Origin of the sequence: Sphingobium sp. B2 (genome assembly GCF_007693735.1) — a bacterium.
GTDB classification, from domain to species: domain Bacteria; phylum Pseudomonadota; class Alphaproteobacteria; order Sphingomonadales; family Sphingomonadaceae; genus Sphingobium; species Sphingobium xenophagum.
The window spans coordinates 327,501-439,567 of the sequence record NZ_VDBZ01000003.1 but is presented as its reverse complement, the minus strand read 5'-3'; the positions used below and the strand labels follow the sequence as shown (position 1 = coordinate 439,567).

Annotated in this window: 116 protein-coding genes and 3 pseudogenes (2 of these 119 cut by a window edge); 68 read left to right on the top strand and 51 right to left on the bottom strand. The window is 62.0% G+C overall.

The genetic code is table 11. From position 1 onward, the window contains the following. The 13 genes from FE851_RS20490 to FE851_RS20435 all read right to left on the bottom strand — a co-directional run. On the bottom strand, window positions 1-12 hold the 5' end (the start) of the coding sequence (locus tag FE851_RS20490) for an ABC transporter permease (protein WP_026149741.1). It extends 822 nt beyond the left edge of the window; 12 of the gene's 834 nt are visible here — the first part of the coding sequence; the start codon lies at window positions 10-12; its stop codon lies off the left edge, out of view. Beyond that, complete coding sequence (locus FE851_RS20485; protein ID WP_145206545.1) at window positions 9-989, bottom strand: ABC transporter permease; 981 nt, start codon at window positions 987-989, stop codon at window positions 9-11. The genes FE851_RS20490 and FE851_RS20485 overlap by 4 nt, the downstream gene beginning before the upstream one ends. Then, the gene (locus tag FE851_RS20480; protein ID WP_145206544.1) at window positions 989-2,533 is read right to left on the bottom strand and encodes an ABC transporter substrate-binding protein; all 1,545 of its coding nucleotides are present in this window, start codon (window positions 2,531-2,533) and stop codon (window positions 989-991) included. Before FE851_RS20480 ends, FE851_RS20485 begins: the two co-directional genes overlap by 1 nt. Further along, on the bottom strand, window positions 2,530-3,813 hold the full coding sequence (locus FE851_RS20475; RefSeq protein ID WP_145206543.1) for an NAD(P)/FAD-dependent oxidoreductase: 1,284 nt from the start codon (window positions 3,811-3,813) through the stop codon (window positions 2,530-2,532). Before FE851_RS20475 ends, FE851_RS20480 begins: the two co-directional genes overlap by 4 nt. A gap of 7 nt (window positions 3,814-3,820) precedes the next feature. Then, on the bottom strand, window positions 3,821-4,627 hold the full coding sequence (locus FE851_RS20470) for a haloacid dehalogenase type II (protein WP_145206542.1): 807 nt from the start codon (window positions 4,625-4,627) through the stop codon (window positions 3,821-3,823). A gap of 21 nt (window positions 4,628-4,648) precedes the next feature. Then, window positions 4,649-5,578 carry a 2-hydroxyacid dehydrogenase gene (locus tag FE851_RS20465; RefSeq protein ID WP_145206541.1) on the bottom strand — a complete coding sequence of 310 codons (930 nt, stop codon included), beginning with the start codon at window positions 5,576-5,578 and terminating at the stop codon, window positions 4,649-4,651. After that, the gene (locus tag FE851_RS20460; RefSeq protein WP_145206540.1) at window positions 5,575-6,618 is read right to left on the bottom strand and encodes a PepSY-associated TM helix domain-containing protein; all 1,044 of its coding nucleotides are present in this window, start codon (window positions 6,616-6,618) and stop codon (window positions 5,575-5,577) included. The genes FE851_RS20465 and FE851_RS20460 overlap by 4 nt, the downstream gene beginning before the upstream one ends. A gap of 99 nt (window positions 6,619-6,717) precedes the next feature. After that, window positions 6,718-8,859 (bottom strand): TonB-dependent siderophore receptor, encoded by a 2,142-nt coding sequence (locus tag FE851_RS20455; protein ID WP_145206539.1) that lies wholly within the window; start codon window positions 8,857-8,859, stop codon window positions 6,718-6,720. 322 nt (window positions 8,860-9,181) lie between these two features. Further along, the gene (locus tag FE851_RS20450; RefSeq protein ID WP_145206538.1) at window positions 9,182-10,396 is read right to left on the bottom strand and encodes a DUF1624 domain-containing protein; all 1,215 of its coding nucleotides are present in this window, start codon (window positions 10,394-10,396) and stop codon (window positions 9,182-9,184) included. Window positions 10,397-10,417: 21 nt separating this feature from the next. Continuing rightward, on the bottom strand, window positions 10,418-10,570 hold the full coding sequence (locus FE851_RS26325) for a hypothetical protein (protein WP_186378943.1): 153 nt from the start codon (window positions 10,568-10,570) through the stop codon (window positions 10,418-10,420). A gap of 67 nt (window positions 10,571-10,637) precedes the next feature. Continuing rightward, the gene (locus FE851_RS20445) at window positions 10,638-11,018 is read right to left on the bottom strand and encodes a hypothetical protein (protein ID WP_145206537.1); all 381 of its coding nucleotides are present in this window, start codon (window positions 11,016-11,018) and stop codon (window positions 10,638-10,640) included. A gap of 24 nt (window positions 11,019-11,042) precedes the next feature. Next, window positions 11,043-11,786, bottom strand: coding sequence for a DUF4198 domain-containing protein (locus FE851_RS20440; RefSeq protein ID WP_145206536.1), 744 nt, complete (start codon window positions 11,784-11,786; stop codon window positions 11,043-11,045). Window positions 11,787-11,953: 167 nt separating this feature from the next. Further along, window positions 11,954-13,372: an aldehyde dehydrogenase family protein gene (locus tag FE851_RS20435; protein ID WP_145206535.1), complete on the bottom strand. Its 1,419-nt coding sequence runs from the start codon at window positions 13,370-13,372 to the stop codon at window positions 11,954-11,956. 124 nt (window positions 13,373-13,496) lie between these two features. Between FE851_RS20435 and FE851_RS20430 the strand changes: the two genes are divergently transcribed. After that, window positions 13,497-13,940 carry a MarR family winged helix-turn-helix transcriptional regulator gene (locus FE851_RS20430; RefSeq protein WP_017181851.1) on the top strand — a complete coding sequence of 148 codons (444 nt, stop codon included), beginning with the start codon at window positions 13,497-13,499 and terminating at the stop codon, window positions 13,938-13,940. A 125-nt stretch (window positions 13,941-14,065) separates the two neighbouring features. After that, entirely contained in the window at window positions 14,066-16,195 is a 2,130-nt protein-coding gene (locus tag FE851_RS20425) for an acetate--CoA ligase family protein (protein ID WP_186378948.1), read from the top strand. 95 nt (window positions 16,196-16,290) lie between these two features. On the opposite strand, the gene FE851_RS20420 is transcribed toward FE851_RS20425, so the two are convergent. Genes FE851_RS20420 through FE851_RS20410 form a run of 3 tightly spaced genes read right to left on the bottom strand, consistent with a single transcriptional unit; the run spans window position 16,291 to window position 17,957 of the window. Further along, the gene (locus FE851_RS20420; protein ID WP_145206533.1) at window positions 16,291-16,794 is read right to left on the bottom strand and encodes a DUF3237 domain-containing protein; all 504 of its coding nucleotides are present in this window, start codon (window positions 16,792-16,794) and stop codon (window positions 16,291-16,293) included. Between the two features lie 12 nt (window positions 16,795-16,806). Then, window positions 16,807-17,556 carry an SDR family NAD(P)-dependent oxidoreductase gene (locus tag FE851_RS20415; protein WP_145206532.1) on the bottom strand — a complete coding sequence of 250 codons (750 nt, stop codon included), beginning with the start codon at window positions 17,554-17,556 and terminating at the stop codon, window positions 16,807-16,809. An 11-nt stretch (window positions 17,557-17,567) separates the two neighbouring features. Beyond that, the gene (locus tag FE851_RS20410; RefSeq protein ID WP_145206531.1) at window positions 17,568-17,957 is read right to left on the bottom strand and encodes a nuclear transport factor 2 family protein; all 390 of its coding nucleotides are present in this window, start codon (window positions 17,955-17,957) and stop codon (window positions 17,568-17,570) included. Between the two features lie 122 nt (window positions 17,958-18,079). Here FE851_RS20410 and FE851_RS20405 point away from each other — a divergent pair, with 122 nt between their 5' ends. Continuing rightward, window positions 18,080-18,481, top strand: coding sequence for a nuclear transport factor 2 family protein (locus tag FE851_RS20405; protein WP_145206530.1), 402 nt, complete (start codon window positions 18,080-18,082; stop codon window positions 18,479-18,481). 41 nt (window positions 18,482-18,522) lie between these two features. Continuing rightward, window positions 18,523-19,092, top strand: coding sequence for a MarR family winged helix-turn-helix transcriptional regulator (locus FE851_RS20400; protein ID WP_017181845.1), 570 nt, complete (start codon window positions 18,523-18,525; stop codon window positions 19,090-19,092). Between the two features lie 5 nt (window positions 19,093-19,097). On the opposite strand, the gene FE851_RS20395 is transcribed toward FE851_RS20400, so the two are convergent. After that, window positions 19,098-20,324, bottom strand: coding sequence for a Bcr/CflA family efflux MFS transporter (locus tag FE851_RS20395; protein WP_261371110.1), 1,227 nt, complete (start codon window positions 20,322-20,324; stop codon window positions 19,098-19,100). Between the two features lie 129 nt (window positions 20,325-20,453). On the opposite strand from FE851_RS20395, the gene FE851_RS20390 reads away from it, so the two are divergent. Next, complete coding sequence (locus FE851_RS20390) at window positions 20,454-21,773, top strand: MFS transporter (protein WP_261371109.1); 1,320 nt, start codon at window positions 20,454-20,456, stop codon at window positions 21,771-21,773. Here the strand turns inward: FE851_RS20390 and FE851_RS20385 are convergent. Genes FE851_RS20385 through FE851_RS20370 form a run of 4 tightly spaced genes read right to left on the bottom strand, consistent with a single transcriptional unit; the run spans window position 21,770 to window position 24,738 of the window. Then, window positions 21,770-22,126, bottom strand: coding sequence for a dihydroneopterin aldolase (locus FE851_RS20385; RefSeq protein ID WP_017181842.1), 357 nt, complete (start codon window positions 22,124-22,126; stop codon window positions 21,770-21,772). The genes FE851_RS20390 and FE851_RS20385 overlap by 4 nt on opposite strands. After that, the gene (locus tag FE851_RS20380) at window positions 22,119-22,982 is read right to left on the bottom strand and encodes a bifunctional 5,10-methylenetetrahydrofolate dehydrogenase/5,10-methenyltetrahydrofolate cyclohydrolase (RefSeq protein WP_145206528.1); all 864 of its coding nucleotides are present in this window, start codon (window positions 22,980-22,982) and stop codon (window positions 22,119-22,121) included. The genes FE851_RS20385 and FE851_RS20380 overlap by 8 nt, the downstream gene beginning before the upstream one ends. A 2-nt stretch (window positions 22,983-22,984) precedes the next feature. After that, the gene (gene purU, locus FE851_RS20375) at window positions 22,985-23,839 is read right to left on the bottom strand and encodes a formyltetrahydrofolate deformylase (protein ID WP_017181840.1); all 855 of its coding nucleotides are present in this window, start codon (window positions 23,837-23,839) and stop codon (window positions 22,985-22,987) included. Window positions 23,840-23,868: 29 nt separating this feature from the next. Next, the gene (locus tag FE851_RS20370) at window positions 23,869-24,738 is read right to left on the bottom strand and encodes a methylenetetrahydrofolate reductase (RefSeq protein WP_107125357.1); all 870 of its coding nucleotides are present in this window, start codon (window positions 24,736-24,738) and stop codon (window positions 23,869-23,871) included. 116 nt (window positions 24,739-24,854) lie between these two features. Between FE851_RS20370 and FE851_RS20365 the strand changes: the two genes are divergently transcribed. From FE851_RS20365 to FE851_RS20355, 3 genes and pseudogenes are all read left to right on the top strand, one after another. Further along, on the top strand, window positions 24,855-25,589 hold the full coding sequence (locus FE851_RS20365; RefSeq protein WP_145206527.1) for an alpha/beta fold hydrolase: 735 nt from the start codon (window positions 24,855-24,857) through the stop codon (window positions 25,587-25,589). Between the two features lie 40 nt (window positions 25,590-25,629). After that, a pseudogene (locus FE851_RS20360) lies at window positions 25,630-26,013 on the top strand (aminomethyl transferase family protein); the annotation flags it as partial. Continuing rightward, window positions 26,007-27,167, top strand: coding sequence for a glycine cleavage T C-terminal barrel domain-containing protein (locus FE851_RS20355; protein WP_261371107.1), 1,161 nt, complete (start codon window positions 26,007-26,009; stop codon window positions 27,165-27,167). The pseudogene FE851_RS20360 and the gene FE851_RS20355, both read left to right, overlap by 7 nt. Window positions 27,168-27,320: 153 nt before the next feature. Here the strand turns inward: FE851_RS20355 and FE851_RS20350 are convergent, their stop codons facing one another. Together FE851_RS20350 and htpG are read right to left on the bottom strand one after the other, a co-directional pair. Further along, the gene (locus tag FE851_RS20350; protein WP_145206526.1) at window positions 27,321-28,202 is read right to left on the bottom strand and encodes a Rossmann-like and DUF2520 domain-containing protein; all 882 of its coding nucleotides are present in this window, start codon (window positions 28,200-28,202) and stop codon (window positions 27,321-27,323) included. Window positions 28,203-28,205: 3 nt separating this feature from the next. Next, complete coding sequence (gene htpG / locus FE851_RS20345) at window positions 28,206-30,092, bottom strand: molecular chaperone HtpG (RefSeq protein WP_145206525.1); 1,887 nt, start codon at window positions 30,090-30,092, stop codon at window positions 28,206-28,208. A 357-nt stretch (window positions 30,093-30,449) separates the two neighbouring features. Here htpG and egtD point away from each other — a divergent pair, with 357 nt between their 5' ends. From egtD to FE851_RS20330, 3 genes are read left to right on the top strand one after another with little or no spacing between them, the layout of a single operon-like run. Further along, window positions 30,450-31,448 (top strand): L-histidine N(alpha)-methyltransferase, encoded by a 999-nt coding sequence (egtD, locus tag FE851_RS20340; protein ID WP_145206524.1) that lies wholly within the window; start codon window positions 30,450-30,452, stop codon window positions 31,446-31,448. Continuing rightward, a complete protein-coding gene (egtB, locus tag FE851_RS20335) occupies window positions 31,448-32,689 on the top strand; it encodes an ergothioneine biosynthesis protein EgtB (protein ID WP_145206523.1) in 1,242 nt (413 codons plus the stop codon). Before egtD ends, egtB begins: the two co-directional genes overlap by 1 nt. Window positions 32,690-32,721: 32 nt before the next feature. Next, on the top strand, window positions 32,722-33,966 hold the full coding sequence (locus tag FE851_RS20330) for an MFS transporter (protein ID WP_145206636.1): 1,245 nt from the start codon (window positions 32,722-32,724) through the stop codon (window positions 33,964-33,966). Between the two features lie 49 nt (window positions 33,967-34,015). On the opposite strand, the gene FE851_RS20325 is transcribed toward FE851_RS20330, so the two are convergent. The 3 genes from FE851_RS20325 to istA all read right to left on the bottom strand — a co-directional run bounded on the left by FE851_RS20325 (window position 34,016) and on the right by istA (window position 38,292). Next, the gene (locus FE851_RS20325; protein ID WP_145206522.1) at window positions 34,016-35,740 is read right to left on the bottom strand and encodes a methyl-accepting chemotaxis protein; all 1,725 of its coding nucleotides are present in this window, start codon (window positions 35,738-35,740) and stop codon (window positions 34,016-34,018) included. Between the two features lie 297 nt (window positions 35,741-36,037). Beyond that, the gene (istB, locus tag FE851_RS20320; RefSeq protein WP_137114004.1) at window positions 36,038-36,796 is read right to left on the bottom strand and encodes an IS21-like element helper ATPase IstB; all 759 of its coding nucleotides are present in this window, start codon (window positions 36,794-36,796) and stop codon (window positions 36,038-36,040) included. Next, window positions 36,793-38,292: an IS21 family transposase gene (gene istA, locus FE851_RS20315; protein ID WP_145206521.1), complete on the bottom strand. Its 1,500-nt coding sequence runs from the start codon at window positions 38,290-38,292 to the stop codon at window positions 36,793-36,795. Before istA ends, istB begins: the two co-directional genes overlap by 4 nt. A gap of 273 nt (window positions 38,293-38,565) precedes the next feature. Here istA and FE851_RS20310 point away from each other — a divergent pair, with 273 nt between their 5' ends. The 14 genes from FE851_RS20310 to FE851_RS20245 all read left to right on the top strand — a co-directional run bounded on the left by FE851_RS20310 (window position 38,566) and on the right by FE851_RS20245 (window position 48,509). Then, entirely contained in the window at window positions 38,566-39,108 is a 543-nt protein-coding gene (locus tag FE851_RS20310; protein WP_145206520.1) for a hypothetical protein, read from the top strand. 89 nt (window positions 39,109-39,197) lie between these two features. Continuing rightward, complete coding sequence (gene motA / locus FE851_RS20305) at window positions 39,198-40,082, top strand: flagellar motor stator protein MotA (RefSeq protein ID WP_145206518.1); 885 nt, start codon at window positions 39,198-39,200, stop codon at window positions 40,080-40,082. Then, complete coding sequence (locus tag FE851_RS20300; protein ID WP_261371106.1) at window positions 40,057-40,380, top strand: STAS domain-containing protein; 324 nt, start codon at window positions 40,057-40,059, stop codon at window positions 40,378-40,380. The genes motA and FE851_RS20300 overlap by 26 nt, the downstream gene beginning before the upstream one ends. Before the next feature lie 5 nt (window positions 40,381-40,385). Continuing rightward, window positions 40,386-40,751 carry a response regulator gene (locus FE851_RS20295; protein ID WP_145206516.1) on the top strand — a complete coding sequence of 122 codons (366 nt, stop codon included), beginning with the start codon at window positions 40,386-40,388 and terminating at the stop codon, window positions 40,749-40,751. Next, complete coding sequence (locus FE851_RS20290) at window positions 40,748-42,928, top strand: chemotaxis protein CheA (RefSeq protein ID WP_145206514.1); 2,181 nt, start codon at window positions 40,748-40,750, stop codon at window positions 42,926-42,928. Before FE851_RS20295 ends, FE851_RS20290 begins: the two co-directional genes overlap by 4 nt. Continuing rightward, a complete protein-coding gene (locus FE851_RS20285) occupies window positions 42,925-43,413 on the top strand; it encodes a chemotaxis protein CheW (RefSeq protein ID WP_145206512.1) in 489 nt (162 codons plus the stop codon). The genes FE851_RS20290 and FE851_RS20285 overlap by 4 nt, the downstream gene beginning before the upstream one ends. Next, the gene (locus FE851_RS20280; protein ID WP_261371105.1) at window positions 43,410-44,282 is read left to right on the top strand and encodes a CheR family methyltransferase; all 873 of its coding nucleotides are present in this window, start codon (window positions 43,410-43,412) and stop codon (window positions 44,280-44,282) included. Before FE851_RS20285 ends, FE851_RS20280 begins: the two co-directional genes overlap by 4 nt. Beyond that, the gene (locus FE851_RS20275) at window positions 44,279-45,319 is read left to right on the top strand and encodes a chemotaxis response regulator protein-glutamate methylesterase (RefSeq protein WP_145206510.1); all 1,041 of its coding nucleotides are present in this window, start codon (window positions 44,279-44,281) and stop codon (window positions 45,317-45,319) included. The genes FE851_RS20280 and FE851_RS20275 overlap by 4 nt, the downstream gene beginning before the upstream one ends. A 1-nt stretch (window position 45,320) precedes the next feature. Further along, complete coding sequence (locus FE851_RS20270) at window positions 45,321-45,710, top strand: response regulator (RefSeq protein ID WP_186378942.1); 390 nt, start codon at window positions 45,321-45,323, stop codon at window positions 45,708-45,710. Window positions 45,711-45,714: 4 nt separating this feature from the next. Further along, window positions 45,715-46,233 carry a chemotaxis protein CheD gene (locus tag FE851_RS20265; protein ID WP_145206508.1) on the top strand — a complete coding sequence of 173 codons (519 nt, stop codon included), beginning with the start codon at window positions 45,715-45,717 and terminating at the stop codon, window positions 46,231-46,233. A gap of 19 nt (window positions 46,234-46,252) precedes the next feature. Next, window positions 46,253-46,552, top strand: a complete 300-nt coding sequence (locus FE851_RS20260) for a hypothetical protein (RefSeq protein WP_145206506.1) — start codon at window positions 46,253-46,255, stop codon at window positions 46,550-46,552. Next, window positions 46,549-47,409, top strand: coding sequence for a flagellar motor protein MotB (locus FE851_RS20255; RefSeq protein WP_145206504.1), 861 nt, complete (start codon window positions 46,549-46,551; stop codon window positions 47,407-47,409). The genes FE851_RS20260 and FE851_RS20255 overlap by 4 nt, the downstream gene beginning before the upstream one ends. A 9-nt stretch (window positions 47,410-47,418) precedes the next feature. Next, complete coding sequence (locus FE851_RS20250; RefSeq protein WP_145206502.1) at window positions 47,419-47,865, top strand: hypothetical protein; 447 nt, start codon at window positions 47,419-47,421, stop codon at window positions 47,863-47,865. Window positions 47,866-47,876: 11 nt separating this feature from the next. Then, window positions 47,877-48,509, top strand: a complete 633-nt coding sequence (locus FE851_RS20245) for a PilZ domain-containing protein (RefSeq protein WP_145206500.1) — start codon at window positions 47,877-47,879, stop codon at window positions 48,507-48,509. On the opposite strand, the gene fliP is transcribed toward FE851_RS20245, so the two are convergent. From fliP to FE851_RS20230, 3 genes are all read right to left on the bottom strand, one after another. Beyond that, window positions 48,510-49,184, bottom strand: a complete 675-nt coding sequence (gene fliP, locus FE851_RS20240) for a flagellar type III secretion system pore protein FliP (RefSeq protein ID WP_261371139.1) — start codon at window positions 49,182-49,184, stop codon at window positions 48,510-48,512. 61 nt (window positions 49,185-49,245) lie between these two features. Beyond that, a complete protein-coding gene (locus tag FE851_RS20235; RefSeq protein ID WP_145206496.1) occupies window positions 49,246-49,632 on the bottom strand; it encodes a FliO/MopB family protein in 387 nt (128 codons plus the stop codon). A 15-nt stretch (window positions 49,633-49,647) separates the two neighbouring features. Then, complete coding sequence (locus FE851_RS20230) at window positions 49,648-49,881, bottom strand: FliM/FliN family flagellar motor switch protein (protein ID WP_145206494.1); 234 nt, start codon at window positions 49,879-49,881, stop codon at window positions 49,648-49,650. Window positions 49,882-50,009: 128 nt separating this feature from the next. On the opposite strand from FE851_RS20230, the gene flgC reads away from it, so the two are divergent. From flgC to flhB, 5 genes are read left to right on the top strand one after another with little or no spacing between them, the layout of a single operon-like run. Next, a complete protein-coding gene (gene flgC, locus FE851_RS20225) occupies window positions 50,010-50,417 on the top strand; it encodes a flagellar basal body rod protein FlgC (RefSeq protein WP_145206492.1) in 408 nt (135 codons plus the stop codon). Window positions 50,418-50,430: 13 nt separating this feature from the next. Continuing rightward, window positions 50,431-50,760: a flagellar hook-basal body complex protein FliE gene (locus tag FE851_RS20220; RefSeq protein WP_145206490.1), complete on the top strand. Its 330-nt coding sequence runs from the start codon at window positions 50,431-50,433 to the stop codon at window positions 50,758-50,760. Continuing rightward, on the top strand, window positions 50,757-51,029 hold the full coding sequence (locus FE851_RS20215) for a flagellar biosynthetic protein FliQ (RefSeq protein ID WP_409994516.1): 273 nt from the start codon (window positions 50,757-50,759) through the stop codon (window positions 51,027-51,029). Before FE851_RS20220 ends, FE851_RS20215 begins: the two co-directional genes overlap by 4 nt. Window position 51,030: 1 nt before the next feature. Further along, a complete protein-coding gene (fliR, locus tag FE851_RS20210) occupies window positions 51,031-51,786 on the top strand; it encodes a flagellar biosynthetic protein FliR (RefSeq protein WP_145206488.1) in 756 nt (251 codons plus the stop codon). A 2-nt stretch (window positions 51,787-51,788) separates the two neighbouring features. Then, window positions 51,789-52,844 (top strand): flagellar biosynthesis protein FlhB, encoded by a 1,056-nt coding sequence (gene flhB, locus FE851_RS20205; protein WP_145206486.1) that lies wholly within the window; start codon window positions 51,789-51,791, stop codon window positions 52,842-52,844. A gap of 39 nt (window positions 52,845-52,883) precedes the next feature. Here the strand turns inward: flhB and FE851_RS20200 are convergent, their stop codons facing one another. Further along, window positions 52,884-53,300: a flagellar assembly protein FliX gene (locus FE851_RS20200; RefSeq protein WP_186378941.1), complete on the bottom strand. Its 417-nt coding sequence runs from the start codon at window positions 53,298-53,300 to the stop codon at window positions 52,884-52,886. A 157-nt stretch (window positions 53,301-53,457) separates the two neighbouring features. On the opposite strand from FE851_RS20200, the gene FE851_RS20195 reads away from it, so the two are divergent. From FE851_RS20195 to FE851_RS20180, 4 genes are read left to right on the top strand one after another with little or no spacing between them, the layout of a single operon-like run. Continuing rightward, entirely contained in the window at window positions 53,458-54,498 is a 1,041-nt protein-coding gene (locus FE851_RS20195; protein WP_261371138.1) for a flagellar basal body P-ring protein FlgI, read from the top strand. Then, a complete protein-coding gene (locus FE851_RS20190; protein ID WP_409994515.1) occupies window positions 54,495-54,809 on the top strand; it encodes a rod-binding protein in 315 nt (104 codons plus the stop codon). The genes FE851_RS20195 and FE851_RS20190 overlap by 4 nt, the downstream gene beginning before the upstream one ends. Further along, window positions 54,806-55,240: a flagellar protein FlgN gene (locus FE851_RS20185; protein WP_145206480.1), complete on the top strand. Its 435-nt coding sequence runs from the start codon at window positions 54,806-54,808 to the stop codon at window positions 55,238-55,240. Before FE851_RS20190 ends, FE851_RS20185 begins: the two co-directional genes overlap by 4 nt. Before the next feature lie 41 nt (window positions 55,241-55,281). Beyond that, window positions 55,282-55,545, top strand: a complete 264-nt coding sequence (locus FE851_RS20180; protein ID WP_145206478.1) for a hypothetical protein — start codon at window positions 55,282-55,284, stop codon at window positions 55,543-55,545. 73 nt (window positions 55,546-55,618) lie between these two features. On the opposite strand, the gene FE851_RS20175 is transcribed toward FE851_RS20180, so the two are convergent. Then, on the bottom strand, window positions 55,619-56,038 hold the full coding sequence (locus tag FE851_RS20175) for a flagellar basal body protein (RefSeq protein WP_261371104.1): 420 nt from the start codon (window positions 56,036-56,038) through the stop codon (window positions 55,619-55,621). A gap of 15 nt (window positions 56,039-56,053) precedes the next feature. Further along, window positions 56,054-58,735: a hypothetical protein gene (locus tag FE851_RS20170; protein ID WP_261371103.1), complete on the bottom strand. Its 2,682-nt coding sequence runs from the start codon at window positions 58,733-58,735 to the stop codon at window positions 56,054-56,056. Window positions 58,736-58,908: 173 nt separating this feature from the next. Between FE851_RS20170 and FE851_RS20165 the strand changes: the two genes are divergently transcribed. From FE851_RS20165 to FE851_RS20130, 8 genes are all read left to right on the top strand, one after another. After that, a complete protein-coding gene (locus tag FE851_RS20165) occupies window positions 58,909-59,928 on the top strand; it encodes a flagellar motor switch protein FliG (protein ID WP_261371102.1) in 1,020 nt (339 codons plus the stop codon). 35 nt (window positions 59,929-59,963) lie between these two features. After that, complete coding sequence (locus tag FE851_RS20160) at window positions 59,964-60,731, top strand: FliH/SctL family protein (protein WP_186378940.1); 768 nt, start codon at window positions 59,964-59,966, stop codon at window positions 60,729-60,731. An 82-nt stretch (window positions 60,732-60,813) separates the two neighbouring features. Next, complete coding sequence (gene fliF, locus FE851_RS20155) at window positions 60,814-62,397, top strand: flagellar basal-body MS-ring/collar protein FliF (protein WP_145206474.1); 1,584 nt, start codon at window positions 60,814-60,816, stop codon at window positions 62,395-62,397. Window positions 62,398-62,408: 11 nt separating this feature from the next. Continuing rightward, the gene (gene fliN, locus FE851_RS20150; protein WP_186378939.1) at window positions 62,409-62,762 is read left to right on the top strand and encodes a flagellar motor switch protein FliN; all 354 of its coding nucleotides are present in this window, start codon (window positions 62,409-62,411) and stop codon (window positions 62,760-62,762) included. Then, the gene (locus FE851_RS20145; RefSeq protein ID WP_261371101.1) at window positions 62,762-64,117 is read left to right on the top strand and encodes a sigma-54-dependent transcriptional regulator; all 1,356 of its coding nucleotides are present in this window, start codon (window positions 62,762-62,764) and stop codon (window positions 64,115-64,117) included. The genes fliN and FE851_RS20145 overlap by 1 nt, the downstream gene beginning before the upstream one ends. A 19-nt stretch (window positions 64,118-64,136) precedes the next feature. Beyond that, window positions 64,137-66,218: a flagellar biosynthesis protein FlhA gene (gene flhA, locus FE851_RS20140; protein ID WP_145206472.1), complete on the top strand. Its 2,082-nt coding sequence runs from the start codon at window positions 64,137-64,139 to the stop codon at window positions 66,216-66,218. A 60-nt stretch (window positions 66,219-66,278) separates the two neighbouring features. Next, on the top strand, window positions 66,279-67,481 hold the full coding sequence (locus FE851_RS20135) for a flagellar hook-length control protein FliK (protein ID WP_145206470.1): 1,203 nt from the start codon (window positions 66,279-66,281) through the stop codon (window positions 67,479-67,481). A 12-nt stretch (window positions 67,482-67,493) separates the two neighbouring features. Then, on the top strand, window positions 67,494-68,153 hold the full coding sequence (locus FE851_RS20130) for a flagellar hook assembly protein FlgD (RefSeq protein WP_145206468.1): 660 nt from the start codon (window positions 67,494-67,496) through the stop codon (window positions 68,151-68,153). Between the two features lie 381 nt (window positions 68,154-68,534). Here FE851_RS20130 and FE851_RS20125 read toward each other — a convergent pair whose 3' ends face one another. From FE851_RS20125 to FE851_RS20090, 8 genes are all read right to left on the bottom strand, one after another. Continuing rightward, window positions 68,535-68,867 carry a hypothetical protein gene (locus FE851_RS20125; protein ID WP_145206466.1) on the bottom strand — a complete coding sequence of 111 codons (333 nt, stop codon included), beginning with the start codon at window positions 68,865-68,867 and terminating at the stop codon, window positions 68,535-68,537. Between the two features lie 124 nt (window positions 68,868-68,991). Then, window positions 68,992-69,420 carry a hypothetical protein gene (locus FE851_RS20120; RefSeq protein WP_145206464.1) on the bottom strand — a complete coding sequence of 143 codons (429 nt, stop codon included), beginning with the start codon at window positions 69,418-69,420 and terminating at the stop codon, window positions 68,992-68,994. Between the two features lie 99 nt (window positions 69,421-69,519). Beyond that, a complete protein-coding gene (locus FE851_RS20115) occupies window positions 69,520-70,377 on the bottom strand; it encodes a flagellin (RefSeq protein ID WP_145206462.1) in 858 nt (285 codons plus the stop codon). Window positions 70,378-70,642: 265 nt separating this feature from the next. Beyond that, on the bottom strand, window positions 70,643-71,410 hold the full coding sequence (gene flgH, locus FE851_RS20110) for a flagellar basal body L-ring protein FlgH (protein ID WP_145206460.1): 768 nt from the start codon (window positions 71,408-71,410) through the stop codon (window positions 70,643-70,645). 172 nt (window positions 71,411-71,582) lie between these two features. Continuing rightward, window positions 71,583-72,095 carry a flagellar basal body P-ring formation chaperone FlgA gene (gene flgA / locus FE851_RS20105; RefSeq protein WP_145206458.1) on the bottom strand — a complete coding sequence of 171 codons (513 nt, stop codon included), beginning with the start codon at window positions 72,093-72,095 and terminating at the stop codon, window positions 71,583-71,585. A 5-nt stretch (window positions 72,096-72,100) separates the two neighbouring features. Further along, window positions 72,101-72,886, bottom strand: coding sequence for a flagellar basal-body rod protein FlgG (gene flgG / locus FE851_RS20100; protein WP_145206456.1), 786 nt, complete (start codon window positions 72,884-72,886; stop codon window positions 72,101-72,103). Between the two features lie 22 nt (window positions 72,887-72,908). Next, entirely contained in the window at window positions 72,909-73,052 is a 144-nt protein-coding gene (locus FE851_RS20095) for a flagellar basal body rod C-terminal domain-containing protein (RefSeq protein WP_409994514.1), read from the bottom strand. A gap of 10 nt (window positions 73,053-73,062) precedes the next feature. Continuing rightward, a complete protein-coding gene (locus tag FE851_RS20090; RefSeq protein ID WP_145206451.1) occupies window positions 73,063-73,806 on the bottom strand; it encodes a flagellar hook-basal body protein in 744 nt (247 codons plus the stop codon). A 138-nt stretch (window positions 73,807-73,944) separates the two neighbouring features. On the opposite strand from FE851_RS20090, the gene FE851_RS20085 reads away from it, so the two are divergent. The 4 genes from FE851_RS20085 to FE851_RS20070 are packed head-to-tail and all read left to right on the top strand — an operon-like array spanning window position 73,945 to window position 76,791. Further along, on the top strand, window positions 73,945-74,487 hold the full coding sequence (locus FE851_RS20085; protein ID WP_145206448.1) for a flagellar basal body-associated FliL family protein: 543 nt from the start codon (window positions 73,945-73,947) through the stop codon (window positions 74,485-74,487). Beyond that, window positions 74,484-75,506 carry a flagellar motor switch protein FliM gene (fliM, locus tag FE851_RS20080; RefSeq protein WP_145206445.1) on the top strand — a complete coding sequence of 341 codons (1,023 nt, stop codon included), beginning with the start codon at window positions 74,484-74,486 and terminating at the stop codon, window positions 75,504-75,506. Before FE851_RS20085 ends, fliM begins: the two co-directional genes overlap by 4 nt. Then, window positions 75,503-76,132, top strand: a complete 630-nt coding sequence (locus FE851_RS26320; protein ID WP_186378938.1) for a DUF6468 domain-containing protein — start codon at window positions 75,503-75,505, stop codon at window positions 76,130-76,132. The genes fliM and FE851_RS26320 overlap by 4 nt, the downstream gene beginning before the upstream one ends. Beyond that, window positions 76,132-76,791: a hypothetical protein gene (locus tag FE851_RS20070; RefSeq protein WP_186378937.1), complete on the top strand. Its 660-nt coding sequence runs from the start codon at window positions 76,132-76,134 to the stop codon at window positions 76,789-76,791. Before FE851_RS26320 ends, FE851_RS20070 begins: the two co-directional genes overlap by 1 nt. Before the next feature lie 22 nt (window positions 76,792-76,813). On the opposite strand, the gene FE851_RS20065 is transcribed toward FE851_RS20070, so the two are convergent. Continuing rightward, window positions 76,814-77,215 (bottom strand): hypothetical protein, encoded by a 402-nt coding sequence (locus tag FE851_RS20065; protein WP_261371100.1) that lies wholly within the window; start codon window positions 77,213-77,215, stop codon window positions 76,814-76,816. Window positions 77,216-77,294: 79 nt separating this feature from the next. On the opposite strand from FE851_RS20065, the gene FE851_RS20060 reads away from it, so the two are divergent. After that, the gene (locus FE851_RS20060) at window positions 77,295-77,540 is read left to right on the top strand and encodes a hypothetical protein (RefSeq protein WP_145206439.1); all 246 of its coding nucleotides are present in this window, start codon (window positions 77,295-77,297) and stop codon (window positions 77,538-77,540) included. Beyond that, window positions 77,540-79,357: a hypothetical protein gene (locus FE851_RS20055; RefSeq protein WP_145206436.1), complete on the top strand. Its 1,818-nt coding sequence runs from the start codon at window positions 77,540-77,542 to the stop codon at window positions 79,355-79,357. Before FE851_RS20060 ends, FE851_RS20055 begins: the two co-directional genes overlap by 1 nt. 79 nt (window positions 79,358-79,436) lie before the next feature. On the opposite strand, the gene FE851_RS20050 is transcribed toward FE851_RS20055, so the two are convergent. The 3 genes from FE851_RS20050 to FE851_RS20040 are packed head-to-tail and all read right to left on the bottom strand — an operon-like array spanning window position 79,437 to window position 83,803. Further along, entirely contained in the window at window positions 79,437-80,345 is a 909-nt protein-coding gene (locus tag FE851_RS20050; RefSeq protein ID WP_145206433.1) for a flagellin, read from the bottom strand. A 16-nt stretch (window positions 80,346-80,361) separates the two neighbouring features. Further along, the gene (locus tag FE851_RS20045; protein WP_145206430.1) at window positions 80,362-82,461 is read right to left on the bottom strand and encodes a flagellar hook-associated protein FlgK; all 2,100 of its coding nucleotides are present in this window, start codon (window positions 82,459-82,461) and stop codon (window positions 80,362-80,364) included. A gap of 40 nt (window positions 82,462-82,501) precedes the next feature. Further along, the gene (locus tag FE851_RS20040) at window positions 82,502-83,803 is read right to left on the bottom strand and encodes a flagellar hook protein FlgE (protein WP_186378936.1); all 1,302 of its coding nucleotides are present in this window, start codon (window positions 83,801-83,803) and stop codon (window positions 82,502-82,504) included. Window positions 83,804-83,967: 164 nt separating this feature from the next. On the opposite strand from FE851_RS20040, the gene FE851_RS20035 reads away from it, so the two are divergent. From FE851_RS20035 to FE851_RS20005, 7 genes are all read left to right on the top strand, one after another. Further along, window positions 83,968-84,375 (top strand): flagellar biosynthesis repressor FlbT, encoded by a 408-nt coding sequence (locus tag FE851_RS20035; protein WP_145206427.1) that lies wholly within the window; start codon window positions 83,968-83,970, stop codon window positions 84,373-84,375. A 9-nt stretch (window positions 84,376-84,384) separates the two neighbouring features. Beyond that, complete coding sequence (fliI, locus tag FE851_RS20030; protein WP_145206424.1) at window positions 84,385-85,722, top strand: flagellar protein export ATPase FliI; 1,338 nt, start codon at window positions 84,385-84,387, stop codon at window positions 85,720-85,722. Further along, complete coding sequence (locus FE851_RS20025) at window positions 85,719-86,180, top strand: hypothetical protein (RefSeq protein ID WP_145206422.1); 462 nt, start codon at window positions 85,719-85,721, stop codon at window positions 86,178-86,180. The genes fliI and FE851_RS20025 overlap by 4 nt, the downstream gene beginning before the upstream one ends. Further along, a complete protein-coding gene (locus FE851_RS20020) occupies window positions 86,177-87,115 on the top strand; it encodes a peptidoglycan-binding protein (protein ID WP_261371099.1) in 939 nt (312 codons plus the stop codon). Before FE851_RS20025 ends, FE851_RS20020 begins: the two co-directional genes overlap by 4 nt. Window positions 87,116-87,178: 63 nt before the next feature. Continuing rightward, window positions 87,179-88,519: a globin-coupled sensor protein gene (locus FE851_RS20015; RefSeq protein ID WP_145206419.1), complete on the top strand. Its 1,341-nt coding sequence runs from the start codon at window positions 87,179-87,181 to the stop codon at window positions 88,517-88,519. 110 nt (window positions 88,520-88,629) lie between these two features. Beyond that, window positions 88,630-89,577, top strand: coding sequence for a sigma-70 family RNA polymerase sigma factor (locus tag FE851_RS20010; RefSeq protein WP_145206416.1), 948 nt, complete (start codon window positions 88,630-88,632; stop codon window positions 89,575-89,577). Between the two features lie 55 nt (window positions 89,578-89,632). After that, entirely contained in the window at window positions 89,633-90,118 is a 486-nt protein-coding gene (locus tag FE851_RS20005) for a hypothetical protein (RefSeq protein WP_145206414.1), read from the top strand. A 525-nt stretch (window positions 90,119-90,643) separates the two neighbouring features. Here FE851_RS20005 and FE851_RS20000 read toward each other — a convergent pair. The 6 genes and pseudogenes from FE851_RS20000 to FE851_RS19975 all read right to left on the bottom strand — a co-directional run. Then, window positions 90,644-90,907 carry a hypothetical protein gene (locus FE851_RS20000; RefSeq protein WP_145206411.1) on the bottom strand — a complete coding sequence of 88 codons (264 nt, stop codon included), beginning with the start codon at window positions 90,905-90,907 and terminating at the stop codon, window positions 90,644-90,646. Window positions 90,908-91,366: 459 nt separating this feature from the next. Beyond that, window positions 91,367-92,128 carry an IclR family transcriptional regulator gene (locus FE851_RS19995; protein ID WP_145206408.1) on the bottom strand — a complete coding sequence of 254 codons (762 nt, stop codon included), beginning with the start codon at window positions 92,126-92,128 and terminating at the stop codon, window positions 91,367-91,369. A 6-nt stretch (window positions 92,129-92,134) separates the two neighbouring features. Then, window positions 92,135-92,533, bottom strand: coding sequence for a nuclear transport factor 2 family protein (locus FE851_RS19990; protein WP_261371098.1), 399 nt, complete (start codon window positions 92,531-92,533; stop codon window positions 92,135-92,137). Next, entirely contained in the window at window positions 92,530-93,657 is a 1,128-nt protein-coding gene (locus FE851_RS19985) for a cobalamin-independent methionine synthase II family protein (RefSeq protein ID WP_107125368.1), read from the bottom strand. The genes FE851_RS19990 and FE851_RS19985 overlap by 4 nt, the downstream gene beginning before the upstream one ends. 117 nt (window positions 93,658-93,774) lie before the next feature. Beyond that, window positions 93,775-94,158: pseudogene (locus FE851_RS19980) on the bottom strand (enoyl-CoA hydratase-related protein); the annotation flags it as partial. A 90-nt stretch (window positions 94,159-94,248) separates the two neighbouring features. Continuing rightward, window positions 94,249-94,803: pseudogene (locus FE851_RS19975) on the bottom strand (p-hydroxycinnamoyl CoA hydratase/lyase); the annotation flags it as partial. A 210-nt stretch (window positions 94,804-95,013) separates the two neighbouring features. On the opposite strand from FE851_RS19975, the gene FE851_RS19970 reads away from it, so the two are divergent. The 4 genes from FE851_RS19970 to FE851_RS19955 are packed head-to-tail and all read left to right on the top strand — an operon-like array spanning window position 95,014 to window position 98,271. Next, window positions 95,014-95,781 (top strand): SDR family NAD(P)-dependent oxidoreductase, encoded by a 768-nt coding sequence (locus tag FE851_RS19970; protein ID WP_145206402.1) that lies wholly within the window; start codon window positions 95,014-95,016, stop codon window positions 95,779-95,781. 29 nt (window positions 95,782-95,810) lie between these two features. Beyond that, a complete protein-coding gene (locus FE851_RS19965) occupies window positions 95,811-97,343 on the top strand; it encodes an FAD-binding oxidoreductase (protein WP_145206398.1) in 1,533 nt (510 codons plus the stop codon). Beyond that, window positions 97,340-97,753, top strand: coding sequence for a c-type cytochrome (locus tag FE851_RS19960; RefSeq protein ID WP_145206395.1), 414 nt, complete (start codon window positions 97,340-97,342; stop codon window positions 97,751-97,753). The genes FE851_RS19965 and FE851_RS19960 overlap by 4 nt, the downstream gene beginning before the upstream one ends. Next, window positions 97,750-98,271, top strand: coding sequence for a hypothetical protein (locus FE851_RS19955; RefSeq protein ID WP_145206392.1), 522 nt, complete (start codon window positions 97,750-97,752; stop codon window positions 98,269-98,271). Before FE851_RS19960 ends, FE851_RS19955 begins: the two co-directional genes overlap by 4 nt. Window positions 98,272-98,275: 4 nt before the next feature. Here FE851_RS19955 and FE851_RS19950 read toward each other — a convergent pair whose 3' ends face one another. After that, the gene (locus FE851_RS19950) at window positions 98,276-98,773 is read right to left on the bottom strand and encodes a nuclear transport factor 2 family protein (protein ID WP_145206389.1); all 498 of its coding nucleotides are present in this window, start codon (window positions 98,771-98,773) and stop codon (window positions 98,276-98,278) included. A gap of 95 nt (window positions 98,774-98,868) precedes the next feature. On the opposite strand from FE851_RS19950, the gene FE851_RS19945 reads away from it, so the two are divergent. The 9 genes from FE851_RS19945 to FE851_RS19905 form a co-directional block, all read left to right on the top strand. Next, window positions 98,869-99,783: an NAD(P)H-binding protein gene (locus FE851_RS19945; protein WP_145206386.1), complete on the top strand. Its 915-nt coding sequence runs from the start codon at window positions 98,869-98,871 to the stop codon at window positions 99,781-99,783. Continuing rightward, on the top strand, window positions 99,780-101,954 hold the full coding sequence (locus tag FE851_RS19940) for a PQQ-dependent dehydrogenase, methanol/ethanol family (RefSeq protein ID WP_145206383.1): 2,175 nt from the start codon (window positions 99,780-99,782) through the stop codon (window positions 101,952-101,954). Before FE851_RS19945 ends, FE851_RS19940 begins: the two co-directional genes overlap by 4 nt. 8 nt (window positions 101,955-101,962) lie before the next feature. Then, the gene (locus FE851_RS19935) at window positions 101,963-103,585 is read left to right on the top strand and encodes a GMC family oxidoreductase (protein ID WP_145206380.1); all 1,623 of its coding nucleotides are present in this window, start codon (window positions 101,963-101,965) and stop codon (window positions 103,583-103,585) included. A gap of 86 nt (window positions 103,586-103,671) precedes the next feature. Continuing rightward, window positions 103,672-105,156, top strand: coding sequence for a carotenoid oxygenase family protein (locus FE851_RS19930; protein WP_145206377.1), 1,485 nt, complete (start codon window positions 103,672-103,674; stop codon window positions 105,154-105,156). A 222-nt stretch (window positions 105,157-105,378) separates the two neighbouring features. Beyond that, complete coding sequence (locus FE851_RS19925; protein WP_145206374.1) at window positions 105,379-107,772, top strand: TonB-dependent receptor; 2,394 nt, start codon at window positions 105,379-105,381, stop codon at window positions 107,770-107,772. Between the two features lie 195 nt (window positions 107,773-107,967). After that, window positions 107,968-108,381 carry a hypothetical protein gene (locus FE851_RS19920; RefSeq protein ID WP_145206372.1) on the top strand — a complete coding sequence of 138 codons (414 nt, stop codon included), beginning with the start codon at window positions 107,968-107,970 and terminating at the stop codon, window positions 108,379-108,381. Window positions 108,382-108,438: 57 nt separating this feature from the next. Beyond that, window positions 108,439-109,707, top strand: coding sequence for a TolC family protein (locus tag FE851_RS19915; RefSeq protein ID WP_145206369.1), 1,269 nt, complete (start codon window positions 108,439-108,441; stop codon window positions 109,705-109,707). Continuing rightward, window positions 109,707-110,951, top strand: coding sequence for an efflux RND transporter periplasmic adaptor subunit (locus FE851_RS19910; RefSeq protein WP_145206366.1), 1,245 nt, complete (start codon window positions 109,707-109,709; stop codon window positions 110,949-110,951). The genes FE851_RS19915 and FE851_RS19910 overlap by 1 nt, the downstream gene beginning before the upstream one ends. A 25-nt stretch (window positions 110,952-110,976) precedes the next feature. Further along, window positions 110,977-112,067 carry the 5' end (the start) of a CusA/CzcA family heavy metal efflux RND transporter gene (locus FE851_RS19905; RefSeq protein WP_261371137.1) on the top strand. Its footprint extends 2,032 nt past the window's final position, so only the first 1,091 of its 3,123 coding nucleotides appear in the window; the start codon lies at window positions 110,977-110,979; its stop codon lies beyond the right edge, outside the window.

Sequence of the window (112,067 nt, the reverse complement as noted above, 5' to 3'; positions counted from 1 at the left end):
ATTGCCCATCATTGCGCCCGCAGCCTTGGGTTGGCCAGGATCGCGGTAACGTCCGCGATCAGCATCAGGATGAGATAGGCGGCGCAGAATATCATGGCGCACGCCTGCAATAGCGGCATGTCGCGACTGGTGACCGCATTGACCATCAGGCTGGCAAGCCCCGGATAGTTGAAGATGGTTTCCACGATCACCGCCCCGCCCAGCAGGTAGGACAGGCTCAATGCCATGGCGTTCACGATCGGCGCGATGGCGTTGGGCATGATGTGCCGCAATATGACACGCACCGGCGCAACGCCCTTCAGCACCGCCATTTCGACATAGGGCCGGTCCATCTGGTCGATCACTGCTGCGCGCGTCATCCGCGCCATCTGCGCGATAACGATCACGCATAATGTCAGGACTGGCATGGCAACGCCGCGCAGATACTCGCCCCACTCCATGTCGCTCGACGCCAGCGCGATCGAGGGCAGCCAGCGGAGTTTCACCGAAAAGATCAGCACGGCGATGGTCGCGACCAGAAATTCGGGTACCGCCACCATGGCGAGCGTCACGACGTTGAGCGCCCGGTCTATCCGCCCGCCGCGGTTCATGGCGGATCCGATGCCGATGGAAAGCGCGACAGGGATCGCGACCATGGCGGCCAGAGCGGCGAGCAGCAGGCTGTTGGGCAAGCGCTCCTCAATGACTTCGCCGACCGGCATGTTCGCGACCATCGATTGGCCAGGATCGCCCGTCAGCATGCCGCCAAGCCAGCTCACATAACGCACATGGGCCGGGCGATCGAGACCCATTTCATGGCGCAATGCCGCGACCTGGTCCGGCGTGGCGCTCTGCCCCAGCGCTTCCTGCGCCGCGTCGCCGGGCAATAATTGGGCGATCACGAAGATCGTCATCGACACCAGCAGCAGCGTCAGCAATGACGATGCGAACCGCTTGCCGATCAATGTCAGCGCGGCGCTCATGCCGCTGCGGGAGGATGCGCCCGCCATCAGCCTTCCCACCAGACATGTTCGGCAAATTGGTAACCCATCATGCCGCCAATGGCGATTGGATACATGCCCTTTAACCGCCGGTCATGGGCATCGATCAGGTTGATGAAGACCGGAATGGAAACCCCGCAATAGTCGCGGACCAGCTCTTGCATCTCGCCATAAAGCTGTTTGCGCTTTGCCTGGTCGGCTTCGCCGCGCGCTTCCACCAGCAGGCGGTCGAAGCGCGCATTTTTCCAGCCGCTCTCATTCCAGGCCGCATCCGACTTGTAGAACAGGCTGAACATCAGATCGGCGGTCGGACGCGGGTTGGTGTTGCCAAAGCCCATTGGGTGTTTCATCCAGTGGGTCGACCAATAGCCGTCGGCGGGCACGCGATTGACGGCCAGATTAAGGCCGATGCGCGATCCATATTCCTGTAGGACCGATGCCATATCGACCGATCCTTCCGCCGCGGGTGACGCATAGATCGGCAGCCGCGTTCCCTTCAATCCCGCCCGTTGCAGGTGCCAGCGCGCCTTGTCCAGGTCGAGCACCCGCTGCGGCAGATCAGCGCGATAATAAGGATGGAAAGGCGGGATCGGGTGATCGTTGGCGATCGTCGCATAGCCGCGGAAGAGCGCCCGTTTTATGAGGGGGCGGTCGAACAGATATTTGATCGCTGCAACGAAATGCGGGTTTCCGGTTGGCAGGCGATCCTGGCGCATGATCAGGTTGGTGTGCAGCCCCGATGGTGTCACCATCAGATTGTGGCGGGGCGAGGCATGGATGCGCTTGCTCGATCGCGGGTTGACCGCTAGGATGATGTGGACGTCGCCCGACAGCAGCGCGTTGACCCGACTGGTCTCGTCGGGAATGCTGATGAGTTCGATTTCGTCCAGATAGGGTTTGCCCGGCTTCCAGAAATTGGGATTGCGCCGCGCCAGCGTGCGGACGCCGGGGCGAAATTGTGCGCACAAAAATGGGCCGGTGCCGTTGGCGGTGCGGAAATCGCTCGTCCCTTCGCGCAATATCCCGAAATGCGTTTGTGCAAGAATGGCGGGCAGATCGGCATTGGGGCCGGTCAGGCGAATGAACACATCCTGTTTGCTCGTGGCTCGAATCTGGGCAAACTGCTCGGCAATTTGCGCCATTTTCGATCCGGTCGCCGGATTTTTGTGTCGCATCAGGGTCCAGACGACATCCTGCGCCGTCAGCGTCGCACCATCATGAAATGTGATGCCCTTGCGCAGCCTGATATGCCAGTTGATCTGGTCGCTGCTCTCGATCCGTTCGGCCAGTTCCAACTGGGGGATCAGGTTGCGGTCCAGCTGGGTCAGCAGGCTGTAGAACATGTAGTGACGGATATAATCGCTTGAATTCGCACCTTTGGCGGGGTCAAGCGTATCGGCGGTCGATGCCGTCATCCCGGCGGCGCGGATGCGTCCGCCCCGGCGGGGGCGGCTGGCGGACATCGCGCTATCGGGCAGCAACAGTCCAGCGCCAACGCCAAGGCCAGCGCCGATCAGGCCGCGGCGGGAATAGGGGGACAAGATATCGGTCAATGGATCACGTCCTGCCATTTATACCATAGCCCAACCAGCGGCAGGAACCATGGCTTGCCAAAATGCCCCGGCACGCTCGGCCAGTCCAGTTCGGCCCAAGGGTTGGCGTCGGGCTCGCCGCTCATCACGCGCGCCATCTGCTGCCCCATATGGGTCGCCATCTGCACGCCATGGCCGCTATAGCCCATCGAATAATAAAGGCCGCCCGTCTCGCCCGCGCGGGGCAGGCGGTCGGCGGTCAGGTCCACCATCCCGCCCCACACATGGTCGACGCCGACGCCTCTGAGCGCTGGGAATATTTCCCCCAGCGCCTCCTCCAGAATGCGTCCGCTTTTCAAATCCGATCGGGCATCGCTGATGGCAAAGCGCGCCCGCCCGCCGAAGATCAGGCGATTGTCGGGCGCCAGACGGAAATAATTGCCGATATTCTTGCTGGTCACATAATTGCGGCGTCCTGGCAGCAACTTTTCGATCAGCGCGTCGTCCAGTGGCTCGGTTGCGATTACGAAGCTGCCGACCGACACGATCCGGCGACGGAAGAAGCCGAACGGTGCAGCGGCAGGCGCGCCGCCCGTGGCGACCAGCACCTGCTTTGCATCGACGGACCCGCGCGAGGAGACAACCCGCCAACCGGTCTGTGCCCGGTCAAGCCCTGTGACCTCGGCCCCTTCGAAAATATGTGCGCCGGCCCGCGTTGCTGCTTCAGCAAGACCCACTCCGAAACGGGCAGGGTGGATTTGCGCGCTTGTGGTCTGGATCAGCGCGCCATGAAAGGCGTCGGACCCAACCTCATCACCGATCCGCGCCGGGGGCACCAGCCGCACATGCTCATCGACTTCAGCGGCCAGCAGGTCATGCGCCCGCGCCAGCTTGTCATAATGTTTGGGCTTGGCCGCCAGCTTCACCCGGCCGCAGCGGGTGAAATTGCAGTCAATCCCTTCCTCGCGAGCCAGCCGCTCGACCGTATCGACCGCGTCGCAATGCGCCCTGTACCAGGCTTTGGCGACCGGCTTGCCGAACCTTGCCGACAATGCGCCATAGTCATGCGCGGTACCATTGTTGCACTGGCCGCCATTGCGCCCGGACGCCTCGCCCACGACCTTCCCCGCCTCCAGCAGAACGACGCTTGCGCCGCGCTTCGCCAGCGCTAGGGCCGCCGACAGGCCGGTGAAGCCACCACCGATTATGGCGATGTCAGCCGACCCTTCGACCCCGCCCTTCGCACCGCCCATGAAGGGCGGCGCGCTGGCAAGCCAGTAGGAGAGGGGGGAGGCGTTCATCGAACGATCAGAGGCCCACAACCGCCGGCAGGCAGCCGATATGGGGAATTTCGACGTCGCGGTAGAAGGGGTTGGACGGCTCATGCCCACGACCCACGAACACGCGGCAGCCAAAATGCAGGTCGGTCGCCGTATTCTGATCGTAGCGGAAGCTGGACGATACGTGCATCATATCTTCCGGATTTGCGCCCAGCTGGTCGAACATATATTCGAACGCCTGCATCCGCGGCTTGTAGGCCTGCGCCATCTGCGCGGTATAGACCGCATGGAAAGGCGCGCCCAGCATCCCTACATTATGATGGATCTGGTCGTTCATCGCGTTGGAGAGGATGACGAGCGGAATCTTGTCGCCGATCTTGGACAGGCCGCCAACGACGTCGTCATGCGGACCCCATGTCGGCACCGTGTTGTACACAGCATCGGCATCAGCCTCATTATAGGCCACGCCCCATTTCTTGCACGTCCGGCGCAACGAGTTGCGGATGACCTCCTGATAGGGCTGCCAATCGCCCATCACCTGATCGAACCGATAGGCGCTCCAGTCCTTGCAAAAGGCGGGCAGCTTTTCCGCGTCGATGCGATCGGCCATGAAGGCGGTCGCCATTTCGGTCATGCGAAAACGGGTGAGCGTGCCATAGCAGTCGAAACTGATATATTTGGGCCGGAAATTGGGCATCGGCTGATCATCCTTTGCAGGTTCTTGAAGCGCGGCCTGGCGGCCATGTGACAGGCACATTACGACATGGGCGCGCCGGAACATGAAGCCCATTTCTACGGGCGCGAACGCATATATCGGGCTTTTATCGCGGCCCATTCGGCATAGATTGCTGCGCTCTCAATAGCCCTTGTCGCGTGCGACCTCCCCCTCCATGGTCGCCCCCGACACGTGGCGGCGGATATTGGCGATCAACGCGCGCGCAGCGCTGTCCGCCCGCGTCATGCTGGCGACATGAGGGGTCATGATGATGCGGGGATGCGCCCACAATGCATGGCCCTGAGGCAACGGTTCGGGGTCGAATACATCCAGCACCGCCCCTGAAAGATGACCGTCGTCCAGCAGCGACAGCAGATCCTGCTCCACCAGATGCCCACCCCGCCCGACATTGATCAGGCCCGCCCCGCGCGGCAGTTGCGACAGCGTTTCGCGGCACAAAATGCCGCGGGTCTCGGTGGTGAGTGGGAGCAGGCAGATCAATATGTCGCATCCCGAAAGGAAGGCGGGCAACGCCGCCGCTCCGGCAAAGCAATCGACCCCTTCCACGGCATGGGCCGACCGGCTCCACCCCGACAGTGGAAAGCCGAACGGCCGCAACGCGCCCAGCACCGCCTGACCCAGAATGCCAAGGCCCATCACGCCGATCCGTCGCTGGCTGGCGGGCGTCAGTTTGATAGGTGCCCAACGACCCTCGCGCTGGGCGATACCATGGTCGATCAGGTTGCGATGCAGCGCCAGCACCGCCATTGTCGCATATTCGACCATGCCCTGCGCAATGCCCGGCTCGATCATCCGCACTACGCGGACGTGGGGCGGCAGGCGGCTCATGTCGAACTGGTCGATGCCAGCACCGATGGAAAACAATATCTCCAGTGCGGGCAGTGTCGCGATCAGTTCCACTGACGGGTTCCACGCGGCGAGGTAGCGGATCGTGGCGGGGTCATGCGGGTCTGTCGGATCGACAAAGCCGATATCCGCAGCCTCGGCCGCGAAAACATCGCGCCAGGTGCGGCCGCGTTCAGGATCGGAGGTATAAAGCAGGGTCATCATACAGACTTTCTGGCGGGGGCAGGGCGGCGGGTGCGCCTGGCCTGCCACCACATGACTAATCCGGAAACACACAGCGCAGCCAGCGCCAGTGCGGTGATCAGCAATATGGGCTGGCCGATCGGACCAAAGGCGTCGCCCGCATGCAAGGGCAGCACGGTCATCCACAAGGCGGGATTGTTCTGCGCACGCATGGCGCTAACGATGCGGGGCTGCGCCAGCGTTACGATGACCCTGTGGATCGCGCGCGCATTATGTTCAGGGGCGTTGAAATTGACGATCAGCCGATCGCCATCGATCCGCAGGTCGCGCAGCATGGCATCGGGGAAGGCCGATTGCGCCAGCATCACGCTGCGGTCGATCGTCGCGGCCGATGCGGCGGACGGCGCATTGGCGGCACCCTTGCTCAGCAATTCGGGCACCACCAGCAGCAATCCCGTCGTCGCCATGAACAGCAGAAACGCGCTCAGCAAGACAGCTGCCGTGCGATGGCATTGGCGCAGAACCAGCTTGGGCGACAATGTCCAGCGTATCGCCAGCGCCTTGCCCATCTTGCCGCGCTTGGGCCACCAATAGGCCAGGCCGCTCGCAACCATGGCCAACAGGGCCAGGCCGTTCAGGACGATGACGGCCATGCCGACCTTACCGGCCATCAACCGATAATGGATTTGTAACGCCGCTTCGACCGGAAAGGCCAAGGCATTGCCCGACCGCAGCACCGCGCCGCCGGCGGGATCGACCGAGGCATAGCGCACCGCACCGTCACGATTGCCCATTTGCGCGAAATAGGTGGCCCCATCGGCATCGGGCGCAAACAGCCGCGTTACCGCATAGCCTGCCGTCGCCCGGTTCGCTGTCATGATCACTTCACCCACCGAAACCGCTGGCCCGGCTTTTCCGCTGGTCATCGCCACCGGATCGATCAGCCGCGCCAGCGGCCCGCGATAGACCAGCATCGCGCCGCTCAGCGCCTGCACCAGCAGCAATGCCGCCACGGCCAGGCCGATTGTCCGATGCAGGCGCAACATCAGCGCGCGGTTCATGGGGTAGCCCTCAAAAACGAAAAGGGCCGCCAACGACAGGAGGAGGAGGTGTCGTTGACGGCCCGAAGAGGGAGGCGCGAACGCCTCCCGGCACCTGTTCTAGAAGTTGAACGTACCTCGTATCGTAAAGGAACGGGGCATGCCTGGCTGTATCCACAGGGCTGCGTAAGAGCTGGCATAATATTTCTTGTCGAACAGATTATCGACATTGGCCGACAGCTTGAACTGGTCGTTGATCGTGACCGATCCCATCAGCTTGGCAATGGTGTAGCTGGGCAGGAAGAAGGTGGTTGCCGTCTCGCCCAGACGCTTGCCCACATGGTTTACGCCGCCGCCCAGCATGGCTTGATGATCGCCGATCGAGAAATTCTTGAACAGCAGGATATTGCCCTGATGCTTGGGAATGTTGATCAGCGGATCGCCCTTCAGGATCGGCAGACCGAAATTGGGGTCGAACACATTGGTGGCCCAGCCCGCATCGGTATAGGCATAGGTCAGGAACAGTTCAAACCCGGCTGGCAGCTTGGCATTGACGTCAAACTCCACGCCCTTGCTGTCGGCGGAACCGACCGGCTTGGAAAAGCCGGGGTTGGCCGGGTCGGTGGACAGCACATTGCTCTTCTTCATCTTGTAGAGCGAAATCGTGCTGGTCAGGCGACCATCTGGGGTGATGAACTTTGCACCGACTTCATAGGATGTGCTGATTTCAGGCTCAAATGGCAGCCCGTCGAAACCAACGCCGCTATTGGGGCGGAAGCCTTTGCCATAGCTGGCATAGAGCGACACGCTGCTGGTCGGTTCGAACACCAGGCCTGCCATCGGGCTGAACTTGCTGTAGCTTTTCTTGGGGTTGGTATTGTTCAGGCGCAGGTCGATATTCTGACTGAAATGGTCGTAGCGGCCACCAAAGCGAACCTTGAACTGTTCGGTGATCTCGATCTGGTCCTGCGCATACACACCCCAGGCCTTTTGAACCTCGTTGCCATTCTGGATCACGACGTTGGGAACGGGGGCCGGGATGGTGTAATCGGGATTGAAGATGTCGATCGAATAGGACTGGTCCGCCGCCACGGGGCGATAACGGGTCTGGAACGTGTCGATCTCGAACTTGTCCCAGTCCGCCCCGACGCGGATATTGTGAACGATCGATCCGGTCTGCGCCTTGCCGCTGATTTCGCCGCGGAAAACCATATGGGTCGTGCTATAATCGCGGTAGCGACGCTGGCGGGTAAGGGTACGGCCGTCATTGTCGATCCGCTGCCGACCAAGGACCAGTTCAGGATCGCTCGAAAAGCCCTTGAACGATGTGTCCTTGTAACCAGCACCCAGCATGACGACCCAATCGTCGCTCAAGTCATGCTGCAACTGCGCCTGGTGGCCCAGCACTTCGACCTTGGTCGGGCCATCATTTGGGTTACCTAGGAAACGGGTATTGGGAATAGCGCCCAGATCATAGGTGATGCCATTGGCCGTTACGGTCGGGATCGCCACCACGCCACGCTCAAACGGCACTTCCTGGTTCACATATTCCAGTTCGTAGGTGAAGATCGTCTTGTCAGACAGTTTCGCCAGGAAGGACGGGTTCAGCACATATTTGCGCGTTTTCACGGTGTCACGGAAGCTTTCTGCATCTTCCACCGCGCCAGTCAGGCGGACCGCGACCATGTCGGTGATGGGCAGGTTATAGTCGCCCTCGACGCGGTAGGTATTCCATTTGCCACCGGCGACGGAAAAGCTGCCGCCCTCCTTGAAGGTCGGCTTTTTGCTGACGATGTTGATCGTGCCGCCCGGCTCACCGCGTCCGAACAGCGCGGAATTGGGGCCTTTGAGCACTTCGATGCGCTCGACATTCGATGCGTCGCGCGGGCCACCATAACCGCGGCCACCATTAAAGCCGTTGACCAGAAAGCCGCTCGGGAAATTTTCGTCGCCCGCAAAGCCGCGGATCGCAAAACTATCCCACAGACCGCCAAAATTATTCTGCTTCGACACACCGCTCGCCAGTTCCAGCGCGGTGTCCAGCCGGGTGATATTCAAATCATCCAGCAACTTGCCTTCCAGAAATTGAACAGCCTGCGGGATTTCCTTGACCGGCGTGTCACCGAAATATTGGCGCTTCAGACCGGTGACGACGATGTCGCTGGACTCGGCGGCTGGTGCCTGTGCAATCGCCACAGACGGCAGCGCGATAGTGGCGGTGCTGGCGATCAGTGCCAGCCGGAGGGTGGAGAATGGTCGCATGATGAAATCCCCTTTTAAAAATCGCTGTTCTGAACGTCCTGCGAACGGGGCCGACGGGTTTTCATTTCCGACGCGAACTGTTGCTCCTGTCGTCGGACGCCGGCCATTGGGTGTTTATTCCACCTCTTCTTGAGTTCGAGGCTAGGATGAGTTCCAGAAATAATCCGTCAAACTTGGCGCATCGGACGGCGCAAAATTGTGAATCGGCGGTTGTTACGGCATGAAAATGCTGCGCCCGATCCTTGCAGTAAAGAGGCCAAAATGCCCCGGAAATAGCCGCCTCCAAGGGGGAGGCGACCAGTTGTTCCCAGGGTGGGCGCCTTTACAGATATTTCAGCCACCATATGTCCTTGCGCCGCTGCTTGAGCTGCGCGAACCAGCGGGTGGGAAAGTAAAGCGGCAGGACCAATAGAGCGACCCAAATCCACACCGTGGAAAGATTGTCGACCCCGAACACCGTTCCTTTGGTCGGCCCGTAAAGGGCGAGCGCCACATTGTAGATCAGCTTCAGCACATAGAGATGCAAGATATAGAAGAACATCGGCGCCCCGCCCAGCAGGGCCAGATGCGGCATGACCGCGCTGTCCTCATATTTCTCGAACAGGGCGAGCAACAGGCAACCGGTGCCCACGGTCGGCATCAGGAACAGCAGGGATGGCGGATATTTGGTCAGTGCCAGGAAACTCATGACCGTACGCAGAGGCGTTTCCCCGACAAACCAGGGCTTGTCGCCGTAAATGTTGAGATAGCGGATCGCAACAAAGCCCAGGATCAGCCCAAGGCCGGTCATCAGCAGGCGGCGCATACGCCGCTGCGGATCGCTGCCCTTGGCAAACCAGGGTCCACAGGCATAGCCCAGCAGGATAACGCCGATCCATGGCAGCACCGGATAGGTGGTTTTGATCGCCGCCCCGCCAAATTCGATGAGCGACCGCTGATGCAAAATCGCCCAGGCGACATAGCCTGGCTGGTCTGCTGTCAGCCGAATGGGATCGAGCAGATTGTGCAGGCACACGATCGCCAGTCCCACGCCAAATTGTGCGGCCCTTGGCAAATGCAGCAGGGCGGCCAGCGCGACCATCGAAATGCCGATCGCCCAGATCACCTGCAACCAGATCGCCGTCGGGGGGAAAGCGGGAGCCTGGGTCGGCCAGGCAAAGCCGACCACGGTCACTTCCAGAAAGATCAGGAAAAGCCCCCGCTTGAGCAGAAATTCCGAAACCTGCCCCTTGCTGTGCGACTGGCCATAGAGCCAGGCCGACAGGCCGGTCAGCGCAACGAAGGTCGGCGCACAGAAGGTGGATAGCAGCCGGGTGAAGAACAGGCCGGGATCGGTCGTGTTGGCATCGACCGGATCGGTCACCGGCACGTAGAGGAAAAAAGTCTCGCGCACATGATCGACCAGCATGAACAGCATCACGAGGCCGCGCAGCGCGTCGATCGCTATCAATCGCGTGCGCGCTTTGGCGGCTGCGACCGGCGGTGGCGCGCTTGTAGTAAATTGGGTCGGGGGCGCGTGGCCTGCAATGCTGCTCATAATCTGTCCCTTTTTTCCGCTTCACGCGCCCTTTGGCTGGAAGAGATACTTGTTCAAGCCGATAGCTTTTACCGTCACGCTCACAGGCGAGTCACCCTTTTTGCGCCGGTACCAACCATGCATGTCGACCTCTCCAGGCCCAGCGTTACCTAACTCCATCAGGATCGAGGCCATGTTGCGATCCGCCGCACGTCTGAGGAGCAAGACAGGCGGCGGATCGCGCTGCGCATTTTCCGGCTCCTTACTTCGCCTGGAAGGTGGCGAAAGTCTTGGCGCCGCTTTTGTCGATCAGAGCGACGACAAGCTTCGCGTCTTTGGCGGCCTTGAAACCCGGTGCGGATAGTCTGTTGCCACCCGCCGGCGTCAAGACGGCCTCGGTCTTGGTCCCCGCGGCGGTCTGGATCAGCTTTGCGGTATAGCCCACTGCTGCCAGCGGTTCATCCTCTTCGCTCAGATAGACGTCCACGCCCTTCGGCCCCGCGACCAGTTCGAACATCGTCTCGCCGGTCATCTGGACCATGCCGCCATGCTGCGGTTTCATGCTGCCATGGGCTTGCAGCATCGCAGGTGCAGCAATCAGGGCGAGTGCGGCGATGCCGCTGCGGATATACTGGATATTCACGGCAAATCTCCGAACAGAATGATGTTATTCCGGCACGTGCGGCAGAACGAAACTCAGCGAAGCGCTATGCTCTATATGGTCCGCCTTCTTGTCATCGGATTTTGCGACATAGATCGCCATCAGCACGTTATTGCCCTGGTTTCGGACCTTGATCGTCGCGGTCCCGTCGGCAGCGGTCTTGGCGGGATTAACCTCGTCAGGATCGTTGACATAATCCTGCATCACGGTCGCACCGGCAATCGGCTGGCCCTTGTAATAGACCCGTACCTTCATCGGTTCGCCCATCTTCTGCGGAATGGCGGTGCCGACTGGCACGACCTGCAAGGTGTGGCCTTCGTACAGCGGGATCTGCTTGGTCGGCATCTGCGTTAGATAGACGGCATATTTGAAATTATGTTCGGCCAATGTCGCATTGGGCACTTCGTCACGGCCCTTATTGTGCCATTCGCCATCTGGCGTGCGGCTCCAATAGCCATAATCCACAACAGCGGCGACGACCGCGATCGGTTCGTCGCTGTCGACCACCGGAATTGCCCCAGCCGCACGCAGCGACGTATTGACTGGCGCACCGTCGGAGTCATAGCCGGTCACTGACTTGACCAGCGGCAGGCGCTTGACCATGTCCAGATCGTCTGCGCCAACGCCGTAGATCAGCGCGGTCTGCTTGGCGCGCTGCGCGAACCAGATGGCGTGCGCGCCAGCGGGGGCCGTGGCGATGATCAGGGTAGATGCCGCAACAGCGGTGGTAACCATATGGGAAAAACGCATCGGGCAGGTTCCTCGACAAAGGGGGCCAATTCCTGGATCGAGGCTATGCTGACGACACGAACGAAAATTCTGAAAACGTCATTGATGCGACGTAAAAATGTCAAAAAGTTAGGGCCGGAGGAGCGATGTGCTTCTCCGGCCCTTTTTGCGACCCGTCGGGATAATGATCAGGCTTCGGCAAATTCCACTGAATTGACGATATGCGCCTGGGTATATTCCAGCAGCCCCGCCTCGCCCAGTTCCGCGCCCAGCCCGGACTGTTTCACGCCCCGGAACGGAATATTGGCATCGATCGCCAGATGCTGGTTCACCCAGACTGTGCCCGTGTCGATCTTCATCGCGACATCCGTGGCGCGGGCCAGATCCTTGCCCCACACCGTGCCGCCCAGCCCATATTCGCTGTCATTGGCGCGGGCGATCACATCCTCGATATCGTCATATTTCAGCACCGGCAGCACTGGACCGAACTGTTCTTCGCGCACCAGGGGCGCATCATCGTCCAGATCGCGAACGATCGTGGGGGGAATGAAATAGCCTGCCCGGTCGAGCGGCGCGCCGCCGGTCATCACCGTGCCACGCGAACGCGCATCCTCGATCAAGGCATTGACCTTGTCGAACTGCATCTTGTTCTGCACCGGACCGATCGTCGTGCCCTGCTTGGCCCCATCATCTACGATCGCTTCATTGGCGAGCCGGGCGAGCTCATCGCAAAATTCGTCATACATCGGGGTGGGGACATAGGCGCGCTTGATGGCGACGCAGATCTGGCCGGCATTGGTCATCGCGCCCTGATAGACTTTCTTCGCCGCCTGCTTGGCGTCGACATCGTCCATGACGATCGCGGCATCATTGCCGCCCAGTTCAAGCGTAACCCGCTTCACCGTGCTGGCCGAGGACGCCATCACCTTCTTGCCGGTCGCGGTCGATCCGGTGAAAGCGACCTTGGCAATGTCGGGATGCCCGGTGATCAGCGCGCCCAGCTCATTCTGGTCGCACACGATGTTGAACACGCCGGGCGGCAGGATGGCCTGCGCCAGTTCGCCGAACAGCAAGGTGGTGAGCGGCGTCGTCGGCGCAGGCTTGGCGATCATCGTGTTGCCGGTCATCAATGCCGGCCCCAGCTTGTTCATCAGCAGGATTACCGGGAAATTCCATGGGGTGATCGACGCAACGACGCCCAGCGGCGTGCGATGTTCGACAACGCGGTTGCCACCTTCGTCCTTCAGCACCTTGGGTTCGATCCGCATCGCGGCAAATCCGCGCAGCGTGAACACGCTGCCCATGATCTCATAGCCAGCCTGATCGAGTGGCTTGCCCTGTTCAGCGGTCAGCAGGCTTGCAAACTCACCGATTCGCGCTTCCAGCGTGTCGGCCAGCTTGTTGACCAGCGCGGCGCGTTCCTCGACTGGCAGGGCCGACCATGCAGGCTGGGCGCGTTTCGCGGCGGCGACGGCGCGCTCCAGCATCGCCTCGTCGGCCTTGGGCGCGGAAGCAAAGGCCGCGCCGGTCGCCGGGTTCACCACGTCGAAGGCGCTGACGCCCGGCACAAGTTCACCATCGATCAACAGGCGATATTCATGATCCATTGTCGCTCTCCTTGAATGCAAGTCCTGATTTCGATCGGCTTTGCCTATCGCTTTGTGCGATGCGAGCCTGTAGCATGTATTTGTGCGCCTGTGATACAATTTTGGCAAGAGGGTAAAGGCAACGATGAAACAGGGGGCGGATCTTCGTGGACTGGTCGGTTATCAGGTCCAGCGTGCGCATCTCTTGATTGATACGGACGCGCGCGCCGCCATGGCGGCGCACGACCTCTCGCCCGCCAAGCTGACGGCGCTCATCCTGATCCGCGACAATCCCGGCTGCGACCAGACTGCCCTGGGCCGGGCACTCAGCATCAACCGGTCGAGCGCGATGAAGCTGGTCAACATATTGGCGGAACGCGGGCTTGTCGAACGTCGGCCGGGTCGCGACTTGCGTACCAACGCGCTGTGGTTGACAGCCGAAGGGGAAGCGAAAGTGCCGGTCATGGTCGATGCGTTGCGCGTATCCGACGCGCGAATGACGGCCCGGCTGAGCGCCGAGGAAGTCCGCACGCTTAGCGCCTTGCTGCGCAAGCTTGGTCCAGTGCCGCGCGCCGCCAGCGCTGACTGATTGGCAGGGTGACGCAAAAGCGGTTGCGTAAATTGTATCACAGGCGCACAATGTTGGCGCGAAACAGCGGTTGATTCGAGCCGCTTCTACTGAAGAATTTCTGGGGAGAGACACGCTTGACCGACATGATCGACCTCGACCGGCCGGCAGTATCCATGGCAGCCCCCTCGCTCGACCGGTTGCTGCGGCCCCGATCCGTCGCGATCGTGGGTGCGTCGGACAAGCCGGGCGCTCTGGGTGCGTCGGTGCTGGCCAATCTGGTGCGGCAGGGCTTTGCTGGCGACATCCATCTGGTCAATCCCAAGCGTGCGGAAATCGGCGGTCGCCCCTGCGTCGCATCGGTCGATGATTTGCCCGAAGGTGTCGATGCCGCTGTTCTTGCCATCCCGCGCGCGGGCGTCCTCGACACGATGCGGGGCCTGGCCCGTCGCCATGTCGGCGCGGCCGTGATCTTTTCCGCTGGCTTTGCCGAGGACGGCCCGCAAGGTCGGGCCGACCAGCAGGAAATCGCGCGCATCGCCCGCGAGGCCGGGATGGTGGTCGAAGGCCCCAATTGCCTCGGCCTCGTCAACTTCCGTGACAATGTTTCGCTGACCTTCATCGAAATGCCGGAGGCGACGGCCCAGGGTGACCGCCGGGTGGGCATCGTTTCGCAATCGGGCGCCATGGCCGCTGTGCTGGCGACGACGATGATCCATCGCGACGTGCCGCTTAGCTGCTACATCTCCACCGGCAATGAAGCGGCCAGCGGGATCGAGGATTATCTTGCCCATCTGGTAGACGAGCCCGGAACCGCGGTGATCGCAATGATCGCCGAACATGTCCGCGATCCAGCCCGTTTCCTTGCCGCCGCCCGTGCGGCACGGCTGGCCGGCAAGCAGGTGGTGCTGCTCCATCCCGGCCGCAGCGCGGCGGGTGCGGCCAGCGCTGCCACGCATACGGGCGCGATGGCGGGCGATCATGCGGTCATGGCGGTCCATGTCGAACGGGCGGGCGTCATCCTGGTCGACTCGCTGGAAGAATTGGGCGACGTGGCTGAAATGCTGGCGCGCAACGCGGCAATCGGCGCGGGCGGCACCGGCATCATCGCTGAATCGGGCGCATTCAAGGCGATGATGCTGGACCTCTCCGAAGCGGTCGCGCTTGACCTGCCGACGCTGACCGACGCCGACAGCCCGGCGCTGCGTGCGGCGCTGCCCGATTTCGTTCCCGTCACCAATCCGCTCGATGTCACGGCGCAGGGGCTGGTCGATCCGGGCCTTTACGGTCGCACGCTTGCCGCTCTGGTCGAAGATCCGCGTATCGCCACAATCCTTTTGACCCTGATCCAGACCGATACCGGCACATCCCATGTCAAATTCACCGCCGTGCTGAATGCGCTCGCCACCCTCCGGCCAGACAAGCCCATCATAGTCGGCGGTGTTGATGAAGGCGGCGCGGTGTTTGCGGACGATCTTTCCGCGCTCCGTCAGGCAGGCGTCACCTATCTGCCCACAGCCGAACGCGCCGTGCGCGCGCTCGCCCGGATCAGCGCGGCTGCTGCGCGCGATTTCACGGCGGTCCCGCTGGATGCAGCCCCGGTCGCCGATCTGGCGCAGGTCGGCCATTCTATCCCGGAATATCGATCCAAGGCGATCATGGCGGAACATGGCATCGCCTTCCCTCGCTTCGCCATGGCGCAGAGCGTGGAAGAGGCGATCGCTGCTGCCGAGACGCTGGGCTATCCTGTCGTTCTAAAGGCGCAGTCGCCAGACCTGCCGCACAAGAGCGACGCGGGCGGCGTTATCGTCAACCTTAAAAATCGCGACGAACTGGCCGAAGGCTGGGACAGGCTAGCCGCCAATATTGCAGCGTCCCGGCCCGATCTCGTGCTCGACGGCGTGCTGGTGGAGGGGATGGCCGACAAGGGTGTCGAACTCATTGTCGGTGCGCGGAACGATCCGCACTGGGGCGCGACCGTCCTGGTCGGCTTTGGCGGCGTCGCGGCGGAATTGCTGCATGACGTCTGCCTGCTTCCGCCTGACCTGCCGCGCGACGCCATCATCGCCCGCATCCGCACGCTACGCATGGCGCCCTTGCTCGATGGCTTTCGCGGTGCGCCGGTCATGGACATCGGCGCTGTCGCCGACGTCGTCCAGCGCTTGGGCCGCATGGTCGCCGCCACGCCTGCCATTCGCGAGGTCGATCTCAACCCCGTCATTGTCTATCCCGAAGGACAGGGCGCGTTGGCGCTGGACGCTCTGATCTCGCTCTGACCCTGCCTCCGTTCGCCCCGAGCGAAGTCGAAAAACGCCAGGCAATGCCCTGAACGCCTTTCGACTTCGCTCGCAGCGGATGGCTGACGCTGCATTTATGTCAGCGCATAATAGCGCAACACATTGCCATCGGCCCGCCGTTCACCAACGCCTATGAACACATGTTTGGTCAGCCAGTCATGCTTGCCGACGGGACATTCGAAAGTCGGATTGCCGCGCAGATAATAGTCCTGCTGCTCGACAGGTTGCCCCTCGCCAAAGGCCCAGTCCCGCAACTTCGTCATCGTATCGGGCTGGCGCCCCCACAGGAAGCCGCGATTGTTGAGCAGGATCAGCGTACCGTCCTCCTCCTCCAGCATATAGCGTGCATCGAACACCGCGACATCGTCGGGCCGGAAATAGGCATAATCGCCGCCTGATCCCGGAACGGCCTTGCCCTTGATCCTCGGCCCCTCGAACGTGCCGCCATCGACATAGACGGCGCTGCGATTGCCGCCCATCGGCGTATTCACGATGGTCTGCACCCGCGGAAATTGCAGCCGTACCTCCATCGCAAATTCCAGTCGCGGATTATCCAGCGTCGAAAACATATCTGTCATCCCAATTCTCCATCATCCCAGTTCAAGTGTACCGCCATCGACGAAAAGGTTAGCCGCGGTGATAAAGCTCGCCTCGTCGGACGCCAGGAACAGCACCGCGCGGGCGACTTCCTCTGGTCGGCCCATCCGCTTCATTGGCACGGCGTTGATCATGGCCTCGCGCATCGCTGCCACATCGGCCTCGCTCATCCCCGGATTGCGGTGGAGCAGCGGCGTTTCGATGGGACCGGGACTGACCAGATTGACGCGGATACCCTCGCTTACCAACTCGCCGGCAATCACCTTCATCGCGGCATAAAGTCCGCCCTTGGCCGCAGCATAGGCCGTATTGCCCGGTACGAACGCATGGCCCCCGATGGATCCGGTCGCGACGATCGATCCGCCCCGGCGCATCAGTCGCGACGCCTTCTGGATGGCGAACACGCATCCGCGCAGATTGACTCCATGGATATGATCCCAGTCTGCTGGTGCCATATCGCGCAAGCGGGCAAAGCCGCCGACGCCTGCATTCACGAACAATGTATCGATCCGCCCGTCCTGTGCCGCGATGTCGGCCATCATCGCGTCCATCGCGTCCGAATCGGCAATGTCCGCGCGATAGCCTTTTGCGCCGGGGATGGTGGCCACCGCCGCGTCGATCGTCGCCTGATCGCGTCCGCTTATCCGCACGATCGCGCCCTCGGCGGCAAAGGCCTGGGCGCTTGCCAGACCGATGCCGCTATTGCCGCCGACAACCAATATGATCTTATCGCTGAACCGCATCTCGCGCTCCGTCAAAAGGGGGAATTGGGGTTGGGGCTGTCGGTCGGCACATCCTGCACCACATCCCAATGCTCGGCGATCAGCCCGTTTTCGACGCGGAAAATGTCGATTACGGCAAAACCAGGATCATCCGGCCGTCGCCGGACATGATAATGGACGATCACATGATCGTCCTCGACAAAGCATCGCTTGATGTCGTGGACCGCGTCGGGATTTTCCCCGCGCACCTGCCGCAAAAACGCTTTGAGCGGCTCAGTTCCGGTATCGACCCATTGGTTGTGCTGGATATAATCAGGGGTCAGATAGCGGTCGACCGCGTCGGCATCCATGGGTTTGAGCACATGGTCGAACATCGCCATGACGAGTTTGAGATTGCGCTCTTCCTGCTCTGTGCGGGCCATATCATCCTCATCCCATCTTTTCGCTGGCGTTTGATCGCCCATTGCCATTACGATAACGATCGTTATTAATATGGCAAGCGGGCAGGCGAAAAATCGCGGTCCCGAAAAATGGAGAGGCCGATATGAACCGCGCCGATTATGAGCGTTACGCGCATGCCTTCAACCATCGCGACTATGACACGGTGTTCGATTTTTACGCACCCGGCGCGAAAATCCAGTTCTTCGGCGTAGACTTGGGCACGCGCGAAGCATTCAAGCGCTTCTACAGCTTCCTCCACGCCCATGTGATCGAAACGCTGACGATCGAACGCTTCGCTGCCAGCGAAAATCTGGTCGCGCTGGAAGGGATCATCCGGGTTGAGGGGATCCGTGACCTGACGGCTGAGGCTTTGCGCGAACAGGGGTTGGATCAATTTACTCCGATCCGCAAAGGCGAGGTGCAGGAGATGCGCCAATATATCCATTATCATGTCGCCAACGGCCACTTCACCAGCGTTGGCTGCGCGATTGTTCCTGCCGCCTGAGCCCGCTTCTCCCATGCCCGGCTTGACTTGAGGCCCGGCAAATGTCCTATCGGAAAGTCATGTCGAACAGTCCTGCGCCCAAAAGCCCGACCGCATCGCGCAAGTCGCCCCGGTCACGAGCTGACGAAGTCAGCCAATCCGATACGTTGCATCGGATATTGCGGCTGGCCAACAAATTGATGGCGCCCTTCTCCACATATCTGGAGCATCGCTACAAGATCAGCCTCAATGAATTTCGGCTGCTGATGCTGATCGGCCGCTTCCCTGATTCGGCCAGCCATGAACTGGCCGAAATGACCGGGGTGAACCCGATGAGCGTCTCGCGCGCGGTCGCCGCCCTGCAAAAGCATGGCCGTATCACCGTGGAGCGTGACGCCAGCAACAAACGGCGCAAGACGCTGGTGCTGACCGAAGAAGGCCAGCGCCTCTATGGTCTGATGCGCCCGCAGACCGACAAGGTTGCAGACTATCTGGTGTCCGGCTTGGAAGCGGCGCAGGTCGATACGCTCAACCATTTCCTCGACACGCTGGTCGAAACACTCGAAGCGAAAGACGAGGCTGGCAATAGCCGGTTCCTTGAATCCACCCGCCCGGATGAGGCGGACCTTTAGATTGATCAGGCCCGCGCCTGTCGCGGACCGATCAACCCGGCCGTCACCCACATGACGGCGAAGGCGCCGCCCAGCACGCTGACGAGCGGCAAAATGGAAAGGGATGGCAGCAGCGACACGACCCCACTGGCCAACGCGGTGATCGCTAGTTGCAGCGTGCCTAGCAGTCCTGCCGCTGCGCCCGCGCCACCCGCTGCCGCATCCAGCGCCGAAATCGCAGCTGGCGTAAGGATCAGGCCCGCTATCGCAAATAGCAACATGGAATAGAGCTGGAAAAGCGGCAGCGCGACGGGCTGTTTCATCGCCGCCAGCGCAATCGCCGCCGTGGCGACAAGGGCAATCGTCGCTATGGTCAGCACAAGTCGTCTTGCGCCCAACCGCTTCATCAGGCCCGGCGCGAATTGCGTCGCGATGATCGATGTGCCGGCGTTGAGGGCCAGCAACAGGCTATATTCATGCGCGCTCAGGGCAAAGCCAAGGCTGAATATGAAAGGGGCGGCCGTTACGAAGGCGAAGGGGATGGTCGTCGCCAGCCCGGCGACCAGGGTCCAGCCAACAAAGGCCGGCGTCGCCAGCAAATCCCCATAGGATCGGAGCATCGACTGGCGCGCCTGCCGCCGCTCCGGTGGCAGCGTTTCACGCAGGAACAGCAGCACCGCCAATATGGCAATCAAGCCGCCGCCCGCCAGCAGGCCGAACAATCCGCGCCAGCTGGTGAGCTGCAACAAATAGCTCCCCGCAAGCGGAGCCAGTACCGGGGATATGCCAATCACCAGGAATGTGAATGCCATCAGCTGCGCAGCGCGATGCCCGCTGTGCCGGTCGCGGATCATGGCCCGCACGCTCGACGTCCCCGCGCACGCGCCCATCCCCTGCAAGAAGCGAAAGACGATCAACTGCTCCAGACTTGTGGCCAGCGCGCAGGCCGTTGACGCGAGGATGAACAATATAAGTCCGCCGATCAGCGGCCATCGTCGTCCGAAACGGTCCCCCAACGTGCCCAGGGGAATTTGCGCTAGCGCCAGTCCCAGGAAAAAGGCAGACAAGGTCCGCTGTACCGCACCGCTATCCGCCGCCATTTCGCGCGCCATGCCGGGCATGGCGGGCAGATAGAGATCGATCGCCAGGGGGCCAAGCGATGACAAAAGGCCAAAGCCGATCCCCAGCAACAGGCTTGGCTGTGCGCTTTCTCCGGCCGTGGTCCGGCTCGCCTCGCCCATAAATATCTGCACCCTCTTCCCATTTAATAACGATCGTTACATTCATCATGGGGCTGGTGCAAGCGTGCAGGATCGCCTAATTGTGTCATCAGCATACAAATTCGTCATACGGGCCGCATGGCGCGACAGGAGAGAATGAATATGGCCATCGCCACCCTGCCAGCGGACGATCCGCGCAGCATCATGGCCGACAGCCCGATGCGCCTGCGGCAGATTGTCGCAGTCACTGTCTGCTTTCTCCTGAACGCGCTCGACGGCTTCGACGTGCTGGCCGTTACCTTCGCTGCGCCGGGCATTGCGAAGGACTGGGCGGTCGGGCCGGGGGCGATCGGCATCATCGTGTCGACCGGACTTGTCGGCATGGTCATCGGATCGCTGACGCTGGGCCAACTGGCCGATCGCATCGGTCGCCGCCGCCAGATATTGCTCTGCCTTGGCATCATGACGATCGGCATGTTCGCCTCCGCCTTTGCCATGGGCGTGGTGTCGCTTGGCCTGCTGCGCGTGCTCACCGGCCTGGGGTTGGGCGCGATGCTGGCGGCGATCAATGCCATGTCGGCGGAATTTGCCAATCGCCGCCGCCGCGACCTCGCCGTCAGCATCATGGCGGCAGGCTATCCGGTTGGCGGCATCATCGGCGGCTGGGGCGCAGCGCAATTGTTGCGGACGCACGGATGGGAAGCGATCTTCCTGTTCGGCGGCGTGGCGACGCTGGCCATGGTGCCGCTCGTGCTGGCCTTTCTCCCCGAATCGATCGGCTGGCTGGCGACGCGCGGTGGTCCGAATGCACTGGCGCGGATCAACGCTATCCTGCGACGCCTGGGCCAGCCGCAGGCCGCGCAATTGATCGCGCTTGAGGAACCCAAAGCCTCCATGCGGTCCCTGTTTGCAGATCGCTATCGCGTCGTCACGATCGCTTTGATCGTCATGTATGGCCTGCACATGATGACTTTCTATTATGCGCTTGGCTGGGCGCCCTCGCTGGTGGTGGCGCTGGGTTTCGATCCGTCGCGTGCGACAATCGTGTCGGTATTCATGAATTCGGGCGGCGCGATCGGCGGGCTGGTCCTGGGCCTGCTGTCACCCCGCCTCGGCCTGCGCCCGCTCGTCATCTTTGGTCTTGCGGGCGCAGCAGTGGCGGTCGCCGCCTTCGGCGCCGTGCCGCCTGAACTTGTCCTGCTTCAGGGCGCGGCTTTCGTCCTTGGCTTTCTGTCCAACGGGTCGGTGGTTGGCCTCTACGCGCTCATCGCCAATGTCTATCCGACCACCCTGCGCGCGACAGGGACCGGCGCAGTCATAGGCTTCGGGCGCTTTGGCGCTGCCTTTGGCCCCTTCGCAGCGGGTCAGTTGCTCGCGGCCGGGGCAGGGCGGGGGACGACTTCCCTGCTGCTGGCGCTGGGATCGGGCATCGCCGCTTTGGTCCTGCTAGCCTCGCGGATTCGCCCTGCCGACGAAAATTAGGCGCGTTGCACCGTCACCTCGACGCCTGCCAGCCCCCGCGTCAGCGCAAAGGGTTTGTCGACCCTGATCTGCGCCTCGACCACGCAGGCAAATTCCAGGCAGCGCTCGCCCAGCTTCTGCGCGAATGTCTCGATCAGCGGAATGTGGACCAGGGCCAGATCCTCGGCCGCTTGCGCGACCTTGCGATAATCGACCGTGTCGCCGATCCCGTCCACCCGATCGGCGGACAGCAGCAGGTCGACCGAGATTACCAGCGGCTGGCGACGGCCGATCTCGTCAGGGTTGATGCCGATATCGGCCAGCAAGGGCAGGTCGCGCACCTTGACGCGGGTGGTGCAGATTGGCTCAGGCATCTTCGCTCTTTTCGGCTGCGAGCACGGTGTTGCTGAGCAGGCAGGCGATAGTCATGGGTCCGACGCCGCCCGGTACCGGGGTCACGGCCTTGGCATGGTCGAGTTCATGGGTGGCACAATCGCCCACGATTTGCGTGCTGCCGTCATCTCTGGTGATGCGGTTGATCCCCACGTCGATCACGATCGCGCCGGGGCGGACCCAATAGCCGCGCACCAGGTTGGGCGCACCAGCGGCGGCAACGATGATATCGGCCTTGCGTGCAATGTCGGGCAGGTTCAACGTTTCTATATGGGTGACGGTGACTGTCGCCTCCCGTTCCAGCAACAGCATGGCGACAGGCTTGCCGACAATATTGGACTTGCCGATGACCACCGCGTTCAAACCGCGATAATCGTCGATCACGCTGTCGAGCAGCTTCATGATCCCCAGCGGCGTGCAAGGCACCAGCCCCCCTGTCCCGGTGGACAGGCGTCCGACATTGACCGGGTGAAATCCGTCGACATCCTTGGCCGGGTCGATCCGGTCCAGCACCAGCGCCGCATCGATACCGGCTGGCAAGGGCAGCTGTATCAATATGCCATGGACGCCGGCATCTGCGTTCAGCGCGTCGATCAGCGCCAGCAACTCTGTTTGCGGGCAATCGACCGGCAATCGGTGTTCGATCGATGTAATGCCCACGCGGCGACATTCGCTGATCTTGCGGCTCACATAGACATGGCTCGCCGGATCGTCGCCAACCAGCACAACCGCCAGCGCGGGTGGCTGGCCGGTCCGGTCGACCAGCGCCGCCACCCGTGCGGCGCTTTCGTCCGAGAGGGCGCGCGCCATCGCGCGCCCGTCAATGACCTGCGCCATGGTCATGCCTTGAATACGACGGTGCGGGCGCCGTTCAGGAACACCCGACCTTGCAGATGATGCTGCACTGCGCTTGCCAGCACACGCCGTTCAATGTCGCGGCCCTTGCGCACCAGATCGTCGGGCGTATCGGCATGGCCGATCGCCTCGACATCCTGATGGATGATCGGACCTTCATCCAGGTCCGCGGTCACATAATGCGCCGTCGCGCCAATCATCTTGACCCCACGCTCATGCGCCTGATGATAGGGCTTGGCGCCCTTGAAACCGGGTAGGAAGCTGTGATGGATGTTGATGCATCGGCCGGATACGAATCCCGCCAGATCATCGCTCAATATCTGCATGTAGCGTGCCAGCACGATCAGGTCCGCGCCGGTTTCCTCGACGATCGCCTTGATCTGCGCTTCCTGCTCCGCCTTTGTGTCCTTTGTCACCGGCAGATGATGGAACGGGATATTCCCGATCAGCGATATGGTCAGCGCTTCGCGCGGATGGTTGCAGATGATGCCCACGACATCCATGTCCAGTTCGCCAATGCGCCAGCGATACAGAAGATCGCCCAGGCAATGGTCGAACTTGCTGACCAGCAGGAGAACCTTCTGTCGTTCGCTGCGGCGACGCAGGCTCCATTCCATGCCGCGCTTCTGCGCCACATTGGTGAAGGCCGTACGCAGCCCGTCCACGCTGTCGTCGGCCGCTTCAAACTCCACCCGCATGAAAAAGCGGTCGGTCAGCTTGTCGTTAAACTGCTGGGCGTCGGTAATATTGCCGCCCTGCTGCGCCAGAAAGCCGGCAACATCGGCCACCAGGCCTGGCCGGTCGTCGCATTGCAGGGTCAGGGTGCAAATCTCGGTCACATCGCTTCTCCGCTCAAGTATTGCCGCCCTTAGCGGCTTTTTGTGTAATTATTAATCCATTCGACCGTCCGGGCGAGGCCGCCGAACGGATAGAAATGCAGCCGAACCTTGCCATGCTGGCTTCCCAGCCCTTTGCCAAGGGCGTCGACCAGCTTGTCTGGGCCCGCGGTGCCGATCAGCTTGGTGATCGAAATGCCATATTTGGTCAGCACCGAAGCCGAAGCCCCCACGCCGCACCGTGCGGCAAAGCGCATCAACGTCTTGATGCCGGCAGGCCCAGGAATACCTATGCGTACCGGCGCATCTATGCCCCGCCCGCGCAACTCTTCCAGCCAGGACAGCACTGGCGCTGCGTCGAAACTGAACTGGGTGACGATCAGTGGGGCCATGCCGCGCGCTTCGATTTCCGCGCATTTGGCGATCAATATGTCGAAACATTGGTCAGGCGTCATATTGGGATGGCCTTCAGGATGACCCCCGACGCCGATCGCCTTGATCCCGGCGCGCTCGAACGCACCGGTACGGATCAGCGACATGCTGTCTGAATAGGGACCGGCGGCTTCAGGCGGATCGCCAGCGATGATGAAGCAGCGGGTTACGCCTGCTTCGCGCACGACTGCCGCCAGATAGGCCTCGAAATCGTCGCCCGACTCCAGCCTGCGCGCGGAAAAATGTGGCATCGGTTCAAAGCCCAGAGCCCGCACCGTCCGTGCGGCCTCGATTCGCGCCTCCAGCGATTCGCCCGGCAGAAAGGTCACGGCGACCGGGGTTTCAGGGGCCATGGCAGGCGCTGCTTCGCGCAGAGCGTCAATGTCTTTCGCCGTGATTTCCAGCGAATAGCCATCGGTCATGCCCTTTGGCGGCAAATCCCAGTTTGGATGGATCGACGGCAGGCTCATGTCTCTCTCCCGGTAGCGTTCGATCAGGGGCGGCCCGCAAAACGGATGCGGCGTGCCTCTCCCCGGCGCATTTTTCCCCTAGCCTATCCGTAAACATTCGTATAGATGAAAACTTCATGGATACGAAATCATCCGATCAGGGCAGCAAAGCCGCACCCCTCATCATCCTTCCGGGGCTGATGTGCGATTCGCGCATGTTTGCTGAACTGCTGGCGGCTTTCCCTGACGCCCAGGTGATTGACGGTTTTTATGCCGGTTGCGACCGGATCGAGGCGATGGCAAATTATGTGCTTGCTCGTATGCCAGCGCGCGTCTCGCTACTTGGCCATTCCATGGGCGCGCGCATCGCATTGGAAGTCATGCGCAAGGCGCCTGACCGGGTCGAGCGATTGGCGCTGGTCGATACGGGCGTTCATGGCCCCAAGCCGGGCGAACGCGAAGCGCGCTATGCGCTGCGCGATCTTGGCCGAGAACAGGGCATGGCCGCGCTGGTCGCGAACTGGCTGCCGCCGATGATGGGCTTCGCTGGCCTTCGCAATGAACCCCTTATGGACAGCCTCTACGCCATGGCGGTCTCAGCTGGCCTTGCAACGTTCGAGGCGCAGATCGAGGCGTTGCTCAATCGTCCGTCAGTCGATGCGCTGTTGCCGACCATTGCGTGTCCGACTGTCGCCATGGTCGGTCGCCAGGACCAGTGGTCCCCGGTCGCCCAGCATGAAGCGATCGTGGCTGCCATCCCCGGCGCGCAACTGCGCATCGTCGAAGGTGCAGGCCATATGATGCCCGCCGAAGCGCCGCAGGTTTTCAACCAATTGGTCGGGGAGTGGCTCGCCATCGCCCCGACCCCATGATTTCCGTCACATTGCACATCATCCCAAAGGAGAGGTTTGAATGACCGACAAGTCCCTGCAACAACTGCTCGACGAAAAGGGCGACATCGTTGAATTCCTGCGCAACCAGCAGGTCGGCCCGAACGCCTATCCGGGCGTTCCGGGCGAATATAGCAACTGGCGCGATGAACAGCGCAGCTGGGCGGAAAGCTCGGTCCTGTTTAACCAGAGCTTCCACATGGTCGACCTGCTCGTCACCGGTCCCGGCGCGTTCGACATGCTGGCCTATCTCGCCCCCAACAGCTTCAAGGGCTTCGTGCCGAACCGCGCCAAGCAGTTCGCTCCCGTCACGCCCGAAGGCTATGTCATCGGCGACGTCATTCTCTTCTATCTCGAAGAAGAAAAGTTCGAGCTGGTCGGCCGCGCTCCCTCGATCGAATGGGTCGAATATCTGTCTCTTATACACATCTAGATGTGTATAAGAGACAGCCCGAAGGCTATGTCATCGGCGACGTCATTCTCTTCTATCTCGAAGAAGAAAAGGTCGAGCTGGTCGGCCGCGCTCCCTCGATCGAATGGGGCGAATATTGGGCCTCGACCGGCAAGTGGGGCGTAAAGGTCGAACGCGACGAGCGTACTGCTGCCCGCCCGCTCGACCAGCAGGGCTACCGTCGCAACTATCGCTTCCAGCTGCAGGGGCCAAACGCCATGCCCGTGCTGGAAAAGGCGATGGGCGAAACCCCGCCGGATCTCAAATTCTTCCACATGGCGCCGATCATGATCGCGGGCGTCGAAGTGCGCGCGCTGCGCCACGGCATGGCCGGTCAGCCAGGTTACGAGCTGTTTGGTCCCTGGAAGGATTATGACACCGTCCGCAATGCGCTGATCGAAGCAGGCAAGGATTACGGCCTCACCCTTTGCGGCGGCCGCACCTATTCCTCGAACACGCTGGAATCGGGCTGGATCCCGTCTCCGCTGCCCGCCACCTATACCGGTGAAGGCTCCAAGGCGTTCCGCGAATGGCTGCCCGCCAAATCCTATGAAGGCATGTGTTCGCTCGGCGGCAGCTTCGTGTCGGACAATATCGAGGATTATTATCTCAACCCGTGGGAGCTGGGCTATGGCATCATGGTCAAGTTCGACCATGACTTCGTCGGCCGCGAAGCGCTGGAAAAGATCAAGGACAAGCCCCATCGCCAGAAGGTGACGCTGGCGCTGGACAATGAAGATATTGTCCGCGTCATGAGCTCGATGCTCCAGACCGGCGACAAGGCCAAGTTCCTTGAATTCCCCAGCGCGGTCTACTGCATGCATCCCTATGACGCAGTGCTGAAGGACGGCAAGACCATCGGTCTGTCCACCTGGATCGGTTATACCATCAACGCAGGCCGCTTCCTGGCATTGGCGATGGTCGATGCCGAGTTCGCCGAACCGGGCACCGAAGTGACCCTGCTCTGGGGCGAACCCAATGGCGGCACCTCCAAGCCGACGGTCGAACCCCACGTCCAGACCGAAATCAAGGCGATCGTTTCCTCGGTCCCCTATTCGGAAGCAGCCCGCGACAATTATGCCGACGGCTGGCGCACCAAGAAGGCCTGATCACTCCTTGTGAGCGGGAGGAGCGGGGGATGCCGAAAGGCGTCCCCCGTTTCCATTTGGGGCAGATGTAGGTTGCGGCCAGAAGCGGCATTGCCGGTGATTTCCGCCAATTACCACTCGCTCAATAAGGTGGCGTATCCATCATCTGCGCTATCATTCATCCGCTTCCAGAAGCGAGCGACAGGCATCAGACCCGCTTGATCCCTCCGCCCTTTCCAGCGCGTCAAGCGTGGCGGAGGCCATGGCACGATATGGCGACAGGAGAGGGGGGCAGGCCTGTCGCAAGGCGACCAGATGCCCGCCGATCGTTGCTGCGTCGCCGCGCAGCAGCGGACCCGACAGGCCAGCCATGCCCTTTCCGAGCCCATTCGCCAGCGCGGCGCGGGCAAGCGGCGCCAGCAGCGCTGCGGGATCGTCAACGCCTGCCGCCGCCAAGGCTTCTGTGGCGCCGGCAATCAGAGTAACCAGATGGTTGGCGCCATGGCATAGCGCGGCATGGTAGAGCGGGCGGTGCGCTTCGCTGATTTCGACTGGCACGCCGCCCAGCAGCGCGACTATGGCCCGCGCCTTCGCGACAGACTGCGCCGTGCTGGCCGTCACGGCGAAACGCGCGCCGATCATCTGCTGCGCTTCGGCGATCGGATCGCCAGTGAAGGTCATGGCCGGATGGACAGCCGCAGTACCCAAGCCCTTGGCATCGAGCGGGGCCAGTATCCCTGCGCCACTGCGTCCGCTGACATGGAAGGCAAAGGCCGGTGCCGATCCGGCGACCGCTGCAAGTTGATGGATGCAAGGTTCTAGCGCATCGTCCGAAACAGCCAGAATGATCAGATCGCACCCATCACCTATATCGGCCAACTGCGTCACGGCACTGGCCCGGCCGATTGATGCGGCAAGAGCAGCCGAATTTGCCGGATTATGGCCCCAGATATGGAGTGGATCGCCAGACTGGCGGGCAAGCACCAGCCCGATTGCCGCAGCAACCCGGCCAGTGCCTATGATCCCGATCCGTCGATAAGGTGCCCGCGCGGCCATGGCCTAATCGACGGCGCGGCGCATGAGCCTGTCGAGCCGCTCAGCAAACGCCCGGACATCGCTCGGCTGCTCACCATCGGCGATCCGCGCCTGATCCAGCAGTAGATGGGCCAAATCGGCCTTCATCGCATTCGCATCATCGGTCGTCGCGAGCTTCTGGATCAACAGGTGGCCGGGATTGACTTCCAGCACAGGCAGGCTTGCCTGTGGCAGCTGCCCGGCATTGGCGAGCAGCTTCTCCAATTGTCGATCCATGCCGCTTTCCGACGCGACCAGGCAGACCGCGCTGCTTGTCAGCCGCTCCGACACGCGCACGTCGGATACGGATCCGGCGAGCGCCTCTTTGGCAAAGGCAATGAAGCTATCCAGCGCGCCCGCCTCTGCCTGAGGGGACGATGGGGCATCGTCGCTCAGGGGGATGAGGGTAAGATCGGCCCCGCCCTGGGTCACCGACTTGAACGGTTTGCCTTCAAAGTCGACACCAATCGAGGTCCAGAAATTGTCGACCTGATCAGGAAGCAGCAACACCTCTATGCCGCGGGCGCGGAAGCCTTCCAGCTGCGGGGATGTTGAGAGCCGATCCAGATCGCTGCCGGTGGCATAATAGATGGCCGTCTGGTTTTCCCGCAGATCCGCGACATAATCTTTGAGCGAACGCCAGTCATCACCAGACGTCGTGGTCTTGAAGCGGGCGAGACCAAGCAGCGTGTCGCGCCGCTCGAAATCCTCATAAAGGCCCTCCTTGAGAACCGGCCCGAAATTCTCCCATATACGCAGATATGCTTCGCTGTCGCTATCGGCCAGTTTCTGCAGCTCGTTCAACACGCGGCCCGTCACGCCCTTTTGAATGGCTGCCAAGACCGGGCTGTCCTGGATCATCTCGCGCGACATGTTGAGCGGCAGATCGGTTGAATCCACAAGCCCGCGTACGAAGCGAAGGTAGCGGGGCAATACAGGTGCTTCGTCCGTGATGAAGACCCGGCGCACATAGAGCTTGATATGCCCTTTGCGGTCGGGATCGAACAGGTCGAACGGCTTGGTCTGCGGAATGAACGTCAGGACCGAATATTCAAACCGTCCTTCGGCCCTATAGTGAATGGTATGTGCAGGTGAATCATATTGCCCGGCAACGCTGCGGTAGAAGTCGGCATAGTCGGCTTCGCTGATCTCCGAACGGGGCTTCAGCCACAATGCAGCGCCATCGGCGACAAGCGCGCCTTCGCTATCGGCCTTTTCGAACAGGGTGATAGGCACGGGCACATGGCCAGACTGCGCCTTGACGATCCGCTCTACGGTTGATCGCTCCGCATAAGATTTGGCATCATCGAGCAGATGGAGGACGACGCGGGTGCCGCGTTGCGGCGCATCGTCCAGGTCCACGGGGGCGATCGTATAGGTTCCCAGCCCGTCGGAACGCCAGCATGCCGCATCGTTGGCGCCTGCCCGGCGGGAAAAGACCTCCACCTCGCGTGCCACCATGAATGCTGAATAGAAACCAACGCCAAACTGGCCGATCAATTGCGAATCCGCCTTGCCTGCGTCCGCTGCCAGCCTGTCCATGAACGCTTTTGTTCCGGACCGCGCGATCGTCCCCAACGTCTCGCCCATGTCCGCTGCGGTCATGCCGATGCCATTATCCTCGATCGTCAACCGCCCCTGGTCAGCATCCAGCGTCAGGCTGATGCGCGGTTGCGGATCGTCCCCCAGCAGCGAAGGCGTGGCAATGGCTTCATAACGCAGCTTCTCACAGGCGTCGGCTGCGTTTGAAATCAATTCGCGCAAAAAGACGTCGCGGTCGGAATAGACCGAATGCACCATCATGTGCAGCAACTTTGACACGTCCGCCTCAAAGGCGTGGGTCTCAGGCCGCGATGCAGTCTCGGTGGTCACGATGTTACTCCCCTTATGTCACGATGCAGCGGGGAGATGGCGGTGACATGGGATTTTTGCAAGATTGGGGCCATCGTTCCGGCATCGTTGCTGCATTGTCCACGACATGGAAAGCGCGATGTCGCCATTGCAGCAACCGACAAATGGTCTGGAACAACTGGCCTGTCACATACCGGGGAACGCTATCGCGTGGCGATCGTTTTGCTATTTCGACTTCCCCGCGGGTCTTTGTAATCGAACCACAACAGGACAATGAGACTTCTCTGTTGCCAACGGCTTTCCTCGCTCGGTCCTTCCTGTTGGCTCAGATATGAATCACGCTTTATCCCCGGCCATTGAAGCTAACAGGAACTCTGCATGTACAATATGGCGCGCAATGCGATCGAAAATGATGAAACGCTGATCGATCTGGTCACCCCCGCGCCCGTCTCTGATACAGCCGAATTTCGACAGGCAGTGGTGGAGGGATTGTCCAGACCGGACCGGGCGATCCCGTGCAGGTTCCTCTATGACGCAGAGGGATCGGCAATTTTCGACCGTATTTGCGAACTGCCGGAATATTATCCGACGCGAACCGAGCGGCGGATATTGGAGACGCATGCAAAAGCGATCGCTGAAACGATCCGCGGTACCATACGCTTTATAGAATTGGGTGCAGGATCGGGCGGCAAGGCCGAAATCCTGCTTGATGCGATGGAGCAGGTGCGCGCCTATATCTGTATCGACATATCGCCTGTCCCGCTTGCGTCGGCGGCTGCCGCCGTGCGGACGCGCTATCCCGCTATCGAAGTCGACTCGGTTTGCGGCAATTATCTTGGAGAGCTTGATCTGCCGACGCGCGGGAATTTGCGCGACGTCTGCTTCTTCCCCGGATCGACCATCGGCAATTTCGACCGGGGTGATGCGCGCGCATTCCTGCGCCGATGGAGCCAGCGCCTGGGCCAGGATGGCCTGATGCTGATTGGCGTCGATCTGAAGAAGGACATCGCCCTGCTGGAGGATGCATATGACGATGCACAAGGGGTAACGGCGCAGTTCAGTCTCAACCTTCTGCATCGCGCCAATCGGGAATTGGCCGCCGATTTCGACACTGGCGCCTTTGTGCATCGCGCTCGTTATGTCAGCCAGCCTGGCCATATCGAAATTTCGCTGGTCAGTCGTCGCGATCAGACGGTCAGGCTTGATGGCCGGTCGTTCGATTTCGCGCGGGACGAGGCGATCCATGTCGAAAATTCGCACAAATATACAATCGGCGAATTTGCTTCTCTTGCCAAAGAAGCCGGGTTCGATAGCGTCGACGTATGGACGGACGAGGACGCCTTGTTCAGCGTTCACCTGCTGCGCGTGGCGGGCTGATGGGCGCTGCGCAGGATCGCTTCCATTCTGTCCGCAAACTGACCGGAGACCTGGCAAACACGCTTTCGGACGCGGATGCGACGATACAATCCATGCCCGATGCGTCGCCGGCCAAATGGCATCTGGCGCATACGACGTGGTTTTTCGAAACCTTCATCCTGCGCGACCATGTACCGGGCTATCGCCATTATCGTGCGGACTGGCCGTTTCTGTTCAACAGCTATTATGAAGCCGAAGGCGCGCGACTGGCGCGCGCGGCGCGTGGCATGTTGTCGCGCCCTTCGCTTGCCGACATTCTTGACTATCGCGCCGCGGTGGACGCGGCGATGGATCGTGCAATAGGGCAACTTTCGCCGCAAGTGCTGGCGCTGGTGGACCTGGGGTGTCAGCATGAACAGCAGCATCAGGAATTGTTGCTGACGGATATCCTTCACGCCTTCTCCCTCAACCCGCTGGAAGATGCGCTCTGGCCGCGCGAAAGTGGCGCGCCTCACGGGCATCCCGGCCCGCTCAATTGGTTGGACGGTAAAGAGGGGTTGGTCGAAATCGGCGCTGGCACGACCGGGGACCGGGAATTCGCGTTCGATTGTGAAGGACCGCGCCACACCGCGTTGTTGCATCCGCATCAGATTGCCGATCGACAGGTCACCAACGCGGACTGGCTCGCCTTCATGGCAGACGGGGGATATGATGATCCGCGTCTGTGGCTGTCCGATGGCTGGGCCTGGCGTCAGGCTAACGATATTCACGCCCCTCTCTATTGGGCGGAGGGTGAAAATGGCTGGACCAGTTTCACATTATCGGGCCGCAATCCCGTCGATCTGGCCGCTCCTGTCTGTCATGTCAGCTTTTATGAAGCGGATGCCTTTGCCACCTGGGCTGGAGCGAGGCTGCCGACCGAAGCCGAATGGGAAGCGGCGGCTGCGCAGCATGATCCAGATCGCGGCAATTTGCTGGATAGGGCCGGGGACATCCGCCCGCGTCCGGCGCAAGATGGCCCCTCTTTCTTCGGCGATGTTTGGGAATGGACCGGCAGTGCCTTTCGTCCCTATCCCGGATTTCGCGCTGCCGATGGCGCGATTGGCGAATATAATGGCAAGTTCATGAGCGGACAGTGCGTGTTGCGTGGCGGCAGTTGCGCGACACCCCGCGGCCATATGCGCGCAAGCTATCGCAACTTCTTCTATCCCCATCACCGTTGGCAATTCATGGGACTGCGGCTCGCCAGAGACATGGCGTGACTGCCGCCACCGAACCCAGTCCCCGCCGTTCCATGATAGCGGTTGCTCTGTCCACGGTGGTGGAATGGTATGATTTCACACTCTGTCTCTATTTTGCGCCGACCCTGGCGCGAGTGTTTTTCGGGGCTGGCGGCGAAAATCTGGGCAAAACGCTCGCGGGATTTGCGATCGCCTATCTGATGCGCCCGCTTGGAGCGATTGTCTTCGGTCAGTTCGGTGACAGACGGGGCCGTAAGCCTACCCTGCTTCTATCGATGACGCTGATGACGGTTTCCATGCTGGTATTGGCGCTGCTTCCGACCCACGCCCAGATCGGCGCCAGTGCGGGCTGGTTGCTGATCGTGATGCGCTGCCTCATGGGCTTTAGCGTGGGCGGCGAGTATCCAGCGGTCGTGACCTATTTGTTCGAGACAGCGCCCAAACACCGGCGCGGTCTTGTGACGTCCAGCGCGGCGGCGGCAAGCGAGATTGGCGGGCTGCTGTCTGTCGGGCTCTGCGCTTGGCTCACCAACGCGCTACCGCAGGAAAGCCTTGATAGCTGGGGCTGGCGCATACCATTCCTGTTCGGTGCCGCTCTGGCCGCCGGGATTTGGCTGGTCCGACAGATGATCCCCGAACCGCCTGCCTTCATATCGGATAGAGGTTTGAATGCCTCAAGCCGTTCGCCGATGGGCGACGCCTTGCTGAACCAGCGCCGGGGCATCGGTATCGGCTTTGCGATATCGGCGATCGGTTCGATCTCCTATTATGTCGGTATCACCTATGTTCCTTCCTTCGTCAGTCTGGTCCAATCGGCGGACGAAGCGGCGGCGCTGGAGCTATCGACCGTTGCGGCGCTCGTTGTCATCCTGGTCACGCCCTGTATCGGATGGTTGTCCGACAGCATCGGCCGCAGGCCAGTTCTGCTGGCTCTGTGCCTATCATGCGCCATACTGCCGGTGCCGATGTTTTCGCTCATTGCCCATGGTGACAGGACGCTTGCTCTGCTCGCCGTCATGCTGCTGGCCGCGCTAGCAGGCGGGGTGAGCGCCGTGGGCGCGGTCGCAACGGCCGAGCAATTTCCCGCGCGCGTCCGCCTCAGCGGTTTGGCGCTGGGTGCAACCACCGCGACGGCTGTGTTCGGCGGTGCCGCCCCCTATGCGGCATATCTGCTTCAGAACTGGTCAAATTCGCCTGCAACACCGGGCGTGATGATCGGCGCGGTCGCCGTCGTATCCGGGCTGATATTGGCCAGAACAATGCAGCACGCCGGACAAGCTGCGGCGGTGGCCAGATAGGTGCCGCGTCACGCGCAAGGAGCCTTTCGCTTCGTACGGAATGACCCCGTTATCGACTGGCCGATGTCTCGAATTCGCGGACGAGATTTCGCAGTCGTCCCGCTTCCAACTGCAACATGCGGGCGGCGGCATTACACTGTTCCCCCATCGCTGCATTTTGTTGCGTAGCCTGATCCAGGCCACCCATGGCGTGGGTGACCTGCCCTAGCCCGGCTGCTTGTTCCTGGGCCGAACTGGCGATCTTGTCGACAAAGCCGGTAATGGCTTTGACATGATGTTCTATCACGCCCATCGCTTCGCCGGTCGACCGGACTAGGTCGGCGCCTTGCTTTACTTCATTAGCGCTCTTGTCGATCAGCGTCCGAATATCGTTTGCAGCCACAGCCGATTGCTGCGCGAGTTGTCTGACTTCGTCTGCCACGACGGCAAAGCTGTGCCCTGCCTCGCCCGCGCGCGCCGCCTCGACGCTGGCATTCAGCGCCAGCAGGCTGGTCTTGAAGCTCAGATCATCAATGACATTGGTGATGTTGGCTATATCGCTCGCACTCGTTTCAATTCTGCCCATCGCGGTGATGGCCTCATCGACAACGACCGTGCCTTCACGCGCGCGATTTTCCACATCACGGACCGACGTGGCCGCTGCGGTGGCGGCAGCCGACGTTTCGCGAACCTGCCGATTGAGGTCATGGATCGCGGCAGTCGTCTCCTCAAGCTGAGAGGCTTGTATTTCCGTTCGGGAGGAGAGATCCTGGGTCGCGGCGGTAATTTCGTCTGACCCTGAATATAGGCTTTCCACAGCCGCGTCGACCTGATGGATCGCTCGTTCCATGGATTGCGCAGCCTGGTTGAAATCGTCGCGCAAAGCGACAAATCCCTGAGGACAATCGTCGTCGATGCGATGGTCGAGCTTGCGTTCGCGCAGACGCGATAGTCCTTGCCCCAAAACCGCTACCAAAGACCGCTGGACCGCGATTTCCTTTTCAGCCTGGGCATGCGCCCGCTGATCGACAAACCTGACAATTCCATCGAGGGCGCGGCTAAGCGATCCCAGTTCATCCTTGCGCGCGATAAAACCGGCTTCGTTCATCCGCTGGCCAACGGCCATGGCTTCCATCCGGTTAGTCACTTCGCCAAGGGGTTTCAGGATACGGATGCGGACCGTAAGTGCAAAGAGCACCACCAGGATAATCGTGATCACAGCAAGCGATGCCAGAATTGTCTGGCCAAGCGCAATGCGCTCGCTCGCGCGAGCCTCCAGCGCCAAACGCTGGTCCATCGCGAGCTTGACGGCTTGGTCGACAGCATCGCGATGGGCCAGATAGGCGGATGTCAGCCGGGCATAGCTCCGGTTCATCGACGCCTGGTCGGCCTGCCGAACTGCGGGCAGGAAATGCGTGTATAATTCCTGCCAGAAGCGGACGGCAGGCCGATGCGTGCCTTCAACGATCGCCTGCTTGAGCGGTGCGTACATCTCCTGCGATCGCCAATAGTCATGCCGTGCGTCATATTCCGACTTTAGCTTGGCGATCCTGCGAGCGTGAACAGCGTAGCCGGTGGGATCATTCTTTAGAATATTGGCTTCAAGATAAGGTTCGATAATATATTCGGGAGGCGGCAGAATATCGGCGACGAGATCGGAGGATTGCTGCAATTCCAACTGGATGGGGCCACCCACCTTGATTTCGGCGATGCGCGAATATCCTTGCAGACATGCTACCAGAAGGAAGCCCAGAATGAGGATAGTTACCAGGGCTACTGTCTGTCGGATGGTCATGTCGCACGTTCCAGGGAATTAAAGGCCTTTCCCTATTGTACGTTAACAATCGCCTGTCGGGCGCTAAGTGTCATATTTTTTCGCACAGGCCGGTTTGTCATCGCATCGACGCGCAAATGAAGAGGGGCGCAAAACTGTCTGTTCGCTGGCTGGCGACCAAGCTGTCAACGGCGGAGCAAAATCCGGCCACACGGCGGCGTAAAAGTAGGCCACTTGGCGGCGCAAGCGGGGAACGTCGGGAGGGCGTAGCCCGACCAGAGTTTCCCGCTTGCGGCGTCGGCGATTTTGGTGAGGGTTTCAGCCTGCCTTTCGGGCGCGGCTTTGGGCGAGACGGTAGCTTTCGCCGTTCATCTCGAGGATGTTGACATGGTGGGTGATACGGTCGAGCAGCGCGCCGGTCAGGCGCTCGGACCCGAGTGTTTCCGTCCACTCGTCAAAGGGCAGATTGCTGGTGATCAGGGTCGCGCCGCGCTCGTAGCGTTGCGAGATCAGCTCGAACAGCAGTTCCGCGCCGGTCTTCGAGAGCGGCACGAAGCCCAACTCGTCGATGATGAGGAGCTTGTAGGCGGCCATCTGCTTCTGGAAGCGTAACAGCCGCCGCTCGTCGCGCGCCTCCATCATCTCGCTGACCAGTGCGGCGGCGGTCGTGAAGCCGACGGCCAGGCCCCTCTGGCAGGCGGCCAGGCCGAGCCCGAGGGCGACATGAGTCTTGCCCGTGCCGCTGGGACCGAGCGCGATGACATTCTCGCGCCGCTCGATCCATTCGCAACGCGCCAGTTCCAGCACCTGCATCTTGTTGAGCTTCGGGATGGCGGCAAAGTCGAAGCTGTCGAGACTTTTGACGACCGGGAACTTCGCCGCCTTGATGCGGCGTTCGACCTTGCGGCGGTCGCGCTCGATCATCTCCCGTTCGGCAAGCCGGGTCAGATAGCCGATATGATCGACGCCCTCGGCGGCGCATTGCCGGGCCAGCTTCTGGTACTCGCGCTGGAAGGTCGGCAGCTTCAAGGTTTTGAGATAGTGGGCAAGCAGGATCTCGGGGGCCTCGGTGCTCATGCCGCTTCCTCCCCCTCAACGTTACCGAGCAGGCGCATGTAGGCCTTGACCGAGGTCGTCTCGACATTCGCCCTCGGCAGGTATGGGTAGATCGACAGGTCCAGTCGCGGCGGCCGGCGCTCCACCTGGCACAGGACCAGATGCTTGACCGCATCGAAGCCGATCGCACCGAGATGCAGGGCCTGCTTCACCGCCGCATGCAGATCGGCGAGGTCGAAGCTTTCCAGCAGCCGCAGAACCTGCACGTACTCGCGCCGGCCGTGCTTGTTCATCCTCGCCTCCATCAGGCGGCGCAGCGTGGCGAACTCGCCGGACAAGTCCCAGCCCTGGAGAGGAGCAGCCTGATCCAGCGCGTTGATCTTCTGCTCGATCAGCGGCAGGTAATGCAGCGGATCGAAGACGACGTCTTCGCGTTCCCAGCACCGCGGATGGCGGGCGATGATCTCGCCGCGGCAGCCGATCACCACCGCGTCGACGTAGCCGCGAACCCAGACATCCTGATGCCCGTAGGCGACCGGGACCGAATAGTCGTTGGTCTTGTAGCGCACCAGCGACTGCGCCGTCACTTTGGCGCTGGCCTGGTCGCAGGCATCGAAGGGTGCCGCCGGCAATGGACGCATGGCGGCAAGATCCCGCTGCAGCCGTTCCCCGATCGTCTCGCTCTCGCCGCGCAGCCTGTCATGCTGACGCTTGCGGCATTGCTCTTCCAGCCAGGCGTTGAACGCATCCCATGTCGCAAACCGCGGGATCGGCACCATGAAGTTGCGCCGGGCATAACCGACCAGCCCCTCGACGTTCCCCTTGTCGTTGCCCTTTCCCGGACGGCCATAGCGATCCCGGATCAGGTAGTGGGACAGGAAGCCACTGAACAGTGCCGCACGCTTGCGTGTCCCGTCGGGCAGGATCTTCGCCACAAGGCAGCGGTCATTGTCGTAGACGATCGATTGCGGCACCGCGCCGAAGAAGGCGAACGCATGGATGTGGCCATCCACCCAGGCCTCGGCCACCGCCGCCGGATAGGCTCGCACATAGCAGCCGTCGCTGTGCGGCAGGTCGAGCACGAAGAAGCGGGCCTTCTGCTCCACGCCGCCGATCACCACCATCGCCTCGCCAAAGTCGGCCTGCGCATGGCCCGGCGGGTGCGACAGCGGCACGAACACTTCCTGTCGGCGCTGCTCGCGCTCGCGCATGTAATCCTTGATGATCGTGTAGCCGCCGGTGAACCCGCATTCGTCGCGAAGCCGGTCGAACACCCGCTTGGCCGTGTGCCGCTGCTTGCGCGGTACCTTCACGTCCTCATCAAGCCAGTGATCGATCGTTGAAACAAACGCATCCAGCTTCGGCCGGCGCACCGGAGCCTGCCGCCGGTAGCCGGGTGGGGTCGAATACGACAGCATCTTGCGAACACTGTCGCGCGATATGTTGAAATGCCTCGCCGCCTCGCGCTGGGTCATGCCGTTCCCACAGGCGACGCGGACCTCCCGATAAAGTTCCACGGTATAGATCTCCCGGCCCTCCCTGCACGCTGCAGACAGGACATAGGTGGACGACTTTTACGCCGCCCGAAGCGGGACTATCCCGCCGCTACCGTGGTAGGTTTTTGCACCGCCGCTCTCACCTTGACGGACATTGGCACTCAATCCTTTCTGCTTCCCGCATCATCAGCGAACGCCGACGACGCTATTGCTCTATAATAGGATGAAAGCAGGTCTGACGGGCGCCGTGGCGCAGCAGATGTCGGACCGCCTTCTTACAGAAGAGCCTGATCCATGACCGACATCATCAGCCTGCCCACATTGCATAGTCGTCTTCTGGCGGATTGCCTTGCTGATGTCGCGACCGGGGAGCTGGTGCGGATCGGTCCGGCGATGCCCGGCGCCGATAATCGTGCAAGACTGCCTTATTGGCGGCGTCGCGGATGTCTCACCTGGGTCGATGCGGCCCATGCGCCGCGGCTCATCAGTCTGCAACGGCCGACACATGGCTGGATCGTGGAACCGGGATTGCACGCCAAGGTACGGGTCGACATCGGGACTGCCATATTGGATCATTGTGCGCGGCACGCCATTCCCGCACTTATCTGTATGCCACGGCTGTTCCATGATCCATCGGACGCAGAAGGCGTGGCGTTTCTGGCCGCCATGAGCCGCGCGGCTGACCAATATGGCTGGCAGATCGCCAGCGCGCAGATTGTCGACAGTGCCGGTTTTGCGCTTTGCTATGCCACCCATGCCGTCTGGAGCGGCGCACTGCGCGCGCGCCTCCTGCGCTGGCAGCGCCTGGACCGCAGCGAAGCGCCCGTCCTCATCTAACCGCCGATTATGTGGGTGTCGCACCATATGCGGCAAAATATTCCTATAATCAAAATAACGAACACAACAGGGATTGTCAGGACCCATCCATGATTAACGGTGTCGGCTTCCTCATCATCTTGGGCTGCGTTTTTGGCAGCTACATCATGGCGGGTGGCAAGATGGAGGTCATCTTGCACGCCCTGCCGCACGAATTGATGGCCATTGGTGGGGCATCCATCGGTGCCTTCATCGTCGGCAATTCCATGCACACGGTGAAGATGGCCGGCAAGGGGCTGGGGCGGGCGTTCAAGGGCGGGCGCTGGAAAAAGGATGACTATAGCGATCTGCTGACCCTGCTCTTCCATGTCCTCACGACCTTCAAGAAGGGCGGCGCCACGGCGATCGAACCCCATCTCGACAGGCCGGAGGAAAGCAACATCTTCTCCCGCTTTCCCCGCATTCTGGCGGACCATCACCTGATCGAGTTCATCTGCGACTATCTGCGCATGATGACGGTCAATTTCGAAGACCCGCACCAGATGGCCGAAGCGCTGGAAAATGACATCGAACGCCATCACCATGAAGAACTGGAACCACAACATGCCTTGCAGGCCATGGCGGACGGCCTTCCGGCCATCGGCATCGTCGCGGCGGTTCTGGGTGTCATCAAGACGATGGGATCGATCGACCAGCCGGTGGAGATACTTGGCGGGATGATCGGCGGCGCGCTGGTCGGCACGTTCCTGGGCGTTCTGTTATCCTATTGCGTGGTCGGCCCGCTGGCAGCGAAATTGCTCGGCACGATCGACGGGGACTCCAAGCCCTTCACCATCGCCAAGACCGCCATCATCGCCTTCGCCCAGGGTCAGCCGACCCAGGTCGCTGTCGAAATCGCCCGGCGCATGACGCCGTCGGAAAGTCAGCCGACATTCCAGCAACTTGAATCTGCCCTTGAGGAGGCGAAAAATGCTCTCACCGCCCAGCCTGCCTGACATCGCCCCCGGTAGCGGCATGGTCATATTGCCTGCCAGCGCCATGACATTGTCCGCCGAAGACCTGCGCGTCCGCCTGGTCATGGCGGTGGACAGTGACGAAGATGTCGTGATCGACGCCAGGGAGACCGGCCTTGTCGGCCAGGCCGTCCTGCAGTTGCTGGTCGCCGCCAGTCGCGCTGCCCACGAAGCGGGCAAGGCATTTTCTATCATTCATTCCGACGCAGAGCTGTCTGGCCGCCTTGTTGCGCTGGGCCTTGCCGATGCGATCGAAATTCATGCCGAAGAAGAGGGTTGAAGACAGTGAGCAAGCTGATCCTTACCGTGGATGACTCTGCGAGCATGCGCATGCTGCTCAAGGCTACGTTGACCGCACAGGGCTTTCGCATCGAGGCTGCCAATGATGGCAACCACGGTCTGGAACGGATGCTGGAAGTCCAGCCCGACCTGCTGATTACCGACATCAACATGCCGGGCATGGACGGCTTCGGCCTGATCGAGGAGGTCCGCAAGCTGCCCCAGTTCCGCGGCACGCCCATCCTCGTCCTCTCGACCGAATTTGCCGAGGACAAGAAGACCCGTGCGCGTTCGGCCGGCGCGACCGGTTGGATCACCAAGCCGTTCGATGCCGAACGTCTCGCCAGCGCAATCCGCCGGGTGTGCCCATGAGCGACTTTGACGACATCCAGGCGATCTTCTTTGAAGAATGCGCTGAAGGGCTGGCAGTCGCCGAACAGGGACTGAGCGCCATGGTCGCGGGCGATTGTTCGCCCGATGTGGTAGCGGGCGTTTTCCGCGCGGTCCATTCCATCAAGGGCGGATCGGGTGCGTTCGGGCATGGCGCGTTGCTGGCCTTCTCGCACTGCTTTGAAAATGCGCTTGATGAAGTCCGTGCGGGGACTATCCCGGCCAACCGCCATGTCGCGCAGATCATGCTGTCGGCGCTGGACGTGCTGGCCGATCACGTTGCGGCGGCGCAGGGGCCGGCGCCCCAGCCCGACGATGCGGCCATGCTGCTGGCGCTGGAGGAACTGCTGCGCACGAAGGGTGCTGTGGAAACGCCGTCCGCGTCTCCACCGCCCCCCGCGCTTGACGACCCTGCCACGCCGGACGAAATTGCGGAGGAAGAGGCCGACGAACTGGGCTTTGTCCCGATCGGTGTCGATCTGGCGATGTTCGATGATTTTGAGAGCGAACAGCAGGAAGAACTGGAGCCGATAGCAGCGGCACCACATTGGAATGTGCGGTTCGCGCCGTCGCGTGAGGCCATGGCACATGGCGCTGAACCGATGCTGGTGGTCCGCGAGCTGGAACGCATGGGTGCGCATCTCAGCTTTGCCGAGGTCGACGCTCTGCCGCCGCTGCGCGAACTTGATCCAGAAAGCGCCTATGTCGTCTGGCATCTGACGCTTCCGGGCGACACGGAAGAATCGAGCATCCAGGAGTGTTTCGACTTTGTTCCGCCCGATTCGCTCGTCGATATCAGTCGTGCGCAGGGCGATCCGGAGGCGGCACACGCCCCAGATGGTCTGATCGAGCCGGTCAGCGCGCCGATTGCGGCAGACAGGACGGAGCAGAAGAGCGCCGACATCCTGTCGCTACCGGTGGCGGACACGGCGCGCGCGCCGGTCGTGGCTGGTCCCAACGACGGCGCGGGTCAGACGATCCGCATCGACGTGGCAAAGCTCGATATGCTGCTCAATCTGGTTGGCGAACTGGTGATCCGCAATTCGATCCTGTCGGACCGTCTGGCGCCGATCGATCAGCAGCGGGTCGAACTGCCACAGCTTGGCCGCCTGACCCGCGAAATCCAGGACAATGTGATGTCGCTGCGCGCGCAGCCGATCCGCCAGGCCTTTTCGCGCGTACCGCGAATGTTGCGCGAACTGTGCGCTGAAACGGGCAAGCAGGTCGCGCTGGAGATCGTCGGCGAGACGGTCGAGGTCGACAAGAGCGTGATCGAAAAGATCGGCGATCCGCTCACGCACATGATCCGCAACGCCATCGACCATGGCATAGAAACACCCTCGGAACGCCTGGCGCTTGGCAAAAGTGGCGAAGGCAGTCTGCGTGTTTCGGCCGAACAGAAGGGCGCGCGCATCTTCATCCAGGTGCGTGACGATGGGCGCGGCATTGATCGCGACCGGGTGCGGGCCAAGGCGATCGAGCGCGGCCTGATCGCCCCGGACGCGCAACTGACGGATGAGGAAGTCGATAACCTGATCTGTGCGCCCGGCTTTTCGACGGCGGAAACCATTTCCAACATTTCCGGTCGCGGTGTCGGCATGGACGTTGTCCGCAGCAATGTGGAAGCGCTGGGCGGAAGGATAGAGATCAGTTCGGAAAAGGGACACGGTACCAGCTTTACGATGGTGTTGCCGCTGACGCTGGCCATTTTGGACGGCATGATCATTCGCCTGGCCGGACAACGCTATGTCCTGCCCCTGTCGAGCGTCGTGGAATCCGTCCAGCCTGAACCGGGCCAGGTGCGTTCGGTCACGCCGACCCGCGAAGTCATCGAATTGCGGGGCGATTATGTGCCGATCAAGCGCCTGTCCGATCTGTTCGCCGTCGATCCGGCGATCTGCAAGGCGCCAGAAGACTCGCTGGTCATCATCGTCGAAAGCGACAGCGCCGGGCTGGTAGGCCTGATGGTCGACACGATCGAGGATCGACGGGAAGTCGTGATCAAGAGTCTGGACCAGCATCTCTACCCGATCCGGGGTCTGGGTGGCGCGACCATCCTGGGTGACGGTTCGATCGCCCTGATCATGGACGTCGATGCGCTGGTGGCACCGTCTGCCGGCACTAACTCCAAATTCGCCGTGAAAGGAATGGCAGCATGAGCATCGTTGAAAGCAACTCGGAATATAAGATCGTGACTTTCACGCTGGGCAAGCAATTGTTCGGTATCGACATGACGTCGCTGATCGAAATTCGCGAATGGGAACAGCCCACGCCGTTGCCGGGCGTCCCATCCTATATCAAGGGCGTGACCAACCTGCGCGGTAACGTGGTGCCGGTCGTCGGCCTGGCCGAAAGGCTGGGGTGGGAGGCGAGCATATTACACGCCCGATCCTGCATTCTTGTTGTGAACATTGCAGGCAAGCAGGCCGGTTTCCTTGTCGACGAGGTGAACGACATTGTCTCGATTGCCCATGACGCCGTGCAGACGCCGCCGGAAATGGAGGGTGGCGAACAGAATATGCTGATCGGCCTGGTCCAGATCGATGTCCGCGGGACCGACAGCGAAGCAGGCCGGCAGGTCATGGTCTCGCTGCTCGATCTCGACGCCCTCAGCCTCACTCGCCATCTGGATATTGCTGCGTGAGCTTTCATTCGCCCATAACATCGGCACCCGGCCTGGGGATGGCGCCCGCGCTTACCCCCGCTGAATTCGCCGCGATTGCGGCGATCATGCAGGAACAGGCGCGGATTCACCTGTCCGAAACGAAAATGACCCTGGTCTATTCGCGCCTTGGTCGGCGACTGCGTGTGCGTGGGCTGCGGGATTTCACCGACTATATCAAGCTGGTCGGCTCCGATCCTGTCGAAATGAACACCATGGTCGAAGCCCTGACGACAAATCACACCCATTTCTTCCGAGAACCGCATCATTTTACGCATCTGGAAAAGGATGTTCTGCCGATCCTGAAGGACAAGGCCCGACAGGATGGGGTGCGGATCTGGTCGGCGGGATGTTCGACGGGCGAAGAAGTCCATACCATCGCCATGGTGCTGCTCGGTCTGGACCGAAATGCGGCGCGCTGGGCTTTGGGTGGCGACGTCAAGCTGCTGGCGACCGACATTTCCAGTGAGGTCGTCGCTGGTGCCGCATCGGGCCACTATGCGGCCAATCTGTTGGAACAGATTCCCGCAGCCTATGCCAAATTGTGGACGCAACCCGCAGCCGAGGGATTTGAAATCATTCCTGAAGTGCGTGCGATGGTGACCGCGCGTATTCTCAACCTGTTCGATCGCTGGCCGATGCGGCGTCGCTTTGACGTCATATTCTGCCGCAACGTCATGATTTATTTCGATAATGAGGCGAAGGCGGAGCTGGAACGGCGGCTGGTCGACCAGCTTGAGCCAGGCGGCTTTCTCTACATCGGTCACAGCGAAAGACTGACGGACCGGATGCGTAGCCAGATGCAGCCCTGTGGCCAGACCATCTACAGAAAGACGGGAGGTGCCGTATGAGAAGCAGACCCGTTCGCGTGCTGATAGTCGATGACAGTGCGTCGATGCGCGGCATCGTCCGTTCCCTGCTGTCGGCTGATCCAGACATAGAAGTGGTCGGGTGCGCGCCTGAACCGATGACGGCGCGGGCCATGATCAAGGATCTTGATCCTGATGTGCTGACCCTGGACGTCGAAATGCCGGGCATGGACGGCCTGTCCTTCCTGGAACGGATCATGCGGCTGCGGCCCATGCCGGTCGTGATGTTGTCGACGCTGACGGCGCGCGGAACCGACGTGACGATCGAAGCGCTGCGACTGGGCGCCGTCGATTGCATCGCCAAACCCCAGGGCGGGCCGACCGACATGGAGCGCGAAGCCGATGCGTTGCGTCGCACCGTCAAGGTGGCTGGCCGGTCCTCGCGCCCACGCAGGCCAGAAATATCGCGCCCGGCCCATATCGACCAGCCGCTGCGCGACGACATCGCCATCGCGATCGGATCGTCGACTGGGGGCGTGGAGGCGTTATTCTCGCTCTTGTCGTCCCTGCCCGCCAATTGCCCCCCGATCCTGGTCGTCCAGCATATGCCGGCCGCCTTCACTGCCGGTTTTGCGGATCGGCTGGATCGGCTCTGTCCGATGCGGGTGTGTGAGGCGGTCGAGGCCATGCCGGTCGAACCCGGAACGGTCTATATCGCACCGGGCGGACGCCATATGGAAATGGCCGGCAATAATGGCCGCGCGCGTATTCGCTTGCATGATGCCGACCCCGTGTCGGGTCATCGCCCGTCGGTGGACACGCTGTTCCGGTCGATGCGGCCGATGGCATCGAAAGCCGTGGGCGTCATCCTGACCGGCATGGGCAGCGATGGAGCACAAGGGCTTCTTGCGATGCGCCAGAATGGCGCGCGCACCCTGGGCCAGGATGAAGCGAGTTGCGTCGTCTATGGCATGCCGCGAGCGGCCTTTGAAATCGGCGCGGTCCAGCAGCAATTTTCGTTGAACGCCTTGCCCGGAGCGATCCTCAAGGCGTGCCAGTCTATCGTTCGGGAGCATTGACATGCCTGCGGCATCCGCAATCAAGGTGATGGTGGTCGATGACCAGACAAGCATGCGCGCAATGATCCGGCGTACGCTGCAGGACATCGGCTTTCGCGACATTCGCGACAAGGCGAGCGCGGTCGAAGCATTCGATTCCGTGCGGCAGGATCGCGTCCACCTGATCATTTCCGATTATAACATGCCCGACATGGATGGATTGCAATTCCTCCAGGCCGTGCGGGGCGACGCGGTAATCGGCAAGACCGTGTTCATCATGCTGACGGGCTCGTCCGAAAAGGCGGTCGTTCAGCGTGCGGCTGAACTGGGGGTCAACAACTATGTCGTCAAACCCTTTGCGCCGGCTGCGCTCAAGGAAAAGATCGAACGCGTGTTCGGGGAGTTGAACTGAACCCATGCGTATCATATCCATCGTCCAGGGCGAACAGAGCGTCGTCACCGAACCGGATGTCATGATTTCCACCCTGCTGGGATCGTGCATTGCGGTGTGCCTGCACGATGGCATTGCGCGCATCGGTGGCATGAACCATTTCCTGCTGGGCGAGCCGGGCGCTGACCAGCAGGTTTCGCCGCAAGACATGCAACGCTACGGCATCCATTCCATGGAACTGCTGATCAACGGCATGATGCGCGCAGGCGCATCGCGCAGCCGTTTGCGGGCGCATATTTACGGTGGGGCGACGATCATCGCCGGTCTTGGCGATATCGGCGCGAAAAATGCGGCCTTTGCCGATCGCTTCATGGCGACGGAAGGGATCGCGATCGGCCACCGCGATGTTTGCGGCACGCAGCCACTCAAGGTCGAATTCATTCCTTGGGACGGCAAGGTGCGCGCCAAAAGGGTCAAGGATGTGCCCCAGGCGCCCGCCCGTCCCGTTCTGCCCCCCCGCACCGGGGAAGTCGAACTCTTCTGAATCGAAGGATTCCGTCGCCATGATGACCAACGAAAATTATCGCCAGCAACTCTTCATCACAATGGCGCAGGAGATTGCGGATATTCGTCAACTGCTCCAGAATCTGGAAGAATTGCTCATGACCGACGAAGATGTCATCATGAAGCATTACAAGGATCTTCAGCAGTTCGACCTCATCATCCAGCATGTCGATGAAAGCGCCAAGCTGCTTGAACGGCTGGCCGACGGTACCTGCTCTGACGAAGCCATTGCAAGCGTTCGCCTGGGCCGGTTGCGCGGGCGTCTGCAATCCGCGGTCAGCGCGGCGATCCGGCCGTGAGCCAGAGTAACGACAAGCGCCCGATCGTCATCCGCAAGGTCAAGAAGATCGCGGGCGGCCACCATGGCGGCGCGTGGAAGGTCGCCTATGCCGACTTCGTGACCGCGATGATGGCGTTCTTCATGTTGCTGTGGCTGATTTCCAGCCCGGACAAGGAAAAGCTCAAAGGCCTGGCTGAATATTTTTCGCCTTCGCCGCCCAATGCGCCCCAGGCGATGGGCCAGACCAGCGGCGCCAGCCAGACCCCCGGCGCTGGCGGGCACACGCAGGCCATGAACGGTGATGGTCGCTCCGGTCAGGGCGTCCGCGCCATACAGTCAGCCAGCGCTGGTGTAGCGCGCGGTGGCAGCGCCGATATCCCCGATTCCTCGCTGCGCGTGCTGGCGCAGGAACTCAAACTCGTGTTTGATTCTGCCGCCGATCCCAGTGACGCAGCGCAGAATGTGCAGGTCGAGCAGAGCCGTGACGGGCTGCGCATCAATATTATGGATAATGACAAGCACAATATGTTCGTTGGCGGCGGCGCAACGCTCAATGCCTATGGGCGCGGTCTGTTGACCCAGGTCGCCGGAAAAATCATGACATCGCGTGCGCAGATCGCCATCGAGGGCCATACCGATTCCGTCGGCGGGAGCGGCGACGCCAACTGGCGCCTGTCGGGCGAGCGTGCGCTGGCGGCGCGATCCGCGCTGATCGGAGCGGGCTTGCCAAAGGACCGGATGGGGGAGGTCGTCGCCATGGCCGACACGCGGCCGGTCTATCCGGACCAGCCCGAAAGACCGGAAAACCGGCGTATCACGATTGTTCTGCTGGCAGATGCCTCGGCCATGCCGGGGGACGTCAGCTTCAACTATTAAAGGGTGGCCATGGGCAAGCTGAGCGCGCTTCTTCCAGTTTTCCTGCTCGTGGGTGGCGGTGCTGCCGGTGCGGCGGGCGGCTATGGTGCGCTGACCCTGTTGGGCCAGCCATCGGCCAAGGTCGAGCATGAGAAGCCTGCGGAGGCGACCCTGTTCGTTCCCGCTGGCTCCATCCTGGCACCGATCGTGGCGACGGACGGGCGCCTGTCGGGCTATGCCCGATTTGAGGTCCAGCTGGAGGTCACGCAAAGCGGCGAAGCCGATGTGACCGCCAAACTGCCCTTGTTCCTGCACGCCGTCAACATGCGGACCTACCGTTCGCCCATGGCCAGCGGGCCGGACAATCTGTTGCCCGATCTCAAGATTTTTCGCGCGATCCTGATGGAAGCGGCGGCTGAATCGCTTGGGAAGGATATAGTCCGCAATGCTGCGGTCACCGCCGCGTCACCGGCCTGACGGATAAACGTATGATGAATATGCTCCCTTCATCTTTTGAACGGCCATCGTCCCGACATGTGCGGGAACGGGCGCATCGCACCGTGTCGCTCTATCTGTTGGCGCGCCTTTGCGCCACCGGGACCAAGGACGGCCTTTGCCGCGTGCGCAACATGTCGGCGGCTGGTTTGATGCTGGAAAGCGAGCAGGCGCTTGCGCCGGAGCAGGTGGTGACGGTCGAATTTCGCAACGGAACGCGCGTGACCGGCCGGGTCGCCTGGACGCAGGGCAACAGGGCAGGGCTGCATTCCCACGAATGGATCGACGTCGCTGAGTTGCTGACGCAACTGTCGGACCATGCCGGGCGCAATGTCCTGGTCCAGCGCGCGCCACGCTTTGGCTGCGGGTGCAAGGCGCGCGTCAGGATGCAGGGGCGCAGCCGGACGGTCCCGGTCGGCAATATCTCCATCAATGGCTTGCAGATGGAAATTCCAGCGCAGCTTGGCGATATCGTCAACATCGATCTGCCCGGCCTGCCGGAACGAGCTGGCCGGATCCGCTGGTGCCATGACGGCCAATGCGGGGTGATGCTGATGGAGCCCTATTCCTTTATCGCGATGGCGCGCTGGCTGGCCAGCCAGGACCGCAGCATCCCTGGACAATGATCAACTCGCGCCGAAACTCTTGACGAGCGACCCGGCAACCAGCGCCCATCCATCGACCAGAACGAAGAAGATGATCTTCATCGGCAGCGATATGCTGGGCGGTGGCAGCATCATCATGCCCATCGCCATCAATACGGCGGCAACTGCCAGGTCGATGACCAGAAATGGCAGCAACAGCAGAAAGCCGATTTCAAAAGCGCGGCGCAGTTCCGAAATCATGAAGGCAGGGATCAGGACCGAGAGGGACGTCTGCGCGCGCGGCTCAGGCGGCCGTCGCGACAGATCGACAAACAGCTTCAGATCCTCATTGCGGACCTGACCCAGCATGAAGCGGCGGAGCGGCACGGCGGTCCGCTCGAACGCGACTTCCTCGGTGATCTTTCCCTCGGTATAGGGTTTTACCCCGTTGACCCAGGCCTGTTCAAACGTCGGCGCCATGACGAAGAAGGACAGGAACATGGCAAGGGACAGGATCACCGGATTGGGCGGTACGCCCTGCGCGCCCATGCCTGTACGCATCAGCGATAGCGCAACGACAATGCGGGTGAAGGACGTGACCGTCATCAGCAGGCCCGGTGCCAGGCTCAGCACCGTCATCATCAGGACCAGCTGAACGATCTTGCCGCTCATATTGCCCTCCTGCCCAAGGTCGATCGTCACGCCGGCCTTGGCCATTGCGACGCTGGGCGTCAGGAGGAGGAGCAGGAAGATGGCGCCTTTGAATAAATGATGAGGCTTAAGCACTGGCGACCTCCAGCGTCGGCGTGCGGCGGGCATTGTCCTCACCCACGCGCTGCCACAGGCGCTCGATCGCCTGCGCCATCAGCATGGCATAGGGCGGAACCGGGCCGTCCGCTCCATCCGCCGCCGCCCGATCCACCACGACATGCCCTTCCGGGCTGAGCAGCAGCAAATGTTCCTGCCCATCGCGCCGGATCAGCAGCAGCGAGCGGCGCTGGTCGATCGTGATCCGCTCGACGATCTCCAGCCTTTGTTCACGCGCGGCGCCGACGCGGCCGGGCAGGCGGATGTCATAGCGGCGCACCAGCCACAAGGCGCCTGCCAGCATCCCCAGAACGAAAGCGAGTGCCCCGAACATGCGCAGAAGGGAAAAAAAGTCCATCTGACCGGCCTCCCTTTAACGCGCAGCGCGCAATATTTCGGTGACTTCTATCGACATGCGATCGCCCTCGACCTGGATCAGGCCCTTGGCCACCGGCTGCTGATTGACCAGTAAAAGCGTCGGGTCATCCTGCCGGCAGTCGAGCGGGATCATTGCGCCACGGCTCATTTTCACAATCTCGCGGATCGGCAGCATGGTTGATCCCAGCACAGCGGCCACTTCGATATCGATCCCTTGCAGGAACGCCATTGCATCATCCTTCACAGCGTTGGTCTGCTCGTTATAGGAAAAAAACTCCTCCTTGATCGCGCAGGTGGGAAAATCTTGCCTATAAAGGATGTCAGGGGGCTGGCCCCCGGAACTGACGAGGTAATCCTATGGGTATGGACCCCACCATTGCCGTCTCCGCATCCGGCCTTCGGGCGCAGTCGCTGCGCATGAAGGTGATTGCGGAAAATCTGGCCAATGCCGATTCCGTCGCAACGACGCCGGGTGGCGACCCCTATCGTCGCAAGGTCGCCACCTTCAAATCCGTTGTGGATGGCAAGGCGGGAGCGGGTGGCGTGAAGGTCAGCGGCGTTGTTGGCGACCGGACCGATTTTCCGCGTGTCTATCAGCCGGGCAACCCGGCGGCCGACGCGGCCGGCTATGTCCGCACCCCCAATGTCAACATGCTGCTGGAAACCGCCGATATGAAGGCGGCGCAGCGTGCCTATGAAGCCAATCTCAACGCGATCGAATCCGCGCGCAACATGACGATGCGCACGCTCGACCTGCTCAAGTAAAAGGAGGTTCATGATGTCAATCGGTTCGCTTGACGCGATCAGCGCCTATGGCCGCAATCCCCTGTCCGCACTGTCGCCGCTTGCGCGCGACAGTGGAGCGAAGAATGTCGGCGCAGGGACTGGCGCGGCCAGTTTTGGCGCGATGATCGGCAATATGGTCACTGAAACGGCGGGCAATCTGCATGCCGCCGAAAAGGCCAGCGCCCAGCAGGTGGCGGGCAAGGGCAATCTTATCGATGTGGTCACCGCGATTGGTGCGGCTGAGACTGCTCTCGACACGATGGTCGCGGTGCGCGACCGCGTGGTCAGCGCCTATGGCGAGATCATGCGGATGCAGATATGAGCGGCCTGTCGCCCGAAGATGTCATGGCTATTGCACGCGCTGCGATCATGCTGGTGCTGACGATAGCCGGGCCGATGCTGCTGACATCGCTCATTCTGGGCGTCGCGATCGGCCTGTTTCAATCGCTGACGCAGGTGCAGGAAATGACGCTGACATTCGTGCCCAAATTGCTGGGCATCAGCGTCGTGATGCTGATGTGCCTGCCGATGATCGGCCGGGCCATGGGCAGTTTCATGACGGAAATCTCCACCCGGATCATCAGCGGCTGACATGATCGAGGTGCTGCCTGGCGATGCGAGCGCATTCGTGTTGCTGTTTGCGCGTCTGGGCGCCCTGTTGATGAGTGTCCCGCTATTTTCCGAAGACGCCGTGCCGGGTCGCGTCCGGCTGCTCATGACGCTGGGCATGACGGCGGGCCTGTGGGGACTGCTTGGTCCCATGATGCCGCGCCTGTCGGGCGACGAGCCGCGCCTTGCCGCCATGCTGGTGACGGAATTGCTGATCGGGCTGGCCATCGGCATGCTGATCCGCATGATGTTCATGGCCATCACCATTGCAGGTGGGGTCATCAGCCTGCAGATTGGCCTTACCTCAGCATTGGTCGTCGACGCTTCTGCGGGCGGGCAGGTGCCCGTGCTCGCCAAGTTGATGAGCGTTGCCGCCGTGCTGATCTGCATGGGGCTGGGCGTCCATCATTTATGGATCGCGACGCTGGTTCACAGCTATACTCTTTTTCCCGTGGGCGCATTGCCACCCTCGCAAGATTTTCTCGATCTGGCCGTCATGACGGCGGGCCGGGCGATGGCGCTGGGCCTGGGCTTGTCAGCTCCTCTGGTCATTTACGGCCTGGTGTTCAACATGGCGCTGGGCCTTGCGTCGCGCCTGGCGCCAGCCGTCCAGATATTCTTCATCGCCCAGCCGCTCAATCTGCTTGGCGGCATTGCATTGTTCATGCTGCTCATCGGGTCCATGCTGGCGGCCTTCGCCAATAGCCTGGCGGACTGGACCATGGCGATCTGGGGCTGATCATGGCGGAACAGGACCAGAAAACCCACGCCCCGACCGATCAGAAGCTGGAGGATGCGCGCAAGAAGGGCGACGTACCCAGCGCCGCAGAAGTGCGTCATGCCGTCATGTTCGTCGCGATGCTTGCGCTGATGCTGGGCATGGGAAGCTGGACGGTGACGCGCATGTCCGTGCTTCTGACGGGCCTGTGGAGCCAGGCTGGCACGATGCGGATCGGGGCAGGGGGCAACAGCGATTTCGCCGCTGGCCTTATGTCTGCCCTCGCCGGGATCATGCTGCCGCCCCTGCTCATGCTGCTCGGCTTCGCCCTGCTGACCATGTTCGCACAGGGCCGCCCGAATTTCTCCACGACAAGGCTGAAGATCAAATGGGATCGCCTGTCACCCGCAGCCGGGCTCAAGCGCCTGTTCGGCGTCCGCGCCCTGGTGGAATTTGCCAAGACGCTGGCGAAGCTGCTGCTGGTGCTCATCGTTGTGGCCATCACCCTCTATCCGCATCGCGGCGCGTTCGACACGCTGATCGGCGCGTCGCCCCAGACCATCGGCGCGACAGCCGTGGCTCTGATCGTCGACATGCTCAAGGCGGCGGCCATGCTGGTCATCATCATTGCCGGGGCCGACTTTGTCTATCAGCGGCGCAGCTACATGAAGCGCATGATGATGTCGTTCCAGGAGATCAAGGACGAGCATAAGAAGAATGAGGGCGATCCCAAGATCAAGGCGAAGATCCGCGCAATCGCCATGCAGCGCGCCCAGCGCCGCATGATGGCGGCCGTGCCGACCGCGAGCGTCATCATCACCAACCCCACCCATTATGCTGTCGCGCTGCGTTACGACCATGGCGGCATGGTCGCCCCGGTCGTCGTGGCAAAGGGCGTGGACGCGGTTGCGATGAAGATCCGCGAAGTCGCCAATGGCGCAAACGTCCCCATCGTCGAAAGCCCGCCCTTGGCCCGTGCGCTCTTTGCATCGGTGGAGATCGATCATCCGATCAAGACCGAACATTATGCCGCCGTTGCGGAGATCATCAGCTATGTGCTGCGCCTGACGAAGCGATAGGGTTCCAGCCGCTTCAACTGCCTCGATACAGGTCGCTGGTCAGATGGAGCGGTCGAGCTTGGCGATTTCGACGCGGACACGCAGGTCGATCTGGTCGATCAGCGCCTCCAGTTCGGGGTCTCCGCTCGGTTCACGCTGTTCGGCCCACAGCCGCAACGCCTCGATCGGCAAGGCTTCCGTCCGCCCGATGGCAAGCGCCCGCTGCAATTTGTCGAGGGCGTCCAGCCCCTTTGCCGCGGCTCTGGCAGCTTTCTGTTTGCGCTCGGCAGCGGGCGTGGTCGCGCTCATTGCGACCAGCATCTGCACGGAACCGATAGTCGGATTGGCGATGTCGCCATGCGGCGGGACGGACTGCTGCGCGCCCATGTCGGTCACGCCGGCACCCGTCGCGGCAACCTTCTGCACGGCTGAAACCAGCAATCGCGGCAGCAATGCGCCCAGTCCGTCAATTCGCACAACTTTGCTCCCATGCGGCAATTTTTGCCCGCTTACTATCCTATAAGAAAATTGAAGACTGTTCGGACCGACATGAAGGACGCAAATGGGAATATTGTCGAAATCGCTGAAGGTCGCAGGCTTGGTCGCCGCCCTTTCGTGCGGCGCACCGTCCGCCATGGCCGGGTCGCGGATCAAGGATATTGTCGATGTTGAAAATGTCCGCTCGAACCAGCTGATCGGCTATGGCCTGGTTGTGGGTCTTGCGGGCACTGGCGACCGGATGCGCAATGCGCCCTTCACGCAGGAATCGATGCAGGCCATGCTGGAGCGGATGGGCGTCAACGTGCGCGATTCACAGATGCGGACCCAGAATGTGGCCGCCGTATCCGTCACTGCCCTTATGCCGCCCTTTGCGCGCGCGGGATCGACCATCGATGTCCAGGTCGCAGCGTTGGGCGATGCGACCAGCCTGCAGGGCGGAACGCTCATCGCCACATCGTTGCGCGCCATGGATGGTAACACCTATGCCGTCGCGCAGGGCAATGTCGCCGTGTCCGGCTTCAAGGCGCAGGGGGCCGCCGCCAATATCAGCCGTGGCGTATCCACCTCCGCCCGCGTGGCGGGTGGAGCCATTATCGAACGCGAAGTCCCTTTTACGTTCGGTTCGGCCAGCACGCTCAAGCTTGCGCTCAAAAATCCCGACTTTACGACCGCGCGGCGGATCACTGATGTCATCAATGGCAATTTCCGCGGCGCTGCACGAATGCTGGACCCCGCCACGGTAGAAATTGCCCCGGTCAGCACCGCGCAGGGCAGCGTCATGGATCTTGTCACGCGGATCGAAAATCTGTCGGTCGAAGTCGATCAGCCTGCCCGCGTCGTCGTCAACGAAGCATCGGGCACTGTCGTCATGAACAGTGAAGTCAAGATCAGCCCCGTTGCCATCGCTCAGGGCGGTCTGACCATCAGTGTGGCGGAAAATCCGGTCGCATCGCAACCAGCGCCCCTTTCGGGAGGCACGACGCAGTTGCTGCCCAGAACCCAGATCAGTGTCGATGACGGCGCAGGCAAGTCGCTCGCCATGCTGGAGGGCGCATCGCTGCGGTCGCTGGTGGGCGGCCTCAATGCGCTTGGCGTGTCGCCCCGTGATCTCATCACCATTCTTCAGGCTCTGCGCAGCGCTGGCGCGCTGCAAGCCGACATAGAGGTGCAATGATGGACATCATGCAATCCTTGCCGATCACGCCAGCATCGGCTCCGTCTGCTGCTGCAACCCGAACCAGGGCCGCCGCCGGGCCTGAGGCTATCGCGCGGGATTTCGAGGCCGTGTTCCTGGGCCAGATGGCGCAGATGATGCTGGAAAGCGTCGAGGTCGACCAGACGTTTGGCGGCGGCCATGGCGAGGAGATGTTCCGGGGTATCCTGGCGGAAAAGCTCGGCAGGGAATTTGCAGCTCGCGGGGGGATCGGCCTGTCCGACGCGGTACGCGCGCAGATCATTAGATTGCAGGAAGGAACACAGCCATGATCACGGCCATGATCGACGATCTGTTCGGGCTGGTGCATTCGCTCATCCAGGTAATGGAGGAGGAAAGCGAGACGCTGGCGCTGATGGGTCGCTGTCCGGGTCTTTCGGATCTGGCCGAGGCGAAGGGACAATTGGTCAATCGCCTCGAATCCAGCCTTGCCGCACTGAACCGGCGTTACGCCGACTGGCCACACGACATGGGTGATGAAAAGCGCGCGGAGATGGACCGGATACTGCACGACCTTAGAAATGCAGCCAAGGTCAATGCCGACATTCTGCAACGCCAGATCGACTTGTCCGGCGACATGCTGTCCGCTGTCGGCCAGGAAATGCAAAGGCTGACTGGCCGTCGATCGGAATCCTATTGTCCCGCCGGGCGCGTGTCGTTGCGGGAGGGCAATGCACCGCTGTCGATCAACTATCGCCTTTGAGCGCCCTTGCCTGCGGCCCCGCAAATTGCGACAGGGGCGGCATGGACCTGGACGGCTTGCTGCATCACTATTTCGGGACGGACGATCCCGATGCCCTGGACGCCCAAGCGATCGAGCGTGGACGCGAACGGCTGTCGATCGACCTTGGCGTTGAACAGGATGGCCAGCGGCGGTTCGCGCTCTGGGCCTTGATGGAAGCGCTTGGCTTTGCGCCGGACCCGACCGAAGCATTCAAGGATGATCCGGATCTTCAGGCGGCGGCGCATAATCTGCGCAAGGCCGCGTGGCGGATCGAGCGGGACTGATCGCCTCTCCCACGAGCCTGCGTCCCGTCGCCATGGTCCGCCCGGCCGCCCTTCGGCGCACCGGGCGGTTTCGTTACGCGCTGCCGTTGCGGCCGAGCGCGGTTTTCAGAAGGTCCATCTGCTTGCGATAAAGGTTGGACATGGCGGCAAAATCCGCCTGCACATTGCCCAGTTTCAGCAATTGTTCTTCCAGCGTGACATTGTTGCCGTCCGGCTTCGTTTCGGTAACGTCATGGTCCAGCACGATGGCGCCAGACCGTGGTGCCTTAGCGCCCAGGCGGGCCATGCCTTCGCTCAGTTCCACCGTCGGCCTGCCGACCTTGCCCCCGCCACTTTGCACCATGCCAGCGAAACTGGGGGCGGCCATCTCCCGCGCCTTGTAGCCGGGCGTATCGGCATTCGCGACATTCTGGCTGATGACCTGTTGTTGCCTGTAAAGCTGGCGCATGGCCTGGCCCAGGCCGGAAATCAGCGATCCTTGGGAATTGGACATAGCGCTTCTACCTCCTCAAACGGCCAGAATATTGTTGATGCGCGACAGGGCGTCCTGATACCGCTCCAGTTGCGCCGACTGATATGCCGATACGGTGCCCGACTTGCCCAGCGCCAGATTGTTGACGGTCGCGGCCTTGCCATCGTCCCAGTAGAGGGAGCGATAGGCGGTCTGGGTCATCGAAATGGCGCTCTTGATTTGGCCCAGTGCTGCCTTTGCGGAATCTGCGCTGTCTAGCGCCAGCGATTCCGAAAGGCCCAGGCCATAGGCGCCACCTGGCATGACCTTCGGATCCTTCGGGCCACTCAGATTTGCGATCGAAAGCCGCCTTGGCGAGAGGCCAAGCTTGTCAAGCGCATCCTTGCCCTGTGCGCCCGCCATCAGTTCCACCGCAAAGCCCGTTTTGGCCTCGATCCGCAGGACAGATCCGGCGTCCGTCTTGGCTGTCGTCACCGCAATTTTCTTGCCAGTCGCGGACATCATGCGGGCGGCTAGCGTCGCCAGCGTATCATCGGCCTGAATGACGATCTTCTTCGTCGCGCCGCCCTCTACCTTGATGGCAAATTCGTCGCCTGCGCGCAGGCTGGTGTTGGCTGTCAGCCGGGCCGAAGCGCCCGAAAGCTGGCTACCGCTATGTAGGCCCAGCGCGTCGAGACTATTGTTGCCGCCGGTCATCGCCGACAGGCGAACCGCGCCGGTTTCCTTGCCGGCCAGACCGAACTGGCGGATCGAGCTGACGGTCGCGCTGGACGGATCGATCGCCGCGACGAAGCCGTCCTGCGTACCTGTCCGCGCCGCGCCCATGACGCCCCTGGTTCGGCCGCCCGCATATAATGTGCCGTTCATGAAGGAGAGGCTGTCGATCTGGTCGTCCGATCCGGTGCCCAGATAGCGCGTCGTCGCGGTCCCCAGCCCGCTGTCGATCATGGTGACGAAGCCGTCGCGGTCGCCGCTCAGGCTGTTGGCCTGCGTGCCTGACATGGCAGTGCGCGTCGCCCCGCCCACCGCTATTTCGCCATTGTCGCCGACCGCCAGAAAGCGGGCATCGCCGTCGCCAATGTCCAGCCGGCCGATTTCCGTGGCCAGCGATCCGGCGGCCAGGCGCATGACGCTGTTCGTTCCGCCGGTCCGCGCAAGGGACAGGAGGTTGCCATCCGCGTCTATCGCCAGCGCCTGGATGCTGTCCCCCGCGCCGCCGTCGATCAGCCGACGTTCCCGCACCACGCCGCCGCTGTCGATACGGGCCAGAAAGGCATCTCCAGCGCCGCTCGCCGCCTGTCCGCCGACATAGACCGTGCCATCGTCCGCCGCTACGATCGCCTTCGCGCTGTCGGCGCCAGTGGCCCGGACCAGTGTGGTCCATTCATTCTCGCCGGTTGCGCTGTAACGCGCAACCATCATGTCACCGTCGCTGTTCTGGCCATCGAACTGGCCTTGTACCGTCCCGGCGATGACGATGTCGCCATCATGGGTCAGGCTCAGCGCTGCACCTTCCGACCCGCCGGCCGCGCCCAGCATCTTTTGCCAGACGATATTGCCCTGACTGTCGAATTTGCTGAGGAACAGGTCCTTTTCGCCCGTCACCCGGTTCGATCCCATGTCGCCGGCCGATGTGCCCAGAACATAGGTCATGCCGCTCGCATCTGTCGCACTGGCCTGCACGGAAATGGCCGCATGGATCACCGGCTCACTGGGGGTCGTGCCTTTGACGGGCTTGGCGGCGGAAGCCAGCATCTTGGCCCGCGCCGTTGCCGCCGTGTCGAGCGCGGTGATGGAATTCAGGCTGTTCATTACATTGTCGCCGCCCGGATCGTCCAGCCGCATCAGCCCGACACGCGGCGCTCCGCTTGCGTCCTGACCATCCGCCGCAATCATCAACGCGTCGCCCGCATTGTCCTGCGTGATGGAAACATCTTCCAGGCGCGGCGACTTTATCTTGAATCCCCAGCTGTCGGTCATCTTGTCCGGGACGAAACGCACCAGCCATTTGGGCGTCGGATTGCCATTTGCGTCCAGCACCACGCTTCCGTCCGGGTTGCGCAGTGGCACTGCCGCGATCGCGCCGTTTATGGCGTCGGCGACGCTGTCGAGGGTAGGGGGCTGCGGCGTTCCGGCCAGATCGACCGTCACGCTGCCATCGCCATTGTAGGATTGGATCGCGAGGGTGAAGCGCTCCGTCCCGGTCAGGCCTGGAATGGGAGTCGAGCGGGTCGCTACCAGGCCCTTGCCGCTAACATCGCCCGTCACATTGACGGCCGGAATGGCCACACTATCGGCGCGACGCGCCGTCTGGGCAAAGGCCAGATCTAGCTTGTCAGAGGGCGCTTGCCCCAGGAAATTTTGCAGGTCGGAGAGGCCCTTGAGGAATGTCTTGTTGAGCGCCTGCCGCTGACTGTCGGTGATTGTCTTGGCACTGGCCGCTTCGGACAACAGACGCAGGCTGTCCAGCGCCTTGTAGGCGACGAAGCTGGTCCTGACATCGTCGGGCAGGCTGCTGTCCTTGGCTACCTTGGTGTCGATGATGGACGACAGTTTCTTGATCGCGCTGATCCGACTGCTGTCGGACTGGCTGGTTTTGCTGCTCTCCTTCCAGGGCGGGGTTGTGGCGGACAGGGTGAAATTCGCCTTCGCCTTGCGTACGGCAACGGAATCGGCGGTGATGCTGGTGTCGTTCGAATAGTAGGTGCTGAACAGCATATTGTCTCCCGACAACAGGCTGAGCCCCGCCAAACTGCTTGAGATACCTCCGCTCACTTTTTCCCCCATCATCACCAAAACAATCTCCACCTTCCTATAATAGGAGGGAAATGGCCCGCATTGCGGGTGGGGATTCATTTTTTGGGGTTAATCCGATGTCAGCCATGCTACCCATGACGACCGAGCCACCGGAGCTGAAACGCTATTCAGGACCGCAGCGTGCAGCCGCGCTATTGCTGGCGCTTGGGGCGGACAATGGATCGACGCTGTGGGAACAGATGTCGGTCGAGGAAATCAAGGAACTCTCGACCATCATGGCGCAGCTTGGCAGCGTGCCAGCGGCCGTCGTCGAACATCTGCTGCTGCAATTTTCGACCGAAGTGTCGACCATCTCCTCCCTGCACGGCTCCTACGAAACCACCGAGCGACTGTTGCAGGACGTGCTGGCGCCGGACCGTGCGAAACAGATTATGGAGGATATTCGCGGACCTTCCGGTCGGACGATGTGGGACAAGCTCTCCAACGTCAGTGAAGCCGTGCTCGCTTCCTATCTGCGCGGCGAATATCCGCAGACCGTTGCGGTCATCATGACCAAGCTGAAGTCCGAACATGCCGCGCGTGTCATGGCCGCATTGCCGCGCGATTTTGCGATCGACGTTATCCAGCGCATGCTGCGGATGGAGCCAGTGCAAAAGGAAATTGTCGGTGAGATAGAGGAAACGCTGCGCAACGAATTCATGTCGAACCTGTCCCGCTCGCAGCGGCGCGATCCGCACGAATTGATGGCGGAACTGTTCAATGCGCTGGACCGCAGCACCGAAGAAGCCATGTTGACTGCGCTCGACAACCGCGCGCCGGACTCGGCTGAACGGATCAGGGCGCTCATGTTCACGTTCGAGGATTTGGGCAATCTCCTGCCCCCGGCGATCGCAACCGTAGTGAAGAATGCCGACAAGCGGATGATGGCGCTCGCGCTCAAGGGTGCGCCCGAAGCCATGCGCACGCTGTTCCTGGGCGCGATGACCGAACGTGCGGCCAAGATGATGCGCGAAGACATGGCCTCGATGGGCCCGGTCCGCGCTCGCGAATGCGAAGAAGCCCAGTCGCAGCTCGTCCGGCTCGCCAAATCGCTGGCCGACCGCGGCGAAATCGTTCTGGTCGATCCCAAAAATGATGAAGCGATGATCTATTGATCCTGCCCGTCGACTAATCAGAGGATTTTGCAACGGTGGACGCCAGCTTTCATACCCGTCCCTTCACTTTCGACCGGGTCTTTCCCATCGCCGAAGCGGACGTGCCGGAAACGGCGCTCGACATGGCGCTGCGCATTGCCGCGCTCCATGCCGAACTGGAGGCTGTTAGGGCTGGCAATGCCGCCGCTGTGTCGATTGCGCGGGCGGAGGGGTTTGAGGCGGGCCTAAGCAGCGCTCGCGCTGACCGTGATACAGCCCTTTTGTCGGCGATCGACGCGCTTCAGGCCAGTCTGGAAGATATAGACGCGGTTCAGGCAGACGCACTGGCGCGGCTGGGGCGCGAAGCAGCGCTGACGGCCGTCGCGGCGGCGGACATCATGGCGGCACGCGCACTCGAACTCGCCCCCGCTGAAGCGATTGACGATGCGATCGGCCGGGTTTTGCTCCAGATCGCGCGAGGTCAGGAGGTCGTCATCAGCGTTCACCCTGACCTGGTGGAGGATGTTGAGGGCCGTATCACGCAACGTCAGGGCAAGGACCGTCGCAAGCTCAATCTGATCGTAGCCGCCGATCCTGCCCTTGCCATGGGCGACGCGCGCCTTCTCTGGGATACGGGCGGTCTTGAACTGGATGCTGACGCACGTCGATCGGCGGTTCTGGCCGAAATCGCGCCGCTGATCGCTGCGTCTGCGCCGGTGGTCCGGCCGGTCGCGGATGCATTTCAGGATGACGAAGCGACAAGGTGCATTGCCGATGATGGCGATGCCACGCCTGATGAGGACGACGCGGAAAAAATTGCCTAGGCACAAAACGTCGCCCGGCAATTTCTTCCTATAATGCTGACATGGGCGACATTCCCGTCCCCGCCGGGTTACCGAGGTCAGCTTGAACGCCATCCAGAATTTCCTGAGCCAGATCGGCACCCGCCGAATGTATCTTATGGGCGGGGTTGCCGTTCTTTTGCTGGCTACACTTGGCTTCCTGGCGGTGCGCGGCACCGGCAGCGACATGGATTTCCTTTATACGGACCTTGATCCATCGGCCGCGCAGACGATCGCGACGAAATTGTCCGCCCAGGGCGTGCAGTTCCAGCTGTCTGGTGATGGCACCGCGATCATGGCGCCAAGGGAGCAATTGCCCCAGTTGCGCATGAGCATGGCGGGCGACCAGATCGGCGGCAAGATCGGTTATGAAGTGCTGGACAGCGCCACGCCTTTCGGCCTTTCGGCGGCGCGCGAAAAGATCGACGAGACCCGCGCGATCGAAGGCGAGCTGGCACGGTCCATTTCCACTCTGGAATCGGTATCCAACGCCCGTGTCCATATTGTCATGCCCGAACGCGCGCTGTTCGCTACGGAAGGACGAAAGGCGACGGCGGGCGTGACGCTCCGTACCCGCGGCCCGCTGGCGGCTGAAAATATCCAGGCCATCCGCTATCTCGTGTCAGCGTCCGTGCCCGAACTGTCGCCTGAATCGGTGTCGATCATCGACCAGACCGGCCGCCTGCTGGCGCGGGCTGGCGAAGCCGGCACAGGCCAGACCGACGAACTTCAGGCCGCGACAGAAGCGCGCCTGCGCGAACAGATTGAAAGCCTGATCGAACCAATCGTGGGCATGGGCAAGGTCCGTGCGGAAGTTTCCGCCGAGATCGACCGCGACCAGCGCCGCGAGGAATCCCAGGTCTTTGACCCTGACAAACAGGTCATTTCCCATCAGGTGACGGTGGAAAGCGGCGACCAGAGCCAGGAAAATGACTCAGGGTCCGATGGCGCCACGGTGTCCAACCAGCTGCCCGACGCAACCGGCGCCTTTGGCGGGGGCAATTCGGGTCGCAAATCCAACAGCAACGAAACGTCGGAAGACACCAGCTATGACAATAGCCGTACCAATATCGTATCGGTACGCCAGCCTGGCGCGATCAAGCGCCTGACCGTTGCGGTGATGGTGGACGGTGGCGCCAAGGGGCTACCCACCCAGCAATTGCAGCGCATCACCCGGCTGGTGGAAAATGCTGTCGGCTACAAGGCTGATCGGGGTGACAGCGTGGCTGTGGAAAGCATGGCCTTTACGCAGCCCGATGAAATGACCGACATGGGCAGCATCCTGTCCAGCCTGCCGATGGATCATATCTTCACGGTGCTCAAACTGCTCGTGATCGGCGGGATTGGCCTGTTCGCTCTCAAAATGCTGCGGACGCGCGGTGCGGCCGATGTGAGTGCACCCACGCAGACTGCCAATCCCATTCAACTGGCGACGGAGGCCGGTGCCGCTACCCAGCTGCCCGGCGCTGGCCCGGTGGGTGCGCTGACCAGCGATGGCCCGTCGCACATGGCCCAGATCGATCATGAAATCGCGCTCGCCCAGGTGGAAGGGGGCATCAAGGCCTCCTCGCTGCGGCGCATCGGCGAAACAATTACCGCCAACCCTGCTGAATCGGTTTCCGTCATTCGCCAGTGGATGAATAGCTGATGGAGAAAAATATGGATAATGCCACCGGCTCCGGCAGCATGGCCAGCGACGCGGCCAGTGCGCTGACGTCGCCCGCCTCTGCCTTCGACATGCCCCAATCGTCGGCCTGCGACGATAAAATGGCGCAGGGCCTGGATGCGGTCTTCGACGTCCCCGTCCGTGTACAGGCGATATTGGGGCGCGCCAGGATGCCGATCGTTGATCTCATGGCCATGAAACCGGGGACGGTCGTCGAACTCGACCGTCGGATCGGCGAGTCCGTGGATATTCTGGTCAACAACCGTCTGATCGCACGCGGCGAAGTCGTGATGATCGACAATATGCTCGGCGTGACGCTGACGGAAATCGTGCGGCAGGACAATTGATGGTGAACAAGGAACAGACGCCCGTTCGCATGCTGCTGCTGGGCAAGGCTGGCAGCGCGTTTCGGCTGGCGGCCGACATGGCGATAGAGGCCGGGGCGGAAGTCACCCCGTTCGACGATGCACAGGCCGCGATTGATCATCTGCGCGTCACAGGCAGCGATATGGTGATGGCGGACGTGGATCTGGATGTGCCTGCTTTCATTGGGCAGTTGCGCGCAGAGCGGTTTGCCGTGCCGGTGCTGGCCTGCGGCATTGCAGCGCCGGCGGAACGGGCCGTGGCGGCGATCCGCGCCGGGGCGAAAGATTATGTCCCGCTGCCCCCCGACCGGGAACTGATCGCGGCAGCGATCGCATCGGTCGCACGTCGTGGCCGTACGGAGATTATCGGGCAATGCCCGGCGCTGGTTCAGGCGATGCATTTCGGCCTGGCCATGGCGCCCGCATCGGCGGCGATCCTGGTCCGGGGTGACGCCGGTACTGGCAAGGAAATGATGGCGCGGGCCATCCATGATGCATCGCGTCGCGATGGCCCGTTCGTGACGGTCGAATGCGGCGGCGTCAGCGAAGACATGCTGCATGCCGAATTATTCGGCTATGAGAAAGGCGCATTTGACGGCGCGGTGTCGCGCCGGACGGGCCGGATAGAGCAAGCCCGGCTGGGTACGCTTTTCATCCGCGAAATCGGCGGCATGGCGCCTTCAGTTCAGGCCCGCTTGATGGATCTGCTGCGTGAAGGACGGTCGGGCATGCTCTCGACCGCCCGGACCGGCGGCGCTGCGCGTCTGATCGCGAGTAGCAGCGTGGAATTGCGGCAATTGGTGGCGGATGGCCATTTCCGTGCCGACCTGCTCAATCATCTGGGGATGATCGAAGTCACGCTGCCGCCCTTGCGCAGCCGGGGGTCGGACATCGGCCTGCTTGCAGCGGCCTTTGCCAGTGAGGCAGCGCAGCGTGACGGGCTGCCGGTGCCGTCAATCTCGCCTGATGCCCTGCATCTTCTGCAAGCGCATGACTGGCCCGGCAATGTCCGCGAACTGGAGGCTGTGATGGTCCGGGCAGTCCTGCTGGCGCGGGGCGGCACGATCACTGCACAGGCTATCGTCTTGCAGGATGGTCGCCAGTTCGGCGCGTCTGCCATGCCGACCGCTGCGCAGTTCGACGCGAACGGATTACCGGTCGATGGTCTGGTTGGCCGCTCGATGGCGGACGTCGAACGCGCGCTGATCCTCCAGACGCTGGAACATTGCAGCGGCAATCGTACCACCGCGTCGACCATATTGGGCATCTCGGTGCGCACCATGCGCAACAAGCTGCGCAGCTTCATCGATGCTGGCTACTCCGTCGCGCCATTTTGATTGAGGGACTGAGGGGATCATGAAGGGTTCGTTCGACCATTGGATGCAGCGCATGGGCGCCGGGCGCGATCTGACGCTGGCGGCTACGGTCGTCGCCATCATCGCGATGCTTATCCTGCCCATGCCCGGCTGGCTGCTGGACTTTGGCCTTGCCATCTCCATCACCATATCGGTCATGATCTTGATGACGGCGCTTTTCATCGAAAAGCCGTTGCAGCTGTCCGCCTTCCCCACGATCCTCTTGATCGCCACCATGTTGCGGCTGGGGCTCAATCTTGCCTCGACCCGGCTCATCCTGTCGCACGGTCATGAAGGATCGCACGCCGCTGGCGGTGTTATCGCGGCCTTTGGCGAATTTCTGATGGGCGGTCAGACGCTGATTGGCATCACCATCTTCTTCATCCTGATCGTCATCAATTTCGTTGTCATTACCAAGGGCGCGGGCCGGATCGCCGAAGTCGCGGCGCGCTTCAGTCTGGATGCCATGCCTGGCAAGCAGATGGCGATCGACGCCGATCTCAACGCGGGCATGATTGATGAAACCACCGCCCGCGAGCGTCGGGCCGAGCTGGAATCGGAAAGTGCCTTTTTTGGCGCCATGGACGGCGCCAGCAAATTCGTGAAGGGCGATGCCGTCGCTGGTTTGCTGATTACGGGCATCAATGTCGTTGTCGGCATCATCATTGGCGTCATCATCCATGGCGTCGATATCGGCACGGCCTTCAACAGCTATACCATCCTGACAGTGGGCGACGGCCTGGTCAGCCAGATCCCGGCCCTGATCGTCTCGACTGCGGCTGGCCTGCTGGTGTCGAAGGGCGGGATGAATGGCCGCGCGGGCGAAGCGCTCGGTGAACAGCTTGGCCGTTTCCCCAAGGCGTTCGGCATGTCGGCAGTGCTGCTGATCGGTCTGGCGCTCCTTCCCGGCCTGCCTTTCATTCCCTTCGCGGTGCTGGGCAGTTCATGTGCCTGGGCAGCCTGGTCGCTTTCCAAAACGCGGGCGCTCAAGGCGATCCAGGAACAGACGGCAGCGACGACGCAGGACAGCGGCGCAGGCGTGGCTGATGAGCCGATCGCCCAAACGCTGTCGATCGACCCCGTCCGGATTGAGATCGGCTATGGCCTGCTGCCTATCGCCAACGGCGCCAATGCCGAACCGCGGCTTGACGATCAGATCCGCGCGCTGCGGCGGCAGATGGCGACCGACTTCGGCTTTGTCCTGCCTTCTGTCCGTATCCTCGACAACATGGCGCTGACCGCCAATGAATATGTCGTCTATATCCGCGAAGTCGAAGTCGGCCGGGGTGAGGTGCAACTCAACAAGTTGATGGTCATCAATCCGGGCGGCGGGCCAATCGGCCTGTCGGGCGAGGAAACGCGCGAGCCGGTATTCAATCTGCCTGCGCTCTGGATCAATCGCGACCTGCGCGAAGAGGCCAGCTTCCGTGGCCTGACCGTCGTTGATTGCGGCACGATCGTCACCACGCATCTTACCGAACTGGTGAAGGACAATATCGCCGATCTCCTGTCCTATGCCGAGACGCAGAAGCTGCTGAGTGACATGCACAAGGACAGCGAAAAGCTCGTCGCCGAACTCATCCCGACCAAGATTTCGGTGTCGGGGGTTCAGCGCATCCTGCAAAACCTGCTGTCCGAAGGCGTGTCGGTGCGCGACATGCCCACCATATTGGAAGGGATTGCCGAAGCAGCGCCGCTCACCCACAATATCACGCAGATGACGGAATATGTGCGCGCGCGTCTGGCACGTCAGATTTCGTCACAACAGGTGCGCAACGGCGCGATCCCGATCGTCACGCTCTCGGCCGAATGGGACCGGGAATTTAGCGAAAGCGTGGTCGGGGACGGGGATGAACGCCATCTGGCGATGGCGCCATCCAGCCTTCAGGGCTTCATCGCGCATGTCCGTGAAATTTACGATCGGCTGGCGGGCGATGGCGAAATCCCCTGCATATTGACCAATCCTTCGATCCGCCCCTTCGTGCGTTCCATCATAGAACGGGTCCGCCCGGCGACGGTGGTCCTGTCCCAGAATGAAATCCATCCGCGCGTACGGGTGCGTTCGCTTGGGGCGATCGGCTGACATGCCGAAGCGTCGCGTCATCGCCTATAATAGAGGAACAAGTCGGTGCCCGGAGTAGCCATGCACGCAAGCCAAGCGCCTCGTCCCCAGATGACGGCCCCGGCCAAGCCCGGTTCGAACAGTGTCGATCGCCCTATGGATCGCGCCCGGGAGGGACGCGATTTCGACGCGTTGGTTCGCGGGGATGACGGCTCCGGCGGGGCGGAAGGGCAACCCCAATCGACGGCCGATACCTCTCTGGCGAAAGCCAACCCGCAGGCGATCCGCCTGCATGACATGCTCGATGCCGGAAATGCCGCTACCAGCCCCTTAGTGGCGGAAACCGCGGGGGACATGGCGGTCGCTGCGCCGTTGGACGCGCCTGTCCCGCCATCGTCCCAGGCCAGCGATGACCCGATCATTCTGTTGCCGCCAGCCGACCTGCCACCGAGCGAAGAGGCAAGCACAACGGCCAAGGCAGGAGCGGATGACCCAGTGCCCGGCAATCCGGCGCCTGTTCCCGTCGCTGCCGATAGCGGACCAATGCTGGCGAACCTTGATCCACTGCCCCCGAAGGACCGGGATGCTGGAGACGATGCGATCGATGGCGCAGCCCCCGGCGGACCCAAAAAGACCGATAAGCCGGTCGATGCGGCGCCGGCTATATCGCGCCCCCATCCGACAATCCCATCGGCGGCGACTACACCCCATGTCGACACAAGCGCGCCTGTTGTGGCGCCCTCGCAGCCTGCGCCGCACGTAGCATGGACGGGCGCGGGCGCGCCATTGTCAGCTACAGGCGATATGGCGTCGGCGGCGGCATCGCCGTCACCCCCACCACCAGTCGCGCCGTCGGGCAGGGCTTCGGTCGACACATTGATACCCGACATGGCCGTTGAAATCGCGCGCAATGCCGCGATCGGTCGTGAGGAATTTTTGCTGCGTTTGCGCCCGGCCGACCATGGGACAATTGTGGTGCGGTTGCAGTTCCTGGGCGAAGGGCCACTGCGCGCGACGATTTCCGCCGACAATATGGCTGTTCTCGACATGCTGAGACGCGATAGCGATGCGCTGGCCAGCAACCTGAGCGATGCAGGCGTGCAGACGGATGCGCGCAGTTTCCGCTTCTCTGGCGGAGAAGGCGGACAGAAAGACGGGCAGGGCCCTCGCGTCGCGTGGGGCGCCAGCCGCGCCGACAGGTCGGCTGATGACGGCGTGGATGAAGCGACAACACTCTATCGACCATTGCGGGCGCGGGCCGGCCTGGTCAACCGATTGGCATGAAAGGATAATCTGATGACCATTGCCGCAATGCAGACGGCAGGCGTCGCCAGTAGCGCAACAACGGGCGCTACGAGCCAGCTGACGGCCGACTTTTCGATGTTCCTCAAGATGTTGACGACGCAGATGCAGAATCAGGACCCGCTCAACCCGATGGACACAGCGCAATATACCCAGCAGCTCGTCCAATATTCGCAGGTCGAACAATCGATCAAGCAGAACACTACGCTGACCGATATTCTGGCGCGGCTGTCCAGCCAGGATCTGACCCAGTCCTCCTCCCTCATCGGGCGGGAGGCGCGGTTCGACAGTGCGGTATCGCCACTGGGCGACGATGGCGCGCGCTGGGGCTGGACGTCGGATCGCACCCTTGCCTCGCTGGAGGCGACGATCACCGATGCGTCGGGCACGGTCGTGGCGACCCAGGCGATCGACCCTGCCAAGACCGGTACTTTCCGCTGGGACGGTGCGCTCGCAGGCGGCGGCACGGCGCCGATGGGCAGCTATACACTGGGCCTCAAAGGCACGGACGGCAGCGGCAACGCCGCCACGCTCTCCATTCAGGGTATGGCGGTGGTAGACGGCGTGACGGTCGAAAACGGCGTCACGACGCTGACGGCCAACGGCGTGAACTATCCAGCCAGCGCCGTCGCAGGTCTCTACAACGCCAACTAAAATATGCTGACAAACACCGCTAAAGCCAAATTCATCCTATAATGAAATCAGAGGCGAGCGACCATCGTTAAGGTCCCCACCGCTCGGTCGCTCGCTTCGCAGGCCTTTCAGGCCATCTGTCGTCCATGACAATCGATTACGGTGGCGCGCATCCCCCCATGGCGCGTCGCCGTTTTCCTTTGGGGACGGATGAACCAGCTCAGCCGTCCCTGGCACAAGGAAAGGCCCGGCCTTGCACAACGCAAGACCGGGCCTTTTTATGAAAGAAGCGGGTAGGGGGGACAGCGACTGGGCTGTCCCCCGCAGTCCATCTGACATGCCCTGGAAGGACTATGTCAGATGGCAGGAAGCAGGGATATATGGCGACCGATCAGGCCGCTCTCATTCAACGATGGAATAGCCGACCTGAGGCTGTGCTTGCGCCCAATCGGTGACCACACACACCGCCTGGGCGGGCATGATGGCAAAATCGATGGCCTGACACCCTGCAATTGCCGAAGGGGCCATCAGCATGCTGAGGCACGCGGCAATGTCGGGGTCTTGTCGTGGCCCGATGACATCCTCAATATCTTCATCGTCCATGCCGCCGAAACTGCTGCACCGCGCTGCTGCGCTGATCCACAATTGTTCGGCGTCCTGTACAACTATATCCAATGTATATTGAAAGCGGCGATCATGAATATGATCTGTCTTTATAAACGGAAATTCTTTCATAGCCCTGCCAGCTTCTTTTAAAGTGACGATTTGCGACCGTCCAGCTCCTGTTCGCAATCCTTTGCCATGGACCGACGCGTCGCGCTATTCGCAACATCCCGCTAAGGAGTCATACGTAGGTAGTTCAATGGACCGACCCGCCTTGTCGCGCCATCTCGCGCGCATGCGCGCAGGCCAGCGTGAGTTCCAGATAGAGGCGATCCCACAGATGTACGGGCAGCCGCAACAGAGCGCCGTCCCGGTCCAGAACCGTGACATGCGGAGCGGGGTCCACGACCAGAGCGATATGCAACGGAAAACGGCCGCCCAGATGTTCGTCGGGGACCGGATCTGGACTGTTCATCCTGGCCAATAGCAGCATGGCCGCCAATATCTCGGCACCATAGGCGTCCATCATGATGCTTTGTTGCGTATCGCATCTTTCGATCAGGATCGTGGCACCGCCGGGATAGGGTTCCACTGACAATGTCAGCGTCATGCCAAAGGCATCTTCCATTTCCCTCACGCGTCGTGTCGCAACGCTGTCCATCCCCTCATCAAAGCCCAATCCCATGTCGCTCGTCCGTCAAAGGGAGAAAAAAATGGGGGCCGGACTTAGGCCCGGCCCCCTCCTGGCCCCCTCCAAAGCGGGAAGGTGCCCGCATATCGCCCCTTAACGGAACAGCGACATGATGGTCTGCGGCGCCTGGTTGGCGATCGACAGAGCCTGGACGCCCAGCTGCTGCTTGACCTGAAGGGCCTGCAGCTTCGCCGATTCCTTGGCCAGGTCGGCGTCGACCAGATTGCCGATGCCCGCTTCGATGACGTCGGACAGCTTGCCAGTGAAGCTCATCTGTGCGTCGATCTTGCGCGAACCAGCGCCCAAGTCGCTGAGCGACGTGGCAAGGTTCTGCTGGGTCGTGGTCAGGGTATCGACCATCGCCTGGGCATCAGCCTGGGTGGCGATTTCGTCGGTATCCGCGACCGTGACGACCGAACCACCCAGGTCAAGACCCTGGTTGGCAACGGTCAGCGAGTCAGGGTCCCAGGTCGTCGCGGAGGTCGTGTCACCGTCCTTGAGCGACTGGAGAGCCGTGATGGTGCCACCGCCGGTCTTCAGCAGGTTGGTCCCGTTGAACTCGGACGAATTGACGATCGTGGTGATCTGGTCGCGCAGGGCAACGAAATCCTTGTTGATCGCATCCCGGCTCGCGGTGTCGATGCCGTCGTCGGCGGCCTGGGTCGCCTTCGCCTTCATCTGGTTCACGAGGTCGGAAATCTGCTCCGTGCCGGCGACAGCCACGTCGGTCACGCTCTTGGCGCGGCTCAGCGAGGCGGACACCGACTGCAAACCGCCCAGATCGCCGCGAAGCGACTGTGCGATTGTGTACGAAGCCGAGTCATCCTTGGTCGACGCAACTTTCAGGCCGGTGTTGATGCGGCTCTGAACTTGCGACATGCCTTTGTTGGTTTCATTCAGGCTCTGGAGAGCCGCCATGGCGCCGACATTGGTGTTAACGGAAAAGCCCATATTCATATCCTTTTCTAGGATGAAGGACCGCTTCTGCGGTCCTGGGACGGAAACGCCGCCCCGCGATGGACCTGATTTCAGAGCCCACACTATATTGTGGGAAAATATATTGGATAACCAAAATCATCCTGCAATTTTTGATGGTTAACACGCGTTTAGCCACGCATGGCAGCCCCAGGACAAAAGCGCACGGCGATGGCCGGGGGCAGCCATCGCCGTGCGGTCGGGGCGACAAGGGCCGGGGAGGAAGCCCCGTCGCAAAGGGTTAGAAGGGTGAAAGAATATCCAGCAATTGCTGGCCCCAGCGCGCCTGTTGTGCATCGGTCAACTGGCCCTTGCCGCCATAGCTGATCCGCGCTTCTGCGATCTGGCTGTGCTGGACGCTGTTATCGCGGGCAATGTCCTGCGGACGAACGATGCCCGTGACGATCAGTTCGCGCAGTTCGAAATTGACGCGCGTTTCCTGTCGTCCACGGATGACCAGATTGCCGTTCGGCAAAACCCCGGTAACGACCGCTGCGATCGTCATATTGACCGTTTCGCTGCGACTGGTCGTGCCCGCACCGCTATTTTTGGATTTGGATGTGCTGTCGACCAGACTGGCCGTGTCGACGCCAACCGCTTTCTTGATCACCTTTTCCAGCCCGAACAGCGACCCCGCGCCGGCGCTCTCGCTGCCATCGCGTGATCGGCTCGTGCTGTTGCCCATGTCGGCCTTGTCGGCGATGTTGACCTTGATGGTCAGAATGTCGCCGATCTGGCTTGCCCGCTGATCCTGAAACAATGCGCCCGCGCCAGTGCGGAACAGCGATGCGCTGGGCGCGGATGTCGTCGGACCGACCGCCGTGCTGACAATGGCGTGGGGCGGGGTGCGCGCGGCGATCGACTGTTCGATGGTCGGACTTTCGACCGCGCCCATGTCGCTCATCGTCGGTGGCCGCCCGACATGGGACAACCGCCCCATCGTGCCGCATCCGGGCAAGACCAATATGGGTAGCAGGCAGGGAAGGAGATGACGTGCAATGCCCTTCATCGGGGAAACTCCGTTGTAAAAATCATGGCAGCCTCACCAGGACCTTGCCTGGACCGCCAACGACCGCGTCGATCGTGCGCCCGGTGCGCGTGTTCAGCACCAGCACCTGTCTCTTATACACATCTAGATGTGTATAAGAGACAGCCAGATAACCCTGTGCAAGCGCTGTCTCTTATACACATCTAGATGTGTATAAGAGACAGATAGAGATGCGAAGCGGCGCGCTGATGATCACGGCGGCCGGACGGGCTCTCGGCAATGGCCGGCAGGGCGACCCGGTGCTGGTGCTGCACACGCGCACCGGGTCGCCCTGCCGGCCATTGCCGAGAGCCCGTCCGGCCGCCGCGATCATCAGCGCGCCGCTTCGCATCTCTATGGATACCGGTTCACCCCGTCGCACCAGCTGGACCGGCTGGATGTCGCTCGCCCGCACCACCCGTCCGGCGGTCAATGGACGAAGCGCCTCAACCTCCGTGACATCTGCGGCCCGCAGCGCGCCGCGTGCTTCCGCCTGCGGCAACGCGGCGGGCATGAAATCGACCGGCGAAATCCGTTCGCCGCGGGCAATCGGTCGTACCAGCACGTCGACGTCAATGGCCGGTGATGCGACGGAGCCTGTCGCCTGGATGGCTTCTGCCGGAAGCACCAGCAACGCGGCAAATAGTCCAAGATAGCGCGCTTTCATGATGCTCACCTCAGCTGGCTGGTGGTCGCCAGCATTTCGTCGGCGGTCTTGACGATGCGGCTGTTCATTTCATAGGCGCGCTGCGCACTGATGAGCGCGGTGATCTCGCTCACCGGATTGACGTTCGACGCTTCCAGATAACCCTGTGCAAGCGTACCCAGTCCCGGCTCTCCCGGTGCAGCGACCGTCGGCTGACCCGATGCGTCGGTTTCGGTGAACAGATTGTCGCCCTGCGCTTCCAGCCCCGCTTCATTGACGAAGCTGGCGAGTTCGAGTTGACCGACGGTCTGCATTTGCGGGCTGTCCGCTGTCTTGACCTGCACCTGCCCGGTGCGGGATATCACCACATCGACCACGCCCTGCGGCACGGTAATGCCCGGTTGCACGCGCAATCCCTGCGATGTCACCAGTTCGCCCTGGTCGGACAACTGGAATGATCCATCACGGGTATAGCCGGTTTCGCCCGATGCCAGCGTGATCTGGAAATAGCCCTGGCCCTGGATCGCCACGTCGAACCGGTTGCTGGTCTGGGTCAAGGCGCCCTGTTCGGCGATGCGATAGACGCCGCCGGTACGCACGCCAGCGCCGATCTGGATGCCGGCCGGGATCTTGGCCTCGTTCCCGCCCGATGCAGCGCCCGGCCGCGCGACCTGCTGGTAAAGCAAGTCCTGAAATTCGGCCCGTTGCAGTTTGAAGGCGGTGGTGTTCATATTGGCGATATTGTTGGAAATCACGTCGACATTGGTCTGCTGCGCCAGCATGCCGGTCGCGGCGATGGACAGGGATCGCATGGGGTTCTCCTTTTTTCGGGGATCAGTTGATGCGGCTCAGGCGACTGATCGCCTGCTTGCGCATGTCGTTCAGGCTGTCGGCCATGTGGATACTGCTCTGATAGGATCGCAAAATGTCGATCATGGCTGTCGTTTCGGCGATGGGCTGGACATTGGAGCCTTCCACACCCTGTCTCTTATACACATCTAGATGTGTATAAGAGACAGTGCTTGCGCATGTCGTTCAGGCTGTCGGCCATGTGGATACAGCTCTGATAGGATCGCAAAATGTCGATCATGGCTGTCGTTTCGGCGATGGGCTGGACATCGGAGCCTTCCACACCGCCGGTCCATAACCTGGTCTGTTCAGCTGGCAGTACCCGCCCGCCGGTTCCGTTCATCATGCCGTCGCCACGCGGTGCCACCCCGGTTTCATCGTCGAAAACCGTGATGGCGATCCGTCCGATCGTTCCCGTGCGGGTGGAGACCGTTCCATCGCGGCCGATGGCCAGGGTAGCGACCTCTTCGGTCGGGACGCTGATCGCGCTGCCGCCTTCATCTAATATCGGCTGCCCGCCTGCGGTGACCAGCTGGCCGCCATCATCCACCTTTACGAAGCCCGCGCGCGTATAGGCGCTCGTCCCGTCGCCCATCTGCACCGCCAGATAGCCCGGCCCCTCGATCATCATGTCCAGCGGATTGCCGGTCGGCTGAAAGGCGCCCGCGCTCGTGTCGTGGATGGCGCGGAAATCCAGCACGAAGGATGTTGGCTTGGCGTCGCTCACCATCGCTTCGCGGGCGCGCTCGACCTGTTCGTGGAACACGGGCTGCTCGCGGCGGAAACCCACCGTGCTGCTGTTGGCCATATTGTTGGCCACTATGTCCATCCGTCGCTTGAGCGCCTGTTCCTGGCTCAGCAGCACATAACCGGGAATATCCATCCTGCGTCCCTCGGCAAATTTCAAATTTTGTTGAGGCAGGCAAAAATTGCCGACCTTCGATCCTATAATAGGAAAGAAATGTCCGTTCGTTTCGATCACGTCGGATTTTGCGCAGTTGGAAAAAGGGACCCAGGGCAGATGGCCGCAAGCAAGGACAAGAAGGAAGGCACCGAGGATGCATCTGCGCCCAAGCCCGCACGCTTCGGCAAAAAGCAGAAGATGATCGCTGCTGCCGCTGCGGTGTTGCTGCTTGGCGGCGGCGGCGCAGCTTTCGCCCTGATGGGCGGGAAAGCCCCCGAAGGAGAGGAAGCAGCGGCGGAAGCCGAACATGCCCCGCCCGCCCAAGAGGAGGGCGAAGGCAAGGATGCCGATCCTTCCGCTTCGCTGGTCGACGTGCCTGCCATGGTGCTCAACCTGCGCACGGCAGGCGGCGATCAACGCTATCTCAAGCTCCGCTTCATGCTGGTCGCCAAGGATGCTGCCGGCGCGGAAGAGCTCAAGGCGCGCCTGCCTGCGATCATAGATGCCTACCAGCCCTTCCTGCGCGAATTGCGCCCGGAAGATCTTGCCGGGTCGGCTGCGGTGTTTCGCATCAAGGAAGAGATGCTGCTGCGCGCTGCCGATGTCGTCGGCAAGGACGCGGTCAAGGACATATTGATCCAGGATCTGGTGCAACAATGAGCGACGAGCCGTTCGACGACATAGAGTTGCCCGATCCGCCCGCTGCCGGGATGGATGGCATCGACCATTTTGACCAGGCCGGGATCGACGCGCTGTTTGGCGACGTGCCGGCCGAACCGATGGAGCGGCGGAGCGGCCTGCGCGCCGTGCTGGAATCGCGGATCGTCAGTCACGAACGATTGCCGATGCTGGAAGTGGTCTGCGAACGCATGGTCCGCTCCTTTGCCACCAGCATGCGCAATCTGACATCCGATGCCATCGACGTCAGCCTGGAAGACATTACCTCGGTCCGCTTCGGCGACTTCATGGGGCATGTCCAGTTGCCCGCGATGCTGGCAGTCGTGCGGATCGAGGAATGGGCCAATTATGGGATCATGACGGTTGAATCCAGCCTCATCTACGCCGTCGTCGACGCTTTGCTCGGCGGGCGTCGCGGCCTTGGCAACATGATGATCGACGGCCGCGATTTCACCACCATCGAATCCAATCTGGTATCCAAGATGATCACGCTGGCGCTCGCCGAATTCGGCCAGGCGTTCGAGCCGATCGAACCGATCACGCTGCAACTTGAGCGGATTGAGACCAATCCCCGCTTTGCCGCGATCGCCCGGCCCAGCAATGTTGCGGCAGTCGCCACCTTCCGTGTCGATATTGACGGGCGGGGCGGGCGCTTCAGCCTGCTCTTTCCCTACGCGACACTGGAGCCGGTGCGCACCAAGCTGATCCAGCGCTTCATGGGCGAACAGCTTGGCCGCGAGAATATCTGGCAGGCGCATATGGAGGACGAACTGCGCAAGGCTGACGTCACTCTGGACGTCGTGCTGGGTGAGCGCAGCCTGCGCCTGGACGAAGTGCGCTCGCTCACCGTCGGCCAGACAATCAGTTTCAACAATGTGCCCGACCAACCTCTGTCGATCGAATGTGCGGGGGTTCCTCTTGCGATGGGGCAGGTCGGCCAGCGTCGCAACCATATTGCCGTCAGTCTGATGACCGGCATCGCTGCAAGGAAAAAGTCATGATGACCAGTTTCATTCTTCCAAGCCCCGGCCTGATCGCCAACGCCTTGACCATCATCCTGTGTCTGGCGGTGCTGATCCAGAGCGCGCGTATGATGCGCAATCTCAAGGCGGTAAACATCAGCCAGATGGGCACGGTCGTGCTCGGACTGGATCACGCGACCGGCCAGGCGCGCAAGGTGCTTGGCGAGCTCAAGCTCATCCTTGCCGAGGAGGGGGCGCAGAATGCACGGGTTCTGGCCGAGGGTGAGGCGCTTCGCGACGAACTGCGCATGATGATCGAAATTGCCGACAATATGGCGTCGCGTCTGGCCGAAGCGCCAAAGCCGCAATCCGTCCCATCGGCTTCTGCCGCCCCAGCCCAGCCTGTTGCGCCCCAGCCAGTTGCGGCCCATCCCGCCCCGGCTGAGGACATGCCGGCCCCGGCCCCGGCCCCGGCCCCGGCCCCGGCCGCAAGCCCGCCTGCCATGGACGGTCCCGATCGCGAACTGGCCTCGCTGCGCGCGCTGGTCGCCGATTATGGTCGCACCCGCATTGCGATCGAAGGGCGCGTCCATGACGTGCCGGCCGATCTCGACGCCGCTCAGGACGATGACCTCGACGATGCCCAGGTACAGGAAGCCGCGTGATGCATAACCGCTCCTGGCTCCTCCTTCTCACTGGCGGCGCGGCGACCCTGTCGATCGTCACCAGTGCGATGAGCGCGGCCGCCGATCCGCAGGCCAATGCCGTCGCCACGCGACTGGGCGCAACCATCGCGCGAGAGATGCAGGCACGCGAAGCCCAGGCGGCCGAGCGGGCACGGGCGCTCAAACTGCGCGAGCAGATGGTCAAGGCGACCGAAAATCGCCTGAAGGCGGACATGACTGCGCGCTCCGCCAAGGAACAGGCCGCCGCCGATCAGGCGGGGAAGCCTGACGGGCCGCCGCAGCCCAACCAGTTCGATGCGCTTGCCCGCGTCTATCAGGCGATGAAGCCAGCGAAGGCCGCGATCGTGTTCGAACAACTCGATCTGGATGTTCAGGTCGCTGTCGCCAAACGCATGCGTGAACGTTCCACGGCGATGATCATGGCGGCGATGGCTCCTGGCGCAGCGGCGCGTCTCAGCATGGCGCTGGCGGGGAAACGGCCGACGGTGACGGCCTTGCGTCAGCCTTTGCCCGCTATGCCCGGTGTCGGCGCGGCGGCCATAGGGAAGGTGCCGGTCGCGGGACCAGCCCCGGCTTTGACGCCTGGCGCTTCTCCCGCCGCTTCAACGCCGCCAGCGGCGACGACCGCCCGCAAATAATCGCAGAAAGTGGCGGCTATCCTTATCGGGTGGCCGCCACTTCCACGATCAGGACTTTCTGCACGCCGTCATCGACCCCGTGCAGCGCCGTTTCCAATATGTGGACAAGGGCCTCTACATCCACCGGTTCCGAAGGCGTGACCTGAAGCCGGGCGAATTCATTGCCCGCACTCATGGCCGCCATGCGCAACCGTGCTGCCTGACCAGCCAGTCGCGTGGCAGCGGCCGGGTCATGTGGCTCCAGCACAAGTTTGAAGCGCAGCTTGCCGATCAGTCGGTCGGAATCAATGATTGGCACGGTGATCATGTCCATGGGGATGAGGCCGCCTGTCCCGCCGCCTTCGCCGCCGCCGCTTGACGCAAGGACGGGAGATTGTGCCAGCAAGATCGGCAGGGCGAGAGAGAAAGCCAGTCGGCGCATCATGGGTTCCATCATTCGCGGCCAGCAGGCCGCACCAACATCATTCTTCCTATAATAGCATCAGAAGACAGGAGATTGACGAATGAGCCGCGATCAAAAGCCGGGCAAGGTGCGGATGGTGGCTGGCACGCCCGAGCGCCGACGGCCCGACGATGGTGCGCAGGCGTCGCAAGGGGCGCCCGATCAGGCAGGCGCCACGCCCGTCGAAGGGACAGAGCAGCAACAGGCGCGGGGGATTTCGCTGATTGTGATCGCGCTTTGCCTTGGGTGCGGTTTTGTGGGCGGCGCAGCGATTGTGGCGCTGGCGCCTATGCTGGGCCTGGTCTGATGCGCGCTGGTCGCCTCGCCTGGTTGATGGCCGCCACGATATTGGCGGGCGGCAACGCCCCGCCCGTTGATCATGGCATGCCCGAGACGCATGATGCTGCGACCGTGCACCCGGCCAAGCCAGCAGGAGCGATGGCTCATCGCGCCGCATTGCCAGGCTTCGCCGCCGAACTAGCCGAAACGCCGATCATTGCCGCGCCCAATGGCTGGCAGGTGCGCGCGGCGGATCTGACAGCGCGCGCCCTCGTCACCGCGGGACTGGACGGTCGACAGGCATGGCGCTGGGGCGTTGCGCGTCATTATATCGGCACTGTCCACGGCGCCGAAGCCATCGGCCTGCTGGCGCTCATGGCGCAGGATGATCCAGACCTGCCTCTCGTCCCGGCCTATCGGCTGGCGCTGGGGGCAGCGAACGCACTCGCTGCGCGCGACATCGATGCGCTGACCGCGCTCAATCATCCGATGCTGGTGGACAATGCCGAAGCCTGCGCCTGGCGCATGCTGCTTCTCTCGCGGCAGGGCGAGGCTGAAGGCGCGCTGGCGCAGATGCCCTGCGCACGGCCAGCACTCACCGGACGTGAACGATGGGCGCTTCGCCCCTTCCTGCTGGCGGCGATCCGCGCAGCCCTTGCGACCGGCGATAACGCCCGTGCGCTACAATGGCTGGGTCAGCTGGGCGACGGCGACGTGGAAGCCAATCTGTTGCGCGGACAGGCGATGTTGAACAGCGGGCGGGCGCAGGAGGGCAATCTGCGTCTGGCGCGTGTCACGCACAGCGGCAACTATCGCCAGCGGATCGATGCCGAACTCACGACGCTGGAACAGGCCGTGGCCCATGGCGGACCTGCGCCTGCCGACCTGATGAAGCGGCTCGATCATATCGCCTTCGTCTGGCGCGGCGACAATATCGAACTGCGCGCGCAGCGGCTGCGCTATCGCCTTGCCGAGACGCGACACGACATGCGCAGCCAGCTTTCGGCCGGGGCAGCCCTATTGCGCTATCATCCGATGGGCAAGGAAACCGGCCCGATGATGGCAGCGCTTCAGGCGCAGTTGCAAAAACTGCTCGATCCGGCCAGCACCATACCGATCGCGCAGGCGGCGGGCCTTTTCTGGGACTATCGGGATCTTGCGCCCAACGGGGCGGAAGGGGACGCGATGGTCAACCGCCTGGCCAGCGGATTGCAGGAAGCCGGCCTTTATGAACGCGCGGCGGAACTGCTGGGCTATCAGCTCAAGACGCGCGCGCAGGATATCGAAAAGGGGCCGCTCTCCGAAAGGATAGCAAAGCTCCAGATATTGGCGCGCCGTCCCGATCTGGCCATGCGGACGCTCCGGGAAACGGACGATATCGCCTATCCCGACGCGATGCGTTGGTCACGCCAGCGCATTCAGGCCGTCATTCTGCATCTGATGGGCAAGGATGACGCGGCACGCTCCATTTTGGCGGACATGCCCGGCAGCGGGGGATTGATGGCCGAAATCGACTGGCAGGCGCGCGACTGGAAACGGCTGGCGGAGGCCGCCCCTCCCCAGCCGGGCAAAGGCCCCATGGCGGAGGTGGATCAAGCACTGATCCTGCGCCGCGCCGTTGCGCTCGCCATGCTCGGCCGCGAAGCCGACCTTGGCCGGTTGCGCGCGCGCTATGCCGTAGCGTTTCGCGGAGCGGCTGCCGCCGGTGCATTCGATCTTGTGACACGCCCAGTCGGCAGCCTGACACCGGACGCTGTGGCGCGCGCGATGGCGGCCCTTCCATCGGTCAGCCCCGCCGGTGAACTTGCCGATCTGTTTGAATTAGGGCGAGCCCAGGGCGGCTGAAACATCGGGCAAATGCACAAAAAGGGGCAGGGACGCGAAAGTCCCTGCCCCTTTTCTTGTGCGACCGGCCGGCTGCGGGTCAGTTGAGATAGTTGATCAGCCCCAGCTTGGAGAGCTGCGAAAAGACCGAATAGGACGCTTCCAATATTGTCTTGCGCTGGGAAATGTCGATCGCGACCTGGCTAAGGTCCGCCTCTTCATGATGGCCGATAATGTCCTGCATCAAGACAGTGCGAGCGCCCGCACGCGCATCCAATTCTTCCAGCTGCGCCATCTTGCGGCCATTTTCCGCATTAATGCCTTGCAAGCGGTCCAGTCCTTTGTCGATCTGGGTGATGGCGCTCTCGATTGCGCTTTTCTGCTCTTCCGTTGGCGTGCGACCGATCGAGCCGGCTTGTGCCAAGGTTTTGAAGGCCTTGAAAATATCCGTGCCGATGTCGGATGCCAGCACGCCAAAGCGCATGTCTACGCCATCAGCCACATGGCCGCTCACCTTGACCTGATCGTTGCGAAAGGCGTCTGCCTCGTCCGTTGTCGCCAGCGCGTCGAAGGTCTGCGGCGCAAAGGGGTCGCTATCCGTCTGGCTGCCCCCGAACAGCGCTTCCCCGCCGTCATTCATGTTGATCGCCCAGCGGAACTGCTGGAACGCGCCCTCAATCGTGGCTTGCAGCCCGTCGCTCTGGCCAGTGCCGATCACCGTCAACAACTGGTTCTTGAGGTCGGTCGCGGTAGCGGTGATGTCGTTCATCGCAGAATCCTGGATCGACATCTTGGTATTGATCTGGCTGCGAACTGTCGCCTGGGCCTCCTGCCGCGCCAGCAGACTATGGGCCGCCAGGGACGGGATGGCGCCCGCGCCCAGCGAGGCGAAGTCGGGCGCCTTCTTGCCGGTGGCCAGCTGGTTCTGAGATACGGCCAGCTTTTGCTGGGACTGCTGCATCGACGATACGACGATATTTTGCAGCGAAAATGTAGCGACACGGCTCATGGCTGTCTTTCTTCCGTCAAATCATGTTGAGCAGGGTTTCGTACATCTGGCTCGCGACGGAAACGACGCGGGCCGATGCCGAATAGCTGTTTTGCAGGATCACCATCTGGGACAATTCCTCGTCCAGATTGACGCCCGAAAAATTATCGCGCCGATTGACGGCGTCGGTCATCCGCGCGCTGGCGTCGGTCAGGCGGGTCGCGGCATGGGCTGCCTCCAGTCCTGTCTTGCTGACCAGCGTGGCGGCGAAGCCGTTGAGCGTCGCCATGCCCGCAGCCCCGAAATCGGCTGACTTTGACAGGATGGTGACAAGCTGCGTCGCACCGCTGACGTCGCCTGCTCCCAACGCTTTCTGCCCGACGCTCGCGCCGGACTGGAAGGTCGCGACAGGAAAGCGGGCGGGATCATTCGCCATGTCGGGGCGTAGCGACGCCGTCTGCAACAGCGATGTTGCGCTCGACAGGCCGGACAAGGCGCTGAAGGATATGCCGGTGCCTGCCCGGTTGGTGGAATCCGATGTGATCGCCACCTGCGCGCCACTTGACGCGGCCTTCGCGGTAAACTGGAAGCGGCCCTTGTCATCCAGCGCGAAGGATCCGAAATTGCCAAGATCGCTCCCATTCAGCTCTGCGACAAGGTCGCCCATCGTCGCGCCGGTCGCGCCCGTCAGGACATGCGAAGCGACGACTTTGCCGGTGGCGTTGCGCAGTTCGATGTTGGCGCTTTCGCCAGTTCCGAAACCATGGAGATCGCTGGTCGTAAAGCCGCTGGGCACCAGAGGGCCGGCATCGCTGCGGATCAGGTCGTTCAGGCCGAAATAATGGGAAAAACCCGCTCCCGTGCGTTCGCCGGGCGGTGTGCCCTGCGCAACGACGACGCCATTCTTCCTGTCCGTCGCCGACAGGGTCAATGTGCCGCTGGCGTCCAGACTGGCGGTTGCCGCGCCGCCAAGGCCCGCATTGATGGCGGACAGCATGTCGCCCACGGTTGCATCTGCGCCCAGCGCATCGAAATTGACGGTGCTGCTTGCCACCAGCACGCCCGTTGCATCAGTGACCGCAAAAATGGTCGATCCGGTAAAGCCCATGCGATCGCTGCTCGTCAGCCCGCTTGGCCTTCCGGTCATGCTCTGGGGTGCAGGGACGGTGGTGCTGGCGTTGGTCGCGCGATTGACGGTTTCCGCAAAGCCACGAAACAGGGTTGCCAGTTTTTCAGAAAAAGCGGGCAGTTGTTCGTCGCGCAGGGCGATCAGCCCGCCCAGCTTGCCGCCTGTCGCTGCCGTGTCGATCCGCTGGCCTGTGGCGGCGCCCGATACTGCGTCACTGCCCGCAAAATGCACCATGATCGGGGACGCGGTGGGTTGGGATATGCCGTCATTGCCGCCCGGCGTGTAGGATAGCTGGCGCAACCGGTTGTCGAGCAGCGATATGCCGGTTGCCGTCTCTATCTGGACGCGTCCATCCGGCTGGCTGCGGACATTGACCTTGATAAGGCCGCCCAGCTCCTCGATCGCCTTGTTGCGTTCGTCGGCCACACCTGCCGAACTGCGCCCCAGCCCCTGAAGCCGCGCCACGGTGCCGTTCAGATCGTCGATCTGCGTCAGCAGGCTGTTGACGCGATCGACGCTTTCACCGATCTCTACCGACACGTCGCTGGTGATGCCCTGGGCATCGCTGTCGAGTTGACGCAATGTGTCGATCATCGACTGCACTTCGCCGGTAAAGACAGCCACCGTCTGATGCCCGTTGCGCACGCCGGTCATTTCGGTCGCGGCCGCCATGACTGCATCCAGCCGCGCGCTCATGCCGGTTGACGCGCCTGGCTGACCAAGCAGGCTCTGCAGGCGCGACAAATAGCTTTCCTCGACGGCGGCCTGTCCTTGGTCGCCCGCCCGGCGAAAAACGGTTTCTTCCAGGAAACGGTCGGCGATCCGCGTGGGCTCACCGACGCTGACGCCGGTAACGCGCCCCTGCACCACGCTGGCCGACAGGTTGACCCGCTCGCGCGCATAACCGGCCGTGCCGACATTGGCGATATTGTTGGACACCGTCCGCAACCCCGCCTGGGCTGCTGCAAGGCCGGACGTAGCGGTGCCTAATATATCGTTCAGGGACATGATGCTTGGACTTCCATCCAGAAGAATAGGGCCGGATCGATCAACGCTTCAGGTTGCTGACTTCCTGAAGCATGTCGTCGACGGTCGTGATGATCTTGGACGATGCGCTGTAGGCGCGCTGGAACCGGATCATGTTCGAAAATTCCGACCCCAGATCGGCGTTCGACGCTTCCAGCATGTTGCTGGCGATCATTCCCGCGCTGAGCGATCCGGGGGGATTGAGCGTAGCGCCGCCGGATTCGCTGGAGACGGCGAAACCATTGCCGGGCAGGCGTTCGAGGGCGTCGGGATCGGCGAAGGTCGCCAGCGGCAGCTGGAACACCTTGCGGGTCGTACCATCATCGAAGATCGCGCTGACCACGCCGGATTTGGAGACGTCGATCGAGGAGATGTTGCCGAGCTGGCCCCCGTCCACGGTCGAAGCGATCAGCGCCGACGCGCTGCCGAACTGGGTCAGGCCGTCAATCTTGCCGTCGCTGCCGAGGCCGAGCGAAATGGCCTGCGCACCCGCGCCGTTGGTCCATGCCGGGGTGAGGGATCCGAACAGGGCAGGGGAGGAATTGGCGACGTCCAGGCTGCCGTCGGCGTTGAAGGCGATTGTGCCGCTGGCCATCAGGCCGTCTGCCGCGGCGACGTCCGTTGCCGGGACGGCGTAAATCTCTGCGGCCCACTGGTTCGCCGCGGCCTTGACCATCGCCAGGTTCAGCGTATGGGAACCGCCTTGCGCGTCATAGACTTCGATCGCGCGGGAAAAATCGGGTGTCGCTGTTCCGCTGGCCATTGCCCCGGCGGCATAGGCGCCCGAAAATACCGGGGTGGTCGATTGCAGGTTGGCGCGCAGCGTGATCTTGCTGGTGGGAAGCGCGGTGCCGGTCAGGTCGCTGACACGCACGGGCTCCAGCGCCGACATGCTGCCATTATTGGCATAGTTGCCCGCCCCGTCCATCGGCCAGCCCATCAGATAATAGCCGCCGCTGTTACGCAGATAGCCATTCTGGTCGGGGCTGAACGCGCCGGCGCGGGTGAAGGCGATTTCTTCGCTGGTCGGGCTATTGGCCCGCGTCACGAAAAATCCGTTGCCGTCGATGCCAAGGTCGGTTGAACTGGCAGCCGCCTGAAGCACGCCCTGCTTGGAAATCAATGCCCGCGTCACGGCGTTGGTGCCGCCCGCTGAATAGGCGGACGCTGCGCCGCCGTCATTGATCAATGTGCTGAATTGCGTGTCCGTTCCCTTGTAACCGACCGTGTTGATATTCGTGATATTGTCGGCGACCGTCGCCATGGCGGCGGACTGGGCGTTCAGGCCGGACACACCGGCATAAAGAGCGGAATAAAGGCTCACCGTCTCGAAACTCCTGCACAAGGGCTGCCGCGCTGGGTGCGCGTCTCGATTAATCATAGGAAGATTGTCGACTGCGCCAAAATCGGCAAAATTTTCCGCCTCGTCGGCATCTCTTGCCGATCTCATCCTATAATTCTGAAAAGCCATGAAGAGGCGGATGGACCATGTTGAAGATCAGTTTGAAGAAGGGCGAAAAGCTGGTGCTGAATGGCGCTGTCCTGCGGGCGGCGGCACGGACCGAGCTATATCTGGAAAATGATGCGGCGGTTCTGCGCGGGCGCGACGTAATGGCGGCTGACGAGGCGGACACCCCCGCGCGCCGTCTCTATTTCGCCTGCATGATGGCCTATCTCGATCCAAAGCGCCGAGCCAATTATCAGGATGACATACTGACATTGCTGGCAGATTTGCTGGCGGCGCTGGAATCGCCCGAAGCCAAGGGCTGGTGCATGACCTTTGCCCGCCATGTCGGCGCACAGGATTTCTATCGCGCTCTGGCGATATGCCGGTCGCTGATGGACTATGAAGCCGCCATCCTTGCGGCATCTGACGTGCAAACGGTCGCTGCCTGAAGCCCCCCAATGTACAGCCTGTCCTCCGCTGCGCGCGCCATCGCCGCCATTCCCGTCGATCATCATCATGGTCGCGTCGTCGCGGTCCGCGGCAGCCTGATCGAGGTTGAGGGGTTTCTGGGGGCGGCCAATATCGGTGCGCGGGTTGCCGTCCGCACCGCTGAAGGCATGGTGGAAGCGGAAGTCACTGGCCTCGATCGCAATGTCGCCCACTGCCTGCCATTCAGCGATCCACACGGCCTGTCAGCCGGGGCGCGGGTCGATCTGCTGTCGGATCAGGTTTCGATCCGGCCCAGTCAGGCATGGCTCGGTCGCATGATCGATGGTCTGGGTCGCCCGGTCGACGGCCTGGGCCCCATGATGCCGGGTGCGGAGCCGCGATTGTTGAAAGCCGATCCGCCCGCAGCCAGTGAGCGGGGACGCGTCGGCGCACGGATCGACACTGGCGTGCGCGCGCTCGATATGTTCGTGCCGCTGTGCCAGGGACAGCGCCTTGGTCTCTTCGCCGGGTCGGGCGTGGGCAAATCGGTATTGCTCTCGATGCTCGCGCGGTGGACTGCGTGCGATGTCGCAGTCATCGGCCTGATCGGCGAACGTGGCCGCGAAGTGCAGGAATTTGTCGAAGATGATCTTGGCGCCGCCGGACTCGCGCGCAGCGTCGTCGTCGTCGCCACCTCCGATGCGCCAGCGCTCATGCGACGGCAGGCGGCCTGGACGACCATGGCGGTGGCCGAATATTTTCGGGACATGGGCCTGAATGTCCTTTGCCTGATGGATTCCGTCACCCGCTTCGCCATGGCGCAGCGCGAAATCGGCCTCGCGAACGGCGAACCGCCCGCAACCAAAGGCTATACGCCCACGGTATTTGCTGAACTGCCGCGCCTGCTGGAACGCGCCGGGCCAGGCGCTCAGGGGGTTGGGTCGATCACCGGCCTGTTCACCGTTCTGGTCGATGGCGACGATCATAACGAGCCGGTCGCCGACGCGGTGCGTGGCATATTGGACGGCCATGTCGTCATCACCCGCCGTATCGCCGAGCGCGGCCGCTATCCGGCGATCGATATCCTCAAATCCGTGTCGCGCACTTTGCCCGCCGCCCAGACCGCGCGCGAAAACGCCCTGCGGCTGAAGGCTCGTGCGATCCTGTCGACCTATGGCGATATGGAGGAGATGGCCCGGTTGGGGGCGTACAAGGCTGGCGCCAACGCAGAGGTCGACGAAGCCATGCGCCTTGCTCCCCAGATTGAAGAGCTTCTCAAGCAAGGCAAGCAGGATCAGGGCGGTGGTCATTACGACTTTGCCGCTCTGGCCGCGATTCTGGGCGTGACAGATGAGGAAGCGGCATGAAAACGCCCGTCGATCCTGTCGTGCGCATCCAGAAGCGCGAAGTAGACGATCTGAAGCGCCGGATTGCCGATCATGCCAGCCAGCAGTCGCACTTGATGGTGCAGGAATCGCGCATCGACGATGAAATCGCCGATCAATACCGCTTCGCTGCCACCGAATGGGCGCTCAGCGTCCATGCCTTTGCCCGGCGCAAGCTGGCCGAACGTGCCCGATTGAGCCACCAGCGACGGTTGGTCGAAACCGCGCTTGGCGAACTGCGTGACAATGCGGCCCAGGCCTATGGCCGCTTGCGCGCAGCGGAGCAGGTGGCCGAGGGGTATCGCGACGAGATGCGCGGCGTCATTTCGCGCGCGGAGCAGGCGGGCGCAGATGATTTCGCCATCAGCCGGTATCGCGCCCGAAACGGGCAGCTGCAGGATCGGCGTGACGAGCGAAGGATTGATGATCGATGGGCATGAACAGCGCCGTGCAAATGCCTTCGTTGATCGGCCTGACCAATCAGGCGAAGGCGCGTGTCATCTGGACTAATGCACAGGCCGACATGAGCAATCGCCTCTGGCAGGCCGCGATCGGCGAAGCGCCGACGACCGACAAGGCTGCCCGGTCGCCGCAGGCGTCAACAGGCTTGCAGGAACTGATCGCCACTCTCGTTCAGGAAACGGGCGCAGCGGACCGCGCAGCCAGCACTGCTTTAGCCAGCCCTGTAGTCCCTGCGTCGACGCCGGATACTGCCACCTTGCCCAATCTGGGGCCAAATGAGCGTCATCGTGCCGCCATAACGCAGGCAGCGGAGCGGACATCGCTGCCTGCCACGGCGCTGGCGTCGATCATCAATGCCGAAGCGGGAAAGTTGAAGGGTGGAGCGTGGAACAGCTTTTCGCGCAATCCGCGATCCAGCGCCGCCGGGCTTGGTCAGTTTCTTAGCGGGACATGGGTGGATATGGCGGAAAAGCGCGGCACCTGGCTCAATATGCAGGCGCGCAAGCAAGGCTATCTTGCTGCGAGTGGCAAGGTGCGCCCTGCCTCCCGCGCTGCGGTTCTGGCCATGCGTTATGATGCGGAGGCGTCGATCCAGACGATCGCGGACTATTCGCGCAGCAATATCGATCGGATGAAGGCGGCTGGTGTCCGCGCAGGCAGTTCGGCCAAGGACATCGGCCGCATCGCCTATATGGCCCATTATATGGGACCGGGCGATGCCATCCGCTTCATGAAGGGACAGTTGAGCGAAGGGCGTTCCCGTCTGCTGCTCAATGCCCAGGTCGGCATGGCAGAAGCGGGCCGCAGGATCGCGCAAAGCGGCGATGCAACTGCGGCCCATGCGCGATGGCTGCAAACGCATATCGACCGCAATCTGCGCCTTGCCACCGGGCGTGACAAGCAAAGTGCATGATCGATCAGTATGGCAAAAACCATCCTATAATATGATTGAGCCTCATCACCCAAGGATCAGGATATGACGACAAGTGCGAATTTGATGGAGCGCGTGGCTTTCATCAATTTAGACGAGACCGACCGCCGCCTGATGCGGGAATTCATACCCGCATTGGAAAAGGAATTGCCGACGATCCTCGAAAAATTCTACGCGCAAGTGGCAAATTTTCCCGAAACGGCCGCTCTTTTTTCCGGCAGTGCGCAAATCAGCCGGGCGTCCGGCGCACAATCGCGGCACTGGCTGCGACTGTTTTCGGGTCGCTTCGACGATGATTATTTCGCGTCGGTCAAGGCGATTGGCTTGATGCATAGCCGGATCGGACTGGACCCGCGCTGGTATATGGGTGGCTATTCCTTCATCCTGGGCCATCTGTGTGCCTTGGCCGGCCATCATGTCGGTCGTGGCTTTTCGAGCGGCACCCGCGCCGCGCGCCTGATCTCTGCGGTGACAAAGGCAGTGATGCTTGATTCCGAACTGGCCGTCTCGGTCTATATCGAGGAGAATAAGCGTAGCTATGACCTGAAGATCGAGGGGCTGGTCGCACGGTTCGAGGAAAGGGTCGCCGCCCTGGTCAGCGATCTTTCAGGCGCGTCCCAGGCGCTTGAGCAAGCCGCACATTCCATGAGCGATACCGCCGGAGACACCAACCAACGGGCCATGGCTGTTGCTGCGGCATCGGAACAGGCGAGCGCCAGCATCCAGACCGTATCCTCCTCGGCTGAGCAACTGCGGGCCTCCATCGGGCAGATCCGCAGCCAAGTCGAAGAATCGGCCCAGAATTCCCAGGATGCGGTTAATACCGCTCGCCGGACGGACGACATCGTCCGCACGCTGGCCCAGGGGGCGGAAGAAATCGGCACGGTCATCGGACTGATCAGCCAGATCGCCAACAAGACCAACATGCTCGCCCTCAACGCATCGGTCGAAGCCGCACGTGCAGGGGCCGCCGGCAAGGCGTTCGAGGTCGTGGCCAAAGAGGTTAAGGAACTCGCCAACCAGACCGGACGCGCAACCGACCAGATCGGCCAGCAGATCAGTCAGGTGCAGCGCGCCAGCCGCGAAGCGGTCGATGCCATTGGCCGCATTACAACGACGATCGACGAACTTTCACGCATTAGCGGAAATCTCTCCAATGCGGTGCGCGAACAGGACATCGCCACGAGCGACATCAGCCAGAATGTGCAGCAGACCGCCATTGCCGCAAATGAGGTGTCAACCAACATCGTCACGGTGTCGAGCATTGCCGATCTCGCGGGCGCCGCTGCCAGCAGCGTACTGGAATCGGCGCAGGGCGTCTCGCACCAGGCAAACTCCCTGTCGGAAGAGATGGACAATTTCCTGCGCGATCTTCGCGCCGCATAATATAGGATAGTATTTATACGTAAAGGATGATCAATCATCCTTTAACATCTTCTCCCCTAAGATGGCTCCACCGAAGCGAAGGACGCCTCGGCCATTTTTGGGGACAAGTGATGAGCAAGACCACCGATCAGTTGGAAGCGGCCGTTGCCACGGTCATCGAAAACAGGCCCGCCGACGGCGTCCGTGCAACGGCGCGTCAGCGGGCTTCGGTGGATCGGGCCTTCGCCCGCATCCTGACGCTCATCGCACCGCGGATACGGCATTTCATTCGGCAATATGGCCTTGCCGCCCATTGGGACGACGCAGAACAGGTGTGCGCGATCGCCGTGCACCGCGCGATTGAAATGTATGAGCCGGAAAAGGCCCGCTTCACCACCTTCGTCAACTGGCAGATCCGCGGCGAGTTGCAGGCGCTCCGCTTTCGTCTGATGACCGACCAGCGGCCATCGGCAAAGAAGGTTGCAGCTACCACCGTTTCGCTACAGGCACTGGAACATCGCATCGACAGCGACGATGCGCCGGTCGAATTCACGATTTTGGACGAAGATGCGCTGCCGTCGACCGAATCCGGTGCGGCCAGCTACATGGCACAGGAAACGGCGCGCGCTCTGCTCGATGCCTATGTCGACCATTTGCGTTCGGTCGGTGTGGCGCAACTCAAGCGCACCCGCCAGCGTGCTGGCATTGGGCGCGGCGTCAGTGTCGACCCCGTCGAACTTGAACGCCTTGAACAGCGCATTGTGCGCGATCGCGACATCATCGCCTGCCACCTGCTTGGTTCAGATGAGCAGATGGATGCATTGTCACAGGATCTGACGCGTGAGCGCGTTCGCCAGATTACGCGCCGCGCGGCGCGCGTCCTGGCTGACATCGCAGTAAAGGGCGAACATCAGGTCGGATCGGACAAGTCAGTACGCCGCTCCATCCTGCCCTCGGCCGCCGATCGCCATAACCACATGGTGCGGGTCAAGGCATCCGTCCTCTCCGCCGATCTGCCGGATGCTGTCCGACCCGCAGCGTTCGCGGCCGTCGAAAACAGGGGTATGAAGGCGCATTGATCCACCTCTCTCCAAATCATCCTATAATATGGGGATGACAGGAGTTTTGACGTTGATGTCTCATCTCGACCGGATCGTCATCACCCCCCGCCAGGCTGGACTAGGCCCGGCAATTCGCCCCGCCGCGGAGCGCCTGATGGTGGCGTCAGCGCTTCTCCTGCAACAGGAGCAGAAAGCCATGCTGCTGCTGGAGCGTGACGAGGTTGGGCAAATATGCGACCTGATCTGCCACCATGGCCGACAGTCTGAACTCGACAGTTCGAATAAAGGTCTGCAACCGGTGATCCAGATGGTTCATCGCTACGGCGCGGAACTGCTCGACACGTTGGGACAAGTCTGGCCGAACTACGCCGCGCCCGAAAGCCTGGGTGTCTTGACCGACGGTCAGGATATTTATTTCAGTCCGGACAGCCCATCAGTGATGGACAAGGACTGGTTCCTATATGCGGCCCGGGGCGAAATCCGCGTCTGTTCGCTGCTCGGACGCAACACGCCGCTTTCCCGATTGCTTGCACCGGAAAAGACAGCAATCTTTCATTAATCATATCCACTACATCTCCTGCGCATTGAGATCGCCTCGCAATGGCGGTATCAGGGCGCGAACAGGAGGCCAGACGTGACGGACGGAAAAACGGCAACGCCGGTAAAGCGACGTAAGGGCGGTGCGAAATCGTCATTGCGGCTGGTGACCGACGTCGACATGTCCGTGCCGGTCGATCCCTATCGGACTATTCTGTTTCCAAACAATCTTCGCGATATGCGGCGGCAGGCGGGCTATGAGTCGCTGCTGTTGCTGGCCGAACATATTCCCGAAATCCCCTATATCCGCCTGTCGAAGATCGAACGGGGGGAAGTTTTCGCCAAAGCCGACGAATTGCGCCTTATCAGCCAGCGCCTGAATGCCGATCCGCTGGCTTTGTTGATCGACGTTCGCGATCCCGGTTTCGATATCGCCTCATGGTCAGAGCGCCGCGGTCCCGCGACCCGGACTGACTGGCGGGAAGAAGAACAGGCTATTCTGCTCGCCGCACTGTTCCGTCGCACACGGCAAATGGATCGCCCCCTGTCACTGCATCAGTTGGAGGAAGATTTTGGCCTTCCTCCGGTCATGGTCTCCCGCATCGAAAATGCCATCAAACCGATCGCGCGCTGGAACGCTGCAACGCTCGACGGGATTTGTCGCGTCATCGGCGTCGCTGATGTGATGGCCCTTGGCAAGCATCTGGTGACGGTCCATGGGCAGGGCTTGCTGTCCGACTGGGTGGCGCGCGTGCCAGGCCGCGCTGATCGTGAGCAAAAGACGATCTCCCGGATCGATGAATTGCGGCACGCGCTGATCGCGCCTGCGCCGCGATCGACAGTCCAGCCGCAGTCGCAGCCGACGGGCGGAGAAGTGCCTGCGCCTCGGCCCCGGTTGCCAGTCATGGGCTCGCCTTTGCCGGACGGACTTCTGGCGCCCGTCCTGACCAATCATGAGGTCGAAGCACCCGCGGGCGCAGGGCCGCGCGCATTTGGATTGCGCCTGTGCCGTCCAACGCTGGGGCCAGGAATGCCTGCCAACGCCGTGCTTATAGTTGATCCAGACATATTGCCGTCCGCCGGGGGACTTGCCGTCATAAGCGAGGGCGATGCCTATCGCGCCGTTACGCTCGCCACAGATCGACAGGGCGTGCTCTATGGTTACAGCGTCATTCCCGACCGCGAAATTGCCATTGATGCGCTCGCGGCAACGGATGTGTTCGCCGTATTGGCGGTATATTTCATCTACAGCCGGGCGGCGACTTTTCCCTCACTGCGCTGGCGTCTCCGCGGCCGCGAAAAGCCTGACCGTCTGTTCCAGTTTTTGGACCGCACGCGCTTCGAGCTCTGCGGTAAAACGAGGCAGGGGGATGGCGACCGCAAAGGCGCCGACCGCCATGCCATCGACCAATGCCGCCATGCCAAGGCCGCAAATGCCCGGCGTATATTCCTCCCGCGTACGGCCAATGCCCGTCATGCGGATCGCGGCCAATTCTGTCCGCAAGGCCTTCTCATCGGTTACGCTGTGGGGCGTGAACGGCTCCAGCTGTACTTGCGTGAAATAGGCGTCGATTTCATCGTCCGACAGCATGGCCAGCAATGCCTTGCCCGCCGCCAGGCTGTGCATGGGAATCCGCGTCCCCACGCTGATCGAATAGCGCAGCGACTGTTCCGCCGTTTCCGTGACGATGGCTTCCAACTGCCAGCCGTCCCGCACAAAGAAAGACGCGGTCTCGTTGGTCTGTGACCGTAGCGATTTGACCAGCGGGCGTACCCTGTCAGCCAGTGACAGGGCCATGCGCGGTGACGCCAGCCGGGCCAATGCCGGGCCGGGCAGGTAGCGCCGCCCGACCCGCGCCAGATACTGTCGCTCTACCAGCGTTGCGAGCAGATAGGACAGGCTGCTGACTGGAATGGTAAGGCCCGCCGCAATCTCCTGCGCCACCACGCCTGCCGGCCGCGCGACGACATATTCTATGATGTCGATCGTCCGCATCGCCGATTTGACAGTAGATGGCGTGGTGCCATTCATGGGCAGTTAGCTCCCCTGGAAAGTCAGGCTACCCTGCCGCTCGGCAAAGCGCCATCCCGCTGCGTCCAGGACGAAGCGGTCGTGAAACGACCCGACCTTAGGCGCGCTATCGCCCGTGAACAACAGCATCGCGCTTTCCCCCACTGCCTCGGTTGCGCTCAGCACGTCGATCACGACATTGGAACAAATGTGCCGCGTCACTCGCGCCGGGCGGGCAAGGAACGCTGCCAGAATGGCGTCGCGCCCCTCCACCCAGTCGTCAGGTGCCGTTGGCCGCGCCATCCGTCCGTCCGGCGCGTAAAGGTCCACCACGCCCTGCCAATCGGCGGCATCGTTCAAATTGGCATAGAGGGCGATCAGCCGCGCGCAATCCGCCTCGATGCCGCGTCGTTCATCCGCCGTCACAGCCGTGCGTCCGCCAGATCCGCGCCCGCGCGCAGCGACCGCAATTTCTTCCATGTCACCGCCGGGTCGATCTTGCCATAGCCTGCAAATGTTCCGAACCCGCAATCGGTGCTGCCGATCACCCGATCCTTGCCGACAATCCGCGCAAAGCGCTCGATCCGCTGGGCGATCAGTTCGGGATGCTCGACATAATTGGAACAGGTGTCGATCAGGCCCGGCGCCAATATCTTGTGATCGGGAATGGTCGCATCGCGCCACACCGTCCATTCATGTTCGTGGCAGGGATTAGCGCCTTCGAACAGGATGGTCGCCGGGCGGGCGGCAAGGATGATGTCGATCACCTTCTCCAGCGCAATGTCGTGGTCATGCGGTCCTTCATAATTGCCCCAGCAAATATGCATCCGCATCCGTTCCGGCGGAATATTTGCGGTGGCGGCGTTGAGCGCCTCGACATTGGCCGCTGCAATTTTCAGAAATTCCTCTTCACTGGCGTCCTGATAGCCAGTGTGCCGCGACATCGCCAGGTCGGGGCAATCGAGTTGCAGGTCGAAGCCTGCCGCGACGATCGTCTCATATTCCTCCCGCATCGCGTCGGCCAGATCAGCCAGATAGGCTTCGTGGCTTGGATAATGGCGATTGACCTGGAAGGCAGTGATCAGTCCCGGCGAGGCTGCGTTCATGAACGCCCGCACGCCATCCCCATGGGGCGCCAGCGCGGCCTTGAACCGGCGAATATCGTCATGCAGCGGTTCCAGCGTCACCTTGCGCACCGGCCCGATGCAGGACGCGCGGGTAAAATCCTGACTGCCCATGATTGCGGCCAGCTTCTGCCGCAGTTCCGGCAAGGGCGCGAGGTCGGCGGCAGGCCTGCGGTCGGTATGACCGCCAAAACCCGACAATCGCTCGATCATGTAGGTGGAATAGCCAACCTTGCCCAATTCGCCATCGCTCACGATCGATACTCCCGCCTCGATCTGGGCGGTCACGGCTTCGCAAACGGCGGCTTGCACCAATGTGTCGAACGCTGCAGCGTCATAGGGCTCCCCCTTGTCGCGGGCCAGCAGCAGCGGGGTCAGTGCGTCACCACGCGGCAGGCTGCCCACATGGGTGGTGGCAATGGGCATAAAGATCCTCCTCCTGTTTGGAGCACCCTGCCACAGTTTCGCGGATATGGATATATCGCGGATATGAAAAAATAGGCGCCGAACATTGTCCGGCGCCCGTCAGGAGGGTTAGGGGAATCAGGCTGCGCTGTCAGCGTTCGCCTTGGCCTTGGACAGGTCATAGGCGCCCAGGCCCGGCTTGTAGCTTTTTTCGTCGATGAACTGGCGGATGCCTTCCTTGCGACCTTCCGTCTTGTCGTGGAAATTGGCCGCTTCCTGCATGCGCACCAGATAATCCTCGGCCTCGTCATAGGTCATGGTGTTGACGCGACGGACTGCATCCTTGGCGAATTTGAGAGCGACCGGATTCTTCGACAGCAGCTTGTCGGCAACCGCGCGGGCGCGGTCCTTGAGCTGGTCGAGCGGCACGCTTTCATTGACCAGTCGCATGGCCGACGCCTGCTTGCCGTCGATCAGGTCGCCGGTCAGCGTCAGCCACATGGCGTCGCGCATCGACAGCAAGATGTGTATAAGAGACAGCTTTCGCGCTGCGACTTGCGCACACCGCGCAGGCCTGTCTCTTATACACATCTAGATGTGTATAAGAGACAGGACCAGTCGCATGGCCGGCGCCTGCTTGCCGTCGATCCGGTCGCCGGTCAGCGTCAGCGACATGGCGTCGCGCATCGACAGCAGGTCGACCACCACCTTGGTCACGCCACCGCCGGGCAATATGCCCCAGTTGATTTCGGACAGGCCGAACTGCGCTTCATCCGCGCAGATGGCGAGGTCGCAGGCGAACAGCGGGCCAAAGCCACCGCCAAAGCACCAACCATTGACCATCGCGATGGTCGGCTTCTGGAACCAGCGCAGGCGGCGGAACCAGCCATAGCTTTCGCGCTGCGACTTGCGCACACCGCGCAGGCCATCGGCCTCGGTCTCGCGGAAATATTCCTTCAGGTCCATGCCCGCTGACCAGGCCGTGCCTTCGCCGCTCAGCACCAGTACGCCGACATCGTCGCGGAATTCCAGTTCGTCCAGCACTTCCATCATGCGCCGGTTGAGCGTCGGGCTCATCGCGTTGCGCTTGGCGGGGCGGGCGAAATTCACCCAGGCGATCCGGTCCTCAACATGCACCGATACGACGTCTTTTTCGTTTTCCATCATCCTGCTCCCTGGCTGGTCCTGTGAAAGGCGGGCCGGGGGCGGCCTCACCGAATATGTATGCTAGGGATACAATATCGCAGGGAGAATTGGCAAGCGAATTTTATGATCCTGCCTATCGGCCCGCCCGGCGCTGGCTTGACAACGCCGTCGACCCGCTAGATGATAACGATCGTTATTAAATCGCCGGCATGATCGGCGGAGCGAGGCGGGATGAACGTGAACGGCAAATTGGCGCTCGTGACCGGGGGCGCATCGGGCCTGGGCGAAGCCTTGGCGCATGCGCTGCGCGACGCAGGAGCGCGGGTCGTCGTGCTCGATCGACATCCGGCTACCCTGACCGGGATCGAATCGATCCCTTGCGACATCACGGACGAAGCGGCGGTAGCGGCTGTCATCTCGGCCATTGTCGATCACCATGGCCCGATCGCGATATTGGCCAATGTGGCTGGCATCGGCGGCATCGGTTCGATCGCGTCGCCCGCTGGTCCGGGGGACATCAGCGCTTTTCGGCGGGTGATCGACGTCAACCTGATCGGCGCGGTTGCCGTCACTGCCCATGTTGCCCATTCCATGATTGCCAATATGCCCGATGGCGCTGATGGCGAACGCGGCATCATCCTCAACGCCTGCTCGATCGCCTCGTTCGAGGGGCAGGAAGGGATGGATGCTTATGGCGCATCGAAGGCGGCGCTGGCTGCGCTGACGCTGATTTGGGCGCGCGACCTGTCGCGCCATGCGATCCGCTGCGTGGGGATAGCGCCCGGCTTTTTTGCGACGCCGATGACGGCGCCCATGCCCGATGCGCTGGTCGACGAATTGATCGACGGCATGGAATTTCCCCGCCGCGCGGGCACCGCGCAGGAATTTGCCGATGCCGCCATGTTCCTGATCCGCAGCCCGATGATCAACGCTGAAATATTGCGGCTCGACGGTGGTGCGCGCCCGCCGGCCCGCACTCGCTGGACCGCGGCGGCCTGAATTTCTTTCCAGTCACAAGGCACAACAATATGGCCCAACCCCTTTCGCCCGCCGTCATCGCCGCCTTCGCTGCGATCGTTGGCAAGGATAATGTGTTCTTCGATGAAGCGGACCAGCTTGCCTATCAGGACAAGTTCGCCATCGACGATGCCCTGCATCATCCCGCCGGTGCGGTCGCGCCAACCACGGTGGAACAGGTGCAGGCGATTGTCCGCGTCGCGTCGGAACGCGGCCTGTCGCTCTGGCCGATCAGCCGGGGGAAGAATCTGGGCTATGGCGGCTCCGCCCCGCTACTGGCGGGTTCTGTCGTCCTCGACATGAGCCGCATGAAGAAAATCGACTATGACGAGGCGAACGGCACGGTATTGCTGGAACCGGGGGTAGGCTTCTACGATCTTTATGATTTCCTGAAGTCGAAGGGCATGAAACATTGGCTGTCGGTGCCCGGCAACAGCTGGGGATCGGTGGTCGGCAATGCGCTTGACCGGGGGGTGGGCTATACCCCCTATGGCGAACATGCCGCGCGCATCTGCGGCATCGAAGCGGTGATGGCCGACGGGCTGGTCGTGCGCACGGGCATGGGCGCACTGGACGGCGCACCCACCTGGCAACTCTATCGCTTCGGCTTTGGTCCAAGCTGGGACCAGATGTTCGTCCAGTCCAATTTCGGCATCGTGACCAAAATGGGCCTGTGGCTGATGCCTGCGCCGGAATCGCTGATGGGCATGGACCTGGAATTTGACCGGCCAGAGGATTTGGGACCGCTTATCGATGCGATCGCGCCGTTGCGACGCGAAGGGTTGTTGCAGCAGTCGCCCACCATCGGCAACTGGCTGCGCGCAGCCGCGGTGTTGACGACGCGCGATCAGTGGACCGACAAGCCCGGCGCGCTGGGCGATGAGGTGATTGCCGCTATTCGCAAGAAATTCAATGTCGGCTGGTGGGGCGTGAGCCTGCGCCTTTATGGTCGCGAGTCGGTGAACAAGGCGGCCTATGCGGTGCTGGAACAGGCGATGTCCGCGCTCAAGCCCATGGCGATGCGCCCGACAAGCTGGAAGACGGGCGAGCCGATGGAGGCGAGCGGTTGGACCGGCACGCCGCTGACCATGCCGATGCAAAATGCCAATTGGCATGGCGGACGCGGCGGCCATGTCGGCTTCTCGCCCATCCTGCCGCAATCGGGCGCAGCGGCGATGGCGCAGTTTCAGCGCACCTATGCCCGCTACAAGGAATATGGCATGGATTATCAGGCCAGCTTCGCCTTTGGCGAACGCCATCTCATCAACGTCAATGCGGTGCTAATCAACAAGGATGATCCTGCCTTGATGGGCAGGGTTGATCCCTTCCTCAAACAGTTGATCGCTGACGCCAAGGCGCAGGGCTATGGCGAATATCGCACCCATCTCGACTATATGGATGCGGTCGCTGCCACCTATGATTTCAACAAGGGGTCGCTGTGGCAGATCAACCGCAAGGTCAAGGACGCGCTTGATCCCAACGGCGTGATCGCGCCGGGCAAGAGTGGCATCTGGCCCACGCGGAAAGCAGGAGGGCGGGCATGATGCGGCGCGGATGGATGACTTTGGCGGCATCCGCCATGGTGCTGGCCGGGGCGGCGTGCGGCCGCGCGAATGAAAGCGCGTCGCCACCGGCAGAAGCCTCCAAGGGGCCACCACCGCTGCCCGCGCCGGAAACCGTCTCCTCCCGGCCCAAGGCAGGACCGGGCGAGCGGCTTTATCTGGAAAAATGCGCGATGTGTCACGGCCCAGGCGGCATGGGAACAGGCCTGCTTGCCCGCCGGACGGATCAGCCACTGCTGGAAAAGCGCACCGACCTGACCGTCGATTATGTCGTGCAGGCCGCGCGTATGGGCATTGGCAACATGCCCGCCATTCCGCGTGGTGAAGTGAGCGACGCCGACATGAACCTGATCGCCAGGCATTTGGCACGCGCCGGGGAGGGGGGACAATGACGATCGTGACAAGACGCGACTTTCTGGCCAGCGCGGCGGTTGCGTCCGCGCTCGCTGGTTCTGGCGGCGCTATGGCTGCGCGAACTGGCGGGCCGCTGCTGCTGCATGATTCAGGGCTTGGCGCGGGGCATCGGTTCGCCGTGCGGGCGGCGGCGCTGGGCGGCGCATCACTGGCGCTGGAGGGCGACCGCGTCCGCCAATTGCGCGGCCTGCTGGCCAGCGAGCCGGCATCGATCTTCGGCGTCACCCGGCGTAGCGATGAACTGCTGATCGGCGAAATTGCGGCGGAGGCAGGCTATCGCCGCATCGCGCTGGTCCTGCATCGCCCCGTCGGCGTCATGGTGCCGATCTGCGCGCCCGACGGCGCAACCATCGGCACGCTGGCGCGGCTTGCAGGCGCTCGCTGGCCAGAAGCCTTTGCCGAACTGGCGCTGGGCGGTGTGGAGAAATGCGCGATCGTCCCGGCTACGGGGATGGCGGAACCGGCACTCAGCTGGGTGCTGATCCGGTCCCGCTAAACCCCTAGCGCTTGATGATCAGCGAGTCGGGGCGCTTGCGCGGCACCCACTCGCCCCGGCCAGGAAATTTGCTCAGCACCGCGCCATCCCACAGGCGCACGGTACGACGATGGAAACGCCACTCGCCGCCATCGCCCTTGACCGCATGATCGTCATACCAGCCTGCAAAGCGCAGCAGATAGGGCGGTTCGCCTTCACATTCCGTCACGAAAGCGAAGGACCGCATCATGCAACTGCCATCCGCCTGCGGCATATATTGAATTTGGCTCACATGATGCTGGCGACCGGGGAAGCCTGGCGCATTGCGATAATGTTCGGCAATCCCCCGAATCCCGTCATGCCCTTCCCAGATGTCGGGATCGTCAAACACTTCCTCCACCATCCGCGCATCGGGCGTGAAGCAGGCGACCAGCGCATCGACATCGCCGGTATCCAGCGCCCAGCTATAAGCGGCGATCAGATCCTGCAGGGCGATCCGGTCTTCGATGGGCAGGCTTGGCATGATGGTCACTCTCCTGTTTTCACTCTCTTGACGCAACAATAACATTCGTTACTATCATGCGCAACCGTCGATAAGAAAGACAGATGAGGGGCTGCATGGGAAAGATCATTATTTCAGGGGCTTCCGGCGCATTCGGCCGCGCCGCCGCGGCGCTGTTGCTGGACAAGGTCGCTCCGCAAGACGTCATCCTGCTATCGCGCACTCCTGCTAAGTTAGCCGACTTTGCCGCCAGGGGCGCTGACGTCCGCTTCGCCGATTTCGATGATCCCGCGACCCTTCCCGCCGCCATGGCTGGGGGCGAACGGATGCTTTTGATCAGCACCGCTCGCGTCGGCACGCGGGTCGGCCAGCATCGTAACGCGGTGGAGGCAGCGGTCACGCAGGGCGTGCGCCATATCGTCTACACCTCGATCATCGCCGCAGACGAACCGGGCAATCCCGCCATCGTCAAATATGATCACCGCGCGACCGAAGAGATTATCGAGGCGTCCGGCGCTGCCTGGACCCATTTGCGCGATAGCCAATATGCCGAGGCGGTTGCCGCCGCGATGGTCATTCCCGCGTTGATGGCCGGGACAAAGCCGGACAATTGCGCCGACGGTGCGGTCGCCTTTGTCAGCCGCGACGATTGTGTCGCCACCGCCGTTGGCGTGCTGACTCAGCCGGACCATGAGAATAAGGCCTACACGCTGACCGGCCCGGATCTCATTACCATTCCGCAGGCCATGGCAATGGCCAGCGACATGGCCGGCAAGCCGATCATCGTCGAACCGGTCGATGACGATGGCATGTTCGCCTATTTCGATTCTCTGGGCATTCCCCGTCATGCGTCGGACATCATGCCTGATGGACCAATCCCCTGGTCGAGCGATGACATGGTCACCTTTGGCCAGTCGATCCGCGAAGGCTATTTTGCCCAGGCGACCGATTGCGTCGAACGGATCACGGGTCGCAAACCCAAATCGCTGCGCGAGGTCATGCTGGCGCACAAGGCAAGCTGGCCGCTGTGAGAGGCGCGCTATTTGCCCTGCTGATGCTGGCGGGATGCGCGAGCGGCGGCAGCCAGGGCGGTGCAGGTGACGACTGGCCCTTTACCGGCGGCGATGTCGAAGGCAGCCATTTTTCCCGCCTGACCGATATCGATGCTAGCAATGTAGCGCGGCTGGGCCTGGCCTGGTCGCACGACCTTGGCACCAACCGGGTGCAGGAAGCCACGCCGGTCGTGGTCGACGGCATCATGTACACCAGCGGCAATCTCGGCCGGGTCTATGCGCTGGATGCTGCAACGGGAGCGTCGCTCTGGACCTTTGAGCCGGAGGTTGACATGCAGGCCAACCGTTCGGCCTGCTGTGATCAGGCCAATCGCGGCGTTGCCGTGGCCGACGGCAAGGTGATGGTCGGCGCGCTCGACGGAAAGCTCTACGCGCTCGATGCCAAGACCGGCGCGATCGTCTGGAAGGTCGATACGATCATAGATCACACGCGCGGCTATACCAGCACAGGCGCGCCAGAGGTTGCAGGTGACCTTGTCATCATTGGCAATGCAGGCGCGGAATATGACACGCGCGGCTATGTTACCGCCTATCGCGTCGCTGATGGCAAACAGGCATGGCGCTTCTTCACCGTGCCCCACGATCCCAAAGCCGGTCCGCAGGAAAATCCCGCACTCGATGCCGCGCTCAAGACCTGGGACAAGGACAGCCGTTGGGACATTGGCGGCGGCGGCACCGTATGGGACGCGATCAACTACGATCCCGCCTTCGACACTGTCTATATCGGTGTCGGCAATGGCGGACCCTATTCGATAAAGACCCGCTCGCCCAAGGGTGGCACAAATCTCTACCTCTCGTCCATCGTCGCGCTGGATCGCAAGACGGGGGCGGTCAAATGGCATTATCAGGAAACGCCCGGCGACAGCTGGGACTTTACCGCGACCCAGCCGATGGTGCTGGCCGATGTCGAGGTGGACGGAAAGGTCCGCCCCGCCATCCTCCATTCGCCCAAAAATGGCTATCTGTTCGTGATCGACCGGGAAACCGGCAAGCCGCTGCGGATCAATGCTCTGGTACGCACCAACTGGACCAAGGGTTTCGACAAGGATGGCGTCGCGCAGATGACCCCCGGCAATGTCGACTTTTGGAACGGTCCGCGCATCGTCTATCCAGCCTCGGCTGGCGCGCGCAACTGGTACCCCGCAGCCTATGATCCGACGCGCAAACTCTATTTCGCGCATGTGCTGGACATGGGCAATCTCATGTTCGGGCCGCCACCCGGCACGCCCGAACAGGCCCGCCGCGCCAGGGCGCTCAATGTCCAGACCACCCTGATCTTCACGCCGATGTTGCAGCAGGTGCTGCCAACGCTGCCGTCGGCGGTTCGCGATCAGGTCGAAAAGCTGCCGGAAATGCAATGGGTGAAGGACAAGCCCTATAGTTCCGAACTGCGCGCCATCGACCCGTTGACCGGAAAGGCAAAATGGACTGTTCCGACCCAAGGGTGGCAGGACCGGATGGGGACGCTCGCCACCGCATCGGGACTGGTCTTTCACGGTACGATCGGCGGCAAGCTGATGGTCAGGGATGCCGATACTGGCAGGCTGCTCAAGGAAATCGATACCGGCAGTTCGATCATGGCCGCGCCGATGACCTATCGGGTCAAGGGCGTGCAATATGTCGCTGTCGCAACCGGCTTTGGTGGTGGCGGCTGGGGCTATGTGCCCGACTATGCCGCGGCCTATCGCTTTGGCAATGCCAACCGCCTGCTGGTGTTCAAACTGGACGGCGGGCCGGTGAAGAAGCCCGATCCGCTGCCGCCGCTGGAGGTCGCGGCTGCGCCCCCGGCGCAGAAGCCCGGCGTTACTGCGGCCATGATCGCGCGGGGGCAGGGCCTCTTCTTCCAGAATTGCGCCATCTGTCACAGCAACCAGTTGCGCTCGACCGCGCCGGACCTGCGCCGGATGCAGCCTGCGACCCATGATGTATTCGGCGCGATCGTGCGCGATGGTCTGTTGCTGCCGGGCGGAATGCCGCGCTGGGACGATATTCTGTCGACGCAGGATGTGGATGCGATCCATGCCTGGCTGATCGCCGAACAGGGCGCGCTGCGTGACCGGGAAATGAAACTCAAGGCGGCGGGCAAGCCGCTCGATGCACCCAGCATCGCCGTCATGTCCAATTTTTAGGATCATACATGGAACAGAGCGATATCATCGTGGTGGGCGGCGGATCTGCCGGGGCTGCGATGACCGGGCGGCTGGCGGAAGCCGGGCTGGCCGTCACCCTCATAGAAGCGGGCAGGACCGATCGGCATATGCGTTCGCGCGTCCCTGCCCTGACCAGTTCGATTGTCCAGAATCCGGACTATGACTGGTGTTATCAGGTCGAACCGGATCCGTCGCTGGGCGGACGGGCCGACATCTGGCCGGCTGGGAAACTGCTGGGCGGGGGAAGCGCACTCAACGGCATGATGTTCATTCGCGGTCACCGCTGGGATTATGACCGGTGGGCGGCGTTGGGTGCCGATGGCTGGGACTATGCGTCCGTGCTGCCCTATTTTCGGCGGATGGAGGATAATGAACGCGGCGCGGATGCGTGGCGCGGGACCGGCGGACCAATCGCCGTGTCGGAAGGGCGCGCGCGCTATCCGATCACTGACCAGTGGATTGCGGCAGCGCAACAGGCGGGCATCGCCCGCTCGACGGACCTGAACGGCGAAAGCGCCGAGGGGGTTGATTATGTCCAGGTGTCCCAGCGCAACGGCACCCGCTGTTCTTCGGCGCGCGGCTATCTGCATGAACGGCGTGGCGGCAAGACGCCGACGATCCTGCTGGAGGCGCAACTGCTCCGGCTGCTGATCGAGGATAATCGCGCGGTTGGCATCGTCTATCGTCAGGATGGCGTCGAAAAGACGTTGCGCGCGCGCCATGGCGTCATATTGTCGGCCGGGGCAATGAACACGCCGCGCCTGCTGATGCTGTCGGGCATCGGCCCGGCCGATCATCTGGCGGAGATGGGCATAGACCTGGTGCGCGACCTGCCGGGCGTGGGCCGCAATCTGCAGGATCATGTCGGTACCCATGTCGTCAATGAAGTCGATGGCGCGACGCTGAACAGCGACGCACAGGGGTTGCGCGGCGCGTGGCAGGTTCTGCGCTATGCGCTGGCGAAGCGCGGTGCGTTGACCACGGCGATCGGCCATGCGCAGGCCTTCGTCAAAAGCCGGGCGGATTTGCCCGTGCCCAATCTCCAGATCAGCTTTGCCGCCTTCGCCTTCGATTTTGATGAGCGGGGTCGGTTGATGCTGCGCAAAAATCCTTCCGTCTCGACGCTGGTGGGGCTGATGCGGCCCAGCCATCGCGGGCGGATCACGCTGCGTTCGCCCGATCCGTTGGCGCCCCCCGTCATCGCGCATCGGCAACTCGACAGTGAACTGGACATAGAACAGATCGTCGAAGGCATCGTCATCGCCCGCGATATTTTGCGCCAGTCCGCGATCGCGCCCCATGTGAAAAGCGAACTGCGACCGGGCGCGGCGCTGGCCGGGACGGAGCAACTGCGCGACTATGTCAAGATGGCGTCCATCCCGCTCTATCACCCCGTCGGGACCGCGCGGATCGGTCGTCGAGACGATCCCGCTGCGGTGGTCGATCAGGATTTGCGCGTCATTGGTGTGGAGGGGCTGTGGGTCGCCGATGCTTCGGTGATGCCGTCGCTGCCGGCGGGTAACACCAATGCGACGGCAATCATGATCGGCGACAAGGGGGCCGATCATGTCCTCAAGACGCTACGTCGCAACATGCAGCCACCAGGATGATGGTTGCCCCGGCATACATTCTGCGCTTGCAATAATAGTAACGAATGTTAGTATGTGCGTCAGGAGAGAATAAGGAACCCAGGGCGATGCCAAACTATCCCCAGACCATCCATTTCGTCGGACTGAATACGCCCGTGGGCATCGAATGGTCCGCCCGCAATCTGGACGTCATCGGGACGATCCCCGCGGAAATTGACGGTGCCTTCTTCCGCGCCGTGCCGGACCCTGCCCATCCGCCGATGTTTGACGATGACATCGTGCTGTCGGGCGATGGAATGGTCGCGAAATTCGCGATCCATGATGGCAAGGTCGATTATGCGATCCGCTATGTCGAAACCGAACGATACCGGCTGGAAAAGGATGCGCGGCGCGCCCTGTTCGGCCAGTATCGCAATCCCTTTACCGACGACGCCAGCGTGGCGGGTCGCGATCGCACCGTGGCGAACACCACCCCGGTCTGGCACGGCGGTCGGTTGCTGATGACCAAGGAGGACGGCCTGGGCTATCAGGTCGATCCTGACACGCTGGAGACGCTGGGCCGCTTTGACTATTATGGTGCGCTCAAATCCCAGACCTTCACGGCCCATCCGCGCGTCGACCCGGAAACCGGGGAAATGTTCTTCTTCGGCTATGAAGCCGATGGTCTGTGTTCGACCAAAATTTCCTATGCGATCGCTGATCGCGACGGGAAACTGATCAGTGAACAATGGTTCGATCAGCCCTATTGCTCGACCATCCACGATTTCGCGATCACCGAACATTACGCCATTTTCCCGCTCTTCCCCACCACGGCCGATCTCGACCGCTTGAAAGCGGGCGGCGCGCACTGGGCGCACCAGCAGGATCTGGAAAGCTGGGTCGGCATCATGCCGCGTTATGGCAAGGTGGAGGAGATGCGCTGGTTCAAGGGGCGCAATGGCGTCTCGGCCTTCCATCTTGTGAACGCCTATGAGGAGGATGGTTTCGTCCATCTCGATCTCTGCCTGTCGGACACCAATGCCTTCGGCTTCATGCGCGAGGCGGGCGGCATCCAGCGCGACCAGCGGGATATACAGGGCGGGTTGACCCGCTGGACCTTCGACCTGTCGAAGGAGGGTGACATGTTCGAGGAGCGTCTGGTTGGTCCGCCCGGCGACATGCCACGGCTGCGCGACGCGGATCAGGGGCGGCCTTATCGGGCGGCCTGGTATCTGTCGATGAACCCGCGAGGCGGGCCACCTTTGCCCGGCGGACCTGTAGGGGTTGCGTTCAACGCGCTGTTGCGGATCGAACCGGGCAATGGTCGTATCGACATGATGGGGCTGGAGCCGGGCATGGCGATCAGCGAACCGGTCCATGTGCCATCGACGCAGGAAGACCATGAAGGCTGGCTGCTGATGGTCGTCGACCGGCAGGCAGGCGAGGCGGATTTCAAGTCCGAACTTTGGGTGGTGGAGGCCGGCGTAATTGCGGCCGGGCCGATCGCTCGCGTGCCCATGCCCATGCCGATGCGCGCGCAGGTTCATGGCGCATGGGTATCGGCCCGGCAATTGGCGAATGCGCGCCAGAATGTGGACAGTGAAGCCGCGTGACGGCTTGACAAATCGTAACGATCGTTATTTATTGAAGAGGAGGGGGTGGGCCTTATCCGTCGCTCCCTCCAAAAATACTGTCAGAGCAGAACAGTCGGGCAGGCAGGATCAGAGGACGGCAGGAAAGGCAGACGCATAAGCGTCGCCTGGACCGGCATCGCCTATGGGCGGTCCGGTGATCCTCCCCCTTTGCCTTGCTGACTGACAATAGGGAGGAAAATAATGTCACATATCTGGAAGTCTGCATTTCGCAGCAATGCCGCTTGCATCGCGATGATGGCCGCGATGGCCGCTGGTCCCGCACTGGCCCAGGACGCATCCGTGCCGGAACAGGCGGCCGATCAGTCGAACCAGTCCGCCGACATCATCGTCACTGCCCAGTTTCGCCAGCAGAATTTGCAGGACACGCCGATCGCGATCACCGCGGTGTCCAGCGAAACCCTTGCCGCGCGCAGCCAGACCAGCGTCACCGACCTTGGCCAATTCGCCCCCAACGTGGCTCTGGCTCCCGCGACCAGCCTTCAGGGCAATTCTGTCGCGGCCTTCATCCGTGGCGTGGGCCAGCTGGATTCCAGCTTCGCGCTGGAGCCGGGCGTGGGCATCTATATCGACGATATTTATTATGGCACGACCTATGGTGCGGTGATGGACCTCACCGATCTGGAGCGGGTCGAGGTGCTGCGCGGTCCGCAGGGAACGCTGGCTGGCAAGAACAGCGTCGGCGGTGCGGTCAAGCTGTTCAGCAAGAAGCCCGACGCAACAGCGGGCGGCTTCATCGAAGCGACCTATGGCAGCTATGACCGGCTGGAACTGCGCGGCAGCGCCAACATCCCGTTGAGCGATAGCCTGTTCCTGCGTGTGTCGGGCGTGTCGAAAAATGTCGACGGCTATATGAAACTGCTGGACTATGGCTGCGTCAATCCCGCGTCGGGCATCGCGCCCACTGGTACCAATGACAAGGGGTGCCAGGTTGGCACCGAAGGCGGCATCGACGTCATGGCCCTGCGCGCCGCGCTGCGCTTCGCGCCGGTCGGCTCGCCGCTGGAAGTCAACATCGTCGCCGACGTGTCGAAGGATAATAGCGAAGCGGTCGCGACCAAATTGCTCTATGCCAACAACCCGCTAGTGCGCAGCTATGTGCCGGGCAATCCTACGGCCGGCATTCCGTTCGACAGCCGCTTCATCACTGCGTCGAAGAGCTACACCTCCTACGCCAATTATGCGACGGGCGGCAATTACACGACCGTGTTCGGCATCCCGACCCAGGTCGCACCCGGTGGCTTCTCCGCCAGCCCCACCAGTTCGGTCAAAAGCTGGGGCATTGCCGGGACGATCGACTATGATCTGTCCGACATGCTCAAGCTCAAATCGATCACCGGCTATCGCAAGGCGGACGGCACCAGCGCGATCGACGTGGATGGCTCGCCGCTCGCCATATTGTTGCAGCAGTTCAACTACAGCCATGAACAATTCACGCAGGAATTGCGCCTGAGCGCCAATTTCAACGATGCTGTCGACCTGACCGTGGGCGGCTTCTATTACAAGGCGACCGATCTTCTGTCGGGGCGCAGCGCTATCCCGACGCTCCTGTTCGATTTTCTGGTGGATGACGTGGTCAAGAACCGCAGTGCATCGGCCTTCGCCCATGCCGAATTCCATGTCACCGATGCGTTCAACGTGATCGCGGGCCTGCGCTACACTGACGACAAGAAAACCTATGATTATTCGCGCCGGAATATCGACGGCAGTCTGCCCAGCGGCGCTTTCTTCACGCCCAACTTCCTGCTGGCCGGTCTTGACGGACTGTCGGGCACGTTCAAGGGCGATCGCCTCGATTACCGTCTGGGCGTGAATTATCGCTGGAACGACCAGTTGATGACCTATGCGCAGGTCTCGACCGGCTTCAAGGGCGGCGGCATCAACCCGCGTCCTTCAGCCCCCGACCAGGTGCAGACTTTCGGCCCGGAAAAGCTGACGACCTATGAAGCCGGTTTCAAGGCAGACCTGATGGGCCGGATGCTAAGGCTGAACGGCGCTGTGTTCCTCAATGATTACAAGGATATGCAGCTGGTCCGCTATCAGTGCCCGGAAAGCGTCGTATTCTCCTGCTCGGTCCCGTCCAACGCGGGCGACGCGCGCGTCCTTGGCTGGGAACTGGAAGCTTCGCTTCGTCCCACCGACGGCCTGTCGATCGACGCGTCCGCGGGTTATCTCGACTTTGACTATAAGAAGATCACCAATCCCGCGACGCTGGTGACGAAAAATATGATCGCGCCGTTCATCAGCAAATGGCAATTGTCGGCGGGCATCCAGTATGAAGCGGATCTGGCCGGATCGGGCACGCTGACACCGCGTATCGACTGGTCCTGGCGCTCCAACTATTTTTACAATGCCATCAACAATGCCTTCAATCAGATCAACCCGCCGCATCTCGTCAATGCGCGCCTGACCTATCAGGGGCCGGACAAGGACTGGTCGCTCAGCCTTGGGGTCACCAATCTGCTCGATAGCTATTATTATGCTGGCAAGGCGGAAAATGTCGGCAGCTTCGGCGTCGTTTCCGGCGTGGTCGGTCGGCCGCGCGAATGGATGATCACCGCGAAAAAGAGCTTCTGACACAGGCAGCAAGAATGGCCGGTCGCCGGACTGGGCGACTGGCCATTGCCGTGCATGACAGGCCGATGCCGCGACGGCTTTGGTCGGGCAGGGCGGCAGGATATGCTGCTATCGGCCCCATGAATGCGATTTACGATGACGCCTTGCGATCGACAGAGACTTGTGCCGCCCTGCTTGGCTGGATAGGCTGACGCCATGTTCGCCTTGCGCTTCTCCCTGCATGCTCGCCTGGTCGCATTGCTGTGCATTGCGCTGCTGGCCCTGTTTGCGGGCATGGGCCTTTCGCGGATGATCGATAAGGTGCAGCATGCGCCCGGCGCGGCCCAGGCCCATGGGCATCTCCTGTTAAGCGCTCTGACTGTGGAAGAGGCGCATGACGCCGACCATGATGTCAATGGCGAACAGGATGAAGGGCAGTCCGATCGCTTGCCCGACAGCCATCACCATCATGGCGATAGCGGGTCCGGTATCATCCTGCTCACGCAGGCAGGACTCGCTGCGCCCTCGTCGCGCTTTGCGCCGCCTGCCATGATGATTGATCAGGTGGAGCCGGACTCCGCCTTTCAGGGGCAAGAGCGCCCACCCAGGCTGTTCGCTTTCCGCGTCTGAACCTGTGGCCGCCATGCGGCGCGGGTTGATCCACGTCGCATAGCGAAAGCCTGTTTCATGTTTCGATATTTCAGGGCGCGCGCTGTTCCGCGCCTGACCATCATGCTGCTTGCCAGCGCTCTCTTTCCCGCTCCGCCATTGGCAGCGCAGGGGCTGACGCTTGCCGATGCGATGTCGCGCGTGGCGCAGGCCGATCCCGGCGTTGCCGTGACTGCCGCCCAACATGACGCGGCGAGCGCCGCCATAAAACAGGCGGAGGTCCGGCCCCAGGATGTCGTCACCGTCGACCTGGAGGATCTGGCCCGCACTGGTCCCTACACGCCGATCGCCAGCACCCAGACGACTGCCTGGTATGAACGGACCTGGGAACGCGGTGGCAAGCGGGAGGCGCGGATCGGCGCGGCGCGGCTGAACCGCGATGTGACCGAGCAACGCGGCCGCCTGCGCCAGCTCGACATATTGGCACAGGCGCAGACCGCCTGGGTGGAGGCGCTGGCGGCGGAAGCCGAAGTCCCCGTTGCGCTGGAACGGCTGACGCTCGCCCAACGACTGGAGCGGGAAGTGGCGCGCAGGGTCGCGCGCGCTCTCGATCCCCTGTTCGCGCTGGAGCGCGCCCGCACCGCTGTGGCGCAGGCCCGCATCGCCCATGAACAGGCGATTGAGGCTGCCCGGATTGCGCGCATGTCGCTGGCCGCATGGTGGGGCGCGCAGGGCGACGTGGAGATCGATACCAGCAGCTTTTCCCGCCTGGCGCCCGATCCGGCCGCCGACGCGCAGCCCATAGATGTCGCGCTGCTCGATGCAGAGCGTGACGCGGCGGCGGCGCGCGCGCGACTGGCGGAGGCGAACAGCGCTGCCGATCCGGTCCTGCGCGCGGGGTTGCGCCATTATGGGCAGGGCAATGATGTCAGCATCGTGGTCGGCGGCTCCATCCCGCTTGGCGGTCGGCGCGCCCAGCGCGGCAATGTCGAGCAGGCGCAAGCCGAACGTCGTGTCGTCGAAGCCGAAATCGCGGTGCTGCGGGTGCAGGCGATGCGCGACATAAACCGGCTGCTGGCGCAGCGCGCGACGATCGTGCGCGAAATCAACAAGATCGACAATGTGGTTCTGCCGAGCGCCGAACGCGCGGTCGTGCTGGTGCGCGACGGCTATAATCGCGGCGGCTCCGCTTTCACCTTCCTGGAAGTCACGCAGGCACAGGAGGCGATGATCAATGTCTATGATCGCCGCATCGCCCTGCTCAAATCCTACCATCTCGACGGCGCGCGGCTTGATCGGCTGACCGGTCGCCACGCCCCCCTTCTTGCCAGCGCGGAGAATCGCTGATGTCCCCCTTGTTGAAATTTGCGGCCCTGCTGCTCGTCCCCACCTGGCTTGCCGGGTGTAGCGAAACCCCGCCTTCGCACGATCATGAGGAGCATGGCGCGGAAGAGGCCAAGGAAGAGCGCGGTCCCCATCGCGGTCGGATGCTGCGCCACGGCAATTTCGCGGTTGAAATTACCATCTTTGAAGATGGCGCCGAACCCGAATTCCATGTCTACGCCTATCGTGACGACAAGCCGGTCAGGCCGCAAGATGTTCAACTGAGTGTCGAACTGACCAGGCTGGGCGGCAAGATCGATCGATTTGCCTTCTCCCCGCAGGATGATTTTCTGCGTGGTCGCGGGGCTGTGGAAGAACCGCATAGTTTCGATGTAAAGGTCATGGCTGCCGAAGCTGGCCGGACGCATAAATGGAGCTATGCGTCCTATGAAGGCCGAACCACCATCGCTGCGGACGCTGCGCGGGCGGGCGGGGTGCGGTCCGAACGGGCAGGGCCAGCCTCGATCGCCGAATTGATCGACTTGTCGGGTCGCATCGAAATCACGCCTGAAGGCAAGGCCGACGTCCGCGCCCGACTGCCTGGGCAGATCATGTCGATGAACGGCGAACTGGGGCAGACTGTGCGGCGTGGCCAGACACTGCTGCGCGTCGAATCCAGCCATTCGCTCCAGACCTATGTCGTCACTGCGCCGATCAGCGGCATCATCGTGGAAAAAAATGCCAATATTGGGGACATGACCGGGGACCGGGCGCTGTTCGTGATTGCCGATCCGGCCAAGCTGCATGCCGAATTTTTCGTCTATCCGCGCGATGCTGAAAGGGTGCGGGTAGGGCAGAAGGTCGCGCTACGCAGTCTGTCGGGTGCGGCCCGGCTGACCGGCGCAGTGGAAGCGATATTGCCGACCGCAGACCTGGCCAGCCAGACCCTGCTCGCCCATGTCCATCTGCCCGAATCCGCAGCCGATCAGTTTCGCCCCGGCATGGGAGTGGAAGGCGCCTTCGCCGTTGCCGAGACGCAGGCACCGCTGGCGGTGCGGACCAAGGCGATCCAGCGCTTCCGCGATTTTGATGTCGTCTATGCCAAGGTCGGCAACAGCTATGAAGTCCGCATGCTCGAACTGGGCCGCAGGACGCCGGGATGGACAGAAGTGCTGGGTGGGCTGGAGCCCGGCACCGAATATGTCACCGATGGCGCTTTCCTGATCCGCGCCGATATCGACAAGTCGGGAGCCAGCCATGACCATTGAGGCCATCGCCGCCGGCCAGCTCCCGCTGCTCGAACGTATCGTCACCGCCGCCATCCGCTTGCGCTGGGCGGTGCTGGCTGCCGTGCTTGTGCTCTGCGCGCTTGGCATATGGAGCTTCCAGCGGCTGCCGATCGACGCGACGCCGGACATCACCAATGTCCAGGTGCAGATCAACAGCGAAGCCGTCGGCTTTTCGCCGCTGGAGGCGGAACAGCGGGTCACCTTTCCGATCGAAACGGCGATCGCTGGCTTGCCTGGGCTGGACTATACACGCTCCATCTCCCGCTACGGCCTGTCGCAGGTCACTGCCGTCTTTGCCGATGGCACCGACATTTATTTCGCGCGCCAGCTGATCAACGAACGGTTGCAGACCGCGCGATCGCAATTGCCGCCCGGCGTCGAACCGGAAATGGGGCCGATCGCCACCGGCCTTGGCGAAATTTTCATGTACACGCTGGAGGCCAGACCGGGCGCGCGCAAGGCGGACGGCACGCCCTATAATGCCGAGGATTTGCGCACCTTGCAGGATTGGGTCATCCGCCCGCAGTTGCGCAACACGCCGGGCGTCACCGAAGTCAACAGCATCGGCGGCTATGAACGGCAATATCATGTCACCCCGTTGCCGGACCGGATGGCGGCCTATGGGCTTGCGCTCGATGATGTGGTTGAGGCGCTGGGCCGCAACAATGCCAATGTCGGCGCAGGCTATGTCGAACGCTATGGCGAACAATATCTGGTCCGGGTGCCGGGGCAGGCGGGGGGCGTTGAAGACCTCAAATCCATCATCGTCACCAATCGCGGCGGCGTACCGATCCGCATCAATGACGTAGCAGATGTCGGGATGGGTCAGGAATTGCGTACCGGTGCCGCCACAGAAAACGGGCAGGAAGTCGTGCTGGGCACAGTCGTCATGCTGGCGGGCGAAAATAGCCGCGTGGTCGCGCGCGCAGCGGCGGAGCGGCTGGATCAGGCCGCCAAGGCGCTGCCCGCCGGGGTCGAAGCGGTCGCGATCTATGACCGGACCGATCTGGTCGAACGGGCAGTCTGGACGGTCGAGAAAAACCTGCTCGAAGGCGCTTTGCTCGTCATCGTCGTGTTGTTCCTGCTGCTCGGCAA

What these genes read in the sequence shown, in the direction of transcription:
- FE851_RS20290 (WP_145206514.1), top strand. Translation starts at nt 40,748, where the DNA reads ATGAGCGACTTTGACGACATCCAGGCGATCTTCTTTGAAGAATGCGCT.
- FE851_RS20310 (WP_145206520.1), top strand. Translation starts at nt 38,566, where the DNA reads ATGACCGACATCATCAGCCTGCCCACATTGCATAGTCGTCTTCTGGCG.
- fliM (WP_145206445.1), top strand. Translation starts at nt 74,484, where the DNA reads ATGAGCGACGAGCCGTTCGACGACATAGAGTTGCCCGATCCGCCCGCT.
- FE851_RS20185 (WP_145206480.1), top strand. Translation starts at nt 54,806, where the DNA reads ATGATCACGGCCATGATCGACGATCTGTTCGGGCTGGTGCATTCGCTC.
- FE851_RS20415 (WP_145206532.1), bottom strand. Translation starts at nt 17,556, where the DNA reads ATGCGGTTCAGCGATAAGATCATATTGGTTGTCGGCGGCAATAGCGGC.
- FE851_RS19970 (WP_145206402.1), top strand. Translation starts at nt 95,014, where the DNA reads ATGAACGTGAACGGCAAATTGGCGCTCGTGACCGGGGGCGCATCGGGC.
- FE851_RS20460 (WP_145206540.1), bottom strand. Translation starts at nt 6,618, where the DNA reads ATGAACCGCGCGCTGATGTTGCGCCTGCATCGGACAATCGGCCTGGCC.
- FE851_RS19950 (WP_145206389.1), bottom strand. Translation starts at nt 98,773, where the DNA reads ATGCCAAGCCTGCCCATCGAAGACCGGATCGCCCTGCAGGATCTGATC.
- egtD (WP_145206524.1), top strand. Translation starts at nt 30,450, where the DNA reads ATGTACAATATGGCGCGCAATGCGATCGAAAATGATGAAACGCTGATC.
- egtB (WP_145206523.1), top strand. Translation starts at nt 31,448, where the DNA reads ATGGGCGCTGCGCAGGATCGCTTCCATTCTGTCCGCAAACTGACCGGA.
- FE851_RS20455 (WP_145206539.1), bottom strand. Translation starts at nt 8,859, where the DNA reads ATGCGACCATTCTCCACCCTCCGGCTGGCACTGATCGCCAGCACCGCC.
- FE851_RS20135 (WP_145206470.1), top strand. Translation starts at nt 66,279, where the DNA reads ATGCACGCAAGCCAAGCGCCTCGTCCCCAGATGACGGCCCCGGCCAAG.
- FE851_RS19910 (WP_145206366.1), top strand. Translation starts at nt 109,707, where the DNA reads ATGTCCCCCTTGTTGAAATTTGCGGCCCTGCTGCTCGTCCCCACCTGG.
- FE851_RS20425 (WP_186378948.1), top strand. Translation starts at nt 14,066, where the DNA reads ATGATCGACCTCGACCGGCCGGCAGTATCCATGGCAGCCCCCTCGCTC.
- FE851_RS20085 (WP_145206448.1), top strand. Translation starts at nt 73,945, where the DNA reads ATGGCCGCAAGCAAGGACAAGAAGGAAGGCACCGAGGATGCATCTGCG.
- FE851_RS19925 (WP_145206374.1), top strand. Translation starts at nt 105,379, where the DNA reads ATGTCACATATCTGGAAGTCTGCATTTCGCAGCAATGCCGCTTGCATC.
- FE851_RS20165 (WP_261371102.1), top strand. Translation starts at nt 58,909, where the DNA reads ATGACGACCGAGCCACCGGAGCTGAAACGCTATTCAGGACCGCAGCGT.
- FE851_RS20265 (WP_145206508.1), top strand. Translation starts at nt 45,715, where the DNA reads ATGCGTATCATATCCATCGTCCAGGGCGAACAGAGCGTCGTCACCGAA.
- FE851_RS20175 (WP_261371104.1), bottom strand. Translation starts at nt 56,038, where the DNA reads ATGTCCAATTCCCAAGGATCGCTGATTTCCGGCCTGGGCCAGGCCATG.
- FE851_RS20330 (WP_145206636.1), top strand. Translation starts at nt 32,722, where the DNA reads ATGATAGCGGTTGCTCTGTCCACGGTGGTGGAATGGTATGATTTCACA.
- FE851_RS20010 (WP_145206416.1), top strand. Translation starts at nt 88,630, where the DNA reads ATGAGCAAGACCACCGATCAGTTGGAAGCGGCCGTTGCCACGGTCATC.
- FE851_RS20005 (WP_145206414.1), top strand. Translation starts at nt 89,633, where the DNA reads ATGTCTCATCTCGACCGGATCGTCATCACCCCCCGCCAGGCTGGACTA.
- FE851_RS20325 (WP_145206522.1), bottom strand. Translation starts at nt 35,740, where the DNA reads ATGACCATCCGACAGACAGTAGCCCTGGTAACTATCCTCATTCTGGGC.
- FE851_RS20220 (WP_145206490.1), top strand. Translation starts at nt 50,431, where the DNA reads ATGTCAATCGGTTCGCTTGACGCGATCAGCGCCTATGGCCGCAATCCC.
- FE851_RS20275 (WP_145206510.1), top strand. Translation starts at nt 44,279, where the DNA reads ATGAGAAGCAGACCCGTTCGCGTGCTGATAGTCGATGACAGTGCGTCG.
- FE851_RS19960 (WP_145206395.1), top strand. Translation starts at nt 97,340, where the DNA reads ATGATGCGGCGCGGATGGATGACTTTGGCGGCATCCGCCATGGTGCTG.
- FE851_RS20120 (WP_145206464.1), bottom strand. Translation starts at nt 69,420, where the DNA reads ATGGGATTGGGCTTTGATGAGGGGATGGACAGCGTTGCGACACGACGC.
- FE851_RS26325 (WP_186378943.1), bottom strand. Translation starts at nt 10,570, where the DNA reads ATGGCCTCGATCCTGATGGAGTTAGGTAACGCTGGGCCTGGAGAGGTC.
- FE851_RS20440 (WP_145206536.1), bottom strand. Translation starts at nt 11,786, where the DNA reads ATGCGTTTTTCCCATATGGTTACCACCGCTGTTGCGGCATCTACCCTG.
- flgA (WP_145206458.1), bottom strand. Translation starts at nt 72,095, where the DNA reads ATGAAAGCGCGCTATCTTGGACTATTTGCCGCGTTGCTGGTGCTTCCG.
- FE851_RS20230 (WP_145206494.1), bottom strand. Translation starts at nt 49,881, where the DNA reads ATGGCGTTCCTGCAAGGGATCGATATCGAAGTGGCCGCTGTGCTGGGA.
- FE851_RS20380 (WP_145206528.1), bottom strand. Translation starts at nt 22,982, where the DNA reads ATGGCGCAGGTCATTGACGGGCGCGCGATGGCGCGCGCCCTCTCGGAC.
- FE851_RS20090 (WP_145206451.1), bottom strand. Translation starts at nt 73,806, where the DNA reads ATGGATATTCCCGGTTATGTGCTGCTGAGCCAGGAACAGGCGCTCAAG.
- motA (WP_145206518.1), top strand. Translation starts at nt 39,198, where the DNA reads ATGATTAACGGTGTCGGCTTCCTCATCATCTTGGGCTGCGTTTTTGGC.
- flhA (WP_145206472.1), top strand. Translation starts at nt 64,137, where the DNA reads ATGAAGGGTTCGTTCGACCATTGGATGCAGCGCATGGGCGCCGGGCGC.
- FE851_RS20465 (WP_145206541.1), bottom strand. Translation starts at nt 5,578, where the DNA reads ATGATGACCCTGCTTTATACCTCCGATCCTGAACGCGGCCGCACCTGG.
- fliP (WP_261371139.1), bottom strand. Translation starts at nt 49,184, where the DNA reads ATGGCCAAGGCCGGCGTGACGATCGACCTTGGGCAGGAGGGCAATATG.
- FE851_RS20050 (WP_145206433.1), bottom strand. Translation starts at nt 80,345, where the DNA reads ATGAGCCGTGTCGCTACATTTTCGCTGCAAAATATCGTCGTATCGTCG.
- FE851_RS20270 (WP_186378942.1), top strand. Translation starts at nt 45,321, where the DNA reads ATGCCTGCGGCATCCGCAATCAAGGTGATGGTGGTCGATGACCAGACA.
- FE851_RS20435 (WP_145206535.1), bottom strand. Translation starts at nt 13,372, where the DNA reads ATGGATCATGAATATCGCCTGTTGATCGATGGTGAACTTGTGCCGGGC.
- FE851_RS20195 (WP_261371138.1), top strand. Translation starts at nt 53,458, where the DNA reads ATGGCCGGGTCGCGGATCAAGGATATTGTCGATGTTGAAAATGTCCGC.
- FE851_RS20125 (WP_145206466.1), bottom strand. Translation starts at nt 68,867, where the DNA reads ATGAAAGAATTTCCGTTTATAAAGACAGATCATATTCATGATCGCCGC.
- FE851_RS20350 (WP_145206526.1), bottom strand. Translation starts at nt 28,202, where the DNA reads ATGGCCGCGCGGGCACCTTATCGACGGATCGGGATCATAGGCACTGGC.
- fliN (WP_186378939.1), top strand. Translation starts at nt 62,409, where the DNA reads ATGGATAATGCCACCGGCTCCGGCAGCATGGCCAGCGACGCGGCCAGT.
- FE851_RS20130 (WP_145206468.1), top strand. Translation starts at nt 67,494, where the DNA reads ATGACCATTGCCGCAATGCAGACGGCAGGCGTCGCCAGTAGCGCAACA.
- FE851_RS20045 (WP_145206430.1), bottom strand. Translation starts at nt 82,461, where the DNA reads ATGTCCCTGAACGATATATTAGGCACCGCTACGTCCGGCCTTGCAGCA.
- FE851_RS20405 (WP_145206530.1), top strand. Translation starts at nt 18,080, where the DNA reads ATGAACCGCGCCGATTATGAGCGTTACGCGCATGCCTTCAACCATCGC.
- FE851_RS20485 (WP_145206545.1), bottom strand. Translation starts at nt 989, where the DNA reads ATGGCGGGCGCATCCTCCCGCAGCGGCATGAGCGCCGCGCTGACATTG.
- FE851_RS20020 (WP_261371099.1), top strand. Translation starts at nt 86,177, where the DNA reads ATGAACAGCGCCGTGCAAATGCCTTCGTTGATCGGCCTGACCAATCAG.
- FE851_RS20055 (WP_145206436.1), top strand. Translation starts at nt 77,540, where the DNA reads ATGCGCGCTGGTCGCCTCGCCTGGTTGATGGCCGCCACGATATTGGCG.
- FE851_RS20420 (WP_145206533.1), bottom strand. Translation starts at nt 16,794, where the DNA reads ATGACAGATATGTTTTCGACGCTGGATAATCCGCGACTGGAATTTGCG.
- FE851_RS20215 (WP_409994516.1), top strand. Translation starts at nt 50,757, where the DNA reads ATGAGCGGCCTGTCGCCCGAAGATGTCATGGCTATTGCACGCGCTGCG.
- FE851_RS20025 (WP_145206422.1), top strand. Translation starts at nt 85,719, where the DNA reads ATGAAAACGCCCGTCGATCCTGTCGTGCGCATCCAGAAGCGCGAAGTA.
- FE851_RS20410 (WP_145206531.1), bottom strand. Translation starts at nt 17,957, where the DNA reads ATGGCCCGCACAGAGCAGGAAGAGCGCAATCTCAAACTCGTCATGGCG.
- FE851_RS20430 (WP_017181851.1), top strand. Translation starts at nt 13,497, where the DNA reads ATGAAACAGGGGGCGGATCTTCGTGGACTGGTCGGTTATCAGGTCCAG.
- FE851_RS20145 (WP_261371101.1), top strand. Translation starts at nt 62,762, where the DNA reads ATGGTGAACAAGGAACAGACGCCCGTTCGCATGCTGCTGCTGGGCAAG.
- FE851_RS20385 (WP_017181842.1), bottom strand. Translation starts at nt 22,126, where the DNA reads ATGCCTGAGCCAATCTGCACCACCCGCGTCAAGGTGCGCGACCTGCCC.
- fliR (WP_145206488.1), top strand. Translation starts at nt 51,031, where the DNA reads ATGATCGAGGTGCTGCCTGGCGATGCGAGCGCATTCGTGTTGCTGTTT.
- FE851_RS20235 (WP_145206496.1), bottom strand. Translation starts at nt 49,632, where the DNA reads ATGGACTTTTTTTCCCTTCTGCGCATGTTCGGGGCACTCGCTTTCGTT.
- FE851_RS20370 (WP_107125357.1), bottom strand. Translation starts at nt 24,738, where the DNA reads ATGAGCCTGCCGTCGATCCATCCAAACTGGGATTTGCCGCCAAAGGGC.
- FE851_RS20300 (WP_261371106.1), top strand. Translation starts at nt 40,057, where the DNA reads ATGCTCTCACCGCCCAGCCTGCCTGACATCGCCCCCGGTAGCGGCATG.
- FE851_RS20245 (WP_145206500.1), top strand. Translation starts at nt 47,877, where the DNA reads ATGATGAATATGCTCCCTTCATCTTTTGAACGGCCATCGTCCCGACAT.
- FE851_RS20365 (WP_145206527.1), top strand. Translation starts at nt 24,855, where the DNA reads ATGGATACGAAATCATCCGATCAGGGCAGCAAAGCCGCACCCCTCATC.
- FE851_RS20060 (WP_145206439.1), top strand. Translation starts at nt 77,295, where the DNA reads ATGAGCCGCGATCAAAAGCCGGGCAAGGTGCGGATGGTGGCTGGCACG.
- FE851_RS19920 (WP_145206372.1), top strand. Translation starts at nt 107,968, where the DNA reads ATGTTCGCCTTGCGCTTCTCCCTGCATGCTCGCCTGGTCGCATTGCTG.
- FE851_RS19955 (WP_145206392.1), top strand. Translation starts at nt 97,750, where the DNA reads ATGACGATCGTGACAAGACGCGACTTTCTGGCCAGCGCGGCGGTTGCG.
- FE851_RS20035 (WP_145206427.1), top strand. Translation starts at nt 83,968, where the DNA reads ATGTTGAAGATCAGTTTGAAGAAGGGCGAAAAGCTGGTGCTGAATGGC.
- FE851_RS20390 (WP_261371109.1), top strand. Translation starts at nt 20,454, where the DNA reads ATGGCCATCGCCACCCTGCCAGCGGACGATCCGCGCAGCATCATGGCC.
- FE851_RS20170 (WP_261371103.1), bottom strand. Translation starts at nt 58,735, where the DNA reads ATGCTGTTCAGCACCTACTATTCGAACGACACCAGCATCACCGCCGAT.
- FE851_RS19935 (WP_145206380.1), top strand. Translation starts at nt 101,963, where the DNA reads ATGGAACAGAGCGATATCATCGTGGTGGGCGGCGGATCTGCCGGGGCT.
- FE851_RS20065 (WP_261371100.1), bottom strand. Translation starts at nt 77,215, where the DNA reads ATGATGCGCCGACTGGCTTTCTCTCTCGCCCTGCCGATCTTGCTGGCA.
- istB (WP_137114004.1), bottom strand. Translation starts at nt 36,796, where the DNA reads ATGAGCACCGAGGCCCCCGAGATCCTGCTTGCCCACTATCTCAAAACC.
- FE851_RS20355 (WP_261371107.1), top strand. Translation starts at nt 26,007, where the DNA reads ATGGGTCGAATATCTGTCTCTTATACACATCTAGATGTGTATAAGAGA.
- FE851_RS20070 (WP_186378937.1), top strand. Translation starts at nt 76,132, where the DNA reads ATGCATAACCGCTCCTGGCTCCTCCTTCTCACTGGCGGCGCGGCGACC.
- FE851_RS20450 (WP_145206538.1), bottom strand. Translation starts at nt 10,396, where the DNA reads ATGAGCAGCATTGCAGGCCACGCGCCCCCGACCCAATTTACTACAAGC.
- FE851_RS19945 (WP_145206386.1), top strand. Translation starts at nt 98,869, where the DNA reads ATGGGAAAGATCATTATTTCAGGGGCTTCCGGCGCATTCGGCCGCGCC.
- FE851_RS26320 (WP_186378938.1), top strand. Translation starts at nt 75,503, where the DNA reads ATGATGACCAGTTTCATTCTTCCAAGCCCCGGCCTGATCGCCAACGCC.
- FE851_RS20250 (WP_145206502.1), top strand. Translation starts at nt 47,419, where the DNA reads ATGGGCAAGCTGAGCGCGCTTCTTCCAGTTTTCCTGCTCGTGGGTGGC.
- FE851_RS19915 (WP_145206369.1), top strand. Translation starts at nt 108,439, where the DNA reads ATGTTTCGATATTTCAGGGCGCGCGCTGTTCCGCGCCTGACCATCATG.
- FE851_RS20190 (WP_409994515.1), top strand. Translation starts at nt 54,495, where the DNA reads ATGATGGACATCATGCAATCCTTGCCGATCACGCCAGCATCGGCTCCG.
- FE851_RS20475 (WP_145206543.1), bottom strand. Translation starts at nt 3,813, where the DNA reads ATGAACGCCTCCCCCCTCTCCTACTGGCTTGCCAGCGCGCCGCCCTTC.
- FE851_RS20015 (WP_145206419.1), top strand. Translation starts at nt 87,179, where the DNA reads ATGACGACAAGTGCGAATTTGATGGAGCGCGTGGCTTTCATCAATTTA.
- flgC (WP_145206492.1), top strand. Translation starts at nt 50,010, where the DNA reads ATGGGTATGGACCCCACCATTGCCGTCTCCGCATCCGGCCTTCGGGCG.
- fliI (WP_145206424.1), top strand. Translation starts at nt 84,385, where the DNA reads ATGTACAGCCTGTCCTCCGCTGCGCGCGCCATCGCCGCCATTCCCGTC.
- flhB (WP_145206486.1), top strand. Translation starts at nt 51,789, where the DNA reads ATGGCGGAACAGGACCAGAAAACCCACGCCCCGACCGATCAGAAGCTG.
- FE851_RS20400 (WP_017181845.1), top strand. Translation starts at nt 18,523, where the DNA reads ATGTCCTATCGGAAAGTCATGTCGAACAGTCCTGCGCCCAAAAGCCCG.
- FE851_RS19930 (WP_145206377.1), top strand. Translation starts at nt 103,672, where the DNA reads ATGCCAAACTATCCCCAGACCATCCATTTCGTCGGACTGAATACGCCC.
- FE851_RS19995 (WP_145206408.1), bottom strand. Translation starts at nt 92,128, where the DNA reads ATGAATGGCACCACGCCATCTACTGTCAAATCGGCGATGCGGACGATC.
- flgH (WP_145206460.1), bottom strand. Translation starts at nt 71,410, where the DNA reads ATGAAGGGCATTGCACGTCATCTCCTTCCCTGCCTGCTACCCATATTG.
- FE851_RS20180 (WP_145206478.1), top strand. Translation starts at nt 55,282, where the DNA reads ATGGACCTGGACGGCTTGCTGCATCACTATTTCGGGACGGACGATCCC.
- FE851_RS19965 (WP_145206398.1), top strand. Translation starts at nt 95,811, where the DNA reads ATGGCCCAACCCCTTTCGCCCGCCGTCATCGCCGCCTTCGCTGCGATC.
- FE851_RS20115 (WP_145206462.1), bottom strand. Translation starts at nt 70,377, where the DNA reads ATGGGCTTTTCCGTTAACACCAATGTCGGCGCCATGGCGGCTCTCCAG.
- FE851_RS20260 (WP_145206506.1), top strand. Translation starts at nt 46,253, where the DNA reads ATGATGACCAACGAAAATTATCGCCAGCAACTCTTCATCACAATGGCG.
- FE851_RS19985 (WP_107125368.1), bottom strand. Translation starts at nt 93,657, where the DNA reads ATGCCCATTGCCACCACCCATGTGGGCAGCCTGCCGCGTGGTGACGCA.
- FE851_RS20285 (WP_145206512.1), top strand. Translation starts at nt 42,925, where the DNA reads ATGAGCATCGTTGAAAGCAACTCGGAATATAAGATCGTGACTTTCACG.
- flgG (WP_145206456.1), bottom strand. Translation starts at nt 72,886, where the DNA reads ATGCGATCCCTGTCCATCGCCGCGACCGGCATGCTGGCGCAGCAGACC.
- FE851_RS20470 (WP_145206542.1), bottom strand. Translation starts at nt 4,627, where the DNA reads ATGGGCCGCGATAAAAGCCCGATATATGCGTTCGCGCCCGTAGAAATG.